The sequence below is a fragment of the Variovorax sp. CF079 genome, from assembly GCF_900101545.1.
GTDB lineage: Bacteria > Pseudomonadota > Gammaproteobacteria > Burkholderiales > Burkholderiaceae_C > Variovorax.
Genome location: NZ_FMZU01000019.1, coordinates 53,938 through 160,104 on the forward strand (window position 1 = coordinate 53,938; position 106,167 = coordinate 160,104).

Genomic DNA, 106,167 nt, shown 5'->3' on the forward strand with positions numbered 1-106,167 from the left:
GCCGGCGAGCACGGTTTCCATCGGCCGGGCTGCGAGGTTCTGTCCGCCGTTCTCCGGCTTGGCCGCATCCGGCGCCCCGTCCATCATCAGGACGTGGCCGCTACCGGTCTCGGCAACGAAGCCCATCGCCGATCGCGCACCCGCGTTGCCGGTCCAGCTCACTGTGCATTCCATTTTTTTGCAGACTCCAGGGTCACGACGGGGCAAAAAATCACGCCGGCGTAGATTTGTGTTGGAAAAGCGTCACCCGCTTGTTGCAATGCAACAAACAACCGATATACTTTATTTCATCGCACACGAACGCGTGTGCACCGGTTGTCTCCTCCACCCTCCCAATTGGTGGATTTAGCCCCGGGCCGCAAGGCCCGGGGCTTTTTTCTTGGGGCTGCCTGCCGCGGTGCCCGCAGGCCTATGATCGCGGCCCTATGCCCAAGCCGACAGCGCCGCTCACCCCCGCCGATTACCTGAAGAAGATCCTCACCGCCCGCGTCTACGACGTCGCGGTCGAGTCCGCGCTCGAGCCGGCGCGCGCCTTGAGCGCGCGGCTGGGCAACACGGTGCTGCTCAAGCGGGAAGACCAGCAACCCGTCTTCAGCTTCAAGCTGCGCGGCGCCTACAACAAGCTGGCGCACTTGAGCGCCGAGCAGCTCGCCAAGGGCGTGATCTGCGCATCGGCTGGCAACCATGCCCAGGGCGTGGCGCTCGGCGCCCACAAGCTGGGCACGCGGGCCGTGGTGGTGATGCCGGTGACCACGCCTCAGCTCAAGATCGATGCCGTGCGCGCGCTCGGCGGCGAAGTGCAATTGCACGGCGACAGCTATTCCGATGCCTACGTGTACGCGCTCGAACAGCAGAAGATGCACGGGCTGACCTTCGTGCACCCCTTCGACGACCCGGACGTGATCGCCGGCCAGGGCACGATCGCGATGGAGATCCTGCGCCAGCACCAGGGCCCGCTCGATGCCGTGTTCGTCGCCATCGGCGGCGGCGGGTTGATCGCGGGCGTCGCCAACTACATCAAGGCCGTGCGGCCCGAGATCAAGGTGATCGGCGTCCAGATGAACGACTCGGACGCGATGATGCAATCGGTCGCGGCCCGTCAACGCGTGACGCTCCCCGACGTCGGCCTGTTTTCCGACGGCACCGCGGTCAAGCTGGTCGGCGAAGAAACCTTCCGGGTCGCCAGCGACCTGGTGGACGAGTTCATCACGGTCGACACCGATGCCGTATGCGCCGGCATCAAGGACGTGTTCATCGACACGCGCAGCATCGTCGAGCCTGCCGGCGCGCTCGCGGTAGCCGCGATCAAGCAGTATGTCGAGGCGCACGGCACGCGCGGCGAGACCTACGCGGCCATCCTCTGCGGCGCCAACATGAACTTCGACCGGCTGCGCTTCGTGGCCGAGCGCGCCGAGGTGGGCGAGGAGCGCGAAGCGCTGTTCGCGGTGACGATTCCCGAGGAACGCGGCAGCTTTCGCCGCTTCTGCGAGCTGGTCGGCCAGCTGCCGGGCGCATCGCGCAGCGTGACCGAGTTCAACTACCGCATCAGCGACGCCAGGGAGGCGCACGTGTTCGTGGGGCTGACCACCACGGCGCGCGGCGAATCGAAGACGATCGCAGACACCTTCGTTGCGCACGGTTTCGGCGCCATCGACCTCACGCACGACGAGCTCGCGAAGGAGCACATCCGCCACATGGTCGGCGGCCGCACCGGCCTGGCGCACGACGAGCGGCTGCTGCGCTTCGTGTTTCCCGAACGGCCCGGCGCGCTGCTGAAGTTCCTGAGCCTCATGGGGCCGACCTGGAACATCAGCCTCTTCCACTACCGCAACCAGGGTGCCGATTACGGCCGCATCCTGGTCGGGCTGCAGGTGCCGGCGGCCGACCATGCCGCGTTCGACGAGTTCCTGCGGACGCTCGGCTATCCCTTCGTGGAAGAAACCGCCAACCCGGTCTATCGATTGTTCCTGCAGGCCTGAGGCCCGGCCGACGCCTCAGCGCGGCGGGGGCGGCGCCACCACAGGCGGCGGAGCGCCGGGCACGGCAGGCGGCGGATTCGCGGCGAGCGGTCGCACCGGCAGCTGCAGCGTGAAGGCCGGCGCCGAGTCGAGGCTCGCGCCCAGTGATGCGGCGCGCGTGCTCACGGACTGCAGCACATAGCCGTCCGCCACCTTGGCCCCGACACGGAACGGCCGCGCCGGCTTGCCGTCGACGGCAATCAGTGCTGCGCCCTGCTGCTCGGTGTCGGCCACCACCCCCTGCAGCACGAAGCGGCTTGCCGCATCGGGCGTTGCCGCGACCACGGCCTGGCTGGGCACCGCACCCAGCATTTGCGCCACCGCTGTCGAGTCCACGGTCGCGGTCGCGCCGCTGTTCACCGCGGGCGGCGCGACCGAGTCGGACGGCGACATCAGCCGCAGCCCCCAGAACACGATGCTCGCGGCCGCAAGCGCCCAAAGGCCGGTCGTCGCAGTGGCCGAGGGCCAGCGTGCGGGTGCGTAGGGAACTGACATGGGGCCGGATTATCATTCAGTGAATGCCGCAAGGCCGCTTCTTTTGATCTCCTCCCCACCTTTCATGCCCCTTTCCCACCGCCCTCTTGTGCGCGCCCTGCAACGCGGCTTCACGCTGATCGAGCTGATGGTCGTGCTGGTCATCATCGGCGTGCTGGCTGCCTTGATCGTGCCGAACGTGATCGAGCGTGCCGACGACGCACGCGTCACCGCCGCCAAGACCGACGTCAACAACCTGATGCAGGCGCTCAAGCTCTACCGGCTCGACAACCAGCGCTACCCCACGTCCGAGCAAGGCCTGCAGGCGCTGCTCGCCCGTCCCACCAGCGGCCCCGCCGCACCCAACTGGAAACCCTACGTCGAGAAGCTGCCGAACGACCCCTGGGGGCGGCCCTACCAGTACATGAACCCGGGCCTCAAGGGCGAGATCGACGTGCTTTCGCTCGGCGCCGACGGCCAGCCCGGTGGCGAAGGCAAGAATGCCGACATCGGCAGCTGGCAATAGGCGCAGCGCCCCCCGCTCCGATCGCGCCCGCCGCCGCACCGGCGGTTTCACGCTGCTCGAACTGCTGGTGGTGATCGCGATCATCGCGCTCGCCACGGCCGGCGTCGGGCTCGCGCTGCGCGATTCGGGCCAGGCCACGCTCGACCGCGAAGCCGAGCGGCTCGCGGCGCTCTTCGAATCGGCACGCGCGCAATCCCGTGCGAGCGGCATCGCGGTGCGCTGGCGTCCGACGCCGCAAGGCCCCGGGGACTTCGTCTTCGACGGCCTGCAGCCCGGCACTTTGCCGATCGCCTGGCTTGCCGACGGCATCGCCGCGCAACCGCTGGCCGCCGACGGCTCCGCGATCCCGGCGCTGCAGCTGGGGCCCGAACCGATCATCGCGGCGCAGCAGGTGCTGCTCACCATGGATGGCCCGCCGGCGCGCAGCCTGCGCATCGGCACCGACGGGCTGCGGCCTTTCGCGGTGGTTGCGCCGTGAAGCAGGCAGGTTTCACGCTGATCGAAGTGCTGGTCGCGCTGGGCATCGTCGCGATCGCTTTGATGGCCGGCTCGCAGGCCACGATGGCGCTCACGCGCAACGCGCAGCGCCAATCGGACATGCTGCTGGCGCAGCTCTGCGCCGAGAACGAACTGATCAAGGCCCGGCTCGCGCGGCAGTTGCCGGCGGTCGGCGATGCAGGCCTGGTCTGCACCCAGGCCAACGTGAGCTTCGCCGTCACCGTCTCGACCACGCCCACGCTGAACCCGAACTTCCGCCGCGTCGACGTCCAGGTGCGCGATGCGGCCGAGGCGCCGGTGCTGCGCTTGTCCACTGTCGTGGGACGCTATTGATGCGCAGATCCAGAGGCTTCACGCTGATCGAGCTGCTGGTCGCGATCGCGGTGATGGCGCTGCTCGCGCTGATGAGCTGGCGCGGCCTGGAGAGCATGGCGCAGGCGCAGGCCCTGAACCGCGAACGAGGCGATGCCATGCTCACGCTGCAGGCTGCGCTGTCGCAATGGAACGCGGATCTCGATGCCACGACGGCGCTGGCGCAGATCCGGCCCATGGACTGGGACGGCCGCGTGCTGCGCCTCACGCGGCGCAGCACCGACAGCGCCCAGTCGGTGGTCTATGTGGTCGCCTGGACCCTGCGCGCCGATGCGGCCGTGGGTGCGCGCTGGCAGCGTTGGCAATCGCCCGGCATCATCACCCGCGCCGAATGGCAACAAGCCTGGGACCGCGCCGCCGCATGGGGCCAGGACGGCAGCGCCAGCACGAGTTCCAGCAGCGAGTTGCGCGGCGCCGAGCTCGGGCTGATGCCGGTCGAGGCCTGGCAGCTCTACTACTTCCGCAACGACAGCTGGAGCCCGGCGGTCGGCGCCGAGGTGCTCGGCACAAGCACGCCCTTGCCCGAAGGCGTGCGCCTGGTGCTGAGCCTGCCGCCCGGCCCGGCGCTCGCGGGGCTGCTGACCCGCGACTGGGTGCGGCCCACCGCAACGGCGCCCAAGTCATGAAGAAGACGCGATCGAAGTCCGCCAGAGACACGCGCGGTGCCGCACTGCTGGCCGCCATGCTGACCGTCACGCTGGTCGCCACCTTCGCTGCCGCGGCGCTCTGGCAGCAATGGCGCGCGGTCGAGGTCGAGGCGGCCGAGCGGGCGCGGGTGCAGTCGGCCTGGGTGCTGATCGGCGCGCTCGACTGGTCGCGCCTGATCCTGCGCGAGGACGCCCGGGCCGGCGGCGGCACCGGCGTGGACCACCTGGCCGAGCCCTGGGCCGTGCCGCTGGAGGAAGCCAAGCTGACGAGCTTTCTCTCGGCCGAGAAGAACATCGCCAGCGATGTGCTCGAAGGCCTGCCCGATGCCTTTCTTTCGGGCCGCATCGTCGATGCCCAGTCCAAGCTCAACGTGCGGAACCTGGTTGAGGGCGGCAAGCCCGTGGCCGCATCGGTCGCCGCCTTCACCAAGCTGTTCGAGTTGCTGGGCCTGCCCGCGCAGGAACTGGCGGCGCTGACCGCCAACCTGCAACGCGCCCTGCCGGCCGCCGCGACGACCGGCACAGGCACAGGCACAGGCACAGGAACCGGCACCACGCCCCCCGCCGCGACCCCCGACACCTCGGCCACCGGCCCGCTGATGCCCCAGCGCACTTCCCAGCTGGTCTGGCTCGGCCTCTCGCCCACCACGGTGGCCGCGCTGCAGCCCTACGTCACCGTGCTGCCGGCGGGCACGAAGCTCAACATCAACACCGCCAACGCCGAAGCCTTGTTCGCCAGCGTTCCCGCGCTCGATCTGGCAGGTGCCAAGCGCCTGGTGGCGCAGCGCACACGCAGCCACTTCCGCTCCCTGAGCGACGCGAACCGTCTCTTGCAGGACAGCTCGACGCAGTTCGGCGAACAGCACAGCGTGGGGAGCAACTACTTCGAAGTGCATGGGCGGCTGCGGCTGGACCGCACCTGGGTCGAGGAGCAGTCGCTGCTGCGCCGCGACGGCATCGAGGTGCGCATCGTGTGGCGCGAACGTGGTGCGGGCGCCACGCCGGCGGCACCGAAGCCCTGAAGCGGAAACTTTTAGTCACGCTTATAGGATAAAAAGCACTCGAGCGCCCACGCCACGGGCGTAACGCGCTATCAAATATGTAGCGGGTGGATGTGAACCATCCACCTACAATGACCACCCCTCACCGATCGCCATGGCCTTATTGCTCGTCACCGTCCCGCTCCCGCCCGTTCCCGCCGGCGGCGAGTACGGCTGGGCGGTCTGGTCCAGCGACGGCCGCAAGCTGCGCTCTCAGGGAAGCGCGCCGCCGGCGCTGCTGCCGAGCGGGGACGAAGTGATCCTGGGCGTGCCCGCGGCCGCCCTCTCCTGGCACCAGGTCACGATGCCGCAGGGCAGCATGAGCGGCGCCGTGCGCGTGCGCTCGGTGCTCAATGGCCTGCTCGAAGACCGGTTGCTCGACGACCCGGAGCTGCTGCACTTCGCGCTGGAGCCCGGCGCCCGCGCTGGTGCGCCTGCGTGGGTGGCGGCCTGCAACCGGATCTGGCTGCGCAGCGCGGTGCAGGCCCTCGAAGCCGCGGGCCGTCGCGTCACGCGGATCATTCCCGAATTCGCGCCGCAGCCGACCGGCGCCGCTCCGATGGTCCTCGCGATAGGCGAGCCGGACGCCGCGCAGCTCGTGATCTGCGACACCCAGGGTGTGACCGCACTCCCCCTCGACAGCGCCGGCGTTGCGCTGCTCGGCACGCCCCCCGAAGGCACGACGATGCTGGCCGAGCCCGCGGTGGCCGAACTGGCCGAAAGCCTGCTCGGGCGCCGCGTGCCGATCGTCAAGCCGGCCGCACGCTGGCTGCAGGCCAGCCGCTCGCCCTGGGATCTGGCGCAGTTCGACCTCGCGTCCACCGGCCGCGCCCGCGCGAGCAAGAAGCTCGCGGCCATCTGGCGCGCCGTGTGGCACGGGCCCGAGTGGCGTGCAGCGCGCTGGGGCGCGCTGGTCCTGCTGCTGGCCCAGCTCGTCGGCCTCAACGCCTGGGCCTGGAAGGAGCGCAGCGCGCTCGACAGCAAGCGCACCATGGTGAACAGCATCCTCAAGCAGACTTTTCCATCGGTGCAACTGGTGGTCGATGCCCCGGTGCAGATGGCACGCGAAGTCGCCTCGTTGCAGCAAGCCACCGGCGGCGTCGCCGCGGCCGATTTCGAACCCATGCTGGGCGTACTGGCAGGCAGCCTGCCATCCGGCCGCGTGCCCAGCGCCATCGACTACAGCGCCGGCCAGTTGCGGCTGCGCGGCCTGGGCTTGCAGCCCGCCGAGGCAGACAGCGTCGCGGCCACGCTGTCCGCGCGCGGCTACAGCGCGCGCAGCGAAGGCGATCTGCTGCTGGTTCAGGCGGAGGCTGCGCGATGAACAGCTGGCTCGAATCCCTCGAAGCACGCTGGCAGGCCTGGTGGCCCGAACTCGAGCCGCGCGAGCAGCGCATGATCGCGATCGCCGCCGCGCTGGTGGTGCTGGCCCTGCTCTGGTGGGTGATGCTGGCGCCCGCGCTGCGCACGCTGTCATCGGCGCCGGCCGAGCACGCAAGACTCGATGCGCAGCTGCAGCAGATGACCCGCCTGCAGACGCAAGCCAAGGCCCTGCAGTCCCAGCCGCGCGCCAGCCGCGACGACGCCATGCGCGCGCTCGAAACCTCGGTGCGCCAGAGCCTCGGGCCCAACGCCCAGATGCAACCCGCTGCTGCCGGCGAAGGCGTGACGATCGCCATGCGCACCACCCCCGCCGGCACGCTCGCCCAATGGCTGGCACAGGCGCGCAGCAATGCGCGCGCCGTGCCGCGCGAGGCGCATCTGACGCGCACCGCGCAAGGCGCGCCGGCCGCCTCTTCCCCCGCCGCCGCGGCTGCCAAAGGCGCCGGCGAGCCTTCCGCCGTGCGCTGGGACGGCACGCTGGTCATGAGCCTGCCGGCACGTTGAACGTCGATCCCGCCATGGCCACCCGAAGCTCTCCAGCCCTCGGCACATCGACCGGCCGGCGCTGGGCCCTGCTCGGCGCGCTGATCGGTGCGGTGCTGGCGCTCACGGTGTACGCACCGGCGCGCTGGCTGGCCGCCTGGCTGGCGCAGCAGAGCGATGGCCACCTGCAACTGGTCAATGCGCGCGGAACGGTCTGGAACGGCAGCGCGGGTGTCGTGTTCTCCAGCGGCGGGAGCGGCGCCGAATCGATTTCGCTGCCGGGCACACTGGGCTGGACATTGCGGCCGCGCTGGGACGGCATCGTCGCCGCGCTCGACATCCCTTGCTGCGCGCCGCAAGCGCTGCAGTTCAAGGCGCGCCCGCGGCCCAGCGGACTGCAGCTCGAATGGCGCGACGGCCAGTCCCGCTGGCCCGCCGCGCTGCTCAGCGGTTTCGGCGCGCCCTGGAACACCCTCAAGCCCGAAGGCGTGCTCGACATCTCCATGCAGGCCTTCGCGATGCAATGGAACGGCCCGCAACTGGGCCTCGCCGGCCGCGCCACGCTCGACGCCACCGACATCTCGTCCAGCCTCTCGACGCTCAAGCCGATGGGCAGCTACCGCCTCACGCTCGAGGGCGGGCCGACGCCGACCCTCCTGCTGACCACCCGCGAAGGCAGCCTGCAGCTCAGCGGCAGCGGCCAATGGAACGGAAGTGCGCTGCGCTTCGACGGCGAAGCCAGCGCCGCCCCGGGGCGCGAGGATGCGCTTTCGAATTTGTTGAATATCATCGGGCGACGCGAAGGCGCGCGCTCGCTCATCACATTGGGTTGACCATGAAGCTACAGTCTTCGTACGCGACACGCATCGGCACCATCGCCCTCGCGGCACAGATGCTGATCACCGCCTGCATTCCGGCTGCGTTCGCGCAGGAAGCTGCAGCGCCGCCACGACGCGGCGAGCCGATCACGCTGAACTTCACCAACGCCGAGATCGAATCCGTCGCGCGCACCATGGCGGTCGTAACCGGCCGCGACGTGGTGGTCGACCCGCGCGTGAAGGGCACGATGAACCTGCAGACCGACCGTCCGATCTCCCCGGCCGCGGCCTTCAACCAGTTCGCAGCGGCGCTGCGCCTGCAGGGCTTCGCGGTCGTGCAGTCCGAAGGGCTCTACAAGGTGGTGCCGGAGGCCGACGCCAAGCTGCAGAGCAGCGCGGTCAGCACGTCGACATCCGCCACCTCCAGCCTCTCCGGCAACCAGATCGTCACGCAGGTCTTCAAGCTCAACTACGAGTCGGCCAACAATCTGCTGCCGGTGCTGCGTCCGCTGATCGCGCCCAACAACACGATCAACGTGAACCCCGGCAACAACTCGCTGGTGATCACCGACTACGCCGAAAACATGCGGCGGCTGGCGCGCATCATCGCCGCGCTCGACATGCCGAACGCCTCCGACATCGAGGTCATCCCGTTGAAGCACTCGGTCGCCACCGACCTGGTGCCGGTGCTCACGCGCCTGGTCGAAGGCGGATCCGCCACCGGGCCGGTGCCGGGCGCCGCGCCCGGCACCACCGACGCCTCGTTCCGCACCACGCTCCTGGCCGAGCCGCGCAGCAACGCCATCATCCTGCGCGCGGCCAATCCGGCACGTTCGCAGCTGGTCCGCACGCTGATCGACCGCCTCGACCGCGCCCCGATCGACAGCGGCAACGGCGCGGCCGGCAACATCTACGTCGTCTACCTCAAGAATGCCGACGCGGTGCGGATGGCCATTACCCTGCGCGCCGCGCTCGCGAGCTCGCAGCCGAGCACCACCGGCACGCTGGGCGGCGCTGCCGGCACCCTCAGTACCGCCGGAACTACGCCCGCCGCCCAGCAGCAGCAGCAACAGTTCAGCCAGCTAGGCGCGACGGCGCAAGGCGGGATGAGCGCCGCCACGGCGCCGGTCAGCGGGACGGCGCAGCCCTCCACCGGCGGACAGATCCAGGCCGACCCAGCGACCAACTCGCTGATCATCAGCGCGGCCGAACCGCTCTATCGACAGCTGCGCGCGGTGATCGACCGCCTCGACAGCCGCCGTGCACAGGTGCTGATCGAAAGCCTGATCGTCGAAGTCAATGCCGACAAGGCGGCCGAGTTCGGCATCCAGTGGCAGGCCGGCATCGGCAAGAGCGGCGACCGCAACGTGGGCGTCATCGGCACCAACTCGAGCCTCGGCGGCGCCAACATCATCGACCTCGCGGTCGGCCTGGCGACCGGCAATGCCGCGACGCGGCCGTCCAGCGGCATCAACTTCGGCATCGGCCACCGCTACGGCAGCGACGGCCAGTACGTGCTGGGCTTCCTGGCCCGCTTCCTGGCCAGCAACGGCGAGGGCAACGTGCTGTCGACCCCCAATCTGCTGACGCTCGACAACGAGGAAGCCAAGATCGTCGTCGGCCAGAACGTGCCCTTCGTCACCGGCCAGTACACCAGCGCCGGCGGAAATACCAACACCGTCAATCCGTTCCAGACCATCGAGCGCAAGGACGTCGGCCTGACGCTGCGCGTGCGCCCGCAGATCAGCGAGACCGGCACGGTCAAGATGCAGATCTTCCAGGAGGTCTCCAGCGTCGTCGCTTCCACGGTGAACAACCTGAACGGCCCCACGACGAGCAAGCGCGCGATCGAATCGAACGTCCTGGTCGACGACGGCAACATCATCGTGCTCGGCGGCCTGCTGTCCGACGAGTATTCGACCTCCGAGGAAAAAGTGCCCGGCCTGGGCGACATTCCGGTGCTCGGGAACCTGTTCAAGAGCGAAGTCCGCAGCCGCCGCAAGACCAACCTCATGGTGTTCCTGCGGCCCACCGTCGTGCGCGACCAGCTCTCCGGCGATGCGGTCACCGCCGACCGCTACGACGCGTTGCGCGCGCTGCAGCAGAACACGCAACCCTCGACCGACAACCCGATGCTCAATTCGGTGCGCGACTCGGCGATCCTGCCGGCGTTGCCCGACGCCATGCGGGGCGACCCGTCGCGCCGCATCGAGGGCACGCGCCTGATTCCGCCGCCGCTGCCGCCGCAGCACGCACCGCTGCCGCCGGGCCCGATGAAGGGCGCGCTGCCGCCGACCGCCGACCCGTCCACGGCGCGCGAACTGCCTTAAGGATTCTGCCGTGCGCTATCCCCTGCCCTACGCCTTCGCACGCAGCCAGCAACTGCTGCTCGAAGAAACGGACGATGGCGGCTTCACGCTCTGGATGCCCAAAGTGCCACCGCGCAGCGCGCTCGGCGAAGTGGTCCGCAAATACCCGGTCAAGGCCTTCGAGGCGCTGGGGCCCGGTGAGCTGGCCCAGCGCATCAGCGCCGCCTATGCGCAGGGCGAATCGAACGCCGCCGCGGTCGTGAGCGAGGTGCAGGGCGACGCCGACCTTTCGCGCATGATGCAGGAGCTGCCGGCGGTGGAAGACCTGCTGGAAAGCGCCGGCGATGCGCCCATCATCCGCATGCTCAACGCGCTGCTCACGCAGGCGGCGCGCGACGGTGCCAGCGACATCCACATCGAGCCCTATGAGCGGACCTCCGCGGTGCGCTTCCGCATCGACGGCACGCTGCGCGAGGTGGTGCAGCCCAACCGGGCGCTGCATGCGGCGCTGATCTCGCGCCTGAAGATCATGGCCGACCTCGACATCGCCGAGAAGCGGCTGCCGCAGGACGGGCGCATCAGCCTGCGCATCGGCACGCGAGCGGTCGACGTGCGGGTCTCGACCCTGCCCTCGGCGCACGGCGAGCGCGCGGTGCTGCGCCTGCTCGACAAGACCGAAAGCAAGCTCACGCTCGAAGCGGTCGGCATGCAAGGCGACACGCTGGCACGCTTCGAGCACCTGATCAGCCAGCCGCACGGCATCATCCTGGTCACCGGGCCGACCGGCTCGGGCAAGACCACCACGCTCTACGCCGCGCTCAGCCGGCTCGATGCCGGCCGCAGCAACATCATGACGGTCGAGGATCCGATCGAGTACGAGCTGCCGGGCGTCGGCCAGACCCAGGTCAACGCCAAGATCGAGCTGACCTTCGCGAAGGCGCTGCGCGCGATCCTGCGGCAAGACCCGGACGTGATCATGATCGGCGAGATCCGCGATTTCGAGACCGCGCAGATCGCGATCCAGGCCTCGCTCACCGGCCACTTGGTGCTGGCCACGCTGCACACCAACGATTCGGTCAGCGCCGTGACGCGGCTGACCGACATGGGCGTGGAGCCCTTCCTGCTGAGCTCCTCGCTGCTCGGCGTTCTGGCGCAGCGCCTGGTGCGCAGGCTCTGCCCGGTCTGCGCCGTGCCCTCGGCCGCCGGCGACGAGGCCCAGCCCGTGGGCTGCGACGCCTGCGGCCAGACCGGCTACCAGGGCCGCACCGGCATCTTCGAGCTGCTGGTGGCCGACGACACGGTGCAATCGCTGATCCACAACCGCGCGCCCGAAAGCCAGCTCTTCGTGGCGGCCGAACGCGGCGGCCTGCGTTCGATGCGCGAGGACGGCGAACGGCTGGTCAAGACCGGCGTGACTTCGCGCGCCGAGCTGCTGAGGGTGACAAGAGACTGATCCTCAATCCATGACGACGAGATTGCGGGTTTGCGGATCAGTTTCCACCTGCCGCACGCGGCCCGCGTTATCGAACAGCACCTGAAACTCGCTGAAGCTGCCGAGCCACATGCGCCAGATCGGTGCGTCGAGGTTCGGGTTCTCGCTGCTCATCGGATAGCCCACCGCCATCGCCACCTGCTCGCGCGTCATGCCCTTGGTGACGCGCGCCGACTTGATCGCGTCGCGGATCTTGGGCGGATAGCCGGCGATCTTGCGCGCCGGGTCTTCGCTGACCACATAGCGCTTGGCGAAAGTGCCGAGGTCGAGGTCGCGGCTGTAGTCGTTGCCGATGGCCTGCTTGCCGCCGTTGAGTTCGACCAGCACGCGCATGCGGCCATAGCCCGTGACGCGGGTCGGCGTGCCGGCCGGGATGATCCGCTTACCGCTTTCGGCATAGTTGGCGTCGCTGATCCAGCTGCCATCGGTACGCATGTTGCAGCACAGAAAGCCGTCGAAAGTGGGCTGGGCCGCGGCGGGAAGAGACAGCGCGCCCAAGAGCGCGGCAACAGCGACAGCAGTGGTACGAGCCGACATGAAGACTCCTCTGTGTGGTGTTGTGGAAGCCGCACGACGAAAAGGCAACGCCAAACGCCGACAATGCGGGCTCGCGCATTTTGTCGCCACTCCCCATGCCCGCCTATTCCTTTGAAGCCATAGACCAATCGGGCCAGCCTCGCAAGGGCGTGCTCGAAGCCGACACCGCGCGCAGCGCCCGCGGGCTGCTGCGTGCGCAAGCGCTGATTCCGCTGTCGGTGACCGCCGTCGGCAGCGTCGAGAGCGGCGCCGCCCCGGACCGGGGCTTGCGCCGCCTGCTCGGCGGCAAGCGCGTCTTCAATTCGACCACCCTCGCGGTCTGGACGCGGCAGATCGCCGGCCTGGTGTCCTCCGGCCTGCCGCTCGAACGCGCGCTCACCGCGCTGACCGACGAGGCCGAGACCGAGCAGCAGCGCAACCTCGTCGCATCCCTGCGCGCCGAAGTCAATGCGGGCTCGCCCTTCGGGCGCGCGCTGGCCCAGCATCCGCGCGAGTTCTCGCCCATCTACACCGCGGTGATCGGCGCCGGCGAGCAGAGCGGCAATCTCGGCCTGGTGCTCGAGCGCCTGGCCGACGACCTCGAACAGCGGCAAGCGCTGCAGCAGAAACTGGTCGGTGCGGCCCTGTACCCGGCGATCGTGACCCTGGTCGCGATCGTGATCGTGATCTTCCTCGTCAGCTACGTGGTGCCGCAGGTGGCCAACGTGTTCGCGGGCACGAAACGGGCGCTGCCCATCCTCACCGTGGCGATGCTGGGCTTAAGCGACTTCGTGCGCAACTACGGCTGGCTGATGCTCGGTGCCATCGTGCTGGCGACCCTCGGCGCGCGCATGGCGCTGGCACGTGCCGCCGTGCGCGAGCGCTTCGACGCCGCCTGGCTCGAGTTGCCGCTGGTCGGCCGGCTGTCCCGCGGCTACAACGCGGCGCGCTTCGCGAGCACGCTCGCGATGCTGGCCACGGCCGGCGTGCCCATCCTGCGCGCGCTGCAGGCCGCGTCCGAAACGCTGAGCAACCGCGCCATGCGCGCCGACGCGCTCGATGCGCTGGTGCTGGTGCGCGAAGGCGCACCGCTCGCTTCCGCGCTGGCACAAAAGAAAAGATTCCCCGGCATCGTCGCGATGTTCGCGCGCCTCGGCGAACAGACCGGCACCCTGCCGCTGATGCTGCAGCGCGCGGCGTCCCAGCTGGGCGCCGAGGTGCAACGCCGCGCGATGCACCTGGCGACCATCCTCGAGCCTCTGCTGATCGTGGCGATGGGCGGCGTCGTCATGCTAATCGTGCTGGCGGTGTTGATGCCGATCATCCAACTCAATCAGTTCGTGAAGTAGCCGCCTATGCCCGTGTCCTTGGACGACAAGCTGGTAGTCGCCATCTCGTCCCGCGCCCTCTTCAACCTCGAAGAGGAGAACCGGATTTTCGAATCCGGCGACGACGCGGGCTACATGAAGCTCCAGCTCGAACGGCTCGACGTACCGGCCCAGCCCGGCATCGCCTACTCGCTGGTGCGCAAGCTGCTGCGCTTCAACGACGACGGCATGCAGCGCGTCGAGGTCGTGATCCTCTCGCGCAACGATCCGGTCTCGGGCATGCGCGTGTTCCGCTCGGGCGTGGCCAACGGCATCTCGCTGCAGCGCGGCGTGTTCACGCAGGGCCGCCCGCCCTTCGGCTATCTGCGGCCGCTGCGCGCGCACCTGTTCCTCTCGGTCAATGCCGAGGACGTGCGCGAAGCGCTCAACGCGGGCTTCCCGGCCGCGCGCGTGCTGGTCGAGTCGGTGCATGCGAGCGATGCCTATCCCAACGAGGTGCGCATCGCCTTCGACGGCGACGCGGTGCTCTTCAGCGACGAGGCCGAGCGCGTGTACCAGGCCGAGGGGCTCGACGCCTTCCAGCTGCACGAATCCAGCAAGGCCCAGCTGCCGCTGCCCGAGGGGCCGTTCAAGCCGCTGCTCACCGCACTGCATCGGCTTCAGCTCGCGAGCAATCCCAGCATGCGCATCCGTACCGCGCTGGTCACGGCACGCAGCGCGCCGGCGCACGAGCGCGCGATCCGCACGCTGATGAACTGGAACATCAAGGTCGACGAAGCCATGTTCCTCGGCGGCCTGCCCAAGGGCGAATTCCTGCGCGAATTCGAACCCGACTTCTTCTTCGACGACCAGACCGGCCACGTGGACGCGGCTGCACGCCATGTGCCTTCGGGTCACGTGGCGAGCGGCATCAGCAACCTGCGCTGATCGGGCGCTTCAGCGCCGTTTAAGAATGCGGCGCGCCCGGGCGCTACGATGAGCGCAAAGGCGCCGCTTCGCGCGCCAGCCAACCCACGCTCATCCCATGACCACTCCCAACGGTTCCACGAGCCTGCTCTCGACGCTGCGCCGCATCGGCGCGCTGGCAGCGCCCTACTTCCACTCCGAAGAAAAATGGAGGGCGCGCGGGCTTCTTGCGACGATCGTGGCGCTCAATCTCGGCACGGTCTACATGCTGGTGCTGAACAACCAGTGGTTCGCACGCTTTTACGACGCGCTGCAGAACAAGGACCAGGCGGTGTTCTGGAGAGAGATCGTCTTTTTCTGCTGGATCGCGGCCGGCTATATCGTGATCGCCATCTTCAAGTTCTATCTGACGCAGCTCCTGCAGCTGCGCTGGCGCGCCTGGATGACGCGCAGCTATCTCGCGCGCTGGATGGCCGACCGGACCTTCTACCGCCTCGAACTCGCGCGCTACGGGCAACAGGACGGCCAGACGCCCGACAACCCCGACCAGCGCATCCAGGAAGACATGCAGCTCTTCACCGACTACACGATGACGCTGTCGATGGGCCTGCTCAATGCGGTGGTGACCCTGGTGAGCTTCATCGGCATCCTCTGGGCGCTCAGCGGCGTGGTCAGCGTCCCGCTCTTCGGCAGCAGCTATACGGTGCCGGGCTCGATGGTCTGGATTGCGCTGGCCTACTGCGCAGCCGGTACCGTGATCACGCACTTCATCGGGCGCCCGCTGATCGGCCTGAACTTCCAGCAGCAGCGCTACGAGGCCGACTTCCGGCACCATCTGATGCGGGTTCGCGAATACAGCGAGGCCATTGCGCTCGACCGCGGCGAACAGGTCGAACACGGCCAGCTCCAGCTGCGCTTCGGCTCGGTGCTGAAGAACTACCTGAAGTTGATCGGCAAGCAGAAGAACCTGGTTGCCTTCACGGCCTCCTTTGGGCAAGCCTCGGTGATCTTCGCCTTCATCGTGCAGGCGCCGCGCTTCTTCAGCGGCGCCATCCAACTCGGCCAGCTGATGCAGGTCAATTCGGCCTTCGGACGCGTGCAGGATTCGCTCAGCTGGTTCGTCGACAATTACGACCGCGTCGCCGTCTGGCGCGCCACCGCGGACCGGCTCACCTCCTTCGAGACCGCGATGCGAGCCCATGCCGGCGCGGCCAGCGCGGTGGAGCGCGCGCCCGCCGGCGGCGACGAAGGCTTGCGCGTCGACGACCTCACGGTTGCGCTGCCGGGCGGAACGTCGTTGATCCAGAATGCTGCGCTCATGGTCAAGCCCGGCGACAGCGTGCTCCTGCAAGGCCCCTCGGGCAGCGGCAAGTCGACGCTGTTCCGCGCCTTCGCCGGTATCTGGCCCTTTGCCCGCGGCCGCGTGTCGATGCCCGAGAACGCGATGTTCATCCCGCAGCGGCCTTATGTGCCCGACGGCCGCCTGCGCGACGCGCTGGCCTATCCGCAGCCGGCGAGCGAATACAGCGACGCGCAGCTGAAGCAGGCGCTCGAGGATGCCCTGCTGCCGGACCTGGCCAACCGCCTGGACGACAGCGATGCATGGACACAGAAGCTTTCCGGCGGCGAACAGCAGCGCCTGGCGATCGCGCGCGTGCTGCTCAAGAAGCCGGCCTGGCTGTTTGCCGACGAGGCCACAAGCGCGCTCGATGCGCAGGCCGAGGAGACGCTCTACAAGCGCCTGGCAGAAGGCGTGCGCTCGGCGGGCGGGGCGATGGTGTCGATCGCGCACCGCGCCTCGGCGGCGGCTTTCCACGACAAGCGCTGGACCCTGGTGCCGGCGCCCGAAGGCGCAGGCGCGCGCTACCGGCTCGAGGCGGCGTAGCGCTCCCATCCCCGCGCGCGCAGCTCGCAGGCCGGGCAGCTGCCGCAGCCATAGCCCCAGGCATAGCGCTGCGTGCGGTCGCCGAGGTAGCAGGTGTGCGTGTCCTCGACGATCAGCTCGATAAGCGGCTCGCCGCCCAGCCGGTGCGCCATGGCCCAGGTCGCGGCCTTGTCGATCCACATCAACGGCGTCTCGATCACGAAACGCCGATCCATGCCGAGCGAGAGCGCGAGCTGCATCGCCTTCATGGTGTCGTCGCGGCAATCGGGATAGCCTGAGAAATCGGTCTCGCAGACGCCGGTGACGATCACCTCCAGCCCGCGCCGGTAGGCCAGCGCGCCAGCCAGCGTGAGGAACAGCAGGTTGCGGCCGGGCACGAAGGTGTTGGGCAAGCCGTTGGCTTGCATCTCGAAGGCGATGTCCTGCGTGAGCGATGAACTGCTGACCTGGCCCAGCACGTCGACGTTCAACAGGTGATCTTCACCCAGCCGCGGCGCCCAATGCGGGAAGCGCTCGCGCAGGTGCGCAAGCACGGTGGTGCGCGCCTCGAGCTCGACGCGGTGGCGCTGCCCATAGTCGAAGCCGATGGTCTCGACGCGCTCGTATTTGGCCAGCGCCTCGGCCAGGCAGGTGGTGGAGTCCTGGCCGCCGGAGAAGAGGACTAGGGCGGTGGTGTGCATGGGGGTGGTCGGCGTGTCGGGCGAGGGTTCAAGTTTGTCAGGGCCGGCCTTCCAGCAAGTTCTTGACCTGGCGAGACGTCACGTGTGGCGTGTGGGACGGCAAGACGAAGATTCAGCCCGCCTTCTTTCGCATCAGCAAGTGCCGCCCATCATCAGAGACCGGTCCTGAAGCCCCGGGCGGCAGGGGGCGCGCACGCGTTCGGCTTTTTGCTGCAGAAGGGGCATCGAACTTCATAGAAAACGCTCCAGCAACTTGCGCGACCCCCGGTCCAGCGCCCTCACATCGGGAATGCGGAACTGCACGCCGTGGGCGCTCGCGATCAGCAACGCACCGCCTTCGAGCCGGCGGATGTCTTCTTCGGCCTTGAGCACGAAACTGGTCTCGCCGCGGTCGGTGCTCACCCGCCAGGTGCTGGGCACGCCGAAGCTCGACACCTTGTGCAGCTTCCGCAAGGTGGGCGCGAAGTCGCGCGCGGCCAAGTCCTGCGCGAGCAAGGCGCGTACTTCTTCGGGCAAGTCATCGACGCGGTCGATCCACAGCAGCTCGCGGCCGTCGCCGCCGACCAGCGACAGGCCATCGCCCGGCGCGCTGAGCGGGAAGGCGCGCACCGGCACCACGCCGGCATGGCGGACGCCCTCGGCGTCGACCACCACCAATCGGCCGAAGCCGTCACGTTCCAATTGGCAATCGTTCATGCCTCACCCGCCGGATGCGCCGCATGGCCGCCAAGCACCAGCGCGACCGAGGCGCGCTCGGCCGCGAAGCCTGGGCTTTCGTCGTCGGCCTGGCGCAGCTGCGCCTGGTAGAGCCGCCAGTAGGCGCCCTGCTTTTCCATCAGCGCGTCGTGCGGGCCGACCTCGACGATCTCGCCGCGGTCCATCACGACCAGCCGGTCGGCCTTGCGCAGCGTGGAAAGCCGGTGCGCGATGGCGATGGTGGTGCGGCCCTGCACCAGGTTGTCGAGCGCCTTCTGGATTTCCTTCTCGGTTTCGGTGTCGACCGCCGAGGTGGCCTCGTCGAGGATCAGGATGCGCGGGTCGATCAGCAAGGCGCGCGCAATGCTGATGCGCTGCCGCTCGCCGCCCGACAAACCCTGCCCGCGCTCGCCGACCAGCGAGTCGTAGCCGTGCGCGAGCCGCAGGATGAAGTCGTGCGCATGGGCGGCGCGCGCGGCGGCCACGATCTCCTCGCGCGTGGCTTCGGGCTTGCCGTAGGCGATGTTCTGGGCAATGGTGCCAAAGAACAGGAAGGGCTCCTGCAGCACCAGCCCGACGTGGCGCCGGTAGTCGGCCACCGCGAAGCGGCGGATGTCGGTGCCGTCGACCAGGATGGCGCCGTCGGTCACGTCGTAGAAGCGGCAGATCAGGTTGACCAGCGTGCTCTTGCCCGAGCCGCTGTGGCCGACGAGGCCGATCATCTCGCCCGGCTCGATCACGAGGTCGAGGTCGCGGATCACGGCCCGGCTGCCGTAGCGGAAGCCGACGTCGGCCATCTCGATGCGCCCCTGCACTCGCTCGACCTTCACCGGGTTCGCCGGCTCCGGCACGTTGCTCACATGGTCGAGGATGTCGAAGATGCGCTTGGCGCCAGCCGCCGCCTTCTGCGTGACCGAGACGATGCGGCTCATCGAATCGAGCCGCGTGTAGAAGCGCCCGATGTAGGCGATGAAGGCGGTGAGCACGCCGACCGTGATGCGGCCGCGTGCCACCTGCCAGATGCCGAAGCCCCAGACCACCAGCAGGCCGATTTCGGTGAGCAGCGACACGCTGGGCGTGAACAGCGACCAAGTCTTGTTGAGCTTGTCGTTGACCTGCAGGTTGTAGGCATTGGCGGCGTGGAAGCGGCTGGCCTCGCGCTTTTCCTGCGCGAAGGCCTTGACCACGCGGATCCCGGGGATGGTGTCGGCCAGCACGTTGGTCACCTCGCTCCAGACGCGGTCGATCTTCTCGAAGCCGGTGCGCAGCCGGTCGCGCACCACGTGGATCATCCAGGCGATGAAGGGCAGCGGCACCAGCGTGACCACGGCCAAGAGCGGATTGATCGAGACCAGGATCACGGCGGTCATGGCGATCATCAGCACGTCGGTCAGGAAGTCCAGCGCGTGCAACGAGAGGAAAACGTTGATGCGATCGGTCTCCGAGCCGATGCGCGCCATCAGGTCGCCGGTGCGCTTGCCGCCGAAGTAATCGAGCGGCAAGGTGAGCAAGTGTTCGTAAGTGGTGGTGCGCAGGTCGGCGCCGATGCGCTCCGAAACCAGCGCCAGCAGGTAGGTGCGGGCCCAGCCCAGCGCCCAGCCGGCCAGCGCCGCGGCCAACAGCGCGCCAAGGAACATCGCGACCTTGCCGAAGGCGATCTGCTGGCCGTTCTGGAACGGGATCAGGATGTCGTCCATCAGCGGAATGGTCAGGTACGGCGGCACCAGCGTGGCGGCGGTCGAGGCCAGGGTGAGCAGGAAGCCGGCGATCAGCTGCTTGCGGTAGGGCTTGGCGAAGCGGCCCAGCCGCAGCAGGACCCAGGTCGAGGGCGGGGTCTGGAGCTCGGGCTCGGCGAGCGCCGCCTCGTCCGCCTCGGCGGCCACCGCTGTCGCCTGCGCGACTCCGGCCGCCTGCTGGCCGAACAGCTTCTGCAGCCGCAGCGCGGCCGCCTGGTGGCGCAGGGTGTAGCGCCAGCGCGCCAGCCGCCCGCGGGCGTCCAGCAGGTCGAGGGTGCCGATGCCGGCATGGTCGGCCAGTTGCAGGTCCAGCCCCGGCGCGCCGAGCGGCCATTCGGCCCAGGCGCCTTCGGAATTGCGGGCCAGCAGGCGCCGATCGGTCAGCGCCAGCAGGCCGGAAGCAAACCGAAGTTCGCCATCGAGGTCAACCGGCACGGTCGCCAGAACGTTTTCCGCGGCTCTGAGCCGGCTTTTCAGAGCCTCTGAGGCCTCCTCTTCTTCGCCCCCCGGGGTGCCGACTGGATCGTGATGTTGCATTGTGTTTCTGTGTCTCTGGCCCGCGAAGGGGCCCTTCATGGCGCCTGCCGGGCGCCGATTCTGACCGATGACCATGGGCGCGCTTGAAGTCAGCCCCGTGCTCGGCCAAAGCACAACGAACGTTCTCATGACCCGTTTCGACGACATCCGCCTGCTGCGCGTCAACTATTTGCGCGGTCCCAACCTCTGGACCTACCGGCCCGTGCTGGAAGTCTGGCTCGACCTCGGCGCGCTCGAGGACTACCCCTCCAACAAGATCGACGGCTTCACCGACCGCCTGACCACGCTGCTGCCGGCCCTGATCGAGCACCACTGCGGCGTCGGCGAGCGTGGCGGCTTCATCCAGCGCCTGACCGAGGGCACCTGGTCGGGCCACGTGCTGGAGCACGTCGTGATCGAGCTGCTCAACCTGGCCGGCATGCCGACCGGTTTCGGCCAGACGCGCAGCACCTCCAAGTACGGCGTCTACCGCATGGTGTTCCGCGCGCGCGACGAGCAGGTCGCGCGCGTCGCCCTGGCCGAGGGCCACCGGCTCTTGATGGCGGCCATCAACAACGACCCCTTCGACGCCGCCGGCGTGCAGCGCGCGGTCGATGCGGTCAAGGCCAAGGTCGAGGACTGCTACCTCGGCCCGAGCACCGCCTGCATCGTCGGCGCCGCCACCGACCGCGGCATTCCGCACATGCGGCTCAACAGCGGCAACCTGGTGCAGCTCGGCTACGGCGCCAACCAGCAGCGCATCTGGACCGCCGAGACCGACTACACCAGCGCAATCGGCGAATCGATCGCCAGCGACAAGGAGCTCACCAAGTCGCTCCTGGCCGGCTGCGGCGTGCCGGTGCCCGAAGGCCAGGTGGTGGCCAACGCGCAGGAAGCCTGGGAAGCCGCCGAAGACATCGGCCTGCCGGTGGTGGTCAAGCCCTCGGACGCCAACCACGGCCGCGGCGTCTCGCTGGAGTTGAATACCCGCGAGGAAGTGGAAGCCGCCTTCGCCGTCGCCGAGCCCGAGGGCAGCGACGTGATGGTCGAGCGCTTCATCCGCGGCCACGAGCACCGCCTGCTGGTGGTCGGCGGCCAGGTGGTCGCTGCCGCGCGCGGCGAGATCATCACGGTGACCGGCGACGGCACGTCGACCGTGGCCCAGCTGATCGAGAGCCAGCTCAACAGCGATCCGCGGCGCGGCGCCGAAGAAGAATTCCCGCTCGACGTGATCGACATCGCTACCGACGCCAAGCTGCAGCTCGAACTCAAGCGCCAGGAGCTGGACGCGGCCGCCGTGCCCGCCGCTAGCCGAGTCGTCACGATCCAGCGCAACGGCAACATGGCCATCGACTGCACCGATCATGTGCATCCCGAAGTCGCGCATGCGGCCGTGCTGGCCGCCCGCGTGGTCGGCCTCGACATCGCCGGCGTCGACCTGGTGGCCCAGGACATCGGCCGCCCCCTGGCGCAGCAAGGCGGCGCCATCGTCGAAGTCAACGCCGGCCCCGGCCTGCTGATGCACCTGAAGCCGGCCGTCGGCTCGCCGCGGCCGGTGGGCCGCGCGATCTGCGACCACCTCTTTCCCGACGACGCGCCGGGCCGCATCCCCGTGGTCGGCGTGGCCGGCTCGCGCGGCACCGCCGTGCTCTCGCGCCTGGTCGCCTGGCTCGTCGGGCTGGGCGGGCGCCATACCGGCCTGGCCTGCCGCGACGGCCTGTTCCTCGAGCGCCGCCGCGTCGATGCGCGCGACAGCGCCACCTGGGAAGCCGGCCGCCGCCTGCTGGTGAACCGCGCCGTGCAGGCAGTCGTGATCGAGAACGGCGCCCAGACCATCCTGCGCGACGGCCTGGCCTACGACCGCTGCGAGGTCGGCATCGTGACCGATCTCGATGGCGCCGAAGACCTGGCGGAGTTCGACATCACCGAGAGCGACCAGATGGTCAGGGTGCTGCGCACCCAGGTCGATGTGGTGCTGCCCGAAGGCACTGCGGTGCTGAATGCGGCGGACATGCGCGTCGCGGGCCTCGCGCCGCTGTGCGATGGCGATGTGATCCTCTATTCGGTCGACCCGCAAGCCGAGGCGCTGGCCAAGCACCAGAGCGCCGGCGGCAAGGCCGTGCTGGTGCGGCAGGACCGCGTGGTGCTGGCCAACGGCAGCAGCGAGTCCTTCCTGCCCGGCCTCGGCCGGCTGACCATCTGGCGCGCCACGCATGCGGGCGTCGGCCTCGAGAGCCTGCTGGCCGCGGTCGCCGCGGCCTGGGCCCTGGGCATTCCGCTGAGCCTGATCGGCGCCGGCGTCGAAGCCTTCGAAGCCGACCTGCAGGCGGCGCTCGCCTCGCTGCAGCTGTCCCAAACCCTGCTTTCGCCCGAACCCCAACTGGCCTGACCGGCGCAACCCTCAGGTTCGCCGGCACCCTACTGCATCACCGCCATGGAAGTCACCCGCATCCGCGCCCTGCGTGGGCCCAATCTCTGGAGCCGCCACACCTGCATCGAGGCGATCGTCACCTGCACGGACGACGAGAACGCGATCAGGCGGCTGCCCGGCTTCGAAGCCCGGCTGCGCGCGCTGTTCCCGAACATCGGCGAACTGCATCCGATCGTGCTCGGCCAGCCGCTCGCGCTGGCACATGTGCTCGAGAACGCGGCCGTGGCGCTGCAGGCTCAGGCGGGCTGCGCGGTGAACTTCGGCCACACCGCGCGCACGGTCGAGGAAGGCGTCTACCAGGTCGCCTTCCAGTACAGCGAAGAACCGGTCGGCCGGCGCGCGCTCGAACTGGCCGAGCAGCTGATCGCGGCCGCACAGGCCGGCACCGAATTCGATGCGCACGCCGCCATCACCGAACTGCGCGACCTCGACGAATCCGAACGCCTGGGCCCAAGCACCGGCTCGATCGTCGACGCCGCCGTGGCGCGCGGCATCCCTTACCGCCGTCTCACCAGCGGCAGCCTGGTGCAGTTCGGCTGGGGTTCGAAGCAGCGCCGCATCCAGGCCGCCGAGGTCGACAGCACCAGCGGCGTGGCCGAATCGATCGCGCAGGACAAGGAGCTCACCAAGCAGCTGCTCAACGCCGCCGGCGTGCCGGTGCCGCTGGGCCGCCCGGTCAGCGATGCCGACGACGGCTGGGCCGCGGCCCACGAGATCGGCCTGCCGGTGGTCGTGAAGCCGCAGGACGGCAACCAGGGCAAGGGCGTCACGGTCAACATCACGACGCGCGAGCAGCTGCTCGCCGCCTACGACTCGGCTGCAGCCTACGGCGAAGTGATGGTCGAGAAATTCCTGCCGGGCTTCGACTTCCGCCTGCTGGTGGTGGGCGACAAGCTGGTGGCGGCGGCGCGGCGCGATCCGCCCCAGGTGATCGGCGACGGCAGACAGACCGTGCGCCAGCTGGTCGACCTGGTGAACCAGGACCCGCGCCGGGGCGTTGGCCACGCGACCTCGCTCACCAAGATCCGGCTCGACGACATCGCCATCGGCCGCCTCGAATCGCAGGGCCTCGCGCCCGACAGCGTGCCCGCGCTCGGCCAGCGCGTGGTGCTGCGCAACAACGCCAACCTATCGACCGGCGGCACCGCCACCGACGTGACCGACACCGTGCATCCCGAAGTCGCGGCGCGCGCGGTCGACGCGGCGCAGATGGTCGGCCTGCACATCTGCGGCGTCGACATGGTCTGCGAGAACGTGCTGCGCCCGCTCGAGGAGCAGCACGGCGGCGTGGTCGAGGTCAATGCCGCGCCGGGCCTGCGCATGCACATCTCGCCCTCCTTCGGCCGCGGCCGCGCGGTCGGCGAGGCAGTGATGGACACGCTGTTCGCGCACGGCGACGACGGCCGCATTCCCGTGGTCGCCGTGACTGGCACCAACGGCAAGACCACCACCGCGCGCCTCATCAACCACCTGCTCGCCTCCAGCGGCCTGCGCACCGGCATGACCAACACCGACGGCGTCTACGTCGACGGCCGCCAGACCGACAGCGGCGACTGCAGCGGCCCCAAGAGCGCGCGCAATGTGCTGCTGCACCCGGACGTCGACGCGGCCGTGTTCGAAGTGGCGCGCGGCGGCGTGCTGCGCGAGGGCCTGGGCTTCGACCGCTGCCAGGTGGCGGTGGTCACCAACATCGGCAGCGGCGACCATCTGGGCCTCAACTACATCACCACGGTCGAAGACCTCGCGGTGCTCAAGCGCGTGATCGTGCGCAACGTGGCGCCCGGCGGCTATGCAGTGCTCAACGCGGCCGACCCCAACGTGGCCGCTATGGCCGCCACCTGCCCCGGCAGCGTGATCTTCTTCACCGCCGACCGCCAGCATCCGGTGATGGCCACGCACCGCGCGCAAGGCAAGCGCACCGTCTACGTCGACCAGGACACGCTGGTCGCCGCCGAGGGCTCGTGGCGCGAGCGCATTGCGCTGCGCGACGTGCAGATCACGCGCAACGGCACCATCGGCTTCCAGGTCGACAACGTGATGGCCTCGGTCGCGGCCGCCTGGGCCGTGGGCCTGGACTGGGACACCATCCGCAGCGGCCTCGCGAGCTTCAACAACGATGCCGCGGGCGTGCCGGGCCGCTTCAACGTGATGGACTACCGCGGCGCCACCGTGATCGCCGACTACGGCCACAACACCGACGCCATGCGCGCGCTGGTGGCCGCGGTCGACACCATGCCGGCGAAGAAACGCTCGGTGGTGATCAGCGGCGCCGGCGACCGCCGCGACTGCGACATCCGCGACCAGACCGCGATCCTCGGCCAGGCCTTCGACGACGTGATCCTCTACCAGGACGCGGCCCAGCGCGGCCGCGCCGACGGCGAAGTCATGGCGCTGCTGCGGCAGGGGCTCGAAGGCGCGCAGCGCACCCGCACCATCGACGAGATCCGCGGCGAATTCATCGCCATCGACATCGCACTCGATCGGCTCCAGCCGGGCGACCTCTCGCTGATCCTAGTCGACCAGGTTGAGGAAGCGCTCGCTCACCTGGCGAAGCGCATCACCGCTGGCTGAAAGCGCGGCGCCGCAGCCGCCGTGACAGACCTGTCCCACACGAAGCTGCGGCGCCTGCGCCAGATCGCGGCCACGCTGTCCCACAGCCTGCGGCGCTGAGCGCCAACACACTGCCTGACCGGCAGCGCGAACTGCGCTGCCCGAAAGGAGTGATTCATGAAAACAGTCATTCGTTCGAGCCTTGCCATCCTGCTCGCCGCGGGCGGCCTGATCGGCGCCTCGTCGGCCATGGCCCAGGCAGCAGGATCCGACGCCACCCTGCAGCGCGAACGCGCCGTCTGCGACGGCGTTCTGCAGGATCGCACCGCCTGTCTTCGAGAAGCCGGAGCGGCACGCTACGAGGCGCGGCGAGGCGGATTGACCAGCGCCGCGCCCATCAACTACGAACAGAACGCATTGGCACGCTGCAGCCTGCAGCCGCCGGCCGACCGGGCCGACTGCGAGGCGCGCGTGCTCGGCACCGGCAGGACCACCATGGAAGGCAGCGTGCTGGGTGGCGGCGTGATACGCGAAACCGTGACGCCGATCGTGGCGCCGATGCCGATGACCGCGCCGCCGCCAGCGCCGATGACCCGGCCGGAGCCGATGACAGCGCCGGCACCGATGACAGCGCCGGCACCGATGACGCCACTCCCGCTTCGTTGAGACGAAGACCAAAGCCCTACATTGTCACGCGGCTGTCATAAAAGGCCCCGGGGGTGCTGGCTATAGTCGTGGGGCCGTCAACTCCGAAGCCCGCCCCCATGAACGCCATCAAGGTCGCACGCCGATTCATCGAAACGGACCCGGCCAACGAGTCGGCCCAGATTCTGGCCCGGCTCGTCCTGGCTCTCGAATCGGAGCGCAGCTTCGAGCTGGTCACGCTCTACGAGCTCGACTACAAGAGCTTCCAGCTGGCCATGGACATCCTGAAGGAATGGCGGCTCGACCGCTACTACGCCAGCAAGTCCAAGCTGTTCGACCTGTCGCTGCAGATCAGCGAGCTGCCGGGTTGACGCCCTCGCAGTGACCGAGTTCGAACTCAAGTTCCAGGTCGACGCGCAGCAACGCGCCGCCGTCGAGGCGGCGGTCGCGCGCGGCCGTTCGCAGCGCACTCGCCTCCAAGCCCGCTATTTCGACACTGCCGACGGTGCGCTGGCCGCGCAGCGTCTCGTGCTGCGCGTGCGCAAGGAAGGCAAGAACTGGGTACAGACCGCCAAGGCCCCGGCCGATGGGCCCCTGCAGCGCCACGAGGACAACGTCGAATTGAGCACCGAGCGCGCGAGCGAGGTGCCCCTTCCGCGCATCGAGCGCCATGAAGGCACGCCCGTCGGCGAGCTGATCGCGAAGGCCTTGCGAGCAGCCGGGCATGAACCGGCCGATGCCGTGCTGGTGCCGCTCTACCTCACCGACATCCGCCGCACCACGCGCGAAATGCGCACCGGCGATGCGCTGGTCGAGCTCGCTTTCGACCGCGGCGAAGTGCGCGCCGGCGAGCATTCGCACGCGGTGTGCGAACTCGAGATCGAGCTGAAGAGCGGCAGCCCACGGTCGATGCTGGAGCTCGCACGGCGCTGGCGCATGCGCTACGGCCTGTGGCTCGACACCGTCTCCAAATCGGCGCGCGGAGAGCGGCTGGCCAAGGGCATCGAATACGGCGAGCCGGTCAAGGCCGAAGCGCCGAAGCTGGGCGACGATCCGAGCGGTGTGCAGGTTTTTCGCGCGGTGCTGAACAGCTGCCTGGCGCAAATCCTGCCCAATGCCAGCGAGGTCGCGGCCGGCAGCACCGATCCCGAGCACGTGCATCAACTGCGCGTCAGCATCCGGCGCCTGCGGACCGCGTTGCGCGAGATGGCCGAGCTCGCGCCTTCGATCGACCCGGCATGGGAGCCCGCGCTGGTGGACGCATTCCGCGCCCTGGGCCGCCAGCGCGATCGCGAGCACCTGCAGCAGACCGTGCAGCCGCAGATCGAAGCCGTCGGCGGGCCGCCGGTGGATTGGCACGAGGGCGCGTCGGAGGGTTCATCGCCGGCTCCGGCCGAGGTGGTGCGTTCGGCGGCCTTCCAGCTCGTGCTGATGAGCCTGATCGAGGCCTCGCTGCCCGAAGAAGAGCCCTCCGGCGAGCAGCTGGAACCAGGCGTTCCGGCCCGCAAGCCGCTGCGCGCTCGGCTGTCCAAGCTGCACCGGCAAGTGGTGCGCGATGGCCGGCGCTTCGACGCGCTGGAGGTCGAGGAACAGCATCGCGTGCGCAAGCGCCTCAAGCGGCTGCGCTACCTGGGCGAGTTCGTCGCGCCCTTGTTCGACCAGGGCGCAAAGCGCTATCTGAAGGAACTGCGCCCGGCGCAGGACGCGCTCGGCACGCACAACGATGCCGCCATGGCCATCGCCGCCTACCGCGACGCGGCCCAGCGCGACGGGCGGGCATGGTTCGCGGTCGGCTGGCTGGCCGCGCGCCAGCCCGCAAGCGCGCTGAAATGCCGCGACGCGCTAGGCAAGATCGCGGACGTGCAACCGTTCTGGAAGAAGCGCTCGAAGCGCTGACCCGCGCCCTCAGCGGCCCCAGCGCAGCACGAGCGGATCGAGGCGCCGCGCCGTCTCGATCAGGCCGGCGCGCGTGTCGGGGTGCATCGCCGGCAAGGGATGGCGCGGGGCCTCGCAGTTGATCACCCCGCCCTCCTTCATCAGCGCCTTGCAGGCGAGCAGGCCTGCCTGCCGATTCTCGTAGTTGATCAGCGGCAGCCATTGCTGGTAGCGCGCGAAGGCCGCCTCGCGGCGGCCGGCCAGGTGGTCCATGATGATCGGCCGCAAGCCGTCGGCGTAGGCGCCGCCCGTCATCGAGCCGGTGGCGCCGGCGTCGAGATCGGGCATCAAGGTGATCGCTTCCTCGCCATCCCACGGACCTTCGATTGCGTCGCCGCCCAGGCGGATGAGTTCGCGCAGCTTCGATGCGGCGCCCGCGGTCTCGATCTTGAAGTAGGCGACGTGCTCGATCTCCGTCGCCATGCAGGCGAGAAAGGGCGCCGACAGCACGGTGCCGCTGGCCGGCGCGTCCTGGACCATGATCGGGATGTCCACCGCGTCGGACAGCCGCGCATAGAAGTCGTAGATCTGCGACTCGGGCACGCGAAAGGTGGCGCCGTGGTAGGGCGGCATCACCATCAGCATCGCGGCGCCCATGTCCTGCGCACGGCGGCTGCGCTCGGCGCAGACCTTGGTACTGAAATGGGTGGTGGTCACGATCACCGGCACGCGCCCGGCCACATGTTCGAGGATGGTACGGGTCAGGAGCTCGCGCTCGTCGTCCGCGAGCACGAACTGCTCGGAAAAATTCGCCAGGATGCAGATGCCGTCCGAGCCCGACTCGATCATGAAATCGATGCAGCGCTTCTGGCTAGCGAGGTCCAGCTCGCCCGTTTCGGTGAAGGTGGTGGGCGCTACCGGGAAGATGCCCTGGTAGCGGCGTTGCTTGGAAGTGGTCATGCAGGCTCCAGATTTCAATGGATCAATGCGAATGGCGCGGCACCGCGGCGCCGCGGCAGCCGACGAGGAAGTCGAAGTCGCAGCCCTCGTCCGCCTGCAGCACGTGCTCGACGTAAAGGCGCCGGTAGCCGCCGCCCTTCTCGGGCGCTTCCTGCACGGTGACGGCACGCAGGCGCTCGGCCAGCTCGGCATCGCTGATGTCCAGGTGCAGGCGGCCCTGCTCGCAGTCGAGCTCGATCCAGTCGCCGTCGCGCACGGCCGCCAGCGGGCCGCCGTCGGCGGCTTCCGGCGCCACGTGTAGCACCACGGTGCCGTAGGCGGTGCCGCTCATGCGCGCGTCGGAAATGCGCACCATGTCCTTGATGCCCTGGCGCAGCAACTTGGGCGGCAGGCCCATGTTGCCGACCTCGGCCATGCCGGGATAGCCCTTGGGGCCGCAGTTTTTCATCACCAGTACGGAGCTCGCGTCCACCTCCAGCGCCTCGTCGACGATGCGTTCCTTGTAGTGCTCCAGGTTCTCGAACACCACGGCGCGGCCGCGGTGCTTGAGCAGTTCCGGCGAGGCGGCCGAAGGCTTCAGCACCGCGCCGCGCGGCGACAGGTTGCCGCGCAGGATGCAGATGCCGCCGTCTTCGACCAGCGGCCGATCGAGCGGGCGGATCACCTCGTCGTCGTAGCCGGGCGCATCGCGCACGTTCTCCCACAGCGACTTGCCGTTGACCGTGAGCGCATCGGGATGCGGCAGCAGGCCGTTCTCGCCGAGCCGGCGCAGCACGGCCGGCAGGCCGCCCGCGTAGTAGAACTCCTCCATCAGGAAACGGCCCGAGGGCATCAGGTCGACCAGCGTCGGCGTGCCGCGGCCGATGCGCGTCCAGTCCTCGAGTTCGAGCGGCACGCCGATCCGCCCTGCGATGGCTTTCAGATGGATCACGGCATTGGTCGAGCCGCCGATCGCCGCGTTGGTGCGGATCGCGTTCTCGAAGGCCTCGCGCGTGAGGATCTTCGACAGCGTCAGGCCTTCGCGTGCCATCTCGACCGCCCGCATGCCCGACATCTGCGCCAGCACATAGCGGCGCGCGTCGACCGCGGGGATGGCGGCGTTGTGCGGCAGCGAAGTGCCGAGCGCTTCGGCCATACAGGCCATCGTGGACGCCGTGCCCATGGTGTTGCAGGTGCCGGCGGAGCGCGACATGCCGGCCTCGGCCGACAGGAACTGGTGCACGTCGATCTCGCCGGCCTTCATCGCCTCGTGCAGCCGCCATACGGCCGTGCCGGATCCGATGTCGCGGCCTTCCAGCTTGCCGTTGAGCATCGGCCCGCCCGTGACCACGATCGCCGGGATGTCGCAGCTCGCCGCGCCCATCAGCAGCGCGGGCGTGGTCTTGTCGCAGCCGGTGAGCAGCACCACCGCATCGATCGGGTTGCCGCGGATCGCCTCCTCCACGTCCATGCTCGCGAGGTTGCGCGTGAGCATCGCGGTCGGGCGCAGGTTCGACTCGCCGTTGGAGAACACCGGGAACTCGACCGGAAATCCGCCCGCTTCCGACACGCCGCGTTTCACGTGCTCGGCGATCTTGCGGAAGTGCGCGTTGCAGGGCGTCAGCTCCGACCAGGTGTTGCAGATGCCGATGATCGGCCGGCCGTCGAACTCGTGGTCCGGGATGCCCTGGTTCTTCATCCAGCTTCGGTACATGAAGCCGTTCTTGTCGGCCGAACCGAACCATTCGGTCGAGCGCAGTTTCTTGGGGGTCTGGGGCATGCGGGGGCTTTCGGAACTAGGGCCTGCGCGCGGCGAACAGGCGTTGCAGGAGACAGAAGACGAACAGGAGCGCGCCGACCACGATGCGCGTCCACCAGGAGCTCAGCGTGCCGTCGAAGGAGATGAGGGTCTGGATGATGCCCAGCATCAGCACGCCGAACAGCGTGCCGACGACGTAGCCGACGCCGCCGGTCAGCAGCGTGCCGCCGATCACCACCGCCGCGATGGCATCCAGCTCGAGCCCGACCGCGTGCAGACCGTAGCCTGACAGCATGTAGAAGGTGAACACCACGCCGGCCAGCGCCGAGCAGAAGCCCGACAGCGTATAGACGCCGATCACCGTGGAGCGCACCGGCAGCCCCATCAGCAGGGCCGACTGCTCGTTGCCGCCGATCGCGTAGACGGTGCGGCCGAAGGGCGTGTAGTGCGCGACGAAGACCGCGAGCGCGACCACCGCCAGCGCGATCAGGGCGCTCGCCGAGATCGAGGCCTCGCCCCAGACCCGCATGCGCCACTGCGACACCTCGGAGTAGAACGCGTTGGTGATGCTGATCGAGTCGATGCTGATCAGGTAGCAGAGGCCGCGTGCGAGGAACATGCCGGCCAGCGTCACGATGAAAGGCTGGAGCCGGAAGCGCTCGATCAGCAGGCCCATGCCGGCACCGAACAGCGTGCCCATGACAAGCACCAGCGGGATCACGAGGCCCGGGCTCCATCCATGCTTCTCGACCAGCGAGGCCGAGACCATGGTGGTCAGCGCGATCACCGATCCCACCGACAGGTCGATGCCGCCCGACAGGATCACGAAGGTCATGCCGACGGCGACGATGCACAGGAAGGCGTTGTCGATCAGCAGGTTCAGGAACACCTGCGGCGAGAAGAAGCCGTCGTAGAACACCGAGCCCAGCGTCGCCATCAGCATGAAGAGCGAGATGGTCGCGGCCAGCGGCAGGTACTTGGGGTTCAGGCGCGTGCGCGGGGGCCTGGGCACCGCCGCAGGCGCAGCGGCTTCGGGCGGGCGCGAGACGATGGCGCTCATGGCGCAACCTCGCCGCTCGGCGCGCGCCGCACCAGTTGCCGCATGCTGGCGCGGAATTCCGCCGACTGCAGCAGCATGACCGCGAACACCACCACCGCCTTCACCACCAGGTTGATCTCCGGCGGCACGCCCAGCGAATAGATGGCATAGGTCAGGGTCTGGATGATCAGCGCGCCGATCACGCTGCCGACCAGGCTGAAGCGGCCGCCCGTGAGCGCGGTGCCGCCGAGCGTGACCGCCAGGATCGCGTCGAGCTCCAGCAGCTGGCCCGCGTTGTTGCCATCGGCGCTCTTGACGTTGGAGCTGATCAGGAGCCCCGCGACACCCGCGCAGAAGCCGCAGAACATGTAGGCGCAGACGATGATGCGGCGGGCGCGCACGCCGGCCACGCGCGCCGCGCTCGGGTTGATGCCCACCGCCTGGATGAAGAGGCCCAGCGCGCTGCGCGTGATGCCGAAATAGACCACCGCCAGCACCAGCGCCGCGATGTACACCGAGAAGGGCAGCCCGAACAGGTAGCCGCTGCCGATGAAGAAGAAGGGGGCGTAGTAGATCGTGATGATCTGGCCACCCGTGATCAGCTGCGCGATGCCGCGCCCCGCCACCATGAGGATCAGCGTCGCGATGATCGGCTGCATGCCGACGCGCGCCACCAGGAGGCCGTTCCACAGCCCGCACGCCGCGGCCGCGCAGAGCGCCACGAGAATGGCCAGCCACATCGGGAAGCGGCTGACCTCCGCGGCGGCGCCGTTCGCGACCACCAGCGATCCGCCGATCAGCCAGGCCGCCAGCGCCGCTGCGATCGCCACGACCGCGCCGACCGAGATGTCGATGCCGCGCGTCGCGATCACCAGCGTCATGCCGAGCGACACCAGCACCAGCGGCGCCGCGCGGTTGAGGATGTCGATCAGGCTGCCGTAGAGATGGCCGTCGCGCCATTCCAGGTGCAGGAAGCTCGGATTGAAGGCCGCGTTGACGGCCAGCAGCAGAAGCAGTGTGACCACCGGCCATGCGAGGCGGTGACCGAACACCCACCTCAAGGATTCGGGAAACGATGCGCTCATGATTCCGCCGCGATCAGTTCGTAGACCGCGTCCTCGCTGCTGCCCGCGGGCAGCTCGCCCACCTTGCGCCGCTCGCGCAGCACCGCGATGCGATGCGACACGCGCACCACCTCGTTCATCTCGGAAGAGATGAACAGCACCGCCATCCCCTCGCCCGCGAGCCGCAGGATCTCGTCCATGATTTCTTGCTTGGCCGCGACGTCGATGCCGCGCGTCGGCTCGTCGAGGATCAAGAGGCGCGGCCGGGTCGCCAGCCAGCGCGCGAGCACCGCCTTCTGCTGGTTGCCGCCCGACAGCAGGCCGATCGGCGTGTCGATGCTCGCGGTCTTGATGCCCAGCGCCTTGACGAAGCGCTCCGCCAGCGCCGTCTGCTCGGCGCGCGAGAGCGTGCGGCGCAGCCCCATCCGCGCCTGCAGCGCCAGCGCGATGTTCTCGCGCAGCGAGAGCTCGGCCACGATGCCGTCGGTCTTGCGCTCCTCGGGGCACAGCGCGAGCCCGTGCTTCACCGCATCGGCCGGGCTCGCCAGGTCGACGGCGACGCCATCCACGCGCAGGCGGCCGCAATCCGGCTTCGCCAGGCCGAACAGCAGCCGCGCCAGCTCGGTACGGCCGGCGCCCAGCAGGCCGGCCAGCCCCACCACCTCGCCCGCGCGCACGCTGAGGTCGACTGGCTGCAGCTGCCCGCGCTGGCCCAGGCCCTCGGCCTGCAGCACCGCGGGCGCGAACTCCTCGAGGGCGGGCAGCTCTGCATGGCCCGCTGCCTGCGCCGCGAACTCGCGCCCCACCATGGCGGAAATGAGCGCCTGCGGACCGAGCTCGCTCGCGCGCCACTCGCCCACCCAGCTGCCGTTGCGCAGCACGGTGATGCGGTCCGACACCGCATAGACCTGGTTCAGGAAATGCGTGATGAACAGGATGGCCAGGCCCTCGCTGCGCAGCCGTCGCAGCACCGCGAACAGGCTCTTCACTTCCTCGTCGTCGAGGCTCGAGGTCGGCTCGTCGAGGATCAGCACGCGGGACGAGAGGCCGAGGGCGCGCGCGATCGCCACCATCTGCTGCACCGCCACCGAGTAGCTCGACAGCAGCTGCGAGACATCGATGTCCACATCCAGCCGCGCCAGCAGCGCACGCGCATCGCGGTTCACCTTCGCCCAGTCGATGCGAAAGCCCTGCGCCGCGCCGCAGCGCGGATAGCGCCCCGAGAACATGTTCTCGGCCACCGACAGGTTGGGGCAGAGATTGACTTCCTGGTAGACCGTGCTGATGCCCATGCGCTGTGCCTCGAGCGGCGAGCCCGGCCGGATCGGCTCCCCCGCGAGCCGCATCTCGCCGGCGTCGGCGGCATGCACGCCGGTCAGTACCTTGATGAGCGTCGACTTGCCCGCGCCGTTCTGCCCCATCAGCGCATGGATCTCGCCCGGCCGGAGCCGGAGCGCCACGCCGCGCAGCGCCGGCACGCCGTTGAACTGCTTGTCGATGCCGGTGAGCTCGAGCACCGGCATCTCGGACGATGCGGCGGGGTTCATTTGTTCTTGTTGTAGACGTCCACGAACACCGCGGCCAGCAGCACCAGGCCCTTGATCACCTGCTGGTAGTCGATGCCGATGCCGAGGATCGACATGCCGTTGTTCATCACGCCCATGACGAAGGCGCCGATGACCGCACCCATCACCTTGCCGACGCCGCCCGAGGCCGAAGCGCCGCCGATGAAGCAGGCCGCGATCACGTCGAGCTCGAAGCCGAGCCCCGCCTTCGGCGTGGCCGTGTTGAGCCGCGCCGCGAACACCAGCCCGGCCAGCGCCGCCAGCACGCCCATGTTGACGAAGGTCAGGAAGGCGAGCCGCTGCGTCTTGATGCCCGACAGCCGCGCCGCCTTTTCGTTGCCGCCCAGCGCGTAGATGCGGCGGCCGACCGTGGTGCGGCTGGTCACGAAGTCGTAGGCCACGATCAGCACGGCCATCACGATCAGCACATTCGGCAGGCCCTTGTAGGTCGCCAGCAGGTAGCTCAGCAGCAGGATGACGGCGGCGAAGAACAGGTTCTTGACCAGGAAGAAGGCGTAGGGCTCCTGCTCCATGCCGTGCTGCGCCAGCTTGGCGCGGCCGCGCAGCTTGAAGAACACCAGCGCCGCGGCGGCCAGCGCGCCTAGAACGAGCGAGCTGGTATGCAGGCCGCCGCCGCTCCCCAGGTCGGGCACGAAGCCCGAGCTCAGCTTCTGGAAGGTTTCGGGGAAAGGACCCACGGACTGCCCCGCGAGCAGCGCCAGTGTCAGCCCCTTGAAGACCAGCATGCCGGCCAGCGTGACGATGAAGGACGGGATGCGGAAGAAGGCCACGAACCAGCCCTGCGAGGCGCCGATCAGCCCTCCGGCGAGCAGGCAGACGATGAAGGTGGGCACGAAATGCCACTCGTACTCCACCATCAGCACCGCGGCCAGCGCGCCGATGAAGCCGCACACCGAGCCGACCGACAGATCGATGTGGCCGGCCACGATCACCAGCAGCATGCCGAGCGCCATGATCACGATGTAGCTGTTCTGCAGCAGCAGGTTGGTGAGGTTCAGCGGCCGCATCAGCGTGCCGTCGGTCAGCACCTGGAACAGCACCATGATCGCGACCAGCGAGATCAGCATGCCGTATTCGCGCAGGTTGTTCTTGAGGAAGCCCGCGTACTCGGCGAGCGGCGCGACCGGCTGCGCCGGCGTGACGGTATCGACTTCAGGCGGCATGGACGCTGCTCCCCGAGGCCACGATGGCCCGCATGATCTTTTCCTGCGACGCTTCGGCGGCAGGAAACTCGGCGACGAATCGCCCTTCGTTCATCACATAGATGCGGTCGCACATGCCCAGCAGTTCGGGCAGTTCGGAAGAAATCATGAGAATGCCTTTGCCCTGGCTCGCGAGCTGGTCGATGATGGTGTAGATCTCGTACTTGGCGCCGACGTCGATGCCGCGCGTGGGCTCGTCGAGGATCAGCAGTTCGGGCTTCGCGAACAGCCACTTGGCGAGCACCACCTTCTGCTGGTTGCCGCCCGACAGGTTGAGCACCTGCTGGCCGACGCCGGCGCAGCGGATGCCGAGCGCGCGGCGGTACTCGTTCGCCACCTTGAATTCGCGCCCGTCGTCGATCACGCCGCGGTCCGAAACGGCCGCCAGGTTGGCCAGGCTCAGGTTCTTGCGGATGTCTTCTTCTAGCACCAGGCCCGCGCCCTTGCGGTCCTCGGTGACGTAGGCGATGCCGTGGTCGATCGCCCGGCCGATGGTGGAAACGTCCACTTCCTTGCCGTGCATGAAGACCGAGCCGCTGATGCGCTGGCCGTAGGCGCGCCCGAACACGCTCATCGCGAACTCGGTGCGGCCGGCGCCCATGAGCCCGGCGATGCCGACGATCTCGCCGCGCCGCACGTGCAGGTTGACGCCCTTGATCTGCTCGCGCTCGGCATGCAGCGCGTGGTGCACGCGCCAGTCGCGCACCTCGAACACGGTCTCGCCGATCTGCGGCGAGCGCTCGGGATAGCGGTGCGCCATGTCGCGCCCCACCATGCCGCGGATGATCCGGTCCTCGCTGATCGGTGCGGTGCGGCAGTCCATGGTCTCGACGGTGGCGCCGTCGCGCAGCACGGTGATCGAATCGGCCACCTTGGCGATCTCGTTGAGCTTGTGCGAGATGAGGATCGAGGAGATGCCCTGCTTCTTGAGCCCGAGCAAGAGCGCCAGCAGCGCATCGCTGTCGCTCTCGTTCAGGCTCGCCGTCGGCTCGTCGAGGATCAGCAGCTTGACCTCCTTCGAGAGCGCCTTCGCGATCTCGACCAGCTGCTGCTTGCCGACGCCGAGGTCGGTGATCAGGGCGGTCGGCGGCTCCTTGAGGCCGACCTTGGCCAGCAGCTCGCGCGTCTGGGCATAGGCCGCGAACCAGTCGATCACGCCGCCGCGCGCCGTCTCATTGCCGAGAAAGATGTTCTCGGCGATCGACAACAGCGGCACCAGCGCGAGCTCCTGGTGGATGATGATGATGCCGAGCTTCTCGCTGTCGGCAATGTCCCGGAAGCGGCGCAGCTCGCCCTCGAAGCGGATCTCGCCGGTGTAGGAGTCGCAGGGATAGACCCCGCTGAGCACCTTCATCAGCGTCGACTTGCCCGCGCCGTTCTCGCCCACCACTGCGTGGATCTCGCCCGCGCGCACCGCGAGGTTGACGTTGTCCAGCGCGTTCACCCCCGGAAAGGTCTTGGTGATGCCTCGCATCTCCAGAATCACATCGTTCACCCTGTCTCCTTCGAACCTCCGCCCCACCATCGCGACTACTTGATCTGGCTTTCCTTGTAGTAGCCGCTGTCGACCAGTGCCTGCTTCCAGTTCGATGCGTCGACGCTGATCGGCTTGAGCAGGTAGGAGGGCACGACCTTGACGCCGTTGTTGTAGGTCTTGGTGTCGTTCACTTCCGGCGTCTTGCCCGCGAGCATCGCGTCCACCATGTTCACCGTCACCTTGGCCAGCTCGCGCGTGTCCTTGAACACGGTCGCCGTCTGCTCCTTGCGCAGGATCGACTTGACCGAGGGCACTTCGGCATCCTGCCCCGTCACCACCGGCATCGGCTGCTGGGCCGAGCCGTAGCCCACGCCCTTGAGCGAGGAGATGATGCCGATCGACAGGCCGTCATAGGGCGACAGCACCGCATCGACCCGGTCCTTGGTGTAGTAGGCCGACAGCAGGTTGTCCATGCGCGCCTGCGCCACCGCGCCGTCCCAGCGCAGCGTGGAGACCTTGTCCATGCCCAGCTGCTTGCTGCGCACCACCAGCTTGCCGCTGTCGATGTAGGGCTTCAGCACCGACATCGCGCCGTTGTAGAAGAAGAAGGCGTTGTTGTCGTCCGGCGAGCCGCCGAAGAGCTCGATGTTGTACGGGCCCTTGCCTTCCTTCAGCTTGAGCGCCTGCTCGATGTAGCCCGCCTGCAGCACGCCGACCTGGAAGTTGTCGAAGGTCGCGTAGTAGTCGACGTTCTTCGAGCCCTTGATCAGCCGGTCGTAGGCAATCACCTTGACGCCCTTGTCGGCCGCCTTCTGCAACACGTCCGACAAGGTGCTGCCGTCGATCGCGGCGATCACCAGCACCTTGGAGCCCTTGGTCACCATGTTCTCGATCTGCGCGAGCTGGTTCGGGATGTCGTCGTCGGCGTACTGGAGATCGGTCTTGTAGCCCTTCTCCTTGAAGTACTTGACCATGTTGGCGCCATCGGCGATCCAGCGCGCCGACGACTTGGTCGGCATCGAGATCGCGATCGGACCCTTGTCCTGGGCCTGGGCGAGCGAAGTGATGCCGATCAGGCCCATGGCGGCGCCGGCGAGCAGGGTCTTGAGAAAAATGCGTTTCATTGGGATATCTCCTTCGTTGTGCGCTCAGTATTTGCGCTTGGGGAATTCGGTCTTGGCTACTTCCATCGGGAAGATCCCCTCCTCGGTCACGATGCGCTTCGGAATCGTCTTGCCGGCCTTGATGTCCTTCACGGCCGTCATCAGTTGCGGACCCAGGAGCGGGCTGCATTCGACCGACACGTTGAGCTTGCCGGCCATCATGGCCTCGAAGGCGCCCTTGACCGCGTCGATCGAGATGATCGTGATGTCCTTGGCCGGCTTCAGGCCCGCTTCCTCGATGGCCTGGATCGCGCCGATCGCCATGTCGTCGTTGTGCGCATAGAGCACGTTGATCTTCTTGCCCTCGGCCTTGAGGAAGGCTTCCATCACTTCCTTGCCCTTGGCGCGCGTGAAGTCGCCGGTCTGCGAGCGGATGATCTTGAACTTCGGGTCGGCCTTGATGATTTCCTCGAAACCCTTCTTGCGGTCGATCGCCGGCGCCGAGCCCACGGTGCCCTGTAACTCGACGATGTTGACCTCGCCCTTCTGGTCCTTCATCTTCTCGACCATCCAGCGCCCGGCCTTGCGGCCTTCCTCGACGAAGTCGGAGCCCATGAAGGTGACGTAGAGCGAGTCGTCCTTGGTGTTGACGGAGCGGTCGGTCAGCACCACCGGGATCTTGGCGGCCTTGGCTTCGCGCAGCACCGTCTCCCAGCCCGACTCGACCACCGGCGAGAACGCGATGACGTCGACCTTCTGCGCGATGTAGGAGCGGATCGCCTTGATCTGGTTCTCCTGCTTCTGCTGCCCGTCGGAGAACTTGAGCTCGATGCCGGACTCCTTGGCGGCCGACTTGATCGACTCGGTGTTGGCGGTGCGCCACTCGCTTTCGGCGCCGACCTGGGCGAAGCCGAGAACGATCTTCTTCTGCGCCAGCGCCGTGCCCGGCAGCAGCGAAGCCAGCGAGGCGGCTGCGAGAGCAAGGGTGGTGAGCGTGCGACGGTTCAGTTTCATGGTCTGTCTCCTGTGGTTGTCGTGGTGAAAAAACTTGAGGCCCCGGGGTGCGTGCGTCAGGCCATCACGTACCCCGTCTTGACCGTGGTGTAGAACTCGGCCGCGTAGCGCCCCTGCTCCCGCGGCCCGTAGCTCGAGGCCTTGCGGCCGCCGAAGGGCACGTGGTAGTCGACGCCAGCGGTCGGCAGGTTGACCATGGTCATGCCCACCTTGGCATGGCGCTTGAAATGCATGGCGCGCTGCAGCGAGCCGGTGCAGATGCCGGCACACAGGCCGAAGGGCGTGTCGTTGGCCAGCACCAGCGCATGCTCGTAGTCGTCGGCGCGCAGCACGCAGGCGACCGGCCCGAAGATCTCCTCGCGCGCCACGCGCTGATGGGGCCGGGCCAAGAAGAGCGCCGGGCTCATGTAGTGGCCGGCGGTCGGCCGCTCCAGCAGCTCGCCGCCCCACACGTGCTCGGCGCCCTCCTCGATCGCGGCCGCGATCGAGGCCATGTTCTGCCCGAGCTGGCGGCGGTCGACCACCGGACCGATGTCGATGCCGCGCTCCAGCGCATGCCCGACCTGGAGCGCGGCCATGCGGCGGCGCAGGCGCGCGACGAAGGCATCGTGCACCGGCGCTTCGACGATCAGCCGGCTCGACGCGGTGCAACGCTGCCCGGTCGAGAAATAGGCGCCCTGCACCGCGCAGTCGACGGCAAGCTCGAGGTCGGCGTCGGCCAGCACCACGAGCGGATTCTTGCCGCCCATCTCGAGCTGCACCTTGGCATGGCGCGCCGATGCGGCCCGCAGGATGCGCTCGCCGGTCTCGACCGAGCCGGTGAAGCTGATCGCATCGACCAGGGGGCTGTCGACGATCGTCTGGCCGACCTCGCGGCCGCTGCCCATCACGAGGTTGAAGGTACCGGCCGGCAGCGCCGCGCGGCTGATGATCTCGCTCAAGGCCCAGCCGCAGGCCGGCACCAGTTCGGCCGGCTTGAACACCACGCTGTTGCCGTAGGCGAGTGCGGGCGCAATCTTCCAGGCGGGAATCGCGAGCGGAAAGTTCCAGGGCGCGATCAGGCCGACCACCCCCACGGGCTCGCGCGTGACGTCGACCTGCACGCCGGGCCGCATCGAGGACATCGTTTCGCCCCCGGCGCGCAGCGCCTCGCCGGCGAAGAACTTGAAGATCTGGCCCGCGCGCGTCGCTTCGGCGATGGCCTCGGACAGGGTCTTGCCTTCCTCGCGCGCCAGCAGCACGCCGAGCTCTTCGCGGCGCGCCAGCAGCTCGCTGCCGATCTGGTCGAGCACGTCGGCGCGGCGCTGCGGCGTGGTCCGGCTCCAGTGCGGGAAGGCATCGACCGCCGCCCGGATCGCCGATTCGGTCTGGCTGCGGTCGGCGCGGGCGTACTCGGCGACCACCTCGCGCGTGTCGGACGGGTTTTCGCTCAGGCCGCTGGTCACGCCGGTCTCCCAGCGGCCGTTGATGTACTGCCTGGCGTTCTGTTGGAGGTGGCTGCGCTTCAAGGTGCGGCGAGTTTAGGAATCACACCAATATCTTTCCAATCAATATTTGGATTGAATCGATATCAGAAGAAGCATTCAGGAAAACCCCATGACCAACTACACGCACTGGTTTATCCGTGCGCGCCTCAAGACCCGCCAGCTGCTGTTGCTCGTGGCCCTGGCCGAGGAAGGCAACATCCATCGCGCGGCCCAGGTGCTCAACATGACGCAGCCCGCGGCCTCGAAGCTGCTAAAGGATCTGGAGGACGTGCTGGAGGTCTCGCTGTTCGAGCGCCTGCCGCGCGGCATGCGGCCGACCTGGTACGGCGAGACCATGATCCGCCACGCGCGCGAAGCGCTGGCGAGCCTCAACCAGGCGCACGACGAGCTCGTCGCGCTCAAGGCCGGCAGCTTCGGCCAGGTCGGCATCGGCGCGGTCACCTCGCCCGGCCTGGTTCTGCTGCCGCCGGCGATGGCGGCCGTGAAGCGCGAGCAGCCGAACCTGCGCATCTCGCTCGATATCGAGACCAGCCCGGTGCTGTTCGAACGGCTCGAGCAGGGCAAGCTCGACATCCTGGTCGCGCGCCTTTTCGCGGAGCACGACAAGTCGAACCTGCGCTACGAGGCGCTGGTCGAGGAGCCGGTGTGCGCGCTCGTGCGCCCCGGGCATCCGCTGCTCGGCATGACCGGCCTCGGCCTGCGCGACCTGGTGTCCGCCGGCTGGATCGTGCCGCCCGCGGGCAGCGTGCTGCGCCACCGCTTCGACCTGATGTTCCAGGAGGAAGGCCTCGCGCCGCCGCTCAACGTGATCGAGACCGCGGCACTGCTCTTCATCACGCGCATGCTGCAGCAGAGCGACATGGTGGCCGTGCTCGCGACCGACGTGGCCCGCTACTACGCCGCGCACGGCATCGGGGCCGTGCTGCCGGTCGACATGCCCTGCCACATGGACGCCTTCGGCCTCATCACGCGCACCGACCGGCTGCCCTCTCCGGCGGCCAAGGTGATGATGAAGGCGTTGAAGGCGCAATGCCTGGCGGTGTACGGGCGGCGGCTGGAGGCGGATTAGTCCGGGGGGCCGAGGCGGGCGGTATTGCTCCCTCCCCCAATTGGGGGAGGGCGGGGGTGGGGGCACCGGGCCTTCGACGCGCACGCAACCATCGAACACCCACGAGCCCGGCCCGCACCGCATGCCGAGCGCCATCCAGGGGGCGAGCGCGGCAACTTAAACGCCCCCTACACCCAGCCCGCGTCCACCTTGAACTCCTGCGCCGTGCACATCGCCGCATCGTCCGAGGCAAGGAACAGCACCATGCGCGCGATGTCCTGCGGCTGCAGCTTGTCGGGCAGGCACTGGTTGCGCTTGATCTCGCGCTCGCCCTCGGCGTCGAGCCAGAGCTTGATCTGGCGCTCGGTCATCACCCAACCCGGCGACACCGTGTTGATGCGGATGCGGTCCTCGCCCAGCGGCCTGGCGAGCCCGCGCGTGAGGCCGTTGACCGACGACTTCGCGATCGCATAGCAGGGGTAGGCGCCGCCCTTGCCCTGCCAGCCGGTCGAGCCGAGATTGACGATCGAGCCGAAGCCCAGGCGCCGCATGCCCGGCACCACCGACTGGATGGCGAAGAAGGCGGGCCGCTCGTTGATCGCCATGCGCTCCTCGTAGTAGGCCGGCGTCACAGATTCCAGCGTATGGCGATCGTCGCTCGCGACGTTGTTGACCAGCACCGCGAAATCGCCCAACGCCGCCGCGGCCTCGGCGATGCACGACTGCAGCGCCGCCACGTCGCGCACGTCGCACACGCGCCACCACGGGGCGGCATGGCCCGCCTCCGCCAGTTGCCGCGCGAGCGCCTGGCTCGCGCCCTCGGCGATGTCGACGAAAGCCACGCGCGCGCCTTGTTCGACGAAGGCGCTCACCATTGCGGCGCCAATGCCGCTGCCGCCGCCGGTGACGAAAACCGGCCTTCCCTTCAGGCTCGGATAGGTGGAAAGTGCGGGGGCGGGATTCATCAGGTGTCTCCAAAATATGAGATTGCAATTTACGTATCAATCAATACGAAAATAATTGATTTCTAATATCAATATGCCTTGATACGATCCGCCGCGTCAAGGGACACCGCAGGAGACAAGCTTGAACAAGACATCCCCGCCCACGGTCCTCGAAGCCCCCCGCTGCGTCTGGCCGGCCGGCGCCACACTCGGCGAAGGCACACTGTGGTCGGTGCGCGAACAGGCGCTCTACTGGGTCGACATCCTCGAGCGCCGGCTGCATCGCTTCGACCCCGCCGGCGGCGAGCGTAAGAGTTGGGATTTCGACGAGGAGATCACGGCGCTGGCCGAGCGGGCCAACACGCCGGGCCTGATCGTCACGCTGCGCCGCGGCTTCGCGCTCTTCGATCCGGCGGCGAGCGAGGTGCCGCCCAAATACCTGCACCAGCCCGAGCCGGAACTGCCTGCCAACCGTTTCAACGATGGCAAATGCGATGCAGAAGGCCGCTTCTGGGGCGGCACTATGGACTTCGCCTGCGAGGCGCCGACCGGTGCGCTCTACCGCTTCGACCCCGATGGCCGCTGCAGCCGCCACGACCAGGGCTTTGCCGTGACCAACGGCCCGACCTGGTCGCAGGGCGGAGGGACGATGTACTTCAACGACACCGTCACCGGCCGCATCTACGCCTACGACTTCGACATGGCCGCCGGAACGCTCGCCAACAAGCGCCAGTGGCTGCGTTTCGCGCGCGGCGACGGCCTGCCCGACGGCATGACCACCGACGCCGCCGGCCGGCTCTGGATCGCGCACTGGGGCGGCGCCTGCGTGAGCTGCCACGACCCGGTCAGCGCCGAAGAACTCTGCCGCGTGAAGCTGCCCACCAGCCACATCACCAACTGCGCTTTCGGCGATGCGGACCTGTGCACGCTCTACATCTCGAGCGCGACCAGCGGCCTGACACCCGCGCAGCGCGAAGCCGAGCCCGAGGCCGGCGCACTGTTCGCGGTGCGCATCGACAGCCCCGGCCTGCCGGCGCCGCTGTTCGGCGGCTGATCAGAAGTCAGAAGTCGGGCAGCACGATGTCGCGCTGGCGCCGCGCCGCCCCCGGCGACACGCCGATGAAGCGCTTGAAGGAACGGCTGAAGGCCGCCTCGGACTGGTAGCCGAGCTGGCTCGCGAGTTCGACCGGCCGCGCATTCTTCTCCTGCAGCAGGGTCAGCGCGACATGCATGCGCCAGCGCGCCACGTAGTGCATCGCCGGCTCCCCGACCAGCGCCGTGAAGCGTGCCGCGAAGGCCGAGCGCGACATCGCGACCTCGGCCGCCAGCGAGGCCACCGTCCACGGCCGCGCGGGATCGCGGTGGATGAGCGAGATGGCGCGGCCGATCTGCCGGTCCTGCAGCGCGCCCAGCCATCCGGTGCGGGCCGCGGGGTCGCGCGCCATCCACGAGCGGATCGCCTGGATCACGAGGATGTCGGCCAGCCGCGTGATGATGGTTTCGCCGCCCGGCTGCATGGCATGCGCTTCGGCGGCCATGAAGCGCAGCGTGCTGCCGAGCCAGTCGGCCTCGGGCGACGCCGAAGCATCGATGCGGATCACGCTGGGCAGCAGCTTGGCCAGCCGGTGCGCGGCCGGGTGATCGAAGCGCACCGCGCCGCAGACCAGGTGAGTGGCCGCGCCACCGCCGCCGTGCCGTAGCACCTCGTAGCGGTCGCTCTGCTGCTCGCGCGGAAGATCGAAAAGCCCGGGCGCCTCGGCGCCCGGTTCGCTCACCAGCCGATGACCCGCACCATGCGGCACCAGCGCGAAATCGCCCGGCTGCAGCAATTGCGGCTCGCTGCCCTCGACCTCGAGCCAGCAGGGGCCGGAGGTCACGGCATGGAACATCAGGCTGTCCGCCATCGGCGGCAGCGTCAAGCCCCAGGGCGCGGTGAACTCGGAGCGGCAATAGAAGATGCCGCTCATCCGCAGGAAGTGCAGCGCCTCGCCGAGCGGATCCACGGGCACCAGGACGTCTTTGAGCTTCATGCGGGCAGTATGCGAAGCCTGGATGCGATCGTCCAGCTCGCCTGGACGAATGAGCAAGAACAAGCGATCTTCAAGCATTGATAAGCCTGTTCTCGCCGACGATAGTAGACGCCATGTCAACCCCAACCCAAGGAGCAACGGACATGAGCAACACCATCCCCACCATCACCGTCATGGGCGCCACCGGCCACACCGGCGGCAAGATTGCCAGGCGTCTGCTGGCCGCCGGCGCCAAGGTGCGCGCCCTCGGCCGCAACCCGGCCAAGCTGGCCGCGCTCGAACGCGCCGGCGCCGAAGTGCTGGCGGGCGACACCTGCGACCCGACTTTTCTCGCGCAGGCCTTTCGCGGTGCCGATGCCGTCTACACGTTGCTGGCCACCGATCGCCGCGCGCCCGACTACCGGGCCCGGCAGGACCAGGAAGGCGAGGCCATCGCCGAAGCCCTGCGCGCGAGCGGCGTGCGCCATGTCGTCGCGCTCAGCAGCCTGGGCGCGGACCAGGGCGAAGGCACGGGCGTGATCGCCGGGCTGCATGCGCAGGAAGAGCGGCTGAAGCGGATCGCCGGCGTCCACCTGCTGCTGCTGCGCCCGGTCTCCTTCTTCGAGAATTTTTACGACGCGCTGGGGCAGATCAAGGAAGCGGGCCTGATGGCGGACACCGTCGAGGCGGACATCGCCGTGCCCATGATCGCAGCCGATGACATCGCCGCGGTCGCGGCCCAGGCGCTGCTGGCGCGCGACTGGAGCGGCGTCGCCGTGCGCGAGCTGCTCGGCCAGCGCGATCTGAGCCACACCGAGGTGGCACGCATCCTCGGCGAGCGCATCGGCAAGCGGGGGCTCGCCTATGTGCAGCTCTGCGAGGCCGACATGACCGGCGCCATGGTCGATGCCGGTCTGTCGCCGAGCTTTGCCGGGCTGTACATCGAGATGACGCGCGCCTTCAACGAAGGCCGGGTCGGCCCGAGCGCGGGGCGAAACGCCGCCAACACCACGGCCACGCGCTTCGAGGACTTCGCCGAGGAGTTCGCCGGCGCCTACGCGGCAATGTAAGCCGGGCTCTTCTTCGTTGCGCTAGCGTCGCCAGGAAGACCACCAGATGTCTGCGCTGCGAATGGTGATTTCGCTGCAGCGGCTGCCTCCCGCCAGTTGCATCGCAAGGGCGCGCAGCCGCGGCATGTGGCGTTCGAGGGTGGCCGACAGGCTCTCTTCGTCGGGCGTTGCGCCGAGCGCGATCAAGGCTTCGTTGTTCACGCGAACCGTCACCTTTCCCTGCGAGTTCTCGATCACGAAGTGATGGCCGGGAAGCTTGAGATCGGAAGAGCTGACGGGCATCGCGCGTCTCCTGCAGAGTTTTCCCGAACTTCGCGAAGACCGCCACCAGCCCGCGTAGGAGCAGCACCCGCTCCTGTTCCCGAAAAGACTTACAGGGACCGACGAACGAGTTGCTGTCCGACATCCTGAAGCGCATGCGCCGCGCTTGCGCACGGCCCGGCCAGCACTTCAATGGCGGGCTGTGCATACCCAAAAGCAAAACCAATTCATCGGTCCACAAGACGGCTACCTGTTCGCGGAAGGCACCCACTCGCGGCTCTACGAGCGCCTCGGCTGCCACCTCCGGGCGACGGGAGGCGCGGACTTTGCGGTCTGGGCGCCGAACGCCGAATCCGTGAGCGTGATCGGGGACTGGAACGGCTGGTCGGCCGAAGTCGACCTGCTCGAGTCGCGCGGCGAGCTCGGCATCTGGCAGGGCCACGCCCCCGATGCCGCGCCAGGGCAGGCCTACAAGTACCGCATCCGGTCACGCCATGGCGGCTGGCAGGTCGACAAGGCCGACCCCTTCGCCTTCTGCGCCGAGCTGCCGCCGGCCACGGCCTCCCGCATCTGGACACTCGACTACGTGTGGAGCGACCGCGAATGGATGTCCGCGCGTGCACCGAAGAATGCGCTGGATGCGCCGATGTCCGTCTACGAGTTGCACCTCGGCTCCTGGCGGCGCAAGGAGGGTCACTTCTTCGGCTACCGCGAACTCGCGCACGAGCTGGGCGACTATGTGACCGAGATGGGCTTCACGCACGTCGAGCTCATGCCGGTGACCGAGCATCCGTTCTACGGCTCCTGGGGCTACCAGACCACAGGCTACTTCGCGCCCACCGCGCGCTTCGGCACGCCGCAGGATTTCATGTATTTCGTCGACCACCTGCACCAACGCGGCGTCGGTGTGCTGCTGGACTGGGTGCCCTCGCACTTCCCGACCGACGAGCACGGCCTCGGCTACTTCGACGGCACCCATCTCTACGAGCATGCCGATCCGCGACAGGGCTTCCATCCTGAATGGAACTCGAGCATCTTCAACTACGGCCGCAACGAGGTTCGCAGCTTCCTCATTTCGTCGGCCCTGTTCTGGCTCGACAAATACCACCTGGACGGCCTGCGCGTCGACGCGGTCGCTTCGATGCTCTACCTCGACTACGCGCGTCAGCACGGCGGCTGGATTCCCAACCGCTACGGCGGCCGCGAGAACCTGGAAGCCGTCGAGTTCCTGCAGACCCTGAACCGGGCCGTGTACCGCGAGCATCCCGACACGCTCACCATCGCCGAGGAATCGACCGCCTGGCCGCGCGTCTCGCGCCCGACCGACATGGACGGCCTGGGCTTCGGCATGAAATGGAACATGGGCTGGATGCACGACAGCCTGGCCTACATGAAGGAAGACGCGGTCCATCGCAAGTACCACCACCACAAGCTCACCTTCTCGCTGGTGTATGCCTTCAACGAGAACTTCGTGCTGCCGCTGTCGCACGATGAGGTGGTGCATGGCAAGGGCTCGCTGCTCAACAAGATGCCGGGCGATGCATGGCAGCAGTTCGCCAACCTGCGCGCGCTACTCGGCTTCATGTGGGGGCATCCGGGCAAGAAGCTGCTGTTCATGGGCGGCGAGTTCGGCCAGCGGCGCGAATGGAACCATGACGACGAGCTCGAATGGTGGGTCGCCGCGCTCGAGGGCCATGCAGGCCTGCAGCGTTTCGTGAAGGAACTCAACCGCGTCTACCGCGCCACGCCCGCGCTGCACCAGCTCGACTTCTCCGCCACCGGCTTCGAATGGGTCGCGGCCGACGACGCGGACCGCAGCGTGTTCGCCTTCCTGCGCAAGGCGCGCGACGGCGGCGCGCCGCTCCTGGTCGTCAGCAACATGACGCCGGTGCCGCGCACCAACTACCTGCTCGGCGTGCCGGCACCCGGCTTCTGGCGCGAGCTCGTCAACAGCGACGCCGGCGAGTTCGGCGGCGCGGGCTGGGGCAACCTCGGCGGCATCGAGTCGGCGCCGGTGCGCGCCCATGGCCGCATGCACTCCGTGTGCCTCACCTTGCCGCCGCTTTCGACCCTGTTCCTCGAGCACACCCCCCATGGCTGAGAAAAATACCCCGGTCCGCCCCCCCACCCATCCGGACGGCGCGGACGGCCGCGTACGCGCCGTCATCGACGCCGTCCTGCCCATCGTGGACGGCGGGCGCTTTCCCGTGAAGCGCGTGGCCGGGGAAGCGCTGCGCGTGCAGGCGCACTGCTTCGCCGACGGGCACGACATGCTGCGGGTCATGCTGCGCTGGCGCAGCGAGGACGACGCCCACGGGGCCGAGCTGCCGATGAAGCCGCTGGGCAACGACGTCTGGGAGGCCGAGTTCACGCCGCCCGCGATCGGCCGCTACCGCTACACCGTCGCGGCCTGGGTCGATGCCTTCGAGTCCTGGCGCCACGACATGGCGCGCCGCGTCGAGCTCGACGACATCCGCATCGCATCGCAGATCGGCGCGCTCGAGATCGCGGCGGCCGCCGAACGTGCCAATGGCGTGGAGCGCAAGACGCTGGCCCGCTGGGGCATGGAACTGCACAGCGCCGCCGTCGCCGACGCGGCCGATGCGACGGTGCTCAAGGCGCTGGCGCTGGACGAAGCCCTGGCCGCGCTCGCAGCCCGCTACCCGGACCGCCGCCTCGCGGCGCAGTATCCGTTGGAGCTGCCGCTGGTGGCCGATCGCGATCGCGCCCGCTTCAGTAGCTGGTACGAGCTGTTCCCGCGCTCGACGGCGACCGAGGCCGGACGCCACGGCAGCTTCAAGGACGTGGCAGCGCGCCTGCCCGCGATCGCGGCCATGGGCTTCGACGTGCTGTACTTCCCGCCGATCCATCCGATCGGCCGCGTGCAGCGCAAGGGCAAGAACAATGCGCTGGTCGCCAAGGCGGACGACGTCGGCAGCCCGTGGGCCATCGGCGCGGCCGAAGGCGGCCACAAGTCCATCCTGCCCGAACTCGGCACGGCCGAGGACTTCCGGCATCTGATCGCGCAGGCGGCCGGCCACGGCCTCGAGATCGCACTCGACATCGCCTTCCAGTGCGCGCCGGACCATCCGTACGTGAAGGCGCATCCCAGCTGGTTCCGCTGGCGGCCGGACGGCAGCGTGCAGTACGCCGAGAACCCGCCGAAGAAATACCAGGACATCTACCCCTTCAACTTCGAGAGCGAGGACTGGCCCGCGCTGTGGGCCGAGCTCAAGAGCGTCTTCGACCACTGGATCGCCGAGGGCGTCAAGATCTTCCGGGTCGACAACCCGCACACCAAGGCGTTCCCGTTCTGGGAATGGGCGATCGGCGAAATCAAGCGCCAGCATCCCGAGGTCATCTTCCTGGCCGAAGCCTTCACGCGGCCCAAGGTGATGCACCGGTTGGCCAAGCTGGGCTTCACGCAGTCCTACACCTACTTCACCTGGCGCAACGGCAAGCAGGAACTGACCGAGTACTTCACCGAACTCTCGGCGGGACCGGGCAGCGAATATTTCCGCCCCAACGTCTGGCCCAACACGCCCGACATCCTGCACGAGCGCCTGCAGGGCGGCGAGCCCGCGGTCTTCATGGCGCGCCTGGTTCTCGCCGCGACGCTGGCGGCCAACTACGGCATCTACGGCCCCGCCTTTGAACTGCGCGAGCACCTGCCGCGCGAGCCGGGCAGCGAGGAGTACCTGCATTCCGAGAAGTACCAGCTGCGCGCCTGGAACCACGACGATCCGGGAAGCCTCGCGCCCTTCATCGCCCGCGTCAACGGCATCCGGCGCGACAACCCCGCGCTCCATGCCGACCGCGGCCTGCGCTTCCTCGCGATCGACAACGACCAGCTGCTGGCCTACGCCAAGCGCTCGGACGACGGCGTCAACGTGGTGGTGACGGTGGTGAACCTCGACCCGCACAACGTGCAGTCCGGCTGGCTCGCGCTCGATCCCGCGTCCATCGATTGCGAGGCCGGGCATCCGTTCCAGATGCACGACCTGCTGAGCAACCAGCGCTTCGTGTGGCAGGGAGATCGTCACTTCGTCCGGCTCGATCCGCACAGCGTGCCGGCCCACATCTTCCGGGTGCGGCGCCGGGTTCGCGACGAGCGCGAGTTCGACTATTTCCAGTGAGGTCTTGCGCCCATGAACGCTCCAGTACCGCACATTGCTCTCGAAACCGTCGAGATCGACAGCAGCGACGATCCGCTGTGGTACCGCGATGCGGTCATCTACCAGCTCAACGTCAAGGCCTTCTTCGATTCCAACGATGACGGCGTCGGCGACTTCAAGGGCGTCACGGCCAAGCTCGACTACGTGAAGGACCTGGGCGTCAACACCATCTGGCTGATGCCCTTCTACCCCTCGCCCTTGCGCGACGACGGCTACGACATCGCCGAGTACGAGAACGTGCACCCCCAGTACGGCACGCTGGACGATTTCCGCGAGATGCTGGATGCGGCGCACCGCCGCGGCCTGCGCGTGATCACCGAGCTCGTCATCAACCACACCTCGAGCGACCACCCGTGGTTCCAGGCCGCACGCCGCGCGCCGCCCGGCTCGCCCGAGCGCGACTTCTACGTCTGGAGCGACAGCGACCAGCTCTACCAGGGCACGCGCATCATCTTCACCGACACCGAGACCTCCAACTGGAGCTGGGACCCGATTGCCAAGGCCTACTACTGGCATCGCTTCTTCAGCCACCAGCCGGACCTGAACTTCGACAACCCCCAGGTGCTGGAGGCCGTGTTCAAGACCATGCGCTTCTGGCTCGACATGGGCGTCGACGGCTTTCGGCTGGACGCGATTCCCTACCTGGTCGAGCGCGACGGCACCAGCAACGAGAACCTGCCGGAGACGCACGCGGTGATCAAGAAGCTGCGCGCCGCCATCGACGCCCGCTACAAGAACCGCTTCTTGCTGGCCGAGGCCAACATGTGGCCCGAGGACGTGCGCGAGTACTTCGGCGAGGGCAACGAGTGCCACATGGCCTACCATTTCCCCTTGATGCCGCGCATGTACATGGCGATCGCGCAGGAGGACCGCCATCCGATCGTCGAGATCATCCAGCAGACGCCCGAGATTCCCGAAGGCTGCCAATGGGCCATCTTCCTGCGCAACCATGACGAGCTGACGCTGGAGATGGTGACCAGCAAGGAGCGCGACTACATGTACCTCATGTATGCCGCCGACCTGCGCGCCCGCATCAACGTCGGCATCCGGCGCCGGCTCGCGCCGCTGATGGAGAACGACCTCGACCGCGTCAAACTGATGAACGGCATGCTGCTGTCGATGCCGGGCTCGCCGATCATCTACTACGGCGACGAGATCGGCATGGGCGACAACGTGTTCGTCGGCGACCGCAACGGCGTGCGCACGCCGATGCAGTGGAGCCCCGATCGCAACGCCGGTTTCTCGCGCGCCGACCCGCAGCGCCTCTATCTGCAGCCGATCATGGACCCGATGTACGGCTTCGAGGCGCTCAACGTGGAGGCGCAGGCGCGCGACGCCAGCTCGCTGCTCAACTGGACGCGACGCATGCTGGCCGTGCGCAAGACCAGCCACGCCTTCGGGCGCGGCAAGCGCATCTTCCTGAAGCCCGGCAACCGCAAGATCCTGGCCTACCTGAGCGAGTACGACGAGGACACCATCCTCACGGTCTTCAACCTCTCGCGCGCGGCGCAGCCGGTGGAGCTCAACCTGTCGGCCTACAAGGGCAAGGTGCCGGTCGAGATGCTGGGCCGCACCTCCTTCCCGCCCATCGGCGAGCTGCCCTACCTGCTGACCTTGCCCTCGTACGGCTTCTACTGGTTCCGCCTCGCGGCCGATGCCGAGATGCCGAGCTGGCACCAGGAAGGCGTCGGGCTGCAGGACCGGCCGACGCTGGTGCTGTTCGACGGCTGGACCAGCTTCTTCCGCGACCGCGTGATGCCGTGGCGCATCGGCATGGCCGAACGGATGCTGACGCAGTTCGAGACCGACACGCTGCCGCGCTTTCTGGAGATCCAGCGCTGGTACGCTTCCAAGGGCACGCCGATCGAGCGCGCGCGGCTGGTCGACCATGCGGTGTGGGACGCCGGCGAATTCAGCTGGATGCTGCCGCTGCTGCAGCTCGACGGCCCGCCCGAAGCGTCGACCTACTTCGTGCCGCTGGCGCTGGCATGGGAAGAGCAGGACGAGGAGCGCTTCAACCGCCTCACGCCGGCCGCGCTGGCCAAGGTGCGGCAGCAGTCCAACGTGGGCGTGATGGCCGACGCCTTCTATGACGAGGCCTTCTGCCGCGCGGTGGTCGAGGCCATCCGCGCCGGCAAGGAGATCGCCACCTACGCCGGCCGGTTGCGCTTCACGGCCACCGACGCGTTCAGCGACCTTCCCGTAGCCCTCGCTGCGCTGCCCGTGGCCCGCCCCAGCGCGGTGAGCAGCAACACCGTCGTCACCTTCGACGAGACCCTGTTCCTCAAGGGCTATCGCAACCTGCGCGACGGCGTGAATCCCGAGCTCGAGATGGGTTGGTTCCTGACCAGCGTCGCACGCTTTCCGCATTGCGTTCCGGTCCTGGGCGCACTCGAATACCTCGGCGACGACGGCCGCGTGGTGACGCTGGCGATGGTCCAGGCCTACGTGACCAACCAGGGCGACGGCTGGGTCTACACGCTCGGCTATCTGGAGCGCTTCCTCGAAGAGCTGCGTACGGCGGGCGCCGATGCCTTCGCCGCGGCCGCACCGGCCCAGGCCCACGGCGGCTTCCTCGCGCTGATGGTGGTGCTCGGCCGGCGCACCGCCGAGCTCCATTTGGCGCTGGCCGCACGCACAGGCGACGCGGCCTTCGATCCCGAGCCGTTCGAGCCGGGCGACGTCGAGGCGATGCGCGAGCGCGCACTCGATGACGCCACCGCCACGCTGGCCTTGCTGCGCGATCGCCTGCTGCTGCTTCCCCCGGCCGCGCAAGAGGACGCGCAAGCCCTTCTGTCGCGCCACGAGGCGCTGCAAAGGCGCATCAGCGCGGCAGCCGGGAACGTCGAAGGCGGCACCAAGACCCGCTACCACGGCGACTACCACCTGGGCCAGGTGCTGGTGGCCGACAACGATTTTGTCATCATCGATTTCGAAGGCGAACCCACGCGCAGCTTCGAGGAGCGCCGCGCCAAGGGCTCGCCGCTGCGCGACGTCGCGGGCATGCTGCGCTCGTTCAACTACGCGCGCTGGTCGGCCTTGCGGCGCGTGGCGCAGAACGCCGACGAGCTCCAGCGGCTCGACGCACCAGCGCGCGACTGGGAGCTTGCCGCGCGGGATGCCTTCCTCTCGGCCTATCGGGCGACAATGGCTTCGGCTGGAACGGCGGCGCCGATCGACGCGAATCTTCTCGAATTGTTCGAACTTGAAAAGGCGCTGTACGAGCTGCGCTACGAACTCAACAATCGCACCGACTGGGTCCAGGTCCCGCTGCAGGGCCTGCTGGCATTGAACGGTGCCGGCTCATCGCGCTGATCGAGCGACTGGAGAAACGCATCATGGAAAGCTTCGGAATCCACCTGGAGCCCTTGCGGGCCATCCTGTTCCAGATCGGCGCATTCCTGCCGCGTCTTCTGATCGCGCTGATCGTGGTGCTCGGCGGTTGGCTGCTCGCCAAGCTGGCGCGCTTCACTGTCGTCAAGGCCCTGCGCGCGATCAACTTCAACGTGCTCACCGAACGCGCCGGCCTCGACAACTTCCTGCGGCAGGGCGGAATGCCCGGCGACACCACCAGCCTGTTCGGCGTGCTGGTGTACTGGCTGGTGATCCTCGCCGCGCTCCTGATCGCCTTCAACGGCCTCGGCCTGACCTACATCACCGACCTGCTGGGCCGCGTGGTCTGGTTCGTTCCCAACATCTTCGTGGCCCTGCTGGTGCTGGCCTTCGGCTCCTACTTTGCGCGCTTCGTCGGCGACAGCGTCGCCACCTATGGCCGCAACATCAAGCTGCAGGACGCCGTGTTCCTCGGCAAGCTCGCGCAGTACGCGATCATGGTGTTCGTGGTGCTGATCGCGCTCGACCAGATCAAGGTCGGCGGCGACATCGTTCGCGAAAGCTTCCTCGTGATCCTGGCCGGCGTGGTCTTCGCGCTGGCGCTCGCCTTCGGTCTGGGCGGCAAGGACTGGGCCGCGGAGCGCATCGAGCAATGGTGGCCGCGCGAGCGCAAGAACCCCGGCGACGGCCCAGACGACAAGCTCCCTAGATGAAGACCAACGATCAGATCACCGCAGTCTGGCCCGGCCGCCCCTATCCGCCCGGCGCCCACTGGGACGGCCAGGGCGTCAACTTCGCGCTCTTCTCGCAGCATGCGCACAAGGTCGAGCTCTGCCTCTTCGACGAGAAGGGCCGCCACGAGCGGCTGCGCATCGCGATGCGCGAGCGCACCGACGACATCTGGCACTGCTACCTGCCCGAGGCGCGCCCGGGGCTGGCCTACGGCTATCGCGTGCACGGGCCCTACAAGCCCGAGGAGGGGCATCGCTTCAATCCGCACAAGCTGGTGCTCGACCCCTATGCCAAGGACACGATCGGGCAACTGCGCTGGGGCGACGCGCTGTACGGCTACACCGTCGGGAGCAAGCGCGAGGACCTGTCCTTCGACCGCCGCGACAGCGCGCCGCTGATGCCCAAGGGGCGCGTGCTCGAGCCCGCATTCACCTGGGGCGACGACCGCCGCCCGCACATCTCGTGGCAGGACATGGTGATCTACGAGCTGCACGTGCGCGGCTTCACGATGACCCACCCCGAGGTGCCACCGGACCTGCGCGGCACCTATGCGGCACTCGGTTCGGCGCCGGTGGTCGACTACCTGAAGCGCCTCGGCGTGACCACCGTCGAGCTGCTGCCGGTGCACAGCTTCCTGAACGACCACCACCTGGCGGAGAAAGGGCTGCAGAACTACTGGGGCTACAACACCCTGGCCTACTTCGCGCCCGAGATGCGCTATTGCGCCTCGCTCAAGGTCAAGGAGTTCAAGACCATGGTGAAGACGCTGCACTCGGCAGGCATCGAGGTCATCCTCGACGTGGTCTACAACCACAGCTGCGAAGGCAACCATCTCGGGCCGACGCTGTCCATGCGCGGCGTCGACAACGCCTCCTACTACATCACCACCGCCGACAACCGCCGCTTCTACGACGATTTCACCGGCTGCGGCAACACCGTGAACCTGGAGCATCCGCGCGCGCTGCAGCTGGTGATGGACTCGCTGCGCTACTGGGTCGAGGAGATGCACGTGGACGGCTTCCGCTTCGACCTCGCCGCGGCGCTGGCGCGCGAATCCGGCAAGGTCGAAAACCTCGGCGGCTTCTTCGATGCGATCCGCCAGGACCCCACGCTCAACCGCGTGAAGCTGATCGCCGAACCCTGGGACCTCGGCCACGGGGGCTACCGGGTCGGCAACTTCCCCTACGGCTGGGCCGAGTGGAACGACCGCTTCCGCGACGGCGTGCGCGGCTACTGGAAGGGCGACGACGGCGTGATGGGCGATCTTGCGCAACGCCTCACGGGCTCGCAGGACCTGTACGGCTGGTCGGGCCGGCGGCCGCATGCCAGCATCAACTTCGTCACCGCGCACGACGGCTTCACGCTGCAGGACCTGGTCTCCTACAACGAGAAGCACAACGAGGCCAACGGCGAGGACAACCGCGACGGCAACAGCCACAACCTGTCTTGGAACTGCGGCTTCGAAGGGCCGAGCGACGACCCGGAGATCCAGGCGCTGCGCGAGCGGCAGAAGCGCAACCTCATCGCCACGCTGCTGCTGTCGCAGGGCGTGCCGATGATCCTGGCCGGCGACGAGCGCGGCCACACCCAGAACGGCAACAACAACATCTACTGCCAGGACAACGAAACGGCCTGGCTGGACTGGAATCCGACGCCGGAGGGCGACGCGCTGTTCGCCTTCATGCAGCGCGTGATCGCGCTGCGGCGCGCGCATCCCTCCTTTCGCCGCCGCAATTTTTTTCATGGCAAGCCGCTGGAAGGCAGCGCGGTCAAGGACGTGTGCTGGCTCAAGCCGGACGGCCTCGAAATGACGCCGGAAGACTGGAACGATGCCCATGCGAGATGCTTCGCGATGCTGATCTCCGGCAACGGCATCACCGAGCGGGGACCGCGCGGCGAGGCGCTGCGCGACGACGACTTCCTGCTGCTCTTCAACGCCCACCACGACGAGATCGCGTTCACGCTGCCGTCCGGGGGCCAGGGCGCATGGCGCCTCATGCTCGACACCGCGACGCAGGCCCTGCCGCCCGACGAGAACGAGGCCGCCTGCGGCGAAGCACCGGCCTGGACCTCGCCGAGCTACCCGCTGCAAGGACGGTCCTTCGTGTTGCTGAGCCGCGCCGCGCGCCCTGCGGAGAACGCCGAGTGAAGCGCGTGCATCCCATGCCCTTCGGCGCCGGCGTCCTGCCCGAGGGCGGCGTGCGCTTCGCACTTTGGGCACCGGCCGTCGAACTGGTGATGCTGGAGCACGGGCCCGACGCCGGCGCGCGCACGCATCGCATGCTGCACGACGCGGAAGGCTGGCACCGCCTCGACCTGGACGAGGCGCGGCCCGGCGACAGCTATCGCTTCCGCTTGCCGGACGGCCTGCGCGTGCCGGACCCGGCCTCGCGCTTCAACCCGGAGGACGTGCACGGCGCGAGCCGCGTCGTCGACCCGGCGGCCTATGCATGGCAGCACCGGGCCTGGCGCGGCCGGCCGTGGGAGGAGGCGGTGGTCTACGAACTGCACGTCGGCACCTTCACGGCCGAAGGCACTTTCGCGGCCGCGCGGCAGCGCCTTCACGCGTTGGCCGAGCTGGGCATCACCGCGGTCGAGCTCATGCCGCTGGCCGACTTTCCGGGCCAGCGCAACTGGGGCTACGACGGCGTGCTGCCCTTTGCGCCGGACGCCGCCTACGGCACGCCGGACGAGCTCAAGGCGCTGGTCGACGACGCCCACGGGCTCGGCCTGATGGTGCTGATCGACGTGGTCTACAACCACTTCGGCCCCGAGGGCAACTACCTGCACGCCTACTGCCCGCAGTTCTTCAACCCCGCGCACCAGACGCCGTGGGGTTCGGCCATCAACTACGACGGCGAGGCGGCCCGGACGGTGCGCGACTTCTTCATCCACAACGCGCTCTACTGGGTCGAGGAGTTCGGCTTCGACGGCCTGCGGATGGACGCGATCCACGCCATACGTGACGATTCCGGCAAGCACATCGTGCGCGAGATCTGCGAGGCGCTGCACGACGGGCCGGGCCGCGAGCGGCATGTGCACGTGGTGCTGGAGAACGATGCGAACCAGGCTTCACTGCTCGAGCGCGACGCCCGCGGCGTTCCGCTCGCGGGCACGGCCCAATGGAACGACGACCTCCACCATGCGGCCCACGTGCTGGTCACCGGCGAGGCCGACGGCTACTACGCCGACTATGCCGACGCGCCGGTGGCGCGCTTCGGGCGCGCGCTGGCCGAAGGCTTCATCTACCAGGGCCAGCCTTCGCACTTTCGCAACGGCGAGCCGCGCGGCGAGCCGTCCACGCACCTGCCGCTCGCCGCTTTCGTTTCCTTCTTGCAAACGCACGACCAGGTCGGCAACCGCGCCTTCGGCGAACGCATTCACAGGCTGGGCGACGCGGCGATGCTGCGCGCGGCCATGGCCTGCGTGCTGCTGTCGCCGCATGTGCCGATGCTGTTCATGGGCGAGGAATTCGCGGCGTCGACGCCGTTCCAGTACTTCTGCGACTTCGGACCCGAGCTCGCCGCCGCCGTCTCGCGCGGCCGGCGCGAGGAGTTCGGCCGCTTCGCCGCCTTCAAGGACGAGGCGGCGCGTTCGCGCATTCCCGATCCCAATGCCGAGTCCACCTTCATGGCGTCCAAGCTGCGCTGGGAGGAGCGGGATGTCCCCCATCACAGCGCCCGCCTCGCCGAGCTGCGCGAACTGCTGGCCCTGCGACAGCAGCGCCTGGTGCCCCTGCTGGCGGGCCAGCGCGGCGCCGGCCGTTTCCACTGCGAGGGCGCGTTGCTGCAGGTCGACTGGACGCTCGGGTCGGCGGCAGCGCTGCATCTGCTCGCGAACTTCGGCCTCGAGGAAATGGCATGCGCGGCGCCGCCCGGCGACCTGCTCTGGTCCATCGGTGCGGCGCAGACCACGAATGCCACGCCGCTGAACCTGGCGCCCGGCGCGGTGCATACGACGCTGCAGGAGGAGGTCCGCCTTGACTGAGCCCGCGCGCATCGTCGACGACGACGAAGCGCTGGGCCCGCTGTGTGCGCACTTCGGCATCGCCACCGACTACGAGGACGTCTGGCGAACGCGCCGTCCGGTGCCGCGCGACAGCCTGGTCGCCTTGCTGGCGGAGCTCGACGTCCGCATCGATGCCACCACGACGGCCGAGGACGCGCTCGCCGCGGCCCGCCGCGCCGCATGGACGCAAGGCCTGCCGCCGGTGCATGCGATCCAAGCTGCGGCGCCGACGTGGCAACTGCACTTGCGCCTTCCCGCAACGACCGGCCGGCTGCGCTGGCAGCTGGACGAGGAATCCGGCCCGCGGCACCAGGGCGAACTCGACGTGCTGGCCCTGCCCGAGCTTGCGCACGCCGAGCTCGATGGCGTGCGCTGGTGCGAGCGCGAGCTCTCGTTTTCGCTTGCGCTGCCGGCCGGCTACCACCGCCTCAGCATCGAGGGCCTGGCCGGCCCGGTCGGCGAGATGCTGATCGTGAGCGCCCCCGCACGCTGCTGGCGCCCGGCGGCATTGCAGGACGGCGGCCGCATCTGGGGGCCCGCGGTGCAGCTGTATGCGCTGCGTTCTGCGCGCAACTGGGGCATCGGCGACTTCGGCGATCTTGAGCAGCTGGTCACGCAGATGGCCGCGCGCGGCGCCGACATCGTCGGACTCAATCCGCTGCACGCCCTCTTCCCGCACAACCCGGCCCATGCGAGTCCCTACAGCCCGTCCTCGCGCCGGCATCTCAATGTGCTCTACATCGACGTCGAGGCGGTCGATGGCTTCGCCGCCTGCGACGCGGCCCGGCAGCTCGTGCACTCGCTCGAATTCCAGACCCGGCTCGCGCGCCTGCGCGAAGCGCCGCTGGTCGACTACGCGGCCGTGGCCGCAGCGAAGTTCGAGGTGCTGAAGCTTCTTTACGCGCAGTTTCGCGAACAGCATCTGTCAGCCGACGGCCGCAACGCGCGCGACGATGCGGGCCGCGCCTTCCTGGCCTTCGTGGCCGAAGGCGGCGAAGCGCTGTACGGCCACGCCCTGTTCGAGGCGCTGCAGGCCCACTTCCACGCGGCCGACGACGCGGTTTGGGGCTGGCCGGCATGGCCCGAGGCCTTTCGCGATCCGGCCGGCGCCGAGGTCGCCGCCTTCGCACAGCAGCATGCCGAGCGCGTGCAGTACCACCAGTACCTGCAATGGCTGGCCGAATGCCAGCTCGAGCGTGCCAACGCGCGCTGCAAGGCGCTGGGGCTGGGCGTCGGCCTGTACCTCGATCTGGCGGTGTCGGTGGACCGCGCGGGCTCCGAGGTCTGGAGCGAACGCACTTGCTTTGCTGCCGAAGCCAGCGTGGGCGCGCCGCCGGACGAGTTCAATCCCGGAGGCCAGGGCTGGGGCCTGCCGCCGCTCCGGCCGGATCGCCTGCGCGCCGACCGCTACCGCCTCTTCATCGACACGCTGCGCGCCAATATGAAGAGCGCCGGCGCGCTGCGCATCGACCACGTGATGGGGCTGATGCGCCTGTTCTGGATACCGCCCGGACGAAGCGCCACCGATGGCGCCTACGTGCACTACGCGCTAGCCGAGCTGCTCGCGATCGTCGCGTTGGAGAGCCGGCGCAACCGCTGCATGGTGATCGGCGAAGACCTGGGCACGGTGGCGCCGGAGATGCGCGAGGCGCTGGCGCGCGTGGACGTGCTGTCCTACCGCGTGCTGTTCTTCGAACGCACCGACGACGGCGAGTTCAAGTCCGCGGCCGACTACCCGCCCGACGCGCTGGCCGCGATCGGCACGCACGATCTGCCGACCCTCGCCGGATGGTGGAGCGGAGAGGACCTGCGGTTGCGGCTGCAGCTCGGCCTGTTTCCCGAGCTGGCGCTGTTCGAGAAGCAGCTCCGCGATCGCGCGCGGGAGCGCGTGGGGCTGCTTCTGCAGCTCGAGCACGCGGGTCTGCTGTCGGCCGAGGAAGTCGCCGAGGCCACGGGCCGCCCAACGCCGGCGCCGCGCACGGTGGAGGCGGTCCACGCCTTTCTTGCCGCTGCACCCTCGACGATCATGATGGTGCAGTTCGAGGACGCGCTCGGCGTCACGGACCAGGTCAACATGCCCGGCACCACCGCGGAGCAGCCGAACTGGCAGCGCAAACTGCCGCTGGATCTGCAGGCGCTGGCGGCGAGCGAAGAAGTCTCGGGCCTGTGCACCACCATGGCCGCATCGCGGCCGCGCCGCGCGCCCGGCAGCGAGCGCCGCGGCAGCAGCACCCTGGTGCCGCGCGCCACCTACCGGCTCCAGTTCCACAAGGACTTCGGCTTCGACGATGCCATTCGCATCCTCCCCTACCTCGCCCGCCTGGGCGTGAGCCACATCTACTGCTCGCCGATCCAGCGCGCCCGCGCGGGCAGCATGCATGGCTACGACGTCGTCGCACACGACGAGATCAACCCCGAACTCGGCGGGCGCGAAGGCTTCGATCGCTTCGTCGCGGCCTTGCGCGAACACGGCATGGGCCAGCTGCTGGACCTGGTGCCCAACCACATGGGCGTGATGGGCGCCGACAACGCATGGTGGATGGACGTGCTGGAGAACGGACCCGCTTCGCTGTTCGCGCAGCACTTCGACATCGACTGGCAGCCGCTCAATCCCGAGCTCGCGGGCAAGGTGCTGGTGCCGGTGCTGGGTGACCACTATGGCGACGTGCTCACCAGCGGCGATCTGGTGCTGCGCTTCGACGAGGAAGCCGGAAGCCTGGCGCTGCACTACTTCGAACACCGCTTTCCGCTGGCGCCGGAGAGCTATCCGCGCGTGCTCGCGGGCGCCGAGACGCAGCAGGGCGATGCGGAGCTCGCGGCGCGCCTGGCCAGCACGGCCTCCGCCTTCGGCCGGCTGCCGGGCCGCGATGCCGAGGATCCCGTCGCCCGCGCCGAGCGAGCGCGCGACAAGGAACTGCTCAAGGCCGATCTGTCCCGTCTTGCCGCCCGCAATCCGGACGTGGCACGCGCGATCACGGCGCGGGTGGCCGAGCTCAACCTGCCGGGCATGCGCGACGAGCTGCATGCGCTGATCGAAACGCAGGCCTGGCGGCTCGCCTATTGGCGCGTGGCCGCGGACGAGATCAACTACCGCCGCTTCTTCGACATCAATTCGCTCGCCGGGCTGCGCATGGAACGCGACGAGGTGTTCGAGGCCACGCAGTCCTTCGCGCTCGACCTGGCCGCGTCCGGCCGCGTGGAGGGCTTGCGCATCGATCATCCGGACGGCCTCTACGATCCGGCGCGCTACTTCCGCCAGCTCCAGGAAGGCTATGCGCGGCGCGCTGGCCTGCTGCTGACAGCGCACGATGCGGCAGGCCGGCCCGCGCGCCCGCTCTACGTGGTGGCGGAAAAGATCGTCGCCGAAGACGAGGAGGTGCCCGAAGACTGGCACGTGCACGGCACAACCGGCTACCGCTTCGCCAACGTGGCCAACGGCCTGTTCGTCGACACTGCCGCGGCCACGAAGTTCGAGAAGATCTGGCGCAATTTCACCGGCGTCGAGAAAGACTTCGAGGCCCTAGCGCGCGACGGCAAGCGCGACATCATGCAGAGCGCGCTGGCCTCGGAGCTCACCGTGCTGGCCACCGAACTGCTGCGCATCGCGCGGGCCGATCGGCGCACGCGCGACTACACCTTCAACGCGCTGCGCCGTGCGCTCGGCGAGATCGCGGCCTGCCTGCCGGTCTACCGGACCTACATCATCGATGCGCCCTCCGCGCAGGACGAGCGCTTCATCGCCTGGGCCCGGCGTGAGGCGGAGCGCGGCAGCCAGGATGCCGATCTCACAATCTATGACTTCGTGCAGCAGATGCTGCTCGGACGCGCGGTATCCGGCGCCGATGACGAACTCCAGCAGCGCGTGCTGCGCCTGGCGATCCGTTTCCAGCAGTTCACTTCACCGGTCACGGCCAAGGGCGTGGAGGACACTGCCTTCTATCGCTACTTTCCCTTGAGCTCGCTCAACGAAGTCGGCGGCGAGCCGGCGCGCTTCGGCAGGACGGTTGCCGAGTTCCACGAGGCCAGCGCCGATCGCGGCCGGCGCTGGCCGCATACCATGCTTGCCACCTCCACGCACGACAACAAGCGCTCCGAGGACGTGCGCTGCCGCATCGACGTGCTGTCGGAGATGCCGGCCGCCTGGCGCCTGGCGCTGCGACGCTGGCACGGCTTCACCCGGCCGGTACGCAGGCGGCTGGAAGCCCGGGGCGCACCGGCCGGCGCGCCTTCGGCCGCCGACGAGTACCTGCTCTACCAGACGCTGCTGGGCACGCTGCCACCGGGCGGACTGGACGACGCGGCGCGCGAGCCTTATGTCGAACGCATCGTGCGCTACATGCAGAAGGCGGCACGCGAGTCCAAGCTCAACACCCGATGGACCTATCCCAACGAAGGCTACGAGCGCGCCCTCGAGGGTTTCGTGCGCGCGCTGTTCAGGCCTGGAGCCGACAACCGTTTTCTCGACGAGCTGAAGATCATGGGCGCCAGGCTCGCCTGGTTCGGCGCGTTGAACAGCCTCTCGCTCGCCCTGCTGAAGTACGGGTCGCCCGGCGTGCCCGACCTGTACCAGGGCAATGAACTGATGGACCTGAGCCTGGTCGATCCCGACAACCGCCGTCCGGTGGATTTCCGCCTTCGCGAGCAGCGCCTGAACGAGCTCGAGGCGCTGGCGAAGGCGCCCGACATGCCGGCGCGCGTGAATGCGCTCGCGCGCGAGCCCCACGACGGCCGGGCCAAGCTCTGGCTCGTCTGGCGCATGCTGTCGCTTCGGCGCGCGCAGCCTGTGCTGTTCCGGGAGGGACGCTACGAGCCCCTGGGCGCCAGCGGCGTGCAGGCCGCGCATGTGGTCGCTTTCGCGCGCCGTCACAAAGAGCAGACGCTGGTTGTGATCGCAGGGCGGCTTTTCACCGGCCTCGACAGCGCCGAGGGCGAACCGCCGCTCGGCGAGGCGTGGCAGGACACGAGCGTGCGCCTGCCGGACACGGCCGACGGTGCTGCTTTCGCGAACGTGCTGACCGGCGAGACGATCGTCGTGCAGGGCGGAGCCATCCGCCTCTCTGCCGCCCTGGGCCGCTTTCCGGGTGCAGCGCTGTGGAAGCTTTCCACAGCGGGTTGAACTCAGCGCGCACCGCCGGCCGGGCTGCTCCGCGCTCCCGCCGGCATCCACCACAGCGCAGCACAGGCCGAGAGCCCCAGCAAGGCCGACAGCCACAGCGCACCGGCGCCCCAGCGGTCCAGGCTCAGGCCGAAGAGAAAGGGTGCGCCTGCCTGCACCAGGCGCGCGGGCACCATGAGCAGCCCCTGCCGCCGGCCGTAGCCCTGCGAACCGAACAACAGCAGCGGCAAGGTGCCGATCGCGATCGTGAGGATGCCGTTGCCCGCACCATGCAGCACCGTGAACACTGCCGCGGCCGGCGCGCCCGCGAGCCCGATCGCCACTGCGCCGAGCGGATGCGCCATGGCAGCCAGGCGCGCCGACAGCAGCGGATGAAAGCGCTGCAGCACCGTGAACTCCAGCACGCGTCCCGCCACCTGCGCCGGCCCGACCAGCGCGGCGAAGGACACGGCCAGCGCGAAGCCCACACCGACCGCTTGCAGCACGCTCGGCAGGTGCGCGGCCATCGCGGTGCTGATGAACCAGGTGACGGCAAACACGTAGGCCATCAGGAAAGCGGCGCGCCGCGCCTCGGCTTCTGAAAGCAGCGCAGCGGGCTCCGGCTTCGCCGGTGCAGCCGCATCCGCCGCGTTCGCGCGCGGGAGCCTGGGCAGGCAGGCATTGAGCGGCAAGCCGATCAGCAGGTGCAGCCCGGCCCAGGCCATGCAGGCGCCGCGCCAGCCGAAGTGCGATTCGAGCGCCGCCGACACGGGCCAGCCGACGGTACTCGCGAAGCCGGCGAACAAGGTGATGCCGGTGATGGCGCTGCGCGCCTCCTGGCCGTGCAGGCGCACCACGGTGGCGAAGGCGGCTTCGTAGAGCCCGCTGCCCATCGCGATGCCTATGAGCGCCCAGGCCAGGAACAGCTGCGGCGTGCTGTCGGCCCATCCCAGCGCAGCCAGGCCGGCGGCGAACACGAGATTGCTCGCGATCAACACCGGTCGCCCGCCGAAGCGGTCGATCGCGCGGCCCGCATAGGGCCCGAGCGCGGCAGAGACGATCAGCGCCACCGAGAACGCGGCGAAGACCGTCGAGGGGGCCATGCCCAGATCGAGCGCGATCGGCACCGCCAGCATGGCGGGCAGGTAGTACGACGAAGCCCAGGCCAGCGTCTGCGCGGTGCCCAAGGCTGCCACTGTCGTGAGCCGGCTCATTCTGCGATCTGATTCTGGCCCGAGGATTCGATCACGTTGGGGTGGCCGGCAGGATGCAGGCGCGGCTCGAAGGCGTTGTGGATGGCCAGGCCGATGAGCGCCCCGATCAACTCTGCGAGCACGAAGCCCGGCGCGCTGGCGGGCGCGATGCCGGCAAAGCTGTCGCTGAACATCCGGCCGAACACCGCCGCCGGATTGGCGAACGAAGTTGACGCGGTGAACCAGTAGGCAGCGCCGATGTAGGCCGCGACCATGGCCGGCGCACGGCCTGCCGGGGCGCGCAGGATGACCAGCAGCAGCCCCGCCGTGGCCACGGCTTCGGCGATCCATTGCCCCGTTCCGCTTCGCAGCTTGGTCGAGAACTGCAGGATGCTCATGTCGAACATCGCGTGGGCCAGCCAGGCGCCGAGCATCGCGCCCACGAGCTGCGCTGCCACGTAGGGCACCAGGCTCGATGCGGGAAGCTCGCGGCGCATGGCCATCACTGCGCTGACGGCCGGATTGAAGTGCGCGCCGCTGATCGGGCCGAAGACCTCGATCAGGATGTACAGGCCGCCGACGGTGGCCAGGGTATTGGCCAGCAAGGCCACGGCGGTGTTTCCGCCGGACAGGCGCTCGGCCATGATGCCGGAGCCGATCACCACGGCGAGCAGGAGCGCCGTCCCCAGCATCTCGGCCAGCAGCTTGCGAGGAAGATCCGTCATGTCGTCAGCTCTGCGAGATCGCGGTGAGAGCCTGCTGCAGATCTGCGTTGCTCATGGATTCCAGCGGCAGGGCCAGCAGTTGGGTCATGCGGTAGGCGATGGCCTGCCGTGTCAGCTCGAAGGCCACGCGTTTGCCCTCGTCGTCGCCGAGCGCGTTGGAAGGATCGGGATACCCCCAGTGCACCTTGACGGGGCTACCGGGCCAGTACGGGCAGGTCTCCTGCGCCGCGCTGTCGCACACCGTGATGACGATGCGCATCGCCGGCTTGTCGTCGCCGACGAATTCGTCCCAGCTCTTGCTGCGATAGGACGACACATCAACATCGACATTGGTCAACGCTTCCAGTGCGAAGGGATTGAGACGTCCGCTGGGTGCGCTGCCAGCGCTGAAGGCACGCACGTCCTTGCCGGCCTTCGCTGCCAGGTGGTTCAGCATGCCTTCGGCGAGCACGCTGCGCGCCGAGTTGTGAGTGCAGAGGATGAGGACGTTGGTCGTCATTCAGGTGGATTCACTCAGCAGCAGGAGGAAGACGCCGAAGAGCAGCAAGCGGCAACGGTAGTCTCCGTCGCCTTTGCTTCTCGAAACACGGGAATGTTGCCGAGCGTATGGAACTGCTCCCAGGCCACGCCTTGCGGATCGGTGACCCAGTGCTTCTCGCTACGCGCGTAGCAGCAGGTGGTCGCCCCTTCGTCGAGAAGCTGCGTGTCCGCGCCTTGCACGCGGGCCTTCAGTTCGGCCAACTCTTCCGGGCTCTCCGCCTGAAAGCCCAGATGATCGACGCCAAGGGCGCCGCCGCGGGTCGAGACCGCGAAATTCAGCGGTGGGTCCGCGAGCATCCATTTCGCATAGTCGCTTTCGACGCGCGCCGGTTCGGACGCGAACAGCCTGGAATAGAAGGCGATGCTCGCCTCGAGGTCTTGCACGTTGAGGTGCACGTGGAATCGCTTCATGGGATCTCCTTCAACACGAACAGTCCTGTTCCGCCGCGGCGAGGCATTGCTCGCCCTGGCAGCAGTTCTCGGTGAGATAGCCGAGCAGCGCATCCATCTGCTGGAAGGAAGCGCGATAGATCAGGTTGCGGCCGTTGCGCTCCTGCGAGACCAGCCCCGAATGCATCAGCTCCTTGAGATGGAAGGACAGGCTGGTCGCCGCCACGTTCAGGCTTTCGACCAGCGCACCGGGGGTCAGGCCACCGGGGCCCGCCACGACCAGCGCGCGGAAAACCTGCAAACGCACCGGCTGGGCCAGCGCAGCCAGGGACCTGACGACATCATTCTCTTCCATAGTTCAATAATATTTGCATAATAGTATGCATGCAATCCCAAGACCCTGAAATCACCATCTTTCACAACCCGGCCTGCGGCACCTCGCGCAACACGCTGGCCCTGATCCGCAACAGCGGCGCCGAGCCGCACGTCGTCGAATATCTCAAGACGCCGCCGAGCCGCGATACCCTGACCGGCCTGATCAAGGCGATGGGGATCACGCCACGCGAACTGCTGCGCCAGAAAGGGACGCCCTACGGCGAGCTCGGCCTCGACGACCCTAAATGGACCGACGAGCAGCTGATCGAGCTGATGCTGGAGCACCCGATCCTCATCAACCGCCCGATCGTCGTGACGCCGCTGGGCACGAGGCTGTGCCGGCCGTCGGAACTCGTGCTGGACATTCTTCCGTCGCCGCAACGCGGTGCGTTCACGAAGGAAGACGGAGAAGCAGTCATCGATGCGCAGGGCCAGCGCGTGCGTCGCGACGCCTGATGTCGATCGGCGGCCAGGATCGAAGGCCGGGGCGTTGCGCATCAAGGACTTGGACGTTCTGACAGACTCAAACGCTGGTTCGTCCGTAGGGCGATAGGATGACCAATCTGCAGGAACAAGGCCCCCGATGCTGATCGCCCAACTGTCTGATGTACATGTGCGCCGAAGGGGCGAGCTTTACAAAGGCCTCGTGGACTCCAATCGGATGTTCGCTGAAGCCATCGAGCACCTGCGAGGCCTGGATCGCCGTCCCGACCTCGTGCTGCTGACTGGGGATCTCGTGGACGAGGGGCACGCCGACGAGTACGCGAACGTGCGCGAGTTGCTCAAGGCACTGGACTTGCCCTACCTAATTGTTCCTGGGAACCATGATGAACGGGTGAACTTCACCACGGCGTTCTACAACCACGCCTACCTGCCTGCGGAAGGTCCACTGCACTACTGTGTTGACGAGTTTCCGGTGCGAATCGTTGCCCTGGACTCATGCCCACCGGGCGAGCACCACGGGGACGTGACAGCCGGTGGACTGGAATGGCTTCGGGCCACGCTGGATGCCGACCTGGAAAAGCCGACGCTGGTGCTGATGCACCACCCGCCGTTCACTTCCGGCATCCCCTATCTGGACGACTATCGATACTTCGAGGGCGGTCTACTGGCTTCGATCATCGAGGGACGAAAAAACATCGAAGCTGTGCTTTGCGGCCACGTTCACCGCTCTATGGTTCGTCGATGGGCCGGCACGGTTGTAATGGCGTGCCCAAGCACCACGACGCAAATTGCCTTGCGCTTGGCCCCTGGCGCAGAGCCGTGTTCATATGCTGGCCCTCCGGCGTGCCTCCTCCATCTGTGGACGGCAGAGGGTCTGGTCAGCCACATCAGTTACATCGGTGAGTTCGAGGGGCCGTACCCGTTTTTCTGAAGACTCCTCACGGAGCCATCGCATGAACTCTGCAGTTGACTCGGTCACGACGCGCAATTGAACGAATGACACCGACTGGTCAAGGCTTGTCCTTGACTTGCCGACGACTCGCAACCAGTTCGAGGAACCCAGTCGCCGCATCACGCTCGCGCAGCAACTCCCATTCCGGTGCCTGCACAAGAAGCAGTTCGGCGGTGGTCCTGATCACGTTGCCATACACGACGTGTCCGCCCCTAACATGTCCTTCTGAAGACGCGATGCTCATGTGCAGATGGGCGCCCTGACGGGTCACTGTGCCAGACAGCGTGAGGATCTCGAATGGCCCCTCGTAACGAGACTCCTCGCTCTCTCCGGCGAGTCGAAGTTTTGGATCGATGAGACTGCCGATCCCGCAAAGGACGAAGGCACCATCCTGAAATTGATCACGACCCAGTGACTCCAGGGCGAGCCTGAGATCGCAGCCGGGCAGAAGGCGGACGGGCAGTTGGTGCATGCGCGAAGCGTACCCGGTCAACGATCTTGACGCCAAAGACTGACTGCGCGTGCGAGCGGCGCCCAGTCATCGCGACGAATCCGTCCCAGGGGCCGATCGCTGTGCATCGCGGATAGCCCACTTGTCAACCAGTCTGTTTCGCAGTTTGCATATCGACGCTGACAACAACCCTTCGCGAACCGGCGCTATCGGCTGCTTTGCTAGACTCGCGCCCTTCATGCGCCGCATCCTCTACATCGTGTTGATGCTCCTGCTACCGCTCCAGTGGTCCTGGGCCTCGGCGGCAAGCGTCTGCGCGCATGAAGACCAGGGTCAGGCCACCCACTTCGGCCATCACGAGCACGCGCATCAGGGCGCGGCACATGCCGATGAGCAAAAGGGCGACAGCCAGGCGGGCTCGCTCGCGGACCACCCCGATTGCGGCGTCTGCCACGGGTTGAGCTCGGCCGTGATTCCCGCTTCGGACAACGGCACCAGGCCTCCCGCTTACCGCATCTTCTACGTGCCATACGCGTCAGCAGTGCCTGACCGCTTCGTCGAAACGCTCCTCAGACCGCCATTGACGCTCGTCAGCTGACAGGCTGACGAGGCGGTGTTTTCTTCGGCGCCCTCCGGGTGCGCCGCCCCTCGTCGGGTTCATGAACCAGCGGGCACACGCGCCCGCCATCGCGACGAGATTTCACATGAGAAGAAGACGCTGGGATATTCCCGGTGCGCTGGCAGCTGCCTTTCTGGCCTGCGGATTGCCCGCGCAAGCGCAACTGCCGCCGACGGGTGGCGACACCATCAAGCAAGGCTTTGAAGCCGCATGGGCGCGTCAGCCCGAACAGCGCGCCGCAGCGTTGCGCCGCGACGCTGCAGTCGCCGGCGAGCGTGCGGCGCAGCGCTGGAGCCCAGAGCCGCCTGCCTTGGACTTGACCGCCAAGAGCGACCGGACAACAAACAACAGCGGTGCTCGCGAGTACGAAGCCACTGTCGCTGTGCCGCTATGGCTGCCACGCGAACGCTCGCACTCGCTGGCAGCCGCCTCGGCCGAATCCGACGCAGTGGAGGCGCGGCTGCTCGCAACGCGGTGGCGACTGGCCGCCGAGGTCCGCGAAGCCCACTGGGCCCATCAGCGCGCTCGCCTCGAGCGTTCGCTGGCGCAGCAGCGCCTGGAGAATGCGCAGCAGCTTGCCGCGGACGTCGCTCGGCGCGTCAAGGCGGGCGACCTGGCGCGCTCCGATGGCCACCAAGCGGAGGGCGCGGTGGCTGCGGCCGACAGCGCGGTCGCCGAAGCGACCGTCGCGTTGTCGCAGGCGGCCCAACGCTGGATCTCCCTGACCGGCAAGGCAGCGCCTGCCAGGGATGAGGTCATATCTGAAGTAGCCCCGCCGGCGGCAATGCCCGATGCCACGCATCCAACCCTGCGGGAACTGGCGGCACGGGCCGACGTCGCACGGCGACAGGCTGAACTCGCCGGCGCACAGACACGCGCCAATCCCGAGTTGAGGCTCGGCGTCTCCAGGGAACGCGCAGAGCTCGGAGAGCGATACGCCCAAGCGCTCGTCGTCGGTGTGCGCATTCCGCTCGGTTCTCACAGCCGCAGCGAATCGAAGATCGCGACCGCCGGTGCCGAACAGCTCGAAGCCGAGACCCAGCTTTCATTGGAGCAGGCGCGTATCGAGGCGGAGGTCCAAGCCGCAAGAGAGCGCGTCGCTGCGCTCACGACAGCGGTCGCGGCGGCGGAGCGTCGCAGTCGGCTTGCCGGCGAATCACGCGCCTTCTTTGCGAAGTCCTTCCGCCTCGGCGAAACGGACCTGCCAACCCGCCTGCGTGTCGAACAGGAGGCCACCGACGCCGAACGCCAGGCGACTCGCAGCCGCATCGAACTCGCAGCAGCCATCTCGCAATGGCGCCAATCGCTCGGCCTGTTGCCCGAGTAAGTCATGAAAGAACAAGCAATGAATCCAAGAAACATGCTGGCGGGCCTGGGCCTTGTGGCCGCCGTGTGCGCCATGCCGGCCCCGGCAGCCGACGAACACGGTCACGACCATGGCGCGCCAGCCGCACCCAGCGGCCCGGCCTTGCCGCGCTTTTCGGCCGTCTCCGAAGTCTTCGAACTGGTGGGCGTGGTCAACGGCAAGCAGCTGACCGTCTACCTCGACAGCTTCGAGAACAACGCTCCCGTGAAAGATGCGAAGGTCGAGCTCGAAATCGGTGGCGCCAAGGTCGCGCTCCAACAGCACGCCGAAGGCCAGTACGAGGGCGCTCTTGCGCAAGAACTCAAGCCTGGCGTCATCGCGGTCACCGCCTCCATCGTGGCCGGCAAGGACGCCGACCTTCTGGCGGGAGAGCTGGACTTGCACGAGGAGGCTGCCGCTCACGACGCGCGCAAGCGCGGCTGGCCACAGTACGCGGCGTGGGCCACCGGCGCCGTTCTGGTACTCGCAGCGCTTGCCTGGCTCAGGCGACGCGCCGCCGGCGCTCAACGTGCGCGCGTGGGAGGTGAAGCGTGATTGCAAAGTTCATATTCGCTGCCCTTGTCGGCTGCGCCGCGTCCGCCTGGTCTGCAGACGAACATGGCCACAACCACGCTGAGTCCTCTCCGGCGGCAAGCTCGAACGGCCCCAGCCGGCAACCCGACGGCAGCGTCTTCCTTCCGAAGCCGGCGCAGCGGCAGCTCTCCGTGCGAACCGCAGTGGCCAATACCGAGGAACTGGCGCGCACCGTGGAACTGGCTGGCAAGGTCACGATGGACCCGAACGCCGGGGGCAAGGTGCAAGCAACGACGGCCGGCCGCGTCGAGCCGGGTCCGCAAGGCTTGCCCACGGTCGGTCAGCCGGTTCGCAAAGGCGAGGTTCTGTCATACGTGGTTCCGTCCACGGCCCCGCTGGAGCGCTCGGTCCAATCCGCTCAACTGGCGGAACTGCGGTCCTCTCGGGCACTTGCTGAAAAGCGCCTGGCCAGGCTCAAGGAGCTGTCGGACACAGTCCCACGAAAGGAAATCGAAGCAGCCGAGGCAGAACTCGCCAGCCTGGGTGCGCGAGCCAGCGCCGTGAGTGCTGGCCTTACCGGACGGGAAGCACTGGTTGCACCAGTGGCCGGCGTCATTGCCTCGTCCCACGTGGTCGCAGGCCAGGTGGTCGATGCGAGAGAGCTCATCTATGACATCGTCGACCCCGGTCGGCTGAGCATCGAGGCGCTCTCCTTCGACGCCGAGCTCGGGGCGAATGTCGGAGGTGCAACGCTCGCCATCGGCAACGAGCGCGTACCGCTTCAGTTCCTCGGCGCCGCTCGCACGCTGCGCGAACAGGCGCTGCCGCTGAGTTTCACGGCCCGCGGCGCGGCGCTGGCCAAGTTGGCGGTCGGGCAACCCGTCAAGGTCTATGTGCAGACGCGGTCGAAGGTGGAAGGCATTGCCGTTCCGGCGGCCTCGCTGTTGAAGAACCCGTCGAACCAGACCATCGTGTGGGTCAAGACCGCGCCGGAGAAGTTCGAGCCGCGCGTCGTGAGCGCCCTGCCGCTCGACGGCGTGTCGGTAGCGGTCACTTCAGGCCTGAAGGCGGGCGACCGTGTGGCGACGCAAGGCGCAAGCCTCATCAACCAAGTCCGCTGACGGGAGCCGCGCATGTTCAAGTGGCTACTGAGTAACAGCCTGTCCAATCGGCTGCTGGTGCTGATCACGAGCGTCGTGTTGATGGCCTATGGTGCGTGGACCCTGTCGCGCACACCGGTGGATGTGTTTCCCGACCTCAACAAACCGACGGTCACCATCATGACCGAGGCGGGCGGCATGGCCGCCGAGGAGGTGGAACAGCTCATCACCTTCCCGCTCGAGACGACGATGAACGGATTGCCCGGCGTCGAGACCGTTCGCTCGGTGTCCTCGGCCGGGTTGTCGTTCCTCTATGTGACCTTTGGCTGGGACACCGAGATATTCCGCGCCAGGCAGATGGTGTCGGAGCGCCTGGCGTCGATGGAAGAAGGCTTGGCGGAGGGTGTGGTGCCCCGGATGGGACCCATCAGTTCCATCATGGGCGAGATCATGCAGATCGCGATCCCGGTCGAGACCGCGAAGATCTCGCCGATGGCGGTGCGCGAGTACGCGGACTGGATACTCCGGCCTCGGTTGATGGCGATTCCCGGCGTTGCTCAGGTGATTCCCATCGGCGGCGAGGTACGGCAGTTCCAGGTACAGCCCAACACCACGCGCATGGCAGAGCTGGGCATCACGCACGATCAGCTGGAGGCCGCGCTCAAGGGCTTTTCATCCAACACCTCGGGCGGCTTCCTGGAGCTCAACGGCCGGGAATACCTCATCCGCCATCTGGGCCGCACCTCGCTGCTCGACGACCTCAAGAATCTGGCGCTCACGTCGCGCAATGGCCAGGCCATCCTGCTGCGCCAGATTGCAGACGTCAGCTTCGCTGCCGCGCTCAAGCGCGGCGACGCGGGCTTCGAGGGCAAGCCCGCCGTGATCCTGGGCATCCAGAAGCAGCCCACGGCGGACACCATTTCGCTCACCCAATCCATCGAGGCCGCCCTGGACGGCATGAAGGCGTCCCTGCCCGCAGGCATGGACGCGCCGAGAGTGACCTTCAGACAGGCCAGTTTCATCGAGGCTTCGATCGACAACCTCAAGTGGAAGCTCGTCGGGGCGTCGGTGTTCGTCGCGGTGATTCTGTACTTCTTCCTGGGCACGCTGCGGCCGACCGTCATCGCTCTCACCGCCATCCCGGTCTCGATCCTGATGGCGGCGCTGGTGTTCAGGTACTTCGGCCTCTCCATCAACACCATGACGCTGGGAGGCCTGGCCGTCGCGGTCGGCGGCCTGGTCGACGACGCGGTGGTCGGGCTGGAGAACGCCATCCGTCGCTTGAGGGAAGACCGGGCCAGGCATCCGGACCATCGGCTCAATCCAGTCGAAGTCGTTGCACGAGCCACCATGGAAGTTCGCTCATCCATCCTCTACGCCACCATCATCATCGTTCTCGTCTTTGTGCCGCTGTTCGCATTGCCGGGCATGGAAGGCAGGCTGTTCGTTCCGCTGGGCGTCGCGTTCATCGTCTCGACGCTCGCCAGCCTCGTCGTGTCGGTGACCGTGACGCCGGTGCTGTCGTACTACCTGCTGCCACGGATGAAGTCGCTCGACCATGGCGACACGAAACTATTGGCCTGGTTGAAGACGCGGTATGCGCGCGGCCTGCAGAAGGTGCTCGGCCAACCCAAGGGCGCCATCGCTGCCGGCTGCATCGCGGTGCTGGTGTCGCTCGCGGCGGTGCCCTTCTTCCCGACGACATTCCTGCCTCCCTTCAACGAGGGGACCTTGCTTGTCGGAATGCGCTTGAACCCCGGCGTCACGCTGGCCGAGACCGCGGCGCTGGCACGCCAGGCCGAAGTGCTGATCAAGCAGGTGCCTGAGGTGACGCACGTCGGGCGCCGAAGCGGGCGCGCCGAACTCGACGAGCATGCCGAGGGTGTGCACGTCAGCGAACTGGACGTGGGACTGAAGCCGCCGGGCGAGCTGACACGGTCGATGGGGGACATATCCGCCGATATTCGCGCTCGGCTTGTGAACCTGCCGGCCGCGATCGGCATCGGGCAGCCCATCTCGCACCGCATCGACCACATGCTTTCGGGCGTGCGCTCGCAGATTGCCATCAAGATCTTTGGTGAAGACCTGGACACGCTTCGCGGCCAGGCCGATGTGTTGCGCGCCAAGCTGGCGGCCATCCCGGGCATCGCCGACCTGGAGATCGAGAAGCAGGTCCTGGCGCCCCAGATCAAGGTCCGGGTGGACTATGCGGCCGCGGCGCAGTATGGCGTCCCGGCGCCCCAGATACTGAAGGCGCTGCAAAGCCTGGTGGAGGGCGAGAAGGTCACGCAGATCGTCGAGGGCGGCCGCCGTTTCGCGCTGGTCGTGAAGCTGCCGGAATCCGCACGCTCCGCAGAAGGGCTGCAGCATATCCTCATCGAGACGCCGTCCGGCCGTGTCCCGCTGTCGAAGCTTGCCTCCATCGAAGAAGGCGACGGCCCGAATCAAATCAGCCGCGACGACGGCAAGCGGCGCATCGTCCTGTCGGCCAACGCGCAGGGGCGCGCGCTTTCCGACATCGTGACAGACATGCGGCGCGTCGTGGCGCAGACCCGGCTGCCCGAAGGCTACTTCGTGACGCTCGGCGGCCAGTTCCAGGCGCAGGAAGAAGCTTCCCGGCTGGTCGGCCTGCTGTCGCTGGTTTCCCTGACCTTGATGTTCGTGGTGCTCTACAGCCGCTACCAGTCGACCAAGCTCTCGCTGCTCATCATGGCGAACATTCCGTTGGCCCTTGTGGGTGCGGTCGTGGGCTTGTGGCTCTCGGGCCAGCCGCTTTCCGTGGCGGCACTTGTGGGCTTCATCACGCTGGCTGGCATTTCGGTCCGCAACGGCATCCTGAAAGTCAGCCACTACGTCAATCTGATGCGTTTCGAAGGTGAAAGCTTCGACCAGAAGATGATTGTTCGCGGCTCGCTCGAGCGGCTGGCGCCGGTGCTGATGACTGCGCTCGTGACTGCATTTGCGCTGGCTCCGCTGCTGTTCGAAGCCGAGCAGCCGGGCACCGAGGTTCTTCATCCGGTTGCTGTCGTCATCTTTTCCGGCCTGATCAGTTCGACGCTCCTGGACACCTTCCTGACGCCGGCGATGTTCTGGCTCTTCGGCCGCAATGCTGCAGAGCGGCTTGCGGAGACCAAGGGCCAGGATGCTCTGTAACCGTCTTTATTCAACCAACCAAGAAAAGGATTCCTCATGAAAAAGCAAGCATGGATGGCCACCCTGGCCCTGGCTGTTGCCGGCGGCGCTTTTGCTGCGGGCGACCACAAACACGACGAATACACGCCGCGGCATGGCGGCATGGTCGCTCCGGGGAAAGAAGCGGACTTCGAGCTGGTGGCCAAGCCCGGCACGCTGCGGCTGTACCTCAGCGACCACGGCAAGCCGATGGACCTTTCCAAGGCCTCGGCGAAAGTCACCTTGCTCGCAGGCGCCGAGAAGACGGAGGTCGAGCTCAAGTCCGCCGGCGACAAGCTGGAAGCCAAAGGCAGTTTCAAGGTGGCTGCCGGCACGAAGGCGGTGGCCGTGGTGACGAACTCGGGCAAGACCTTGGGGACGGCGCGCTTCACTCTGAAGTGATGGCGTTCTGCGCGGGATGGCTCGCGAACGCGGTCTCACGGCCGGCGGCTCGGCGCCGGTGCGCCAGGTACCAGGCGGCCGGAATCACCAGCATGCTCAGCAGGGGAGCCGTCACCATGCCTCCCACCATGGGCGCAGCGATTCGAGTCATGACTTCCGAGCCGGTTCCGCTTCCCCACATGATGGGTAGCAGACCTGCCATGACCACGGCCACTGTCATCGCCTTGGGACGAACGCGCAGCACCGCTCCCTCGCGGATGGCAGCAAGCAAGGTCTCGTCGTTCATCGACGCTCCAGCCTCGATACGTCGTGCAAGGGAATTCTTGAGGTAGATGAGCATGACGACGCCGAACTCGGCGGCCACGCCGGCGAGCGCGATGAATCCGACGGCCGTGGCTACCGAGATGGAGTGACCCAGCGCCCAGACCAGCCAGAACCCACCGATGAGCGAGAACGGCACCGCCGCCATGACCAGCGCAGCATCACCGAAGGACCTGAACAGCAAGTACAGCAATATGAAGATTACCGCCAAGGTGGCGGGCACCACGAGTTTGAGCCGCTGCGTGGCGCGCTCCAGATACTCGAACTGCCCGGACCAGGACACTGCATAGCCGGCAGGCATCATCACCGATCGGACCACTGCAGCCTGCATGTCATTGACGACGGACCTGAGGTCTCGGCCCCGGACATCCACATAGACCCAACCGGACAGGCGCGCGTTCTCGCTCCGCAGCATCGGCGGGCCTTCCTCGATGCCGACCTTCGCCACATCCTGCAGGAGCAACTGCGCACCCTTGTCTGTCACGAAGGGCAGCTCTCGCAGGCGCTGCAGCGAGTCGCGAATCTCTCGGGGGTAGCGGACATTGATGGGATAGCGTTCCCGGCCCCGGATCACTTCGCCGACGTTGTCGCCGCCGACAGCGGTCGAGACGATGGCCTGAACGTCCGCCACGGAAAGTCCATAGCGAGCTGCGGCGAGCCGGTCCACGTCGACATCGATGTACCGGCCGCCAGTCAGTCGCTCGGCCAATGCCGAGGACACGCCCGAGACGCCCTTGACTGCGGCTTCAATTTCCGTCGTCAGGCGGTCGATGGTGGCCAGGTCCGCACCGGCCACCTTGATGCCGACAGGGCTCTTGATGCCGGTTGCCAGCATGTCGATGCGGTTGCGGATGGGTGGCACCCAGACATTGGTCAGTCCGGGCACCTTCACGACGCGGTCCAGTTCTTCGACCAGCTTGTCGGGCGTCATGCCGGGTCGCCACAGTTCGCGCGGCTTGAACTGGATGGTCGTCTCGAACATCTCGAGCGGAGCCGGGTCGGTCGCGGTGTCGGCGCGACCGGCCTTCCCGAAGACGCGTTCGACCTCAGGCACCGTCTTGATGAGGCGATCCGTCTGCTGCAGGAGTTCCGACGCTTTGGAAACTGAAAGTCCCGGGAAGGCCGATGGCATGTAGAGCAGGTCCCCCTCGTCCAGCGGCGGCATGAACTCGCCGCCGACGCGCATGGCGGGTATGGCCGTCAGGGCCAGCAACAGCGCCGCGACCACCAGCGTGGCTTTGGGAAAGCGAAGCACCGCTTCAAGCGCGGGTCGATATGCCGCCATGAGGAAGCGGTTCACAGGATTCGCCGACTCGTGAGGGATGCGCCCGCGGATGAGGTAGCCCATCAGCACAGGTATCAGCGTCACCGACAAGCCGGCCGCCGCCGCCATTGCATAGGTCTTCGTGAACGCCAATGGCGAGAAGAGGCGGCCCTCCTGCGCTTCGAGTGAGAACACGGGCACGAAGGAAAGCGCGATGACGACCAGCGAAAAGAAGAGAGCCGGACCGACCTCGATGGACGCCGAGCCGACCAGTTGCCATCGCTCAGACGTCGTCGGATTCCTGCCATGCTTCGACTCGAACGCCTCAAGGTGCTTGTGGACGTTCTCGACCATCACGATGGCTCCGTCGACCATCGCCCCGATGCTGATGGCGATGCCCCCGAGCGACATGATGTTGGCGTTGACACCTTGCCAATGCATGACGATGAACGCGGCGAGCACGCCAATCGGAAGCGCGACCACCGCTACGAGCGCCGAGCGCAGGTGGAACAGGAAGACGGCGCACACGACCGCCACGACGGCGAACTCTTCCAGCAGCTTGAAGCGCAGGTTCTCGACGGCGCGGTCGATGAGCAGGGACCGGTCGTACGTCGGCGCCACCTCGACGCCGGCCGGGAGGCTCGGCTTGAGCGTCTCGAGCTTCGCCTTGACGGCCTCGATGGTCGTGCGCGCGTTCTTGCCCGAGCGCATGACGACCACACCACCTGTGACCTCCCCCTGGCCGTCCAGCTCGGCAATGCCGCGGCGCATCTCCGGGCCGATCTGCACCGTGGCCACGTCGCGCAAGAGCACCGGGGTCGTGCCCGAAACTGCGAGCGGAATCGTGCGGAAGTCGCTCAGCGACTTCAGGTAGCCGCGCGAGCGCACCATGTACTCGGCTTCTGCAAGCTCCACGACCGAGCCGCCCGACGCCTGGTTGGCTTTCTGCAAGCCAGCGACGACCGTCGCTTGCGTGATGCCAAGGGCACGCATGCGGTCGGGGTCGAGCACCACCTGGTACTGCCGCACCATGCCACCGATGCTCGCGACCTCGGCCACGTCCGGGATGGTCTTCAGCTCGAACTTCAGGAACCAGTCGTTGAACGCACGCAGCTGTCCGATGTCATGCTTGCCCGAGCGGTCCACGAGCGCGTATTCGTAAACCCATCCGACCCCCGTTGCATCGGGTCCCAGAGACGCATTCGCCCCTGCGGGCAACCTGCTCTGTACCTGGTTGAGGTACTCCACGACGCGCGAGCGGGCCCAGTACGGGTCCGTCTTGTCGTCGAAGAGCACGTAGACGAACGAGTCTCCGAAGAAGGAGTAGCCGCGAACGGTCCTGGCGCCCGGCACGCTGAGCATCGTCGTCGTCAGCGGGTAGGTGACGAGGTCCTCCACCACCTGCGGTGCCTTGCCGGGAAATGGCGTCCGGATGATGACCTGTACGTCCGACAGGTCCGGCAATGCGTCCACCGGTATGCGAGCAGCCGACCAGACACCGGCGACCGTCAGGAACAGCGTGGCGATGAGCACCAGGAATCGATTGCCGATCGACCATCGAATGAGCGCGGCAATCATTTCTTCATGCCCGGTTGTACGCGCTGCACCGAGAGCAGCTCATAGCCCATGGGTCCGCCCTCCTTGAACTCGAATCGGACGGCATCGCCTCGCCTCACGTCCGCGAACGCCTGGGGATTCGGCTTGGAGAAGCCCATCGTCATGGCCGGCCAGTTGAGGGACGGCACGGGGCCATGGGAGATCGTGATGGCGTCCGGTTCAACGCTCTCGACCTTGCCGTCCGCCACGTGGGTCTGGGATGCTTTCCCACCCGGCGATTGGGCGGTGGATGCGGGCGGCGCGGCAGGTGCCGACATGCTCCCCAGCACCGAGCGCAGCCGGGCCTCGGAGTCGATCAGGAACTGGCCGCTCGCGACCACCTGGTCCCCTTCGTTCAGCCCCTGGACGACCTCGACATCGTCACCCAGGTCCAAGCCGAGTGCTACGTCGCGCGGTTCGAATGCACCGCCGTCCTTGCGGACGATGACGACCGCGCGCTTGCCCGTGCGGATGACGGCCTCGGCCGGTACGACCAGCCGGATACTCGTCGGTCCCGCCACCTGCAGACGCAGCAGCATGCCGGGCGTGAGCTTGCCGTCCTTGTTGTCGACCTCGAAGCGCGCCTTCAGCGTGCGCGTGTTCGCATTGAGCTCTGGAAGTATTTCCTTGAGCTCGCCCTCGAAGGTTTGAGTGGCATCCGCCTGAAACGCCGCCTTGACCTTCTGACCGCGGTTCAAGCGCACCGCCTGAGCTTCCGGAACCTCGGCCACAGCCCAGACCTTCTCAAGGCCGGCGATGCGAAACAAGGTCATGCCGGGCGTGACGGCAACGCCTTCCCGGACACCCAGTTCGGCGACGACCCCGCCTGTTGGCGCGCTCAGGGTGAAGCGCGCCTGCGCGGCCCCGATCTCTTCGCTCTGGCGAATGAGCTCAGCCGGAATCGACATGGCGCGCATCCGTTCACGCGCTGCAGCGATGAGGTCGGGCGCGACCCCGGCGCGCTTGAGCGCAAGCAGCTCGTTCTGCGGCCCGAGCCAGTCCGGCGCGAAGATGGTGGCCAAGGCCTGGCCTTTGCGTACGCGCTCCATCGGCGCACGTACAGCCAGGCGTTCGACGTATCCCGCGACCCGCGTCTGGACGGCCACGTTCAAGCGCTCGTCGAACTGCACCGCACCTATGGCGTCGAACGAGCTCGAGGTCTCTGCACGTCGCACGGTGGCGTAGCGGATGCCCAGGTTCTGTTGCACAGTGGGGCTCACTTTGACACCAGAGGTGCTTTGGTCACTGTCGGCGTAGACCGGAACGAGCTGCATGTTCATGAACGGCGACTTGCCCGGCTTGTCGAAGCGCGGGCCCGGAACCATCGGGTCGTGCCAGTAGAGGACCTTGCGGCCGTCCGGGGACGAAGCGGCGCCGCTTGCTTCGGCACTCATGCCTTCGTTGCTCGTGTGCCGTCCCAGGAAGAAGCCGGCGCCGGCGAGGACCGCACCGGCGACGGTGAGAAGCGCGGTGACGCGAGTGCCTTTCATTGGTCGGCTCCTTGTGCGAGTGGCTTGAATGCAAGCTGCGCTTGAGCCTTGGCGAGGTCGCGTTGAAGTGCCAGGAGCTTCCGCTGCGCTTCCACTTCGGCGTGCCTCGCCTCGAACAGCGTCATGAGCGTGCCCTGGTTCGATCGATATGCGGCAGTGGCCACGGTGGTCCGTTGCCGGGCTGGGGTCACGACGCCGGTGCGATATCGCTCGATGCGTTCGAGCAGCCGTTGGGCATCGCTGGCAAGCGTTCGGTATTCGGCGGTGGCTGCGCGGGTGGCCTCGGAAAGCTCTGCCTCGGCCTTGTCGGCCAGCGCGAGCTTCGCTGCGGTCTCTCGGTCCTGGCGCTCCGAAGGGGCCACTCGAAGCGGAATGCTCACTCCGAATGACACCATGTCTGAGTAGCCGGTGCGCTGTCCATAGGAAAGCTCCCAAGTCCAGTTGGGCTTGCGCTCCGAGGCGGCGACGGCGGCAACCTGCTTGGCCACTTCGATGTCGAGCTGCTTCGTCACGACAGTCGGATGCCCTGCGACGTACGCTTGCTCCGTAGGCAATGACAGCGCGTTCACGGGTGCCAACTCGTCGGCCTGGGTGCCGACCCAACGCTGCAACGACAGCTTGGCCACGCCTTGCTGCTGGCGCACTTCGGCCGATTCGTCCTCCGCCGTACCTCGCGCGCCGATCAGAGCAAGCACTTCTTGGCTGCTGCCCGCTGAGGACGCCAAGCGGGCACGCGCCGCCTCCAACTCCTCATGCGCGTGATGCTCCATGAGCGTCGTCAGCTTCTGCGCCTCGCCGGCGTAGAAAGCGTCGAGGTAGGCGAGCGCGGTGTTCAGCCGGGTTTCGACGACTGCTGTCCGAGACTGGATTCCTTCGCGGGCGACGGCGGCCCCGGCCGCCGCCTGGCGAGCGGCTCGCTTGTCGCTCGACAGCCATTCCTGGCTGATGCCGACGCGCTTCATCGTCATCGAATCGCGCGCAGTGCTGAACCGGTCGCCCCCGGTCACCGGCAGGTTGTCGACGCCGGCGCGCAGCATCGGGTCCGGAAGCTGGCCGGCCGCTCGGGCGGCCTCCGACGCGCTCGTCACCCCAGCTCGCGCGGCGCGAGCGGATTCGGAGCGTTTGACGGCCAGGTCGAGCGCCGTCTCGAGGGTCAGGGGTGCTGCCGCTACCAGGCAGGGAAGCAGTGCGGCGGCCAAGGCGGCTGCGCGCAGGAGGTGGGATGGCATGAAAACTCCGAAGACGAATGAGGCATCAGCTGGCGAGCGGACGAGCCGCACCAGCGCCGGTCAGTCGACGGAGATTTCAGACTCGGAGTCTGCGAGTGGCAAGAAAAACGGGGCCGGGCGGAGGTCGGACCTCCGGTGTCGCTGCGACGGGAATCGCCGCCGCGAGCTGTGCCTCCATCACAACAGGCACGACCAGCACCTGCACGATGGCCGGGAGCGACGGGGTGGCCAGCTTCACCGGCTCGAACGACAGCGACATGTCGGCTGCGTGCTGGTGGCAGAGCACCGGCTGCGCCGAATCCATGCCTTCACAGGGTTCGCCTGCGGCCATCATTTCCGCCATCGCGACTGCGTCCGCGGCGCCAGGGCAGACGTAGTTCGCGAGCGCCAGCTGTGAGAACAGCAGCGACAGGACCACGAAGAACGCGGTCATGCGGCGATGGAACGAGCGGCGGCACATAACTGCAGAGAGTTTAGCGATGTGGCTTTGGTCGCGCTCGAACATGCGGGTCTTCCCTTAATTTTTCGGACCGACTGCCGATATAGGTCTGTCTTTTCTCTTTTTTGACCTTCTCGTCTTCCGGAGCCTCCCATGTTTCTGAGCACTATCTCGATAGCCAAGCGATTGGCCATCGTGCTGGGCGTGATCCTCGCCCTTTTCCTGGCAAGCAGCGTGATTGCGGCATTGAAGCTGCGGCAGCTGGGCGTCGAGATCACCGGCATGGTCCAGGACAACGTCAGAACCGAACGCGCCGGCGCCGACTGGCTGCGCCACACCACATCGGGCGTGCAGCGGGCTGCTGCCATCGCCAAGAGCAGCGACGCCAGCCTGATCGCCTACTTCGCACCCGCCACCGCGGCGTCGATCAAGGAAACCAACGAGCTGCAGAAGTTCATCGAAGGACAAATGGTCAAGCCCGAGGAACGCGAGCTGTTCCAGAAGGTGGGCGAACTGCGCAAGGACTACCTCGCGGCGCGCGAGGAAGTCAGCAAGCTCAAGCTGGCCGGCGACCTCGAAGGTGCCGGCCGCGTCTTCAGCGCGCGCTTCGAACCGACTTCGGTCAGCTACCTGGCGGGCGTGAAGCAGATGGTCGACCTGCAGCGTGCAGGGCTCGATGCCGCGGCGCAACGTGCCGAGGGCCTGCGCGCCCAGACCACGATGCTGCTGATCGTCTGCTCCACGCTGTCGCTGATCTTCGGCACGCTACTGGCCTGGTTCCTGGCGCGCAGCATCACGCATCCGCTGCGCCGGGCGGAGACCATGGCGCAGTCGATCGCCGACATGGACCTGACCGGTGCGCCGCAGGCAAGCTATGCCAACGACGAGACCGGCCGTCTTCTGCGCGCCATCGACCTGATGCGCACGGCATTGCAGAAGTCGCTGCAGCAGGTGCAAGGCGTGGTGGTGAATGTCTCGACGGCCTCGAGCCAGATTGCTTCGGGCAACCAGGATCTTTCTTCGCGCACCGAAGAGCAGGCGAGCTCGCTGGAGCAGACCGCGGCGTCGATGGAAGAACTCACCAGCACGGTGAAGCAGAACGCCGACAACGCGCGCCAAGCCAATCAGCTGGCGCTCTCGGCCTCCGAGGTGGCGGTCAAGGGCGGCGACGTGGTCAGCCAGGTGGTCCACACCATGGCCTCGATCAATGCGTCCTCCAAGAAGATCGTCGACATCATCGGCGTGATCGACGGCATTGCCTTCCAGACCAACATCCTCGCGTTGAACGCAGCGGTCGAAGCCGCGCGTGCCGGCGAGCAGGGCCGAGGCTTCGCAGTCGTGGCTGCCGAAGTGCGCAACCTCGCGCAACGCTCTGCCGCCGCCGCCAAGGAAATCAAGGGCCTGATCGACGACTCGGTCGGCAAGGTCGATGCCGGCAGCCAACTGGTCGGCGAAGCCGGCAAGACAATGGAAGAGATCGTGGGCAGCGTGAAGCGGGTGACCGACATCATCGGCGAGATCACGGCCGCGAGCCACGAGCAGACGCAGGGCATCGAGCAGATCAACCAGGCGATCACGCAGATGGACCAGGTGACGCAGCAGAACGCGGCGCTGGTGGAAGAGGCCGCGGCTGCGGCGCAGTCGCTTCAGGAGCAGGCCGGCAGCCTGTCGCAGGCCGTCAGCGTGTTCAAGCTCGACGGGCAGCAGCAAGTCATCCGGCCCGTGGTTCCCCTCGCGCGCAAGGCAGCAGCGCAACCGGCCCGGGCCCGACAAGCCATCGCCGCGCCGCAACGCAAGCAGCTCGCCGCAGCGGGCACAGCCACCGGTGGCGGAGACTGGGAAACGTTCTGAGTTTTGCCCCAGGCCTTCAGGCCGCCACCTGCAGCCGCGCCGCCCGCTTGAGCGCCTGCGGCGGCTGCCCGAAGGCGCGATGGAATGCGCGGCGCATGCGTTCCGGATCGGCGAATCCCGCCTTTTCCGCGACCCGGTCGATCGAGTGCCCGTCCTCGATCAGCGCGCGGGCGGTTTCCACGCGCAGCTTCTCGATCGCGCGGGCCGGCGACTGGCCCGTCTCGGCGAGGAAGGCGCGGCTGAACTGCCGCGGGCTCAGATGGGCCACGTCCGCCAGCTGTTCGACCGACAGCGCGAGATGCAGGTTCTTCTTGGCGTAGTTCAACGCGTCGTGGATGCGCTCCGATCTCGGCTCGAGTTCGAGGAAGGCGGAGAACTGCGACTGCCCGCCGGTGCGGTGCGAGTGGACGACGAGCTTGCGCGCCACCGCGCGTGAGACCTCGGTGCCGAGATCGCCTTCGACCAGCGCCAGCGCGAGATCGATGCAGGCCGTCATGCCGGCCGATGTCCACACCATGCCGTCGACGATGTAGATGCAGTCCTCCTCCACTTTCACGTGCGGGAAATTTCGCTGCAGCTCCCGCGCGAAGTGCCAGTGCGTGGTCGCGCGCCGGCCGTTGAGCAGCCCGGCCTCGGCCAGCACGAAGGCGCCGGTGGAGATGCTGCCGACGCGGCGCGACTTCTTCGCCGCGTCGCGCAGGAAGGCCAGCAGTGCCGACGACGAGGGCGCGATGTCCATGGTGCCGGCGACCAGCAACGTGTCGAACTTCGCGCTGCCGAAGGCACGGGTCTCGACCTGCACGCCGGAGGAGCTCTTCACCGGCCCGCCCTCTTCCGACACCACCTCCAAGGCGTACGCAGGCCTGGTCGCAGCCGCGTTGGCGAGCTCGAAGACCGAGACCGCCGACCAGCGGCGTGTCGAGGAACGCCTGCGCACCGATCCCTCGATCACCATGCTGGTCAACAACGCCGGCATCGGCGCCACCGCATCGCTGATCGAGTCCGACCCGGACGAGCTGGAGATGATGATCCGGTTGAACGTGATTGCGCTCACCCGCCTGGCGCGCGCCGCCGCGCCCGCGTTCGTTGCGCGCGGCAGCGGCACGGTGATCAACATCGCGTCGATCGTCGCGCTGTCGCCGGAGCTGCTGAACGGCAGCTACAGCGGGACCAAGGCCTATGTGCTCAACCTCAGCCAGTCCCTGCACCACGAGCTGGGCGACAAGGGCGTGCAGGTGCAGGCCGTCCTGCCCGGCGCGATCCGCACCGAGTTCTGGGACGTGGCGGGCATGCCGGTGTCGAACCTGCCGCAGGAGATGGTGATGTCGGCCGACGACCTGGTCGATGCGGCACTGGCCGGCCTCGATGCGCGCGAGCTGGTGACGATCCCCTCGCTGCCGGATGCCGGCGACTGGCAGCGCTTCGAGGCGGCGCGGCGCGAAATGGTGCCGAAGCTCGCGCGCGCGCGGCCGGCCGAACGCTACACCGCTGACCAGACGGCAGCGTGAGCGAAGTCGCTCAGACCACGCGCACCGAGAGGTTGGGCAAGCCGTCGATGTGGATCTCGATCAGGTCGCCGCGCACCACGGGACCGACGTTTTCCGGCGTGCCCGAATAGATGATGTCGCCGGGCATCAGCTCGAAGGCCTGCGACAGGCGGCTGATCTGCTCCGCGACCGACCAGATCATGTGCTTGAGCGTCGCGCTCTGCTTGGTCTGGCCGTTGACCTTGAGCCAGATCGCCCCATCGGCGAAGTGGCCGACTTTCGCGACGGAATGGATCGGGCCGACCGGCGCGGAGTGATCGAAGCTCTTGCCGATCTCCCACGGCTTCTTCTGGTCGCCCATCTCGCGCTGCAGATCGCGCCGCGTCATGTCCAGGCCGAGTGAATAGCCGTACACGTGAGCCAGCGCCTTGTCGATCGCGATGTTGCTGCCGCCCCTGGACAAGGCGACGACCAGTTCCACTTCGTAGTGGTAGTTCTTCGTCAGGCTCGGATAGGGATGGTCGGCCACGGCGCCGGGCATGACGACCTGGATCGCGTCGGCCGGCTTCTGGAAGAAGAAAGGCGGCTCGCGGGTCGGATCAGACCCCATCTCGCGCGCATGGGCGGCGTAATTGCGGCCGATGCAATAGATGCGCCGCACCGGGAACACCTGTTCGCTGCCGACGATCGGAATCGACGACGAGGCGATATCGAATGGCGTGCTCGGGGAGCGCGCAGCGCCGGCCGGCAGGGCACAGCCGGCGATGGCCCCGCTGGCCATGGCGGCGGAGCTTGCCAACAGGTTGCGACGTGAACTGGACATGGCTTGTTCTCCTTCATAGTTTGAGTGCGAGCCATTCTTGGCCGGGATGCCGCCGCGATTCCGCACGCATCTACGCAGAACGAGGACGCGTCTACGATGGCGCGATGCCGACCACCTCGCCCCGCCCTTCCAGCCTCCGCCTCTACGGCATGCAGGAGCGCGCCGACCACCTCGACTTCGACATCCGCTTCGAGGGTGCGCGCGATGTCCTCGCGCAGCCCCATCGGCACGAGTACTTCCAGATCCAGGTGGGCATCGAAGGCGGCTCGCAGCAGCTCATCGGCGGCGCGGTGCGGCCGTTCGGCGCCGGATACCTGAGCTTCGTGCTGCCCTACCGCGTGCACGTGGTTCCCCATCCCGTCGGCGCGCGCTATGCCATCGTCAATTTCGACCAGGGCTTTCTCTGGCCGGAACTCGATGTCGAGCCGCTCGACCTGGAAGAAGTCTCGATCGCCCGCCAGCCCGAGCTGGCTCCGTTTCTCTTTCAGGAGTATGTCGACTTCCACTTCGACGATGCGGATTTCGCCCGCATCCTGGGCTGGCTGGACGAGCTGTCGGCGCTGAACCGGGCGCGGCGCCTCGCAACGCGAAGCGCGATCCGCGGCATCCTGCTGCAACTGCTGGGGCTGGCCTGCCAGCGGCACGATGCGCAGCTGCAGGAGCAGGCGGCGCGGCACAGCAGCGGCGGCAGCTCGCGGCACGATGCGCTGCAGCGCGTGATGCGCTACGTGCGCGAACACCTGCACGAGGAGATGTCGCTCAACGATGCGGCCGCCGCGGCCATGTTGTCGCCGAACTACCTCGCGCACCTGCTGAAGAAGCAGACCGACCGCACATTCACCGAGCTCGTGACCGAGCGGCGCCTCGAACACGCCAAGGAACTGCTCCTCAGCTCCGGCATTCGCATCGGCGACGTCGCGCACCAATGCGGCTTCGGCGATGCGGTCTACTTCAGCCGCCGGTTCCGGCAATGGACCGGCATGACGCCGCGGCAGTTTCGCGACGAGGCGCGGGCCTTGCGCGCGCCGGCGTGAATCCTAGGCGCCGCCGCGGAAGCAGGACAGGCCCCACGGCGTCAGCTTTACGGGCAGGTGGTAGTGCTGCGACATATCGGCCAGGCCGAAGCGGAAGACCTGCACGCCCATGAACGCGGGCTCTGGCAGCTTGACGCCTCTTGCGCGGTAGTACTCGGCCACGTGCAGGCGCAGCTCGTAGAAGCCGATCTCGAACAAGGACTCGCGGCTTTCGATGCCGTCGACCACGCCATTGCTGCCGACCTTGCCCGAGGCCACATCCGTCCAGCCTTCGCCCTCGAACCGGGCGATGTCGACCCGCATGCCTTGAGCGACAACGCCATGGGCTACATCGACGACGTGGATGGAAACGGCCTGCATTTGAAAGCTCCTGAGAAGATCGATGGCCGGCAGTATGACGCCATCAACCGTCAAGGCCATCGACACTTGCCGGGCGCACCTTGCGCCCTCTGCTCAAGGTCTCGATCATGCGAACCCCTTTGGCCACAGTCTCCCCCCACTCGGCTGCGGGCTTGCACCGGCAGCACGCTCAGGCCGCGGTACACCGCGTTGCCGCTCCAACGCGGTTGCCCATCGAGCCGCTGCAGGGCCGGGAATCGGCGCAGCAGCCGGCCGAAGACGATCTCGGCCTCCATCAGTGTCAAGCTCGCGCCGATACATACATGCGGGCCGGCGCCGAAGGACAGCAGGCCACCGGGGCGGCGCGCGACGTCCAGGCGATCGGGTTCGGCGTGGCGCGCCGGATCCCGGTTGGCAGAGGCGATGAGCGCAACGACCAGGTCGCCGCGGCGCAGTGGCCGGCCATGCAGCACGAGATCAGCCGCGACGCGGCGGCCGGTGTACTGCACCGGGCTGTCGAAGCGAAGCAGCTCGCGCACCGCGCCCGGCAGCAGCGCGGGCTCGCGCTGCAGGCGCTGCCACGACGCCGGATCGGCAAGCAGCGCCTGCAGCCCGTTGCCCAGCAGGTTGCGCGTGGTCTCGTGGCCGGCGAACAGCAGCATCGCGCATTGGGCGAGCAATTCGGCACCGGCGCGGATATCGCCCGCCGCCTCGGCGCACAGCAGCCGGCTCACGAGGTCGTCGCCCGGGGTGCGCCGGCGCTGTGGCACGAGCTGCTCGAAGTAGCCGCACATGGCCAGCAGGCTGGTGCGCGCGCGCCGTACCTGATCGAGCGAGGGCATGGGCGCACCGATGAAAGCCGCCAGATCGTCCGACCAGGCGATGAAGTCGCCGCGATCGGCTGCGGGGATGTCCATCAGCATCGCCATCACCTCGGCCGGCAGCGGGCGCGCCAGCGCCTGCATGAAATCGAAGCCCGCGTCGGCGTTCACCGCGTCGAGCAAGGCATCGACGCGCTGCGCGATGGCCGGCACGAACTGCTGCAGAACGTCGTTGCGAAAACCCGCGTTGAGCACGCTGCGAATGCGCGTGTGGTCCGGCGCATCGACGAACAGCATCGCCCGCGCGAAGAGCTGCTGGAAATCCATCAGTTCGCTGCGCGCGGCCCGACTTCGCATCACCCAGCCGCCGGTGCGCTGCGCCGAGAAACGCGCGGCGTCTCGAAGCACCGCCTCCACGTCGGCATGGCGGGTCAGGAGCCACGCGCCGCCGAAGAACTCCTCGCTCCAGTGGATCGGCCCGGCCTCGCGCAGCGCAGCGTAGGTCGGATAGGGATCGGCGCGGAACGCCGCGTCGATGATCGGGCGGCCGAGCGGGCTCGGCGCAGCCGCCGGCATCGGCAGCGCACTCATTGCCTGCGCTGCGCTTTCAGCCCCAGGCGCTCGAACAGCGCACGGTCGCGCTCGGCCTGCGGGTTGCTCGTGGTCAGCAGCTTGTCGCCGTAGAAGATCGAATTGGCGCCGGAGGCGAAGCACAGCGCCTGCAGCGCCTCGTCCATCTGCTCGCGCCCGGCCGACAGCCGCACCATGGTCGTCGGCATCGTGATGCGCGCGACCGCGATGGTGCGCACGAACTCGAAGGGGTCGATCGGCTCGGTGCCGGCCAGCGGCGTACCCGCGACCTGCACCAGGTTGTTGATCGGCACCGACTCGGGGTAGGGATCGAGGTTGGCCAGCTGCGCGATCAGCCCGGCGCGCTGCGTGCGGCTTTCGCCCATGCCGACAATGCCGCCGCAGCAGACATTGATGCCCACGTCCCGCACATGGGCCAGCGTGTCGAGCCGGTCCTGGTAGGTGCGGGTGCTGATGATGCTTCCGTAGAACTCGGGCGCGCTGTCGAGGTTGTGGTTGTAGTAGTCCAGCCCCGCGTCCTTCAGCGCCTGGGCCTGCTCGGCTTCGAGCATGCCCAGCGTCATGCAGGTTTCCAGGCCCAGCGCCCGGACCTCACGCACCATGTCGGTCACGCGCTCCATGTCGCGCGCCTTGGGGCTGCGCCAGGCGGCACCCATGCAGAAGCGTGTGGCGCCCTGGGCCTTCGCGGCCTGTGCCGCTTCGACCACCTCCTGCAGCGGCATCAGCTTGCTGGCCTCGACACCGGTGTCGAAATGCGAGGACTGCGGGCAGTAGCCGCAATCCTCCGCGCAGCCGCCGGTCTTGATCGAGAGCAGCGTGGACAGCTGGACCTCGTTGGCATCGAAGTGCTCGCGGTGCACCTGCTGGGCGCGAAACAGCAGGTCCATGAACGGAAGCGCGAACAGGGCTTCGACGTCGGCGATGCCCCAGCGCTGATCCGGGCGAGGCTCGGGGCGCGACGTCTTGGTGCGCAAAGATGACAGGGAAACGGTGGCTGTGGTGGTCATGTCGTCCTTCGGGTGGGATGGCCATCCGAGTCAGGATAGCCAGGAGCCAGTCACAAGGGCAGCCAATCTGGTTGCAAATTGCGCCATGCGGGGGATCGGAGTGAAAGCTTGTCTTATGCCAGCCCGAACAGCGCGCGCAACGCCGCATCGTCGAAGCAGGCTGCGACAGCCGCCGGGTCAGGGCTGCTCATACGGGGAACCACGCCCAGGCAAGGCGCCTGGTGGCGCCGCCCCAGTTCATCGCGCAGGGTGGCGAGGTTGGCATCGCGGTGCGGCATTCCCGTGTCGACGGTGTTCGCGATCCAGCCCGCCAGCCGCAGGCCGCGCGCGCGGATCGCCTCGGCACTCAGCAGCGCATGGTTGATGCATCCCAGCCGCAGCCCGACCACCAGCACCACCGGCAACTGCAGGTCCACGGCGAAGTCGGCGCTGTCGAAGTCCGCGCCGAGCGGCACGCAGAACCCGCCGACGCCTTCGACGATCAGGTACTCGGCGCGCGCCGCGAGCGTCCTGGCTCCTTGCAGCAGAACGGCACGCTCGATGGTGCGGCCTTCGAGCGCTGCCGCGATGTGCGGGGCGCAGGCAGCTTCGAACTGACAGGGGCCGACCTCGGCATCGGTCATCACCACCGAGCTCGCGTCGCGCAGTGCGCGCACATCCTCGTTGACGTCCTCGCCATCGATCGTCTCGATGCCGGCGGCCACCGGCTTGTAGCCGGCGCAACGCACACCCCGCTCGCCGAGCCAGTGCAGCAAGGCGGCGCTGACGCGCGTCTTGCCGACCTCGGTGTCGGTGCCGGTGACGAAGCAGCCGTGCATCGCTGCGGCCCTCATCGCAAGTTCCCGGCGGCCCGTGCCAGGCCATCGATCAGGGTCTGCACGTCCTGCGGCGTGTGCGCTGCGCTCAGCGTGATGCGCAGCCGCGCAGTGCCCGCAGGCACCGTCGGCGGTCGGATCGCCGGCACCCACAGGCCTTGTGCATCGAGCGCGGCGGACAAGGCCAGCGCCGCCGCGTTGTCGCCGACGATCAAGGGCTGGATCGCGGTGGCGGAATCGGCCAGGCGCCAGCCGAGCCGGGGGTTGTGCTGCATCAGCGCACCCAGCCGATCGCGCAGCATGCCGATCAGCTGCCGCAGTCGCGCACGCCGCGCATCGCCCTCGTCGCCGCCGATCAGGCGCAGGCTCGCGCACAGCGCATGCGCGATCGCCGGCGGCGCCGCGGTCGTGTAGATGTAGCTGCGCGCGGACTGCACCAGCCACTCGATGACGCTCGGGTGCGCGGCCACGAAGGCGCCGCCCAGGCCTGCGGCCTTGCCGAGCGTGCCCATGTAGATCAGGCGCTCGCTGCGCAGGCCGAAGTGCGACAGGCTGCCGCGGCCACCTTCGCCGAGCGCGCCGAAACCATGGGCATCGTCGACCACCAGCCAGGCGTCGTGCGCCTCGGCGAGCGCCAGCAGCGCCGGCAGGTCGGCCAGGTCGCCGTCCATGCTGAAGACAGCATCGCTCACGATCAGCTTGATCGGCGTGCTGCAACGCCCGAGCTGGCTCGCCAGCAGGTCGAGCCGGCCGTGCGGGTAGCGCTGCAGCGGCGCCTTGGCCAGCAGCGCGCCGTCGACCAGCGAGGCATGGTTGAGCTTGTCGGCAAAGATCGTCGCGCTCGCATCGCCCAGCGCTGTGAGCAGCGCCAGGTTGGCCATGTAGCCGGTGCAGAAGCTCAGCACGCGCGCCTCCGGGATGGAGGGCGACATCCACCGCGCGAGCTCGTCCTCGAGCAGTGCATGGGCGCGCGAGTGGCCGCTGATCAGGTGCGAGGCGCCGCTGCCGGCGCCATGGAGGCGCGCCCCTTCGGCCAGCGCCTCGATCAGCGCCGGATGGTTCGCGAGCCCCAGGTAGTCGTTGCTGCAGAAGGCCAGCATGTCGCGCCCGGACACCCGCTGGTGCGGCGCACAGGGCGACTCGGCCGTGCGCCGCTGCCGGCGCAGCGCCTCGGCCTCGAGCTCACGCAGTCGGTGGTTCAGGTGTTCGATCAGCATGGGCGTCCTCTGCAGAGGCCACGGCATCCAGCGTTTGCATCACGCGCTGCGCGAGCCAGGCTGCGAGCCCGTCGTCCAGCACGTAGGGCGGCATCAGGTAGACGGTGCGGCCGATCGGCCGAATCAGCAATTCGCGCTCGCGGCCGGCGAGATGAAAGCGTTCGGCGAAGCGCTCGCCGACGAAGGCCTCGCGAACGTCGAAGGCCCAGATCATCCCACGCTGGCGGAAGTGCTCGATGCGCGGGTCGGCCTGCAATGGCGCGAGCGCCGCGCTCAGCGTGGCGGCGCGTTGCCGGTTGCGCTGCAGCACGTCGTCCTCTTCGAAGCGGTCCAGCACCGCCAGCGCCGCGCGGCAGGCCAGGGCGTTGCCGGTGTAGGAATGCGAATGCAGGAAGCCTCGCGCCACGTCGTCGTCGAGAAAGGCCTCGTAGATTGCGTCGCGCGTCATCACCAGCGACAGCGGCAGCGTGCCGCCGCTGATGCCCTTGGACAGGCAGACGAAGTCCGGCCAGATGGCGGCCTGCTCGCAGGCGAAGAAGGTGCCGGTGCGCCCGCAGCCGACTGCGATCTCGTCGGCGATCAGGCTCACCTCGTAGCGCTCGCACAGCGCGCGCACCGTGCGCAGGTAGGCTGCATCGTGCATCGCCATGCCGGCAGCGCCCTGCACCAGCGGCTCGACGATCAACGCAGCGATGTGCTCATGGCGCGATTCGAACAGCGCCTGCAACTCGGCCGCGGCCCGCGCAGCGACGTCCACCGCGGTCTCGCCGGCTGCGGCCTGGCGCGCGTCGGGCGACATCACCTGGTGCGCGCGCATCAGCAGCGGGTCGTACGCGTCGCGGAACACCGCCACATCGGTGACCGCCAGGGCGCCCAGCGTCTCGCCGTGGTAGCCCTGGCGCAGGCAGACGAACTCGCGCTTGTTCGGGCGGCCGCGGTTGCGCCAATGATGGAAGCTCATCTTCAGCGCGATCTCGACCGCCGAGGCGCCGTCACTGGCGAAGAAGCAATGGCCGAGCACGCCGCCGGTCAAGGCCGACAGGCGTTCGGCCAGCTCCACCGCCGGTGCGTGCGTGCAGCCGGCCAGCATCACGTGCGGCAGGCGGTCGAGCTGGTCTTTCAGCGCCGCGTTGATGCGCGCATCGGCGTGGCCGAACAGGTTGACCCACCAGGAACTCGTGGCGTCGAAGTAGCGCTGGCCTTCATGGTCGAAAAGCCACGGGCCAACGCCCCGCGCGATCGGCAGCGGCGGCACCGCGGCCGCGCGCTGCATCTGCGTGCAGGGGTGCCAGACGCTTCGCAGGCTGCGCTGCTGCCAGGAATGGTTGGCGCCGACGGATGTGTGCATGCGATGGATGTGGAGAGTGCTGCGCGTGGCGCCCCGATCGGTCGGCCTGCCCGAAGCGGGCCAGTGCAGGAACCGCCAGCGCTCAGGCCGCAGCGGGCTGTACGGGGATGTGGGCGCGCTCTTCCTTGATGCGATTGGCGTCGTCCACGAACACCAGCTTCGGCCGAAAGCCGCTGACCCGATCCTCGGGGACGAGGCCGAAGGCGGCGATGATGATCAGGTCGCCCACCGACGCCCGACGCGCGGCAGAACCGTTGACCGAGATGATGCCGGTGCCGCGCTGGCCTCGGATCGCATAGGTCACGAAGCGTTCGCCGTTGTTGATGTTCCAGATGTGAACCTGTTCGTTCTCGCCCAGATTGGCGGCATCCAGCAGGTCTTCATCGATGGCACATGAGCCTTCATAGTGCAATTCGCAATCGGTGACGGTTGCGCGGTGGATCTTGGACTTGAGCAGGGTTCGAAACATGGTCGGAAGTGCCGTCTGCAAAAAAGATGGGGGCTTGTAGCGGCGGAAGATAACCTAGTTCTAACGAACGCCCCTGTGCATTTCACGTGCTCCGCTTTCGTCATCGGGGCACATGGGTTGCCCGCCGCTGGCGGCCATCGCCCTCGAAGTCAGCGGCGCTCAGGGCACGTTCGAGGTGTTGATCTGGTAAGGCCGCCCCTGCATCTTGAAGCCGCCTCCGAATTCGATGGCCACATCGCCCGTGGGCTTCACCGGGCAGCCGCGCGGCGGCTGGCAGGCCCATTCCGCGCCGCGGTCGGCGAACACCACCGGGCCGTAGCGGTAGTTGAGCACCGCACGGCCGCCGTAGTCCGCCACGCTGAGCGTCAGGCCGACGTTGGCGAAGTTGTCGATGTCCTCGGTCGCGACCGGGTCGACGATGCGGCTGTCCTGCAGCGTGCGCACCACGCGGCCGCTCTTCCCGTCTTCCGAGAAACGGACCCACTGGATCTTGCGATCGCCGCGCGAAGTCACGATCACCTGGCTGTTGAGCGCATCCAGCCGCCGGTCGGGGTCGTCCTTCGAATGCGCGAGCGAACTCGGGTTGCGGCCGACGGCGACCCTGCCCTCTGCCGCGATCCCGTCCGGCGATCCCGACCGGAGCTCGGCACCCGGCGCGTAGCCGCCCAGGCTGAAGATGCGCAGGCTGCCCTCCTGCGTCGCGATCCAGGCGTGGGCATCCTTCGTGCGGGTGACGGTCGTCTTGACGGCCGTGGGCCGCGCATCGAGCGCGATCGTCTTCACCACCACCGGCCGCGCCTGCGGCTTGAAGCTGAAGGCATGCGGCCACTGGCGCTCGTCCTGCCCCACCGGGCCGATGCTGCCGACGGCCTCGCTGAAGTAGACGCCGTTGATGTAGCCGAAGAGCGGCTTCAGATCGATGAAGGCCGCCTTCTGCTCGGACTTGGACACGACCACCGCCACGCCGCCCTTGGCATAGCGCTTGTAATTGCTGCCCGACGGGGTGAAGGACTGCCAGTGCCTGCTGAGCGGCGAGTGGGTTTGGCCCATGAAGAGGCCGCCGCCCAGCACCGTGTTGAAAGGATGCATGCCGGTGGTGACCGCGATCTCGGTCGGCGCCTTCATGTCGGCCGGCAGGTCCACGTAGCCCAGCACTTTCATGAAGGCGATGTTGCCCATGTTCGGCAAGCCCGGGTAGACGCCCTGCCATTCGGACCACCACTCGTAGTACGGCCCTTCGAGCTTGCAGCCATCGCACAAGCCGGCCAGCGCGACCACCGCCACCTGGCCCTTCAGCTCGGCCGTGTCCCAGACGGTCACGAAGGCGAACTCGCTGTTGCTCGTCATGGCGACGGCGGTCGGCACCTTGTTCGGCGCCAGCCGCGCGGTGGCGAGGTTGTGGGCGGTGTTGCTGCCGGTGGTGGCGAGCAGGCCGTTCTGGAAAGCGATGACGGAGGTCGGGCAGTTGCCCGCCGGGCCGCTGCAGCGCCCGGCCGCGACGGGGCGGGCGCTGCCGTCGTTCGGCAGCAGGCCGGCGGAGCGGTACTGCACGACATTCACGCTGTCGAGGCCGCCGCCCCCGAGCTGCCAGGGCAATTGCGGCTTCTGTGCATAGGTGTTGACCTCGAAGGCCGATGCCTGCAGGTCGCCGACACCGGCGCGCTGGACCGGATCGTCGGCCAGGAAGACGACGCTGGACTGGTTGGTCGAGTAGGAAAAATCAACCTCCTTGCGCGGACCGCCGACCTGCCATGAGGTGATGCAGACGCCCTTTTCGTTGCAACGCGCGAGATGGTCCTCGCGCTCGTACAGGGTGGGAAGCTTCGCGTTGGCGCTGCCGTAGTGCGCGGCGTCCGGGCCGTAGCGGTAGGCGATGCCCTCGGCCTCGCTCATGGCCGCAGCCATGGCCCGGTAGGCCGCGGGAACGATCTTGCCTGCGCGATCCACCACGTCGGCGATGCCGCTCGCCGCGGGCTTCGACGAAGCCTCCATCGACCTGGCCGCCGCCGCAGGGGCGGGACCGATGATGGTGCATGACTTGCGCACATGCGGTGCCGGATCGGTGCCGAAGAACTCATTGGTGCAGCTTGCCGGACCGCGAACGATCTTCTCTACCCAGCGATCGCCGGCGCCATAGCGAACCCGCGCCGACACGGGAACGACGAAGTTCTCGCCCTCCTGCGCCTGGACCGCCGCGGCGGCAGGGCTCTTGCCGGAAAGGAGCACCAGGGAAGCGATCAGGGCGAGTGCGAGTTTCATCCTGCTCATTGTCCCGAAGCTCGTCTTGCTTTGCGAGCGAGCGCCGGCCGATCAAGCTCTCCGCTTGAACATCGCCGACGCCCCGCTCGCATAAGCCACCTCTTCGGCGGTCGCGAGAAGCGTGGGCCCCAAGGCCAGCATGCGCTCTTCCGTCAGTCGCACGAGCGGGCCTGCGATGGTGATGACGCCGATGACGGCGCCGTTGCCGATGCGCACCGGTGCCGCCATCGCAGTCATGGCCGGCGCGAAGACCTCGTTGATCATCGCGAAGCCGCGCTTGCGCGCCGCGCGCAGATAGGCCAGCAGCGATTTCACCGAGGTCACGGCCTTGGGCCCGAAATCGGCAGGCGTGCCGAACCCCTGTTTCGCAACCAGCTGGAGCGCCTGCTCCTCCGGCATGGTGCACAGCCACGCGTGCCCAGCCGAACTGCAGGACAGGTTCACCGACAAGCCCATGTCGGGGTCGTAGCGCAGGCCCCGGGTCGCGCCCTGTGCCTTGGCCACGAAGGTGAGCTCGTCGCCGTCGACGACCGCCAGCCGGACGAGCTCCCCCGATTCGCCCGCCAGGCGATCGAGCAGCGGCTGGGCGACGTCGACGACGCCGCTGTTGCTCAGGAAGCTCAAGCCTAGTGAGACCAGTTTGATCGTCAGCATGTAGTTGCCGTGGCTCTGATCCTGGCGCACGTAACCGCAGCGGATCAGTTCGGAAAGCAGTCGATGCGTCGCGCTCAGCGGCATCTGGAGATCGGAGGCGAGTGCAGAAAGTGCTCGCCCTTCCGGGTAGGCGACAAGGTGTTCAAGCACCTTGAAGCTGCGTTCGAGTATGGCGGTCATGGCAGAGCAACTCTACCCGAGTTTTGCCAAGTGCTTTCCCTAGTGGAAATGTTTTCCATTTTCTACCTATGATGCGGCGCGTCTTGCGTCGCCTGCCAGACCTGTGGGCGCATCGGCCCTCATCCACCGGAGTCCCAACTTGAGAACCCTCTACCGAACGCTCGCCCTTCTCGGCGCGACATTGGCCCTGACGCTGCCGGCCCTGGCCCAGGACGTGCAGGAGCGCGTCATCCGCTTCGGCCACCTGAACAACCCGGACCATCCCGTGAGCTTCGGCGTCAAGCGCTTCGGCGAGCTGCTCGCGGCGAAGAGCAGCGGCAAGCTCAAGGTGCAGGAGTTCCCTGCGTCGCAGCTCGGCAACGAGATGCAGCAGCAGTCGGCGCTGCAAGGCGGCGTGCAGCAGATGTCGGCGCCCGCCACCACCTCCCTGGCCGGCATCGTGAAGGAGTTCGGCCTGGTCGACTTCCCGTTTGCCGTGAGCTCTTTCGCGCAGGCCGATGCCCTCCTCGACGGGCCGCTCGGCCAGGCGCTCATCGCCAAGCTGCCCGAGAAGGGCCTGGTCGCCCTGGGCTACTGGGATCTGGGCTTTCGCAACGTCACGAACAGCAAGCGCCCGATCGCGAAACCCGAGGACCTCGAGGGCCTGAAGATCCGCGTCATTCCCAATCCGGTGTTCCTCGACACCTTCAAGGCCTTCAAGGCCAATCCGATGCCCATGCCCTTCGCCGAGCTCTATGGGGCGCTCGAATCGAAGGCCGTCGACGGCCAGGAGAATCCCTACGCGGTGATCCTGTCGAACAAGTTCTTCGAGGTGCAGAAGTTCGTGAGCGCCACCAACCACGTCTATGCCGCGAACATCATGCTGGTGAGCAAGAAGTTCTGGGACTCGCTGAGCGCGGCAGAACAGAAGATGATGCGCGACGCGGCCGACGAAGCCCGCGGCTACCAGCGCCAGGTCAGCCGCGCGGCGGCGCAGAAATCCATCGGCGATCTCCAGGCCAAGGGCATCCAGTTCAACGAACTCGCGCCGCCCGAGCAGGCGCGCATGCGCCAGATCGCCAAGCCGGTCACCGAGCGTTTCGCCGCCAGCTACGACCCGGGCATCGTCAAGCTCTACAACGACGAGCTGGCACGCGCGCACAAGTCCCATCCTTGAATCGAAGCGGCACCATGAAGATCCTCGTCCTGCACGGCCCGAACCTCAACCTGTTCGGCCGCCGAGAACCCCACATCTACGGCTCGACCACCCTGGCCGAGATCAACGAACGCCTCGGCAAGCTCGCGGCTGAGCTCGGCGTCGAGCTGGAGACCATCCAGTCGAACCACGAAGGCGAGCTGATCGACTTCCTCCACCAGCACATCGACGAGGCGCAAGGCGCACTGGTCAACCCTGCCGGCCTGACCCAGCACGGCGTTCCCTTGCACGACGCCATCAAGGCCATGCCGTTCCCGGTCTTCGAGGTCCACATGTCGAACATCGCGGCGCGGGAAAGCTGGCGCGCGCACTCGATCATCTCGCCGGCGGTCAAGGGCACGATCCAGGGGCTCGGTCCGCATTCGTACCTGGCCGGCCTGCGTGCGCTGGTCGAGATGCAGCGCGCGCAGGCGGCCTGATCAACATGAATCGATGGATCGACCGCTGTTGCACCGGCATTGAGGCGCTGATCGCCGCGGCGCTGGCATTGATGGTGGTGCTGGTCTTCGGCAACGTGGTGCTTCGCTACGGCTTCAACTCGGGCATCACGGTGTCGGAGGAGGTCTCACGCTGGCTCTTCATCTGGATGACCTTTCTGGGCGCCGTCGTCGCGCTGAAGGAGCACGGGCACCTCGGCGTCGACGTGGTGGTCCGGAGGCTGCCGCCTTCGGCCAAGAAGTTCTGCCTGGCGGTGGGGCATGTCGTGATGCTCTACATCGTGTGGCTGCTGTTCCAGGGCAGCGTCGCCCAAACGAAGATCAACTGGGACGTCGTCGCACCGGTCACGGGCGCATCCATGGCCGTGGTCTACCTGTCGGGCGTGGTCTTCGCCGTGCTTGCCGCACTCCTTCTTGCGCTCGACCTGCTTCGCCTGATGTCCGGTCGCATCGCCGACGAGGACCTGGTCATGATCCAGGAATCCGAGGAAGCCGTGCAGCTGAAGCAGATCCTGGGCGAGCAGGCCGATGCCGCGCCGGCGGACCGCCCGCAAGCTGGAGCGCGGCCATGACGATCTTCGTCTTCGTCGGCTCCCTGCTCGCCGCGATGGCGATGGGCATCCCGATCGCGTTCGCGTTGCTCGCCAGCGGCGTGGCGCTGATGTGGCACCTCGACCTCTTCGACGCGCAGATCCTGGCGCAGAACGTCATCGGCGGCGCCGACAGCTTTCCGCTGCTGGCCGTACCCTTCTTCATGCTGGCCGGCGAGATCATGAACGCCGGCGGCTTGTCCAGGCGCATCGTCGACTTTGCGCTCGCGCTCGTCGGCCACGTGAAGGGCGGGCTGGGCTACGTGACGATCATGGCCGGCTGCCTGCTGTCGGCGCTCTCGGGGTCGGCGGTTGCCGATGCGGCCGCGCTGACTGCGCTGCTCCTGCCGATGATGGTGAGCGCCGGCCACGACAAGGCGCGCGCCGGCGGGCTGATCGCCGCCACCGGCGTCATCGGGCCGGTGATTCCGCCGAGCATCGGGCTCGTCATCTTCGGCGTCGCAGCCAACGTCTCGATCTCCAAGCTCTTCCTCGCGGCGATCGTGCCGGGCCTCCTGATCGGCGGCGCGCTCTGGCTCACCTGGGCCTGGCTCGTGCGGCGCGAGAAGATCGTGCCGCCACCCGCCAGGTCGACCGCGGAAATGCTCGCGACCTTTCGCCAGGCACTGTGGGCGCTGATGCTGCCGGTGATCATCCTGGTCGGGCTGCGCATTGGTGTCTTCACGCCCACCGAGGCGGCGGTGGTGGCCGCGGTGTATGCGCTCTTCGTCTCGATGGCGATCTACCGCGAGCTCAGCTGGAAGGATCTCTACGCGGTGTTCGTGAACGCCGCGAAGACCAGTGCGATCGTGATGTTCCTGATCGCGGCCGCGATGGTGAGCGCCTGGCTCATCACCGTGGCCGACCTGCCCTCGAAGGTGGTCGGCCTGCTGCAGCCCTTCATGGACAACAAGATCCTGCTGATGTTCGCGATCATGGTGCTGGTGATGATCGTCGGCACCGCGATGGACATGACGCCGACCATCCTGATCCTGACTCCGGTGCTGATGCCGATCGTCAAGGCCGCCGGCATCGACCCGGTCTACTTCGGCGTGATGTTCATCATCAACAACTCGATCGGCCTGATCACCCCGCCGGTGGGCACCGTGCTCAACGTGGTGGCGGGCGTGGGCCGGATCTCGATGGACGACGTCACCAAGGGCGTGGTGCCTTTCATGATCGCGGAGTTCGCGATTCTGTTCCTCATGGTGCTGTTCCCCTGGCTCGTCACCTGGCCCGCGAAGTTTTTCCACGGTTGATCACAAGGAGACACGAACCATGAAGCTATCGATGCACAAGGTCCTGCTCGCCGCGGTGGCGGCGCTGGCCGTCACCGGCGCCGCGGCGCAGATCAAGGAGCGCACGCTCAAATTCGCGTTCCAGAACCAGAGCGGCCATCCGCAGGCCCAGGGCGCGCAGAAGTTCGCCGATCTCGTGGCCGAGAAGTCCGGCAAGAAGATCACGGTGAAGCTGTTCCCGGGCGGCACGCTCGGCGGCGATCTGCAGACCGTCTCCGCGTTGCAGGGAGGCACGGTCGAGATGACGGTGCTGAACGCCGGCATCCTCGCGGCGCAAGTGAAGGAGTTCGCCGTGCTCGACTTCCCCTTTCTCTTCGGCAACACGCAGGAAGCCGATGCAGTGACGGACGGCCCCTTCGGCCGGAAGCTGTTGGCCAGGCTCGACGAGAAGGGACTGCACGGCCTCGGCTACTGGGACCTGGGCTTTCGCAACCTCACCAACAGCAAGCGGCCGATCGCCAAGGCCGAGGACATCGCGGGCCTGAAGATCCGCGTGATCCAGTCGCCGATCTACATTGACCTGTTCAGCGCGCTGGGCGCGAACGCGGTGCCGCTGCCCTTCCCCGAGCTCTATTCGGCGCTGGACCAGAAAGCGGTCGACGGCCAGGAGAATCCGAACACGACGATTCTTGCGTCCAAGTTCGCCGAGGTGCAGAAGCACCTCACCGAAACGCGGCACATCTACAACCCGCAGGCGCTCATCATCAGCAAGAAGACCTGGGACGGCTTGAGCGCGGAGGAGAAGAAGATCGTTGCAGACGCGGCTGTGGAGGCGACGGCTTTCCAGCGCCAGGCCTCGCGCGGCGCCGCCGACAGCGCGCTGCAGGCGCTCAAGCAGGCCGGCATGACGGTCACCGAGCTGCCTGCGGCCGAACTGGCCAAGCTGCGCGAGAAGGTGAAGCCGGTGATCGAGAAGCAAACGGCAGCTGTGGGCGAAGCAACGGTCAAGGAGCTGCAGTCGGAGATCGCCAAGGTCAGAAAGTGAGGGCCGTTTTCCGAGTTCATGCGCTGCCTGGGGCTTCAATGTTCAATAGGAGCCCGGCGGCGGTGTCGTCACCGGCTTGAAGCGCCGCGCCGATGCGGTCATGTCGACGAGGCAGGATCGCGTCGCGCCGACCAGCCCGCCCACCGACGCCTTGAGTGCGTCCGCCGCGGGTGACTCGCCGGGGTAGGCGGGCGACAACCCACATTTGCGCAAGACCCGGTTCACCTGGTAGACGCGAGCGGTCTTGCGCGTGACGGAGGTGTAGAAGGTCACTCCGATCGAGATCGACACGCGATCGCCGGGGGCCATCCAATCAGGCTCGGAACGCGTCATGTGCGGCGAGGTGCTCGGAAAGTACACGCCGTCGCCAGGCCGTGCGTGGAACTCGTGGCTGAGAGGCCTGAACTCCTCCTTGAAGCGCACCTTCCTGAGCGACTGGGTGACGATGAAATCCTCCACCGCCTCGGCCGGCACGATGCTGCGATCCGCATGGTCCCAGACGCTCAGGATCTTGCGCCCGTGCAGCTGCAGCCAGAAGTTGTTCTCGCGATCGATGTGGAAGGGCGTCACCGAAGGCGGTGCCGAGATGAAGACGAAACCGTTCACCCGAAAGATGTCGGGCTGCTCGCGTTCGACATCCGCGCGCATGGTGCCGACGATGTCGAACAGCAAGGCCTGGTAGCGCGGAATGGCTTCGATGTTGTAGAGGGCCACCGACGAACCCGGCTCCTCCATACGCTCGAAGTGTTCGTCGATGCTGCGCCCGTCCGGATGCCGGCTGTCGTGCGCGATGGTGGAAGCGACTGTGAGGCCAGGCCTCATGAATCGACACTGCCCCAGGGGAGCGAGCTCCTTGCCGAGCTTCACGAGTTCAGGCACCTGGAAGAGCGGATGCTCGTGAAAGTTGTGATGCAGGGCGGTGATCCTGTGCGTGGAGAAGCTCGCAGGATCGTCTGCCCTCACGTGATACGTTGCCGGCGGCGGCTCGGTCCGCCAGCCGATGTTTATGTCTTGTGTGTCTCTCATGACCGAAATCTTCGGTCACATGTAGTACTTTTGTACTTCTCGTAACGCATCGCGGAGTCACAAAATGTGAAAAATTCACATTTTTTGTACTATTGTTTTTATAGTGACCGCACCTTTGAGAACAAGCCACTGGCTGAGGAGCGCCAACCATGCAAATGATCGGACAGGGGTTAGGGAGCGAGGACGCAGCTCAGAACGATGTTCGGCCTGAACCGGCCAGTACACCCGGGACGAACGCTCCCTTGCGCGAGCTCTTGATAGAAGCCGGATTCGTCGGGGGCGTTTTCTTGGCGCTGGCCCTCTTGATCGTCGCTTCGGTTGGACGCTAAAGCCGCAAGACGAGACCAAGCGCTCAGGCCGGAGGCCGATTCATCTGGCAAGTCGTGGGCTGCGTGCTCTCGGCCGGGCTCCACACCACCTCGGAGCGAAAGCCGTAGCCGGTGTTCTCGGCGTCATATTTGACGCCTGGGCTGCCCTTCTTGGCCCATACGCCAAGGTAGATCGGCGCTTGCAACTGGTGGTCGGTCGAGCGCATCTCGACCTCGCCCAACGGGCTCTGGTACTTCATGCCTTCGAGCGCGTAGGCGACCTTCTTGGGGTCGGTCGACTTCGCCTTCTGCATCGCCGCACGCAGCATGTTCATCGTGTTCCAGTGCGCGGCGAAGATGAAGTCCTCGCCCGACTTCTGCTTGTAGCCGACCGCGATCTTCTCCAGCGCCGGTGTCGGCGCATTGCTGCCCCAGTTCCAGATCACGCTCACTTTGTCGGCGCCCCAGGAGCCCATCTGCGCCGGCACGCCCGGGTTGTTGGCGTTCATCGTGTAGAAGTTGATGTTCAGGCCGAAATCGCGCGCCGCCTTCAGGAACAGCCCGAGATCGCTGCCCCAGTTCGAGGTAATGACCGTGTCCGCGCCCGACGACGCGATCTTCGCCACGTAGGGCGCGAAGTCACGCGTCGAGGCGATCGGTATGTAGTCCTCGCCGACCACCTCGATATCCGGACGCTTCTTCGCGAGATAGGCGCGTGAGGCCTTGGCCACCTGCTGGCCGTGCGTGTAGTTCTGGTTGAACAGGAACACCTTCTTCACATCCGGCTTCGTCTTCAGGTAGGTCGTCAGGGCTTCGACCTTCATCTCGCTCGACGGATAGAACCGGAAGTGCCAGAAGCTGCAGCGGTCGTTCGTGAGGCCCGGGTCCATCGCTGAATAGTTCAGGTACACCATTGCTCCGTTCACATCGCGCTGGGCCTGCTTATTGATGGCGTCGACCAGGGCGAAGGCGACTCCCGAACCGCCGCCCTGCGTCACGTAGCGAATGTTCTGGTCGAACGCCGCCTTCAGCACGTTCGTGCTCTCCTGCGGCGTGCCCTTGCCGTCGAAGGGGACGACCTCGAACTTCGGATCAGCCGCGCCCGCCGTGGAATTAAGCTGGCTCACCACCTCGCGCAGTTGGTTGAGCGAGCCTTGGCCACTGAGCGCGAAGGGTCCCGACAACACATCGATGAATGCGATCTTCACCGTCTCCGCAGCGTGGGTCGCGAGACCGGCCGCGAGGGCGCTAACGCAAAGGGATGCGCGGGCGGCGCGCAAGAATCCGGACCTGTGCATGGATGTCTCCGCTCGATGGTTTATGCAACGCACTCTAGGCCCGGCACGGTGTCCGCTCGGTCACGGATGGGACAGTCGAAGCGCGAGGCGCGAATTGCAGAGCGAGGATCACGCGAGTTGCCTCTGGCGCCTGGCGACTACAAAGTGACACCGGGTGAGCGCTGGACCGTGACATCGTTGAAGACTGGCGATACCGTCTACAGCGGGATCGGGCCCGTGGAGATCGTGCGATCGCCGGCACCCTTTTGACGAACTGGCTTTGGAATGACTGCTATCTGGAAACCTGAACAACCCGTCGTCATCGCGGGCTACACCCTCACGCCAGCGGAAGCTTGGCTGCGTTGCTTCACACAGGAGTTCTCCAGCCTTGTGAAAGGCGAGATCACACTTGAGTTGCTTGCAGACCGGGCAATTGAGCTCTACCCCACCAACGCTCGTCGCGATCCCATCGAGGTTGCGCTCGAGGAGTTCGAGAGATCCGCTTAACGCTACTTTGCCCCGGCCTGATGCGCATGTCTGAAGGTGTTCGCGGCCCCCGCTGCAGGGGCGCTGTCGAGTAATCTTGCGCCATCGAAGTTGCGATGGAGGCAGTGGACATGTACATGGAACAAGGCGGCGAAGGCCCAGACCTGCTCCTCATGCTGCATGGGATGGGCGCGACGGGGGCCGTGTGGTCGCCCATGTGCGCAGGGGCCGGCATTCGCTGGGCCGGCCGCTGGGTCGTCCTGGACTTGCCCGGCCACGGCCAATCCGGCCGACAAGACTCCTATGCCATCGGTCAGCACGCCGCAACCGTTGGACGCGCCGCGCTGCCGCACGTCAATCCCGCAGGCCGGCTCGTGGTTCTCGGACACTCGCTGGGCGGGGTGATCGGTCTCGCCCTGGCGACGGGTTGGTTCGGTGTCACACCGCATCAGGTCTTCGGGGCCGGCATCAAGGTCGCGTGGAGTGACGATGAACTCCGCCGCATGGACACGCTGGCTTCCCAGCCCGCCAAAACGTTTTCCACGGAAGAAGACGCGTGGGAGCGGTACCTGAAGGTCTCGGGCCTTGGCGGGATCGCCAACGCAGCGACACCTGTCGTCACGCGAGGCATCCAGCGCGGCGCCAATGGGTGGCGTCTCGCGATGGATCCTCGAGCCAATGCCGTCGGCAAGCCGCCGCTGTCCGAATTGGCGGCTCTGGCTCGCTGCCCCGTCCATCTCGGCCGCGGGCGCGATGACGCGCTGGTGACGATGGAGCAGATCCGTGCGCTCGATCCCAATGCCTCAGACCTTGGGCCGCATGGTCACAATGTGATGGTCGAGGCACCCGCGCGGGTCTGGGACTGGGTCGCCTCGTTCACATGAGCCGGTGGCTGACTCCTCGGACCTGGCCGGCCGGAATCTCGAACGCCTACGTCAGGTCGCTGAGCTCGATGAAGTTGCTCTCGATCCAGACGCGTCCCTCTTCATTCAGCGCGAAGGTCAGTGCCTTCTCTTTGGATAGCTTCTTTTCCTGAATTGCTCGGGAAAGCGGATTCGCACTCCCGAGCTCACCGCGCCTGTGGTTGTAGACGTGCTCCGTGCCATCTTCATCGCTGTAGGTGTACGAGACCGTGATGCCGTCCAGGTCGGCGAGAGGCTGCAAGAACGCGATGAACTGCGATGCCGTGATGCCTTCGGCCCTGATTGCATCCCAGTGCTTGAAGAGATTCGACTTCGCGCCCGTCTGCTCGCGCCGGACGATCTCCGATGCCGACCCGAATGGCTGGACCTTGGCGACCATTGACTCTGGAGCGTCCGCGCTGCCATTTCTGCGGAAGAAGTTGGCCACGGTGCTTGCGAACGGCCGGGAGTCCCCTTGGGCTCTAGGCCGTGACGGCCAGGCATCCAAGCAATGGGGCACCGTCTCGATTTCATCGCTGCGTTTGCTCATGGTTCAAGTCCTTCACTTCCTCGTTGAGCACGGCCATATCGTACGTTTGCGAGCGGTGGCGGATCCGTATTCCGGGGTGCGGTCCTACGAAGGAAACGTGCATTTCTGACGAAGTCGGCATTGCTAGTTTTCATGCAGTGGAGGGACTCGTGGCGACATGAAGTCCAAAGTTTTCATGTCGCGCAGGGTCGCTCCGCGTCCGAGTGCCTCGATCCCCGAGCGCCGCACGTCGAGGGCGCGAGCGCCCTCAGCGCATGTGCAAGCCGCCGTTGACCGAGAAATCGGCCCCGGTGGAGTAGCCGCTTTCGTCGGTCGCGAGCCAGGCGACGATCGAGGCGATTTCGCTCGGCTCGCCGAGCCGCTTGACGGGGATGGTGCCCACGATCTTGTCGAGCACTTCCTGGCGGATCGCCTTGACCATGTCGGTGCCGATGTAGCCCGGGCTCACGGTGTTCACCGTCACGCCCTT

Annotated in this window: 91 protein-coding genes (1 of these 91 only partly in view); 47 read left to right on the forward strand and 44 right to left on the reverse strand. The window is 67.5% G+C overall.

Features of this window, described 5'->3' with window-relative positions; genetic code table 11:
* Positions 1-174: the start of an OsmC family protein gene (locus tag BLS74_RS23965; protein ID WP_093109658.1), read on the reverse strand. It extends 276 nt beyond the left edge of the window; the window shows 174 of its 450 coding nt (coding positions 1-174); the start codon lies at positions 172-174; its stop codon lies beyond the left edge, outside the window.
* A gap of 251 nt (positions 175-425) precedes the next feature.
* On the opposite strand from BLS74_RS23965, the gene ilvA reads away from it, so the two are divergent.
* On the forward strand, positions 426-1,979 hold the full coding sequence (gene ilvA / locus BLS74_RS23970) for a threonine ammonia-lyase, biosynthetic (RefSeq protein ID WP_093109659.1): 1,554 nt from the start codon (positions 426-428) through the stop codon (positions 1,977-1,979).
* A gap of 15 nt (positions 1,980-1,994) precedes the next feature.
* Here the strand turns inward: ilvA and BLS74_RS23975 are convergent, their stop codons facing one another.
* Positions 1,995-2,513, reverse strand: a complete 519-nt coding sequence (locus tag BLS74_RS23975; protein WP_093109660.1) for a type II secretion system protein N — start codon at positions 2,511-2,513, stop codon at positions 1,995-1,997.
* A gap of 64 nt (positions 2,514-2,577) precedes the next feature.
* On the opposite strand from BLS74_RS23975, the gene gspG reads away from it, so the two are divergent.
* The 10 genes from gspG (at position 2,578) to gspE (ending at position 12,021) form a co-directional block, all read left to right on the forward strand.
* A complete protein-coding gene (gene gspG, locus BLS74_RS23980) occupies positions 2,578-3,018 on the forward strand; it encodes a type II secretion system major pseudopilin GspG (RefSeq protein ID WP_093109661.1) in 441 nt (146 codons plus the stop codon).
* Positions 2,993-3,496, forward strand: a complete 504-nt coding sequence (locus BLS74_RS23985; protein ID WP_093109662.1) for a prepilin-type N-terminal cleavage/methylation domain-containing protein — start codon at positions 2,993-2,995, stop codon at positions 3,494-3,496. Before gspG ends, BLS74_RS23985 begins: the two co-directional genes overlap by 26 nt.
* On the forward strand, positions 3,493-3,849 hold the full coding sequence (gene gspI / locus BLS74_RS23990) for a type II secretion system minor pseudopilin GspI (protein WP_244503975.1): 357 nt from the start codon (positions 3,493-3,495) through the stop codon (positions 3,847-3,849). The genes BLS74_RS23985 and gspI overlap by 4 nt, the downstream gene beginning before the upstream one ends.
* The gene (locus BLS74_RS23995; RefSeq protein ID WP_093109663.1) at positions 3,849-4,514 is read left to right on the forward strand and encodes a PulJ/GspJ family protein; all 666 of its coding nucleotides are present in this window, start codon (positions 3,849-3,851) and stop codon (positions 4,512-4,514) included. Before gspI ends, BLS74_RS23995 begins: the two co-directional genes overlap by 1 nt.
* Entirely contained in the window at positions 4,511-5,557 is a 1,047-nt protein-coding gene (gene gspK / locus BLS74_RS24000) for a type II secretion system minor pseudopilin GspK (protein ID WP_093109664.1), read from the forward strand. Before BLS74_RS23995 ends, gspK begins: the two co-directional genes overlap by 4 nt.
* A 133-nt stretch (positions 5,558-5,690) precedes the next feature.
* Entirely contained in the window at positions 5,691-6,899 is a 1,209-nt protein-coding gene (gene gspL / locus BLS74_RS24005; protein ID WP_093109665.1) for a type II secretion system protein GspL, read from the forward strand.
* On the forward strand, positions 6,896-7,462 hold the full coding sequence (gspM, locus tag BLS74_RS24010) for a type II secretion system protein GspM (protein WP_093109666.1): 567 nt from the start codon (positions 6,896-6,898) through the stop codon (positions 7,460-7,462). The genes gspL and gspM overlap by 4 nt, the downstream gene beginning before the upstream one ends.
* A gap of 14 nt (positions 7,463-7,476) precedes the next feature.
* Positions 7,477-8,274 (forward strand): type II secretion system protein N, encoded by a 798-nt coding sequence (gspN, locus tag BLS74_RS24015; RefSeq protein WP_093109741.1) that lies wholly within the window; start codon positions 7,477-7,479, stop codon positions 8,272-8,274.
* 2 nt (positions 8,275-8,276) lie between these two features.
* Positions 8,277-10,589, forward strand: coding sequence for a type II secretion system secretin GspD (gene gspD / locus BLS74_RS24020; protein ID WP_093109667.1), 2,313 nt, complete (start codon positions 8,277-8,279; stop codon positions 10,587-10,589).
* Between the two features lie 10 nt (positions 10,590-10,599).
* Positions 10,600-12,021 carry a type II secretion system ATPase GspE gene (gene gspE / locus BLS74_RS24025; RefSeq protein WP_093109668.1) on the forward strand — a complete coding sequence of 474 codons (1,422 nt, stop codon included), beginning with the start codon at positions 10,600-10,602 and terminating at the stop codon, positions 12,019-12,021.
* Between the two features lie 3 nt (positions 12,022-12,024).
* Here the strand turns inward: gspE and BLS74_RS24030 are convergent, their stop codons facing one another.
* The gene (locus BLS74_RS24030) at positions 12,025-12,597 is read right to left on the reverse strand and encodes a hypothetical protein (RefSeq protein ID WP_093109669.1); all 573 of its coding nucleotides are present in this window, start codon (positions 12,595-12,597) and stop codon (positions 12,025-12,027) included.
* Positions 12,598-12,692: 95 nt separating this feature from the next.
* On the opposite strand from BLS74_RS24030, the gene gspF reads away from it, so the two are divergent.
* From gspF to BLS74_RS24045, 3 genes are all read left to right on the forward strand, one after another.
* Positions 12,693-13,925: a type II secretion system inner membrane protein GspF gene (gspF, locus tag BLS74_RS24035; protein WP_093109742.1), complete on the forward strand. Its 1,233-nt coding sequence runs from the start codon at positions 12,693-12,695 to the stop codon at positions 13,923-13,925.
* Between the two features lie 6 nt (positions 13,926-13,931).
* Positions 13,932-14,831: a 5'-nucleotidase gene (locus BLS74_RS24040; protein ID WP_093109670.1), complete on the forward strand. Its 900-nt coding sequence runs from the start codon at positions 13,932-13,934 to the stop codon at positions 14,829-14,831.
* 97 nt (positions 14,832-14,928) lie between these two features.
* Complete coding sequence (locus BLS74_RS24045; RefSeq protein ID WP_093109671.1) at positions 14,929-16,695, forward strand: ABC transporter ATP-binding protein/permease; 1,767 nt, start codon at positions 14,929-14,931, stop codon at positions 16,693-16,695.
* On the opposite strand, the gene queC is transcribed toward BLS74_RS24045, so the two are convergent.
* From queC to BLS74_RS24060, 3 genes are all read right to left on the reverse strand, one after another.
* On the reverse strand, positions 16,674-17,375 hold the full coding sequence (gene queC, locus BLS74_RS24050) for a 7-cyano-7-deazaguanine synthase QueC (protein WP_093109672.1): 702 nt from the start codon (positions 17,373-17,375) through the stop codon (positions 16,674-16,676). The two genes, BLS74_RS24045 and queC, sit on opposite strands and share 22 nt — an antisense overlap.
* Positions 17,376-17,606: 231 nt before the next feature.
* Positions 17,607-18,071, reverse strand: a complete 465-nt coding sequence (locus BLS74_RS24055; RefSeq protein ID WP_093109673.1) for a cyanophycin metabolism-associated DUF1854 family protein — start codon at positions 18,069-18,071, stop codon at positions 17,607-17,609.
* Complete coding sequence (locus BLS74_RS24060; protein WP_093109674.1) at positions 18,068-20,344, reverse strand: cyanophycin metabolism-associated ABC transporter; 2,277 nt, start codon at positions 20,342-20,344, stop codon at positions 18,068-18,070. The genes BLS74_RS24055 and BLS74_RS24060 overlap by 4 nt, the downstream gene beginning before the upstream one ends.
* A 127-nt stretch (positions 20,345-20,471) precedes the next feature.
* Here BLS74_RS24060 and cphA (BLS74_RS24065) point away from each other — a divergent pair, with 127 nt between their 5' ends.
* The 5 genes from cphA (BLS74_RS24065) to BLS74_RS24090 all read left to right on the forward strand — a co-directional run bounded on the left by cphA (BLS74_RS24065) (position 20,472) and on the right by BLS74_RS24090 (position 27,845).
* Positions 20,472-22,712 carry a cyanophycin synthetase gene (cphA, locus tag BLS74_RS24065; protein ID WP_244503976.1) on the forward strand — a complete coding sequence of 747 codons (2,241 nt, stop codon included), beginning with the start codon at positions 20,472-20,474 and terminating at the stop codon, positions 22,710-22,712.
* Between the two features lie 45 nt (positions 22,713-22,757).
* The gene (cphA, locus tag BLS74_RS24070; protein WP_093109675.1) at positions 22,758-25,325 is read left to right on the forward strand and encodes a cyanophycin synthetase; all 2,568 of its coding nucleotides are present in this window, start codon (positions 22,758-22,760) and stop codon (positions 25,323-25,325) included.
* A 156-nt stretch (positions 25,326-25,481) separates the two neighbouring features.
* Positions 25,482-25,970, forward strand: coding sequence for a hypothetical protein (locus BLS74_RS24080; protein WP_093109677.1), 489 nt, complete (start codon positions 25,482-25,484; stop codon positions 25,968-25,970).
* 98 nt (positions 25,971-26,068) lie between these two features.
* Positions 26,069-26,320, forward strand: coding sequence for a hypothetical protein (locus BLS74_RS24085; RefSeq protein WP_093109678.1), 252 nt, complete (start codon positions 26,069-26,071; stop codon positions 26,318-26,320).
* Between the two features lie 10 nt (positions 26,321-26,330).
* Positions 26,331-27,845, forward strand: coding sequence for a CYTH and CHAD domain-containing protein (locus BLS74_RS24090; RefSeq protein WP_093109679.1), 1,515 nt, complete (start codon positions 26,331-26,333; stop codon positions 27,843-27,845).
* A 9-nt stretch (positions 27,846-27,854) separates the two neighbouring features.
* Here the strand turns inward: BLS74_RS24090 and BLS74_RS24095 are convergent, their stop codons facing one another.
* From BLS74_RS24095 to BLS74_RS24140, 10 genes are read right to left on the reverse strand one after another with little or no spacing between them, the layout of a single operon-like run.
* Positions 27,855-28,784, reverse strand: a complete 930-nt coding sequence (locus tag BLS74_RS24095; RefSeq protein ID WP_093109680.1) for a dihydrodipicolinate synthase family protein — start codon at positions 28,782-28,784, stop codon at positions 27,855-27,857.
* Positions 28,785-28,806: 22 nt separating this feature from the next.
* Complete coding sequence (locus BLS74_RS24100; RefSeq protein ID WP_093109681.1) at positions 28,807-30,543, reverse strand: IlvD/Edd family dehydratase; 1,737 nt, start codon at positions 30,541-30,543, stop codon at positions 28,807-28,809.
* A gap of 16 nt (positions 30,544-30,559) precedes the next feature.
* The gene (gene yjfF / locus BLS74_RS24105) at positions 30,560-31,582 is read right to left on the reverse strand and encodes a galactofuranose ABC transporter, permease protein YjfF (protein WP_093109682.1); all 1,023 of its coding nucleotides are present in this window, start codon (positions 31,580-31,582) and stop codon (positions 30,560-30,562) included.
* Complete coding sequence (locus tag BLS74_RS24110) at positions 31,579-32,646, reverse strand: ABC transporter permease (protein WP_093109683.1); 1,068 nt, start codon at positions 32,644-32,646, stop codon at positions 31,579-31,581. The genes yjfF and BLS74_RS24110 overlap by 4 nt, the downstream gene beginning before the upstream one ends.
* Positions 32,643-34,172 carry a sugar ABC transporter ATP-binding protein gene (locus tag BLS74_RS24115; RefSeq protein WP_093109684.1) on the reverse strand — a complete coding sequence of 510 codons (1,530 nt, stop codon included), beginning with the start codon at positions 34,170-34,172 and terminating at the stop codon, positions 32,643-32,645. Before BLS74_RS24115 ends, BLS74_RS24110 begins: the two co-directional genes overlap by 4 nt.
* Positions 34,169-35,374, reverse strand: coding sequence for a multiple monosaccharide ABC transporter permease (gene mmsB / locus BLS74_RS24120; protein ID WP_093109685.1), 1,206 nt, complete (start codon positions 35,372-35,374; stop codon positions 34,169-34,171). Before mmsB ends, BLS74_RS24115 begins: the two co-directional genes overlap by 4 nt.
* Positions 35,364-36,938 carry a multiple monosaccharide ABC transporter ATP-binding protein gene (gene mmsA / locus BLS74_RS24125; protein ID WP_093109686.1) on the reverse strand — a complete coding sequence of 525 codons (1,575 nt, stop codon included), beginning with the start codon at positions 36,936-36,938 and terminating at the stop codon, positions 35,364-35,366. Before mmsA ends, mmsB begins: the two co-directional genes overlap by 11 nt.
* A 5-nt stretch (positions 36,939-36,943) precedes the next feature.
* Positions 36,944-38,014, reverse strand: a complete 1,071-nt coding sequence (gene chvE, locus BLS74_RS24130) for a multiple monosaccharide ABC transporter substrate-binding protein (RefSeq protein ID WP_093109687.1) — start codon at positions 38,012-38,014, stop codon at positions 36,944-36,946.
* Between the two features lie 24 nt (positions 38,015-38,038).
* A complete protein-coding gene (locus BLS74_RS24135) occupies positions 38,039-39,007 on the reverse strand; it encodes an ABC transporter substrate-binding protein (protein ID WP_093109688.1) in 969 nt (322 codons plus the stop codon).
* Positions 39,008-39,063: 56 nt separating this feature from the next.
* Positions 39,064-40,515: an aldehyde dehydrogenase family protein gene (locus tag BLS74_RS24140; protein ID WP_093109689.1), complete on the reverse strand. Its 1,452-nt coding sequence runs from the start codon at positions 40,513-40,515 to the stop codon at positions 39,064-39,066.
* 88 nt (positions 40,516-40,603) lie between these two features.
* Between BLS74_RS24140 and BLS74_RS24145 the strand changes: the two genes are divergently transcribed.
* Complete coding sequence (locus BLS74_RS24145) at positions 40,604-41,563, forward strand: LysR family transcriptional regulator (protein WP_093109690.1); 960 nt, start codon at positions 40,604-40,606, stop codon at positions 41,561-41,563.
* A 167-nt stretch (positions 41,564-41,730) separates the two neighbouring features.
* On the opposite strand, the gene BLS74_RS24150 is transcribed toward BLS74_RS24145, so the two are convergent.
* Positions 41,731-42,507 (reverse strand): SDR family NAD(P)-dependent oxidoreductase, encoded by a 777-nt coding sequence (locus tag BLS74_RS24150; RefSeq protein ID WP_093109691.1) that lies wholly within the window; start codon positions 42,505-42,507, stop codon positions 41,731-41,733.
* Positions 42,508-42,628: 121 nt separating this feature from the next.
* Between BLS74_RS24150 and BLS74_RS24155 the strand changes: the two genes are divergently transcribed.
* Entirely contained in the window at positions 42,629-43,540 is a 912-nt protein-coding gene (locus BLS74_RS24155; RefSeq protein ID WP_093109692.1) for an SMP-30/gluconolactonase/LRE family protein, read from the forward strand.
* Positions 43,541-43,547: 7 nt separating this feature from the next.
* Here the strand turns inward: BLS74_RS24155 and BLS74_RS24160 are convergent, their stop codons facing one another.
* Positions 43,548-44,516, reverse strand: a complete 969-nt coding sequence (locus tag BLS74_RS24160; protein ID WP_093109744.1) for an AraC family transcriptional regulator — start codon at positions 44,514-44,516, stop codon at positions 43,548-43,550.
* Between the two features lie 143 nt (positions 44,517-44,659).
* Between BLS74_RS24160 and BLS74_RS24165 the strand changes: the two genes are divergently transcribed.
* Positions 44,660-45,565 (forward strand): NmrA family NAD(P)-binding protein, encoded by a 906-nt coding sequence (locus tag BLS74_RS24165; protein WP_093109693.1) that lies wholly within the window; start codon positions 44,660-44,662, stop codon positions 45,563-45,565.
* A 21-nt stretch (positions 45,566-45,586) separates the two neighbouring features.
* On the opposite strand, the gene BLS74_RS24170 is transcribed toward BLS74_RS24165, so the two are convergent.
* Positions 45,587-45,847: a hypothetical protein gene (locus tag BLS74_RS24170; RefSeq protein WP_093109694.1), complete on the reverse strand. Its 261-nt coding sequence runs from the start codon at positions 45,845-45,847 to the stop codon at positions 45,587-45,589.
* A 181-nt stretch (positions 45,848-46,028) separates the two neighbouring features.
* On the opposite strand from BLS74_RS24170, the gene glgB reads away from it, so the two are divergent.
* Genes glgB through BLS74_RS24205 form a run of 7 tightly spaced genes read left to right on the forward strand, consistent with a single transcriptional unit; the run spans position 46,029 to position 63,190 of the window.
* Positions 46,029-47,927: a 1,4-alpha-glucan branching protein GlgB gene (gene glgB, locus BLS74_RS24175; protein WP_093109695.1), complete on the forward strand. Its 1,899-nt coding sequence runs from the start codon at positions 46,029-46,031 to the stop codon at positions 47,925-47,927.
* On the forward strand, positions 47,920-49,962 hold the full coding sequence (locus tag BLS74_RS24180; RefSeq protein WP_093109696.1) for an alpha-1,4-glucan--maltose-1-phosphate maltosyltransferase: 2,043 nt from the start codon (positions 47,920-47,922) through the stop codon (positions 49,960-49,962). Before glgB ends, BLS74_RS24180 begins: the two co-directional genes overlap by 8 nt.
* Positions 49,963-49,974: 12 nt before the next feature.
* The gene (treS, locus tag BLS74_RS24185) at positions 49,975-53,316 is read left to right on the forward strand and encodes a maltose alpha-D-glucosyltransferase (RefSeq protein ID WP_093109697.1); all 3,342 of its coding nucleotides are present in this window, start codon (positions 49,975-49,977) and stop codon (positions 53,314-53,316) included.
* Between the two features lie 23 nt (positions 53,317-53,339).
* Positions 53,340-54,047: a mechanosensitive ion channel family protein gene (locus BLS74_RS24190; RefSeq protein ID WP_093109698.1), complete on the forward strand. Its 708-nt coding sequence runs from the start codon at positions 53,340-53,342 to the stop codon at positions 54,045-54,047.
* Complete coding sequence (gene glgX, locus BLS74_RS24195; RefSeq protein ID WP_093109699.1) at positions 54,044-56,215, forward strand: glycogen debranching protein GlgX; 2,172 nt, start codon at positions 54,044-54,046, stop codon at positions 56,213-56,215. The genes BLS74_RS24190 and glgX overlap by 4 nt, the downstream gene beginning before the upstream one ends.
* A complete protein-coding gene (treZ, locus tag BLS74_RS24200) occupies positions 56,212-58,053 on the forward strand; it encodes a malto-oligosyltrehalose trehalohydrolase (protein WP_093109700.1) in 1,842 nt (613 codons plus the stop codon). Before glgX ends, treZ begins: the two co-directional genes overlap by 4 nt.
* On the forward strand, positions 58,046-63,190 hold the full coding sequence (locus BLS74_RS24205; RefSeq protein WP_093109701.1) for a malto-oligosyltrehalose synthase: 5,145 nt from the start codon (positions 58,046-58,048) through the stop codon (positions 63,188-63,190). Before treZ ends, BLS74_RS24205 begins: the two co-directional genes overlap by 8 nt.
* Positions 63,191-63,192: 2 nt before the next feature.
* Here BLS74_RS24205 and BLS74_RS24210 read toward each other — a convergent pair whose 3' ends face one another.
* The 5 genes from BLS74_RS24210 to BLS74_RS24230 are packed head-to-tail and all read right to left on the reverse strand — an operon-like array spanning position 63,193 to position 66,372.
* Entirely contained in the window at positions 63,193-64,383 is a 1,191-nt protein-coding gene (locus tag BLS74_RS24210) for an MFS transporter (protein ID WP_093109702.1), read from the reverse strand.
* Complete coding sequence (locus BLS74_RS24215; RefSeq protein ID WP_093109703.1) at positions 64,380-65,087, reverse strand: MIP/aquaporin family protein; 708 nt, start codon at positions 65,085-65,087, stop codon at positions 64,380-64,382. The genes BLS74_RS24210 and BLS74_RS24215 overlap by 4 nt, the downstream gene beginning before the upstream one ends.
* Positions 65,088-65,091: 4 nt before the next feature.
* Positions 65,092-65,586, reverse strand: coding sequence for an arsenate reductase ArsC (locus BLS74_RS24220; RefSeq protein ID WP_093109704.1), 495 nt, complete (start codon positions 65,584-65,586; stop codon positions 65,092-65,094).
* A 14-nt stretch (positions 65,587-65,600) separates the two neighbouring features.
* Positions 65,601-66,038, reverse strand: a complete 438-nt coding sequence (locus BLS74_RS24225; RefSeq protein WP_093109705.1) for an ArsI/CadI family heavy metal resistance metalloenzyme — start codon at positions 66,036-66,038, stop codon at positions 65,601-65,603.
* Positions 66,039-66,048: 10 nt separating this feature from the next.
* A complete protein-coding gene (locus BLS74_RS24230; protein WP_093109706.1) occupies positions 66,049-66,372 on the reverse strand; it encodes an ArsR/SmtB family transcription factor in 324 nt (107 codons plus the stop codon).
* A 29-nt stretch (positions 66,373-66,401) separates the two neighbouring features.
* Here BLS74_RS24230 and arsC point away from each other — a divergent pair, with 29 nt between their 5' ends.
* Positions 66,402-66,848: an arsenate reductase (glutaredoxin) gene (arsC, locus tag BLS74_RS24235; RefSeq protein ID WP_093109707.1), complete on the forward strand. Its 447-nt coding sequence runs from the start codon at positions 66,402-66,404 to the stop codon at positions 66,846-66,848.
* Positions 66,849-66,975: 127 nt separating this feature from the next.
* Positions 66,976-67,767, forward strand: a complete 792-nt coding sequence (locus tag BLS74_RS24240; RefSeq protein ID WP_093109708.1) for a phosphodiesterase — start codon at positions 66,976-66,978, stop codon at positions 67,765-67,767.
* Positions 67,768-67,846: 79 nt separating this feature from the next.
* Here BLS74_RS24240 and BLS74_RS24245 read toward each other — a convergent pair whose 3' ends face one another.
* Positions 67,847-68,260 carry a PPC domain-containing DNA-binding protein gene (locus BLS74_RS24245; RefSeq protein ID WP_093109709.1) on the reverse strand — a complete coding sequence of 138 codons (414 nt, stop codon included), beginning with the start codon at positions 68,258-68,260 and terminating at the stop codon, positions 67,847-67,849.
* A gap of 217 nt (positions 68,261-68,477) precedes the next feature.
* On the opposite strand from BLS74_RS24245, the gene BLS74_RS24250 reads away from it, so the two are divergent.
* The 6 genes from BLS74_RS24250 (at position 68,478) to BLS74_RS24275 (ending at position 75,410) form a co-directional block, all read left to right on the forward strand.
* The gene (locus BLS74_RS24250; protein WP_093109710.1) at positions 68,478-68,837 is read left to right on the forward strand and encodes a DUF2946 family protein; all 360 of its coding nucleotides are present in this window, start codon (positions 68,478-68,480) and stop codon (positions 68,835-68,837) included.
* Positions 68,838-68,943: 106 nt separating this feature from the next.
* Positions 68,944-70,185, forward strand: coding sequence for a TolC family protein (locus BLS74_RS24255; protein WP_093109711.1), 1,242 nt, complete (start codon positions 68,944-68,946; stop codon positions 70,183-70,185).
* A gap of 18 nt (positions 70,186-70,203) precedes the next feature.
* Positions 70,204-70,758 carry a hypothetical protein gene (locus tag BLS74_RS24260; protein WP_093109712.1) on the forward strand — a complete coding sequence of 185 codons (555 nt, stop codon included), beginning with the start codon at positions 70,204-70,206 and terminating at the stop codon, positions 70,756-70,758.
* Positions 70,755-71,858 (forward strand): efflux RND transporter periplasmic adaptor subunit, encoded by a 1,104-nt coding sequence (locus tag BLS74_RS24265; protein ID WP_093109713.1) that lies wholly within the window; start codon positions 70,755-70,757, stop codon positions 71,856-71,858. Before BLS74_RS24260 ends, BLS74_RS24265 begins: the two co-directional genes overlap by 4 nt.
* Before the next feature lie 12 nt (positions 71,859-71,870).
* The gene (locus BLS74_RS24270) at positions 71,871-74,990 is read left to right on the forward strand and encodes an efflux RND transporter permease subunit (protein WP_093109714.1); all 3,120 of its coding nucleotides are present in this window, start codon (positions 71,871-71,873) and stop codon (positions 74,988-74,990) included.
* 36 nt (positions 74,991-75,026) lie between these two features.
* Positions 75,027-75,410, forward strand: coding sequence for a hypothetical protein (locus BLS74_RS24275; protein WP_093109715.1), 384 nt, complete (start codon positions 75,027-75,029; stop codon positions 75,408-75,410).
* Here the strand turns inward: BLS74_RS24275 and BLS74_RS24280 are convergent.
* From BLS74_RS24280 to BLS74_RS24295, 4 genes are all read right to left on the reverse strand, one after another.
* Entirely contained in the window at positions 75,397-78,573 is a 3,177-nt protein-coding gene (locus BLS74_RS24280; RefSeq protein WP_093109716.1) for an efflux RND transporter permease subunit, read from the reverse strand. The two genes, BLS74_RS24275 and BLS74_RS24280, sit on opposite strands and share 14 nt — an antisense overlap.
* On the reverse strand, positions 78,570-80,081 hold the full coding sequence (locus BLS74_RS24285; protein ID WP_093109717.1) for an efflux RND transporter periplasmic adaptor subunit: 1,512 nt from the start codon (positions 80,079-80,081) through the stop codon (positions 78,570-78,572). The genes BLS74_RS24280 and BLS74_RS24285 overlap by 4 nt, the downstream gene beginning before the upstream one ends.
* On the reverse strand, positions 80,078-81,310 hold the full coding sequence (locus BLS74_RS24290) for a TolC family protein (protein ID WP_093109718.1): 1,233 nt from the start codon (positions 81,308-81,310) through the stop codon (positions 80,078-80,080). The genes BLS74_RS24285 and BLS74_RS24290 overlap by 4 nt, the downstream gene beginning before the upstream one ends.
* A 76-nt stretch (positions 81,311-81,386) precedes the next feature.
* A complete protein-coding gene (locus tag BLS74_RS24295) occupies positions 81,387-81,815 on the reverse strand; it encodes a hypothetical protein (RefSeq protein ID WP_244503977.1) in 429 nt (142 codons plus the stop codon).
* Between the two features lie 87 nt (positions 81,816-81,902).
* On the opposite strand from BLS74_RS24295, the gene BLS74_RS24300 reads away from it, so the two are divergent.
* The gene (locus BLS74_RS24300) at positions 81,903-83,600 is read left to right on the forward strand and encodes a methyl-accepting chemotaxis protein (protein WP_093109719.1); all 1,698 of its coding nucleotides are present in this window, start codon (positions 81,903-81,905) and stop codon (positions 83,598-83,600) included.
* 16 nt (positions 83,601-83,616) lie between these two features.
* Here the strand turns inward: BLS74_RS24300 and BLS74_RS24305 are convergent, their stop codons facing one another.
* Complete coding sequence (locus BLS74_RS24305) at positions 83,617-84,420, reverse strand: GlxA family transcriptional regulator (protein WP_244503978.1); 804 nt, start codon at positions 84,418-84,420, stop codon at positions 83,617-83,619.
* On the opposite strand from BLS74_RS24305, the gene BLS74_RS24310 reads away from it, so the two are divergent.
* A complete protein-coding gene (locus tag BLS74_RS24310; protein ID WP_244503979.1) occupies positions 84,359-85,108 on the forward strand; it encodes an SDR family NAD(P)-dependent oxidoreductase in 750 nt (249 codons plus the stop codon). The genes BLS74_RS24305 and BLS74_RS24310 overlap by 62 nt on opposite strands.
* Positions 85,109-85,118: 10 nt before the next feature.
* Here the strand turns inward: BLS74_RS24310 and BLS74_RS24315 are convergent, their stop codons facing one another.
* Entirely contained in the window at positions 85,119-85,910 is a 792-nt protein-coding gene (locus BLS74_RS24315; protein ID WP_093109720.1) for a fumarylacetoacetate hydrolase family protein, read from the reverse strand.
* Between the two features lie 104 nt (positions 85,911-86,014).
* Here BLS74_RS24315 and BLS74_RS24320 point away from each other — a divergent pair, with 104 nt between their 5' ends.
* Positions 86,015-86,944: a helix-turn-helix transcriptional regulator gene (locus BLS74_RS24320; protein ID WP_244503980.1), complete on the forward strand. Its 930-nt coding sequence runs from the start codon at positions 86,015-86,017 to the stop codon at positions 86,942-86,944.
* Between the two features lie 3 nt (positions 86,945-86,947).
* On the opposite strand, the gene BLS74_RS24325 is transcribed toward BLS74_RS24320, so the two are convergent.
* The 9 genes from BLS74_RS24325 to BLS74_RS24365 form a co-directional block, all read right to left on the reverse strand.
* Positions 86,948-87,304, reverse strand: coding sequence for a hydroxyisourate hydrolase (locus tag BLS74_RS24325; protein WP_093109721.1), 357 nt, complete (start codon positions 87,302-87,304; stop codon positions 86,948-86,950).
* A gap of 50 nt (positions 87,305-87,354) precedes the next feature.
* Positions 87,355-88,695, reverse strand: coding sequence for a cytochrome P450 (locus tag BLS74_RS24330; protein ID WP_244503981.1), 1,341 nt, complete (start codon positions 88,693-88,695; stop codon positions 87,355-87,357).
* Complete coding sequence (bioB, locus tag BLS74_RS24335) at positions 88,692-89,702, reverse strand: biotin synthase BioB (RefSeq protein WP_093109722.1); 1,011 nt, start codon at positions 89,700-89,702, stop codon at positions 88,692-88,694. The genes BLS74_RS24330 and bioB overlap by 4 nt, the downstream gene beginning before the upstream one ends.
* A 113-nt stretch (positions 89,703-89,815) precedes the next feature.
* Positions 89,816-90,535: a dethiobiotin synthase gene (gene bioD / locus BLS74_RS24340; protein WP_244503982.1), complete on the reverse strand. Its 720-nt coding sequence runs from the start codon at positions 90,533-90,535 to the stop codon at positions 89,816-89,818.
* Positions 90,532-91,734 carry an 8-amino-7-oxononanoate synthase gene (bioF, locus tag BLS74_RS24345; protein ID WP_093109724.1) on the reverse strand — a complete coding sequence of 401 codons (1,203 nt, stop codon included), beginning with the start codon at positions 91,732-91,734 and terminating at the stop codon, positions 90,532-90,534. Before bioF ends, bioD begins: the two co-directional genes overlap by 4 nt.
* The gene (bioA, locus tag BLS74_RS24350) at positions 91,700-93,082 is read right to left on the reverse strand and encodes an adenosylmethionine--8-amino-7-oxononanoate transaminase (protein ID WP_093109725.1); all 1,383 of its coding nucleotides are present in this window, start codon (positions 93,080-93,082) and stop codon (positions 91,700-91,702) included. Before bioA ends, bioF begins: the two co-directional genes overlap by 35 nt.
* A gap of 82 nt (positions 93,083-93,164) precedes the next feature.
* Complete coding sequence (gene panD, locus BLS74_RS24355) at positions 93,165-93,551, reverse strand: aspartate 1-decarboxylase (protein ID WP_093109726.1); 387 nt, start codon at positions 93,549-93,551, stop codon at positions 93,165-93,167.
* 159 nt (positions 93,552-93,710) lie between these two features.
* Entirely contained in the window at positions 93,711-95,810 is a 2,100-nt protein-coding gene (locus tag BLS74_RS24360; RefSeq protein ID WP_093109727.1) for a hypothetical protein, read from the reverse strand.
* Positions 95,811-95,861: 51 nt separating this feature from the next.
* Positions 95,862-96,644, reverse strand: a complete 783-nt coding sequence (locus BLS74_RS24365; protein WP_093109728.1) for an IclR family transcriptional regulator — start codon at positions 96,642-96,644, stop codon at positions 95,862-95,864.
* Between the two features lie 139 nt (positions 96,645-96,783).
* Between BLS74_RS24365 and BLS74_RS24370 the strand changes: the two genes are divergently transcribed.
* The 5 genes from BLS74_RS24370 to BLS74_RS24390 are packed head-to-tail and all read left to right on the forward strand — an operon-like array spanning position 96,784 to position 101,149.
* On the forward strand, positions 96,784-97,800 hold the full coding sequence (locus BLS74_RS24370) for a TRAP transporter substrate-binding protein (RefSeq protein WP_093109729.1): 1,017 nt from the start codon (positions 96,784-96,786) through the stop codon (positions 97,798-97,800).
* A gap of 14 nt (positions 97,801-97,814) precedes the next feature.
* The gene (locus tag BLS74_RS24375) at positions 97,815-98,258 is read left to right on the forward strand and encodes a type II 3-dehydroquinate dehydratase (RefSeq protein WP_093109730.1); all 444 of its coding nucleotides are present in this window, start codon (positions 97,815-97,817) and stop codon (positions 98,256-98,258) included.
* Positions 98,259-98,263: 5 nt separating this feature from the next.
* Complete coding sequence (locus tag BLS74_RS24380; protein ID WP_093109731.1) at positions 98,264-98,848, forward strand: TRAP transporter small permease; 585 nt, start codon at positions 98,264-98,266, stop codon at positions 98,846-98,848.
* Positions 98,845-100,125 (forward strand): TRAP transporter large permease, encoded by a 1,281-nt coding sequence (locus BLS74_RS24385; protein ID WP_093109732.1) that lies wholly within the window; start codon positions 98,845-98,847, stop codon positions 100,123-100,125. Before BLS74_RS24380 ends, BLS74_RS24385 begins: the two co-directional genes overlap by 4 nt.
* A gap of 19 nt (positions 100,126-100,144) precedes the next feature.
* Positions 100,145-101,149: a TRAP transporter substrate-binding protein gene (locus BLS74_RS24390; protein ID WP_093109733.1), complete on the forward strand. Its 1,005-nt coding sequence runs from the start codon at positions 100,145-100,147 to the stop codon at positions 101,147-101,149.
* Positions 101,150-101,191: 42 nt separating this feature from the next.
* On the opposite strand, the gene BLS74_RS24395 is transcribed toward BLS74_RS24390, so the two are convergent.
* Entirely contained in the window at positions 101,192-102,175 is a 984-nt protein-coding gene (locus tag BLS74_RS24395; RefSeq protein ID WP_093109734.1) for a JmjC domain-containing protein, read from the reverse strand.
* 352 nt (positions 102,176-102,527) lie between these two features.
* Entirely contained in the window at positions 102,528-103,691 is a 1,164-nt protein-coding gene (locus tag BLS74_RS24405; RefSeq protein ID WP_244503983.1) for a branched-chain amino acid ABC transporter substrate-binding protein, read from the reverse strand.
* A 354-nt stretch (positions 103,692-104,045) separates the two neighbouring features.
* Between BLS74_RS24405 and BLS74_RS24415 the strand changes: the two genes are divergently transcribed.
* Complete coding sequence (locus BLS74_RS24415; protein WP_093109738.1) at positions 104,046-104,267, forward strand: hypothetical protein; 222 nt, start codon at positions 104,046-104,048, stop codon at positions 104,265-104,267.
* A 110-nt stretch (positions 104,268-104,377) separates the two neighbouring features.
* Positions 104,378-105,130, forward strand: coding sequence for an alpha/beta fold hydrolase (locus BLS74_RS24420; protein WP_093109750.1), 753 nt, complete (start codon positions 104,378-104,380; stop codon positions 105,128-105,130).
* Between the two features lie 46 nt (positions 105,131-105,176).
* Here BLS74_RS24420 and BLS74_RS24425 read toward each other — a convergent pair whose 3' ends face one another.
* Together BLS74_RS24425 and BLS74_RS24430 are read right to left on the reverse strand one after the other, a co-directional pair.
* A complete protein-coding gene (locus BLS74_RS24425) occupies positions 105,177-105,698 on the reverse strand; it encodes a hypothetical protein (RefSeq protein ID WP_139191736.1) in 522 nt (173 codons plus the stop codon).
* A 247-nt stretch (positions 105,699-105,945) separates the two neighbouring features.
* A partial coding sequence (locus tag BLS74_RS24430; RefSeq protein WP_139191737.1) for an SDR family oxidoreductase occupies positions 105,946-106,167 on the reverse strand: 222 nt, incomplete at its 5' end.

Bases quoted from the DNA above. Each gene is read 5' to 3' on its own strand.
- BLS74_RS24270 (WP_093109714.1), top strand. From the start codon at position 71,871: ATGTTCAAGTGGCTACTGAGTAACAGCCTGTCCAATCGGCTGCTGGTG.
- BLS74_RS24360 (WP_093109727.1), bottom strand. From the start codon at position 95,810: ATGAAACTCGCACTCGCCCTGATCGCTTCCCTGGTGCTCCTTTCCGGC.
- BLS74_RS24260 (WP_093109712.1), top strand. From the start codon at position 70,204: ATGAATCCAAGAAACATGCTGGCGGGCCTGGGCCTTGTGGCCGCCGTG.
- BLS74_RS24115 (WP_093109684.1), bottom strand. From the start codon at position 34,172: ATGAACCCCGCCGCATCGTCCGAGATGCCGGTGCTCGAGCTCACCGGC.
- bioF (WP_093109724.1), bottom strand. From the start codon at position 91,734: ATGCTGATCGAACACCTGAACCACCGACTGCGTGAGCTCGAGGCCGAG.
- yjfF (WP_093109682.1), bottom strand. From the start codon at position 31,582: ATGAGCGCCATCGTCTCGCGCCCGCCCGAAGCCGCTGCGCCTGCGGCG.
- BLS74_RS23995 (WP_093109663.1), top strand. From the start codon at position 3,849: ATGCGCAGATCCAGAGGCTTCACGCTGATCGAGCTGCTGGTCGCGATC.
- BLS74_RS24080 (WP_093109677.1), top strand. From the start codon at position 25,482: ATGAAAACAGTCATTCGTTCGAGCCTTGCCATCCTGCTCGCCGCGGGC.
- gspG (WP_093109661.1), top strand. From the start codon at position 2,578: ATGCCCCTTTCCCACCGCCCTCTTGTGCGCGCCCTGCAACGCGGCTTC.
- cphA (WP_093109675.1), top strand. From the start codon at position 22,758: ATGGAAGTCACCCGCATCCGCGCCCTGCGTGGGCCCAATCTCTGGAGC.
- BLS74_RS24210 (WP_093109702.1), bottom strand. From the start codon at position 64,383: ATGAGCCGGCTCACGACAGTGGCAGCCTTGGGCACCGCGCAGACGCTG.
- BLS74_RS24330 (WP_244503981.1), bottom strand. From the start codon at position 88,695: ATGAGTGCGCTGCCGATGCCGGCGGCTGCGCCGAGCCCGCTCGGCCGC.
- BLS74_RS24255 (WP_093109711.1), top strand. From the start codon at position 68,944: ATGAGAAGAAGACGCTGGGATATTCCCGGTGCGCTGGCAGCTGCCTTT.
- BLS74_RS24325 (WP_093109721.1), bottom strand. From the start codon at position 87,304: ATGCAGGCCGTTTCCATCCACGTCGTCGATGTAGCCCATGGCGTTGTC.
- BLS74_RS24300 (WP_093109719.1), top strand. From the start codon at position 81,903: ATGTTTCTGAGCACTATCTCGATAGCCAAGCGATTGGCCATCGTGCTG.
- BLS74_RS24055 (WP_093109673.1), bottom strand. From the start codon at position 18,071: ATGAACGATTGCCAATTGGAACGTGACGGCTTCGGCCGATTGGTGGTG.
- BLS74_RS24085 (WP_093109678.1), top strand. From the start codon at position 26,069: ATGAACGCCATCAAGGTCGCACGCCGATTCATCGAAACGGACCCGGCC.
- BLS74_RS24295 (WP_244503977.1), bottom strand. From the start codon at position 81,815: ATGTTCGAGCGCGACCAAAGCCACATCGCTAAACTCTCTGCAGTTATG.
- bioA (WP_093109725.1), bottom strand. From the start codon at position 93,082: ATGCACACATCCGTCGGCGCCAACCATTCCTGGCAGCAGCGCAGCCTG.
- BLS74_RS24100 (WP_093109681.1), bottom strand. From the start codon at position 30,543: ATGCCCCAGACCCCCAAGAAACTGCGCTCGACCGAATGGTTCGGTTCG.
- mmsA (WP_093109686.1), bottom strand. From the start codon at position 36,938: ATGGTGGGGCGGAGGTTCGAAGGAGACAGGGTGAACGATGTGATTCTG.
- BLS74_RS24425 (WP_139191736.1), bottom strand. From the start codon at position 105,698: ATGAGCAAACGCAGCGATGAAATCGAGACGGTGCCCCATTGCTTGGAT.
- BLS74_RS24285 (WP_093109717.1), bottom strand. From the start codon at position 80,081: ATGAAAGGCACTCGCGTCACCGCGCTTCTCACCGTCGCCGGTGCGGTC.
- arsC (WP_093109707.1), top strand. From the start codon at position 66,402: ATGCAATCCCAAGACCCTGAAATCACCATCTTTCACAACCCGGCCTGC.
- BLS74_RS24160 (WP_093109744.1), bottom strand. From the start codon at position 44,516: ATGAAGCTCAAAGACGTCCTGGTGCCCGTGGATCCGCTCGGCGAGGCG.
- gspM (WP_093109666.1), top strand. From the start codon at position 6,896: ATGAACAGCTGGCTCGAATCCCTCGAAGCACGCTGGCAGGCCTGGTGG.
- ilvA (WP_093109659.1), top strand. From the start codon at position 426: ATGCCCAAGCCGACAGCGCCGCTCACCCCCGCCGATTACCTGAAGAAG.
- gspN (WP_093109741.1), top strand. From the start codon at position 7,477: ATGGCCACCCGAAGCTCTCCAGCCCTCGGCACATCGACCGGCCGGCGC.
- BLS74_RS24110 (WP_093109683.1), bottom strand. From the start codon at position 32,646: ATGAGCGCATCGTTTCCCGAATCCTTGAGGTGGGTGTTCGGTCACCGC.
- BLS74_RS24220 (WP_093109704.1), bottom strand. From the start codon at position 65,586: ATGACGACCAACGTCCTCATCCTCTGCACTCACAACTCGGCGCGCAGC.
- BLS74_RS24365 (WP_093109728.1), bottom strand. From the start codon at position 96,644: ATGACCGCCATACTCGAACGCAGCTTCAAGGTGCTTGAACACCTTGTC.
- BLS74_RS24190 (WP_093109698.1), top strand. From the start codon at position 53,340: ATGGAAAGCTTCGGAATCCACCTGGAGCCCTTGCGGGCCATCCTGTTC.
- gspK (WP_093109664.1), top strand. From the start codon at position 4,511: ATGAAGAAGACGCGATCGAAGTCCGCCAGAGACACGCGCGGTGCCGCA.
- BLS74_RS24380 (WP_093109731.1), top strand. From the start codon at position 98,264: ATGAATCGATGGATCGACCGCTGTTGCACCGGCATTGAGGCGCTGATC.
- BLS74_RS24275 (WP_093109715.1), top strand. From the start codon at position 75,027: ATGAAAAAGCAAGCATGGATGGCCACCCTGGCCCTGGCTGTTGCCGGC.
- BLS74_RS24245 (WP_093109709.1), bottom strand. From the start codon at position 68,260: ATGCACCAACTGCCCGTCCGCCTTCTGCCCGGCTGCGATCTCAGGCTC.
- chvE (WP_093109687.1), bottom strand. From the start codon at position 38,014: ATGAAACGCATTTTTCTCAAGACCCTGCTCGCCGGCGCCGCCATGGGC.
- BLS74_RS24030 (WP_093109669.1), bottom strand. From the start codon at position 12,597: ATGTCGGCTCGTACCACTGCTGTCGCTGTTGCCGCGCTCTTGGGCGCG.
- bioD (WP_244503982.1), bottom strand. From the start codon at position 90,535: ATGAGGGCCGCAGCGATGCACGGCTGCTTCGTCACCGGCACCGACACC.
- cphA (WP_244503976.1), top strand. From the start codon at position 20,472: ATGACCCGTTTCGACGACATCCGCCTGCTGCGCGTCAACTATTTGCGC.
- BLS74_RS24420 (WP_093109750.1), top strand. From the start codon at position 104,378: ATGTACATGGAACAAGGCGGCGAAGGCCCAGACCTGCTCCTCATGCTG.
- BLS74_RS24315 (WP_093109720.1), bottom strand. From the start codon at position 85,910: ATGTCCAGTTCACGTCGCAACCTGTTGGCAAGCTCCGCCGCCATGGCC.
- BLS74_RS24225 (WP_093109705.1), bottom strand. From the start codon at position 66,038: ATGAAGCGATTCCACGTGCACCTCAACGTGCAAGACCTCGAGGCGAGC.
- BLS74_RS24165 (WP_093109693.1), top strand. From the start codon at position 44,660: ATGAGCAACACCATCCCCACCATCACCGTCATGGGCGCCACCGGCCAC.
- BLS74_RS24150 (WP_093109691.1), bottom strand. From the start codon at position 42,507: ATGAATCCCGCCCCCGCACTTTCCACCTATCCGAGCCTGAAGGGAAGG.
- BLS74_RS24390 (WP_093109733.1), top strand. From the start codon at position 100,145: ATGAAGCTATCGATGCACAAGGTCCTGCTCGCCGCGGTGGCGGCGCTG.
- BLS74_RS24240 (WP_093109708.1), top strand. From the start codon at position 66,976: ATGCTGATCGCCCAACTGTCTGATGTACATGTGCGCCGAAGGGGCGAG.
- panD (WP_093109726.1), bottom strand. From the start codon at position 93,551: ATGTTTCGAACCCTGCTCAAGTCCAAGATCCACCGCGCAACCGTCACC.
- treS (WP_093109697.1), top strand. From the start codon at position 49,975: ATGAACGCTCCAGTACCGCACATTGCTCTCGAAACCGTCGAGATCGAC.
- BLS74_RS24095 (WP_093109680.1), bottom strand. From the start codon at position 28,784: ATGACCACTTCCAAGCAACGCCGCTACCAGGGCATCTTCCCGGTAGCG.
- BLS74_RS24045 (WP_093109671.1), top strand. From the start codon at position 14,929: ATGACCACTCCCAACGGTTCCACGAGCCTGCTCTCGACGCTGCGCCGC.
- BLS74_RS24395 (WP_093109734.1), bottom strand. From the start codon at position 102,175: ATGAGAGACACACAAGACATAAACATCGGCTGGCGGACCGAGCCGCCG.
- BLS74_RS24280 (WP_093109716.1), bottom strand. From the start codon at position 78,573: ATGATTGCCGCGCTCATTCGATGGTCGATCGGCAATCGATTCCTGGTG.
- BLS74_RS24320 (WP_244503980.1), top strand. From the start codon at position 86,015: ATGCCGACCACCTCGCCCCGCCCTTCCAGCCTCCGCCTCTACGGCATG.
- glgX (WP_093109699.1), top strand. From the start codon at position 54,044: ATGAAGACCAACGATCAGATCACCGCAGTCTGGCCCGGCCGCCCCTAT.
- mmsB (WP_093109685.1), bottom strand. From the start codon at position 35,374: ATGCCGCCTGAAGTCGATACCGTCACGCCGGCGCAGCCGGTCGCGCCG.
- queC (WP_093109672.1), bottom strand. From the start codon at position 17,375: ATGCACACCACCGCCCTAGTCCTCTTCTCCGGCGGCCAGGACTCCACC.
- BLS74_RS24385 (WP_093109732.1), top strand. From the start codon at position 98,845: ATGACGATCTTCGTCTTCGTCGGCTCCCTGCTCGCCGCGATGGCGATG.
- BLS74_RS24415 (WP_093109738.1), top strand. From the start codon at position 104,046: ATGACTGCTATCTGGAAACCTGAACAACCCGTCGTCATCGCGGGCTAC.
- BLS74_RS24060 (WP_093109674.1), bottom strand. From the start codon at position 20,344: ATGCAACATCACGATCCAGTCGGCACCCCGGGGGGCGAAGAAGAGGAG.
- BLS74_RS24180 (WP_093109696.1), top strand. From the start codon at position 47,920: ATGGCTGAGAAAAATACCCCGGTCCGCCCCCCCACCCATCCGGACGGC.
- BLS74_RS24250 (WP_093109710.1), top strand. From the start codon at position 68,478: ATGCGCCGCATCCTCTACATCGTGTTGATGCTCCTGCTACCGCTCCAG.
- bioB (WP_093109722.1), bottom strand. From the start codon at position 89,702: ATGACCACCACAGCCACCGTTTCCCTGTCATCTTTGCGCACCAAGACG.
- BLS74_RS24040 (WP_093109670.1), top strand. From the start codon at position 13,932: ATGCCCGTGTCCTTGGACGACAAGCTGGTAGTCGCCATCTCGTCCCGC.
- BLS74_RS24290 (WP_093109718.1), bottom strand. From the start codon at position 81,310: ATGCCATCCCACCTCCTGCGCGCAGCCGCCTTGGCCGCCGCACTGCTT.
- BLS74_RS23975 (WP_093109660.1), bottom strand. From the start codon at position 2,513: ATGTCAGTTCCCTACGCACCCGCACGCTGGCCCTCGGCCACTGCGACG.
- BLS74_RS24135 (WP_093109688.1), bottom strand. From the start codon at position 39,007: ATGAAACTGAACCGTCGCACGCTCACCACCCTTGCTCTCGCAGCCGCC.
- BLS74_RS24375 (WP_093109730.1), top strand. From the start codon at position 97,815: ATGAAGATCCTCGTCCTGCACGGCCCGAACCTCAACCTGTTCGGCCGC.
- BLS74_RS24230 (WP_093109706.1), bottom strand. From the start codon at position 66,372: ATGGAAGAGAATGATGTCGTCAGGTCCCTGGCTGCGCTGGCCCAGCCG.
- BLS74_RS24215 (WP_093109703.1), bottom strand. From the start codon at position 65,087: ATGACGGATCTTCCTCGCAAGCTGCTGGCCGAGATGCTGGGGACGGCG.
- BLS74_RS23985 (WP_093109662.1), top strand. From the start codon at position 2,993: ATGCCGACATCGGCAGCTGGCAATAGGCGCAGCGCCCCCCGCTCCGAT.
- BLS74_RS24145 (WP_093109690.1), top strand. From the start codon at position 40,604: ATGACCAACTACACGCACTGGTTTATCCGTGCGCGCCTCAAGACCCGC.
- gspF (WP_093109742.1), top strand. From the start codon at position 12,693: ATGCCCGCCTATTCCTTTGAAGCCATAGACCAATCGGGCCAGCCTCGC.
- gspL (WP_093109665.1), top strand. From the start codon at position 5,691: ATGGCCTTATTGCTCGTCACCGTCCCGCTCCCGCCCGTTCCCGCCGGC.
- gspD (WP_093109667.1), top strand. From the start codon at position 8,277: ATGAAGCTACAGTCTTCGTACGCGACACGCATCGGCACCATCGCCCTC.
- BLS74_RS24170 (WP_093109694.1), bottom strand. From the start codon at position 45,847: ATGCCCGTCAGCTCTTCCGATCTCAAGCTTCCCGGCCATCACTTCGTG.